This window comes from Nonomuraea phyllanthi (assembly GCF_006334985.2).
Lineage (GTDB): Bacteria > Actinomycetota > Actinomycetes > Streptosporangiales > Streptosporangiaceae > Nonomuraea > Nonomuraea phyllanthi.
Genome location: NZ_VDLX02000002.1, coordinates 562374 through 674388 on the forward strand (window position 1 = coordinate 562374; position 112015 = coordinate 674388).

The window sequence follows — 112015 nt, forward strand, 5'->3', positions numbered from 1 at the left end:
CCGTACCCCTCAGTTCTGCTTGAGGGGGCCTACCTTCAGTTCTGCTTGAGAGCGGCGTCGATGTCGTCCAGCCGGGCCTGCAGCTCGCTCAGGCAGGCGGGCGCGAGCCGGCCCTCGCCGAAGCGGTCGGAGAGCTTCCGGCGCACGCCGTCCGTCTGGGCCTCGGACGGCCCGTGCGGCGGCACCGCGGCGCGCAGCACCTGCTTGAGGTCCAGTACGACGTCGTCGTCGGTCGCGCCGCACGGCGTCCTGGCCTCCAGCGCGCTCTTGAAGCCGTCCAGGGCCTGCTCGACGCTGATCGCGCTGGCCGGCGTGCGTTCCACCAGCCGGGCGCTCGGCGGCGGCCCGACCGTGGAATCCGGCTGCCGGATCGCGGCCTGCTGGGGCCCCGCCTGCTGGAACCAGAGCAGCGCGGACAGCGCGATGGCCGCCGAGCCGGCGACCGTGAGGCCGCGCCGCACGTGCCGGCCCAGCGTCGCCGCGCCGATCGCGGAGTTGAGCGCCGAGACGATCTCGGCCGCGGTCGGCCGCTCGTCCGGAGCGTGCGCCAGGCACCGCTGGCAGAGCGAGGCCACGGCGTACGGCACGCCGGGGACGCGGGGCGGCGGCTCGGTCCTGCGGGCCGCCTCGATCTCCTCCCATGTCGTCTCCGGGTACGGCGTGCGCCCGGTGAGCATGGTGTGCAGCAGCACGCCCAAGGCGTACACGTCGACCGCGGGATGCGTCGGCGCGCCCAGCAGCCGTTCGGGGGCGACGTAGGGAGGCGTGCCCCGGTCGTCGTCGGGGTCGCCGGCCCAGGCCGCGATGCCGAAGTCGAGCAGCCGGGGGCCGTCGGAGGTGAGCAGCACGTTCTCGGCCGTCACGTCCCGGTGGACCAGGCCGCGCGCGTGGCCGGCCATCAGCACCCTGGCCAGCCGGAGCGCGATGGCCGCCGCCTCCGGCCAGGGCAGCGGTCCCTGCTCGATGCGCTCGGCCAGCGGCGTGCCGTCGAGCAGCGGCATCACCACGTAGGCCGCGACGCCGCCGTTGGTGGTGACGGTCTCGCCGTAGTCGTAGATCTCGATCGAGTCGGGGTGGATGAACCGGGCCGCGGCGCGGGCCTCGCTGCGCGCGCTGACGCGCTCGTCGTCGCCGGTGTGCAGCGAGGCGGTGAGCACCTTGACCGCGATCATCCGGTGCAGCGACTGGTCGAAGGCACGCCAGATGACCGACATCCCCCCGCGGGCCAGCGGATCCAGCAGCAGATACCGGCGGGCCAGCACGTCCCCCGGCTCAAGCCGACTCACGGATGACCAGTTCCGTGGGGAGGACGGGGTCGATCCCCGCGGCCCCCGTCAGGAGCAGCCGGGTGGCGACCGTGGCGAGCTCCTCGACGGGCTGGCGGACGGTGGTGAGGGCGGGGACGGTGTGCCGGGCGACCGGGGCGTCGTCGAACCCGATCACCGCGACGTCCGAGGGCACCTTGCGCCCGGCCCTGCGCAGTGCCTGGATCGCGCCCGCGGCCATCAGGTCGGAGGCGACGAAGACGGCGTCCAGCCCCGGCGCGTGGCGTAATAACCACTGCATGGCATGGGTGCCTGAGGCCGCGGTGAAGTCGCCGTACGCCACGGGCACGTCGGGCAGGCCGGCCGCCTGGAGCGTGCGCACCAGGCCCTCCAGCCGGTCGCGGGCGCCGGGCAGGGACGGCGGGCCCCCGATGGCGGCGACGTTGCGGCGGCCGGACAGCAGGAAGTGCTCGGCCGCCTGGCGGCCGCCGTCGGCGTTGTCCACGTCGGCGTACGGCAGCTTGAGGTCGTGAGGCGGGCGGCCGATGTTGCGCACGGGGACGCCCGAGGTGGACAACTTGATCGCCAGCGGGTGGCGTTCCCTGGCGCCGATGATGAGCACCGCGCCGGACAGCGCGGGGAGGGTGGAGGACGTCGGCGTCACGGTGGTCACCATCAGGTGGGTGCCGTGTTCGCTGATCACGGCACCCGCCGCGGACAGGAGCCGGGCATAGTACGGCTCTGAGAACAGGCGGGGGAGGTGATCGCAGATCACCGCCGTGACGCCGTCGGCCATGGTCTTGGCGGCCGTGCCCCGTGGTGCGCGTTGTCGGACATATCCCATACGGGAGACGGCGTCGTATACTTGCCGGCGGGTCGAGGTACTGACCCGCACCGAGCCCGTGAGGACCCGAGATGCGGTCGCGGGGGAAACCCCTGCAGCGGCCGCCACCTGTGCCAGTGTGGGCTGCTCGGTCATGGAGCACCTCGCGGAAAGTTCCTGGGAGCGCTCCCAACGGTACCAATGTTTCGGCGCTGTTAATAGGGCCTTTGCAAGGAGTGCGTCCTATTGTACGGACGCACTCAGAATTTCCCGAGCTAGTGGCGTTAAAGAGGGGTAAGTTCTTTTTTGTCCGTCTCTCGTGCGGTCGTCACTGGTCCTGGACGGTGCCCACGTTCGCCTCGTCCAGCTGCCCGTCCGGGTTCTCGTCGCCGAAGTCAGGGTCCACCTGCCGCCGCGGCTGGCAGCTCTGGCCACAGCCGCCGAAGCGCTCGCTGTTGATCGGCGTGAAGTCGGTCGGGGGCACGCCCTTCAGCGCGACCTTCATGGTGTCGTTGAAGATCGGGCCGGGGATCGAGGCGCCGAAGACCGAGCCGTAGTAGCGGCCGCCGATGGTGATGTTGTTCAGCTTGTGGGTGACCGCGCCGCGCGGGTCGCCGATGCTGACCGCGCCGGCCAGGTCGGGGGTGAACCCGGCGAACCAGGCGGTGGCCTGGTCATCGGTGGTGCCGGTCTTGCCGGCGACCGGGCGGCCGATGCCGCCGACTCCTGCCATGGTGCCCTTGGTGAACACGCCCTCCATGATGGACGCCGCCGCGTCCGTGACCTCGGGGTCGATCACCTGCTTGCACTTCGGCTTGTAGTCGGTGACCTTGCCGTTGCGGTCGGTGATCTTGGTGATGGCCATGGGCCGGCAGTACTTGCCGCGCGCCGCGATCCCGGCGTACGCGGTGGCCACCGTCACCGGGTCCATCTCGTTGATGCCGAGCGTGAAGGTCTCGTACTCCTGCAGCTTCTGGCCGTCGGAGCGCTTGATGCCGAGCGACTTGGCCGTCTCCACCGTCTCGCACAGGCCGACCTTCTGCTCCAGCGTCAGGAAGAAGGTGTTGACCGAGCCCCACGTGCCCGTGGACAGCGACTTGAAGCCGCCGCCGCCCTCGTCGTTGTGGACGGTGTGCGTCGGGTCGCCGACCCGCTCGCCCTTGCAGTTCTTGAACGAGGAGTAGTAGGGGGCGCGGAAGCCGCTGCCCACGGTGAAGCCCTCGTTGATCTTCATGCCCTGCTTGAGCGCCGTGAGCAGGGTGAACACCTTGAACGTCGAACCGGCCTGGAAGCCGATGCCGCCGCCGTGCACCGCGTCGGCGACCACGTTGTACGACATCTCGTTCTTGCGCCTGCTGTTGCCGTACTTGCGGCTGGCGGCCATGGCCTTGATCTCGCCCGTGCCCGGCTGCACCAGCGCCTCGGAGGCCACCGGGTCGTCGGAGGGGTAGACGTGCTTCTTGATCGCCTGCTCGGCGGCCTTCTGCATCTTCGGGTCGATCGTGGTCTGGATCGTCAGGCCGCCCCGGTTGAGGAACTGCGCCCGCGCCTTCTTCGTCTTGCCGAAGTCGGGGTTGCTGAGGATCTCGTTGCGCACGTACATGCAGAAGTACGGAACGTTGCTGGCCCCGCAGCCGCCCGGCAGCCCGGTGCCCTTGTAGCCGAGCTTCGTGGCCTTGGCCTCGGCGGCCTGCTCCGGCGTGATCTTCTTCAGCTCGGCCATCCGGTCGAGCACGACGTTGCGTCGCTCCAGCAGCCGGGCCTGGAACTTCTTGCCCCGGTTGGGGTCGGTCATGTTGGGGTCCTGCACCGCGCCGGCCAGGGTGGCGGCCTGGGGCAGGGACAGCTCGGCGGCCGTCACGCCGAAGAACCGCTTGGCGGCGGCCTCGACGCCGTAGGCGCTGGCGCCGAAGTACGCGATGTTCAGGTATTTCTCGAGGATCTGGTCCTTGGTGTACTTCTCCTCGATCGCCATCGCGTAGCGCAGCTCGTTCAGCTTGCGCGCGTAGCTCGCCTCAAGGGCGGCGTTCTTCTCCTCGGTGGTGGTCGCGGAGTTGAGCAGCACCTGCTTGACGTACTGCTGGGTGATGGAGGAGCCGCCCTGGGCGATGCCGCCCGAGCTGAGGTTCTTGGCCAGGGCGCGCACGGTGCCCTCGATGTCGATGGCCCCGTGCTCGTAGAACCGGTAGTCCTCGATCGAGATGATCGCCGTCTTCATGATGTCGGCGATCTCGTCGAGCGAGACGTTCTCGCGGTACTCCTCGTAGAACGTCGCGATCTCGTTGCCCTTGGCGTCGAGCACCGTGGTCTTCTCCGCGAGCGGGGGCTCCTTGAGCTGCTGCGGTTTGATGCCCAGGTCCTCGGATGCCGAGACGAACATCGCTCCGGTGCCCCCGACCGCGGGCAGCGCGATGGCCGCTGCCACCACGCCGGCGGCGACCGCGGCCCCGGTGAGGCGCGCGACACTCGACAAACGGGAACCCATGGTGGTGAATCCTCCCCCTCGTGGCAATAGGGTGCATCCTAAACCCCGGCATGACCTGCTCCATGTAAAAGCTTGGACCTCGTCCGAGGACGGATTGTTCGCGTCGGAAGCGAAGTTTTCTCTGATTCGGGGGCCGAACGGAACTTCGGGTCGCGTGTGGCCTGTGCGACAGCTGTGGCGATCTTCAGTTTTCGCCAAAGGAAGCGTGTTGACGTGCGGGCGGGAGCTCTTCGCTCTGGCAATGTCGATTTCCTACCAGTCGCGGTGGGGGGTCTTATGCGACGTGTCGGGGATGGCGAGCACTTTGATCGGTTGCTCGCCGCCGCCAGGACGTACTGGGGCGAGAGCCCCGGCGGCGAGAGCTGCGTCGTGGCGGAAGCGTTCGACCAGGACATCAGAGTCGTGGTGCGCACGCTCATGGTCGCGAAGGCAGTCGGCGAGCTGTTGTCGGCGCGGCTGTTCGCCCTGGTCGACCCGGAGTGGCGCAGGCTGGCCGAGGTGTTCGGGGCCGAGGCCGACGGCCGGCCGCGGGTGCCGCCGGCGGCGCTCGTCACCAGCCGGGCCGATGCCGACGTGCGCAGGGAGATCCCGGTCGTGCACGTGCACGGCACGGGCTCGCTGATGGCGTACGCGCTCTTCCCCGACCAGGGGCCCTGCTCGTTCCAGGAGGAGCTGCCCGCCCGGGTGGGCGCGTTCTTCGAACGGCACGTCTGGCCGCACAGGCACGCGATCGCGCCCGGCGCCGAGCGCACCGCCTGGCGGGCCAAGAGCGGCTACCAGGTCCGTACGGACACCGAGCGGCGCCAGCTGCGCCACTACGGCTGCGCCCGGCTGGGCCTCGACCCCGAGCGGCCGACCATCACCGTCTTCGGCCACACGCCCGTGCAGGACACGGAGCTGTTCCACGCGACGGTGGAGTACGCCGCGTCGGACGTGTCGGCGAACTGGCTGTTCCTCGACCCCGTCCCGAACGCCCACCCCCGCATCCGGTGCGTGACCGGCGACCTGTCCACCAACCTGCTGTGGAGCATGACCGACGCGGGCGTCACGTTCAGCGACAGCGACCTGCCGGCGTTCGGCATCCCCGTCGTGCAGGCGGGCTGGTCGGTGGGCGGCGCCTGCGGCGGCACGCACGTCGCCCGGCAGGCGTCGGACATCCGCCTGCTGCTCGACGAGGTCGTCGCCAAGCACGACAAGGGCGAGTCGATCCTGGAGCCGGAGCAGCGCGAGCGCGCCCGCCTGTGGCTCTGGCTGCGCCGCTGCGGCGCCGACGTGCCGACCCAGTTGCTGCCGCACTGGGAGCACGGCGTCGACTACGCGCGGGCGCTCGCCGTCAACCTGTGGCATGTGGAGCGCGACGGAGATCCCCTTTACAGCGCGATCGCGCGCATGTGGGAGCGGCGCGAGCCCATGCTCACCCGTTTCGACTTCCGCGACCCGGCCGGGCCGTACGTCCGCGGCCACGAGCCGTTCGCCCGCCCCGGCCAGGCCGGTCACCAGCCGTTCGCGCCGCCCGGACCGGCCGGACACGAGCCGTTCGCGCCGCCAGGTCACGAGCCTTTCGCGCCGCCCGTATCGGCCGGACACCACGAAGAGCACCCCATGAGCAGCTTCCACGACCCGGAAGGGTCGTTCGTCACGAGGAGCACCCCATGACCAGCCCAGGATCCGCCACCGAGCTCGACCAGCTGATTCTGCCCGCCATCCCGCCCGTCCACCTCAACAGCGGCCAGGTCGCCGCGCTGCAGGTGACCGACCGGCTGCATCGCGGCACGGAGATCGTGGGCCGGTTCGAGGCCTCGGGGCTGGCGGGGTTCAAGGTCTCCTCGCAGGGTCGCGCGCTGCGGGTGCTGCTGTCGCTGTCGCTGGACGACCGGTCCGTGCCCGGCTGGCAGTCCGGCAGGGCGGAGCCGGGAGCCGGGCTGCCCCGGCTGGTGCAGGTCCGCTCCCAGGGGCGGCTGCGCCAGTGCGTGCTGCTCAAGGGCAAGCGGGCGCACGCCAGGGTCGCCTTCGACCTGGCGCCCGAGGAGATCCCCGACGACGGGCTGGTCTGCGTCGAGCTGCTCGACATCGCCGAGGGCGACGGCGTCAGCGAGGAACTGCGCCAGGCCGTGTCGGGGCGCGTCATGCCCGAAGGGGTGGCCGGGATGCGGCTGAACAAGGTCGTGTTCGAGGAGCCTCCGGCGGTGGACTTCGACCCCGACACGCTCGACGGCGCCCGCTGCGAGCTGTCCACGCTGATCAGCGCGGGCGGCATGGCCAATCTCAACCGGCAGGGCGTGCGCGTGCTGCGGTCGGGCATGTTCGTGGTCAACCCGGTGCTGAAGGACACCTTCGGGTCGAGCGGCCGCGTCACGTTCAGGCTGGGGACCAAGGCGGAGCCCGCGAGCGTCATCCCCGCGACCTGGCGGCGGGTGAACAGCGAGCTGCGCTGGATGCGTCACGCCGCCAGGAAGGTGCTGGGCATGGCGGCGCCGCCCGTGGACCAGGTGTTCAGCCTCCGGGACGGGGACCTGGGCGTGCCGGAGCAGCGCACCGACGGCAACGTGACGGAGCTGCTGCTGCCGAGCGCCAAGACCTCGCCGTTCCTGGTCATCATGGGTCCGTGCCTGGGCGCCGTGCCCACGCTGGAGTCGGCCTCCTCGTACTAGGGGCCGGCGACTCCGGAGGCATGCGCGGCCCCATGCGGGTGGAAAAATAGCGGTAAGCCGTGATATCGGCGCACACGGGGCAGTTTTCTCTATGTGCGTAGTGGCTTGCGGATCGACACGATCCGGCACCTCCATTGCACGGTCTTGCGCGCCAGCGGCGATCTGGACCACGCGGGCCGGGAGCGGTTCAGCTCCTGCCTCAACGCCGTGTGGAACTGGTCGCAGGGGCCCGTCCTCGTGTTCGACCTGGGAGATCTCGACTTCTACGACTCCTCCGTCATCGGCGTGCTGGCGATGGCCATGCAGCGGATGGAGGACGAGGACGCCGACGGCCGGATCATCGTGGTGCGGCCCTCGCGCCACCTGCTGGAGGTGCTGCGGCTGACCGACCTGCTGTCGCGGGTGGAGCTGCGGGGCAGCGTCGAGGAGGCGGTGGCGGAGCTGACGCTGGAAGCGGAAGCTCCTGCCACCTGCTCGCGATCCTCCCGGAGGCGGTAGGGCTCAGAGGCCGTACGCCTCCAGGAGGCGCAGCCAGATCTCGCTCACCGTCGGGAAACAGGGCACCGCGTGCCAGAGGCGGTCGAGCGGCACCTCGCCCGTCACCGCGATCGTGGCGGAGTGCAGCAGGTCGGCCGCGCCCGGCGCCGCGAACGTGACGCCCAGCAGCACCTTCCTGTCCTCGTCCACCACGGCCCTCGCCTGGCCGCGGTAACCCTCGCCCATCAGGTAGCCGCCCGTGACCTCGCCCATGTCGTAGTCGACCACCCGCACCCGGAAGCCGTCGGCGCGGGCCATCGCCTCCGTCCTGCCGACCGCGCAGATCTGCGGATCGGTGAAGACGACCTGCGGCGCGCCGTAGCCGTCGGCCAGGTCCCGCATCTGGGACAGCTCGTCGCCACGGGCCCGCGCGGCGATCACGTCACCGCAGACGCGGGCCTGGTACTTGCCCATGTGGGTGAGCAGCGCCCGCCAGTTGACGTCGCCCACGGCGTACAGCCAGCCGTCGGAGATCGCGGTGGCCCGCAGGCTGTCGTCCACCTCGACGGGCTTGCCGTCGGGCAGGCCCACGGTGCTGAGCCCGAGGTCGCCGGTGGCGGGCAGGCGGCCGGTCGCCACCAGCACCTCGTCGGCCTCCAGCGGCGGCCCCTCGGGCAGGTGCACGGTCACCTTGCCGCCGCGCTCCGGGCGCTCGACCCTGGTGGCCTCGACGTGGTAGCGCACGTCGATGCCGGACTCGGCGAACGAGTCGGCCAGCAGCTCGCCCGCGAACGGCTCCATCCTGCCGAGGAGCTCGCCGCCGCGCACGAGCACGGTGGTCTGCCGCGCGCCCAGCCCGTGCATGGCCTGGGCCATCTCGCAGGCGACCACGCCACCGCCGATCACGACCAGCCGCTCGGGGACGGACTCGGTCGCGGTCACCTCGTGGCTGGTCCAGGGCTCGGCCTCGGCCAGCCCCGGGATGGCCGGGATGGCCGGGACGCTGCCGGTGGCCAGCACCACGGCGTGGCGGGCGGTCAGGAGGCGCTCGCCGCCGTCCTCCATGGCGACGCGCACGCGCTTGGGGCCGTCGAGCCGGCCGCGCCCGCGGAAGAACTCGGCCGGCACGCTCTCGATCCAGCGCACCTGGCCGGAGTCGTCGAAGTGGGAGACGGTCTCGTCGCGCCTGGCCAGCACCGCGGCCACGTCGACGGGGCCGAGCGAGAGCCCCGGGGAGCGCTTCACGTCGCCTATCAGGTCGACCGGACGCAGCAGCGCCTTGCTCGGCACGCACGCCCAGAAGGCGCACTCGCCGCCCGCCAGCCGCTCCTCGACGATGGCCGCCGTCAGCCCGCCGCGCACGGCGCGGTCCACGACGTTCTCGCCGGCCGGACCGGCGCCGATCACGATGACGTCGAACTCGTCAGCCACTCCGGCCTCCTGAAGCACTCGGATACGGGCCGCGCTCTTTCACGCGCGGTCCTGATCATCACGGTACGACGCCGCGCCGGACAGGCGGCCGTCGGCCCCTGTCGTTCTCGCGCTGCGTTCCCCCATGGTCCGTAGCGTGCCCCCAGGATCGATCGTTACCCGGACATTCGCTCAGGTCCCTGCCGTATCAGCCGGCGAGCGGGTTGGGCAGCCGGGTCCAGCTGTCGCCGGGCGGCGCGCCCTCCAGGCGGGCGAGCAGGTGCGCCTTGGCCGTGAGGTGCGGCCCGAACAGGGCCGCGCGGTCCTCCTTCGTGCCGGGCAGCTCGTCGAACGCGTCGCGTGCCGCGGCGGCCACGACGTCCCAGAGCCGCGACTCCGCGGCCCGGTCGCGCCGGCAGAACAGGGCGATCAGGCTGCCGAACGTGGTGCCGACGAGCCCGCCGTACAGCTTGGCGTGCAGGGTCCCGGGGTCGTCGGCGAGCAGCCTGGCGCTGACCGGCGGCGTCCCGACGCCGTGGCGGGCCAGCCGGGCCGGGCTGATCCGCACGTCGGCCAGGTCGCGGTAGACCAGCCGGGCCGGCAGGCCGTCCCGGCCCGGCTCGACGAGCAGGTTCTGGCCGTGCGCCTCGAGTGCCACGCCGAGGGCCAGCAGGCCCAGGGCGTCCCGGAGGGCCAGCCGGGCGAACGCGGCCAGCCAGGCGCGCGGGTCGCGCACCATCGCGCTGGTGACGGCGGCGACCGGGATCGCCGCGCCCGCCGGCTCGCGCCACATGGCCGCCAGGTCGGGACTGAACGCGCCGTTCACCCTGGCGGCGGCCCCGGCCAGGTAGCGGGCGACGCGCGGCCGCCCGCCCAGCCGGGCGGCCAGGGTGGTGAGCAGGTCCGACAGGTGCACGCAGTCGCGGACCGAGCCGGGGGAGAGATCGCGGACGGCGGAGGTCAGGCGGGTGCTGAGGGCCGTCTTCACGTGCGGGCCGCCGTCGACCGGGGCGAGCGTGCGGGCGGACATGAGCGGGCGGGCCGGTACGGCGCCCGTCACGTGCGGACGCAGGCCCAGCCCCGGCAGGACGTGGGCGCTCTGCCAGGGGTGCACGGGCAGCAGCAGCCGGTCCCCGTCCGTGAGGTGGGCCGGCCACGAACCCGACACCAGGCAGTCCGCGGCGGGCACGGCGAGCAGGTCGAGGCGGACGGTCGGGCGGTGTTCCGGCATGTACGCGAGCTGCTCCTCCACGGAGAGGCCCGGCCGGGTGCGGCAGCCCGGGTGGTAGGGGTGGCCGTCCACCACGCTCTGCTCGTGTTCCTCGGGAGTGGCGGGGGTGCGGGCGGGCTCCGCGCGGGACAGCGCCAGCGACGCCACGCCGTTGTCCAGGTCGCCGACCAGCCCTGCCGTGCCGGGCAGGGCGAGGGCGGCCAGCAGCTCGGCGGGATGCGTGTACGGGCGGCCGTCCAGCCAGAGCGCCGGCTCGCCGTCCAGGTCGTACGGCCCCCGCGCCCGCCCCGCGAGCCGGCGCCCGTCCGCCAGCGGAACCTCCACCAGCCCCGGCCCCGCGAGCCCGCGCCCGTCAGGCGGCGGAACCGCGACCGGGGCCGCGAGGTCGGGCCCGGTCCGCGGCGGGACGTCGGCCAGGCCCGGGAGCCCGCGCCAGTCCGGCCGCGGGACGTCGGCCAGGCCCGGGAGCGGTTCGTACAGGAGGCTGCGCCAGAGGCGGCCCAGGATGGCGGCGCGCGCGCCGGGCAGGGCCGCGACGTAGGCGGCGGACAGGTCGGGACGGGTGAGCGCCAGGTCGGCCGCGAACTCCGCCTCCATGCGCCTCATACCTAGCAGCATTTCCAGATTGTGGGCATCAATACGGACAAAGGGTAGGGATAGGGACGCCATGACAGTTATCGACGGCCCTGTCCCTCTTTCCGGGGAGGCGCGGGCGGAGGCCGCGGCCCTGGCGGTGACGGCCCTGCTCAACTGCCTGATCCGCGAGGTGGCCCGGCCCGCGGGGGACGGCGCCTACGTGCTGCCCGCCACCGGCCACGTCCTGCGCGCAGGGGGCGGGCGCTACCCCTCCTGCCCCGCGCTGCGCACGCCCGCCGGCTGGTGCCCGCTGGCGCTGGACGACCTGGTCGCGCTGGCGGCCGCCGAGCTGCGCGCGGGCACCGGGGTGGCCAACGACGCCCTGCCCGCGGAGATCGCGCACAGCCGGGACGTCACGGCCGCCCTGCTGGCCGCCAGGCGGGCAGCGACGCCGCCCGCGGACCCGTACCTGCGCTCCGAGCAGGCGCTCGTGGCGGGCCACCGCTACCATCCGGCGCCCAAGGCCCGGGGCGGTTCCGGGCCGTCGGCGTGGCTGCCGTACTCGCCGGAGGCGCACGCGAGCTTCGCGCTGCCGCTGCTCGGGGTGCCGGTCGAGGCGCTGGTGGACGAGGGCGACACGAGCGGGCTCGACCTGCTGGGCCCGCCGCCGGGCGACGGCCTGGCCCTGCTGCCCGCCCACCCCTGGCAGCTGGACCTGCTCGGCAGGCCGCTGCCCGCGCTGGGCGTCACGGAGGCCGTGGCGTGGCCGACCTCGTCGGTGCGCACGGTCTACCTGCCGGAGCCGGACCTGTTCTGCAAGTTCAGCCTGGACGTGCGGATCACGAACGACATCAGGCGGCTGTGGCTGCGCGACCTCGGGCGCCTGGCCGCGGTCGCCGACGTCGTGGGGCGGGCGTTCGACGACCTGCCCGCGCACGTGCCGCGCCCGGCCGTGCTGGGCGACCGCGGCTACCGCAGCGCCCGGCTGGGCGGAGACGGCGGCGAGGCGCTGGCGGTCATCGTCCGCGACGGGCTGCGCCGGCACCTGCGGCCGGGGCTGACAGCGCTGCTCGCGGCCGGGATCAGCGAAGGGTTCACCGGCAACCCGCTCGACGGGCTGGACGCGGGCCGGGCGCTCGCCTGGTGGGACCGCTACCTCGGCCACGTGGTGCCCCCGGTGCTGCACGCGTACTTCCGCCACGGGGTGGTGCTCGAATGCCACCTGCAGAACGTGCTGGTCGCCGTGGACGGCCGGGGCGAGCCCGCGCAGGCCCTCTTCCGCGACCACGAGGGCGTCAAGCTCCTCGCCGAGCCCGGGGTGGACGGCGCGTACGGGTGGGAGCGGCTGGTGTACTGCCTGGTGACCAACAACCTCAGCGAGATCGCCGGAGCGATCGCGGACCGGCACCCGGCGCTGCGGGGAGCGCTGTGGGCGCGGGCCAGGGAGGTGTTCGCCGCCTGCGGTGAGGACCACGGCGGCCCGGGGCAGCTGCGTGACCTGCTGGCCGCCGCGCACGTCCCCGCCAAGGCCAACCTGCTGCTGCGCTGGCTGGACGCGGACGGCGGCGCGATGCGGTGCGTGCCCGTGCCGAACCCGCTCAGGGAAGCAGGCGCATGCGGCCGATGATGGCCGTGGTCGAGCGGTCGGGCAGGTAGCCGAGCACCCGTACCTCGCCGCCGAGCGCGCGCACCAGCGGCGCCTCGGGCAGCATCTCCGGGGTGTAGTCGCCGCCCTTGACGTAGAGCTCGGGGCGGATCATCCGCAGCAGCCGCTCCGGCGTGTCCTCGTCGAACTCGGTCACGTAGTCGACGTCGTTCAGCGCCGCCAGCACGGACATGCGGTCCTCGCACGGGTTGAGCGGGCGGCCGGGGCCTTTGAGCCTGGCCACGCTGGCGTCGCTGTTGACCGCCACCACGAGCACGTCGCCGAGCCGGCCCGCCTGCTCCAGGTACGTCACGTGCCCCCGGTGCAGCACGTCGAAGCAGCCGTTGGTGAACACCACCCGCTCGCCCCTCCGCCGGTGCTCGTCCAGCAGCTGGGCCAGCCGCTCGGCCGTCTGCACGGTGCCGTCGTGGCGGCGCAGGGCGCGCTGCAGCTCGTACCTGGTGCACACGGCCGTCCCGGGGCGGCGTACGACGACGCCGGCCGCCGCCTGGCCCGCCTCCGCGGCCTCCTCCGGCGACGCGCCGCCCGCCAGCCAGAGCGCGAACGCCGCCGTGTAGGTGTCGCCCGCGCCCGTGGCCATGTGCTGGGGCGCGGGCCTGGCGTAGGTGCGGTACGGCGGGCGGCCGGCCCGGTGCAGCAGCGTGCCCTCGCCGTCCAGCGTGGTCACCACGATCCCGGCCCGGGTCAGCTCCATGAGCCGGTCGGAGCGGGCCGTCAGGTACGCCAGGCGGTCGGCCGGCTCGTCCGGGTCTCCCAGCAGGCGGACGACCTCGGCGTAGTTGGGCAGGACGGCGGCGGGGGCGCACTCGCCCCAAGGCGCAATCGCGTGCGCGTCCACCACCAGCAGCGGCAGCCCGGCCAGCGCTCGGCGCACGGCCGCGGTGAACACGCCGCCGCCGTAGTCGCAGGCCACCACCACGTCGGCACCGGGCACGGCCTCCCGCAGCCGGCCGAGCAGCTCCCGCTCGGCCCGCTCGGGGAGCACGTCGAGGTCCTCCTCGTCGTAGCGGGCGGTGAGCTGGCCGCCGCTGACCAGCCGCCGCTTGTGCGCCGTGCGCCGGCCGGGCACGGTCACCAGGCAGGTCTCGACGCCGAGCAGGCGCAGGGACTGGACGAGCTTGTCGCCGCACGCGTCGTCGCCGACCGCGCCGATCAGCCGTACGCGGGCGCCGAGCGCCACGAGGTTGGCGGCCGTGTTGGCGGCCCCGCCGGGCGCCTCGTCGGTGGCCTCCAGGCTCATCACGGGCACGGGCGCCTCCTGGGCCAGGCGCTTGGCCGAGCAGCGCAGCCAGGAGTCGAGCATGACGTCGCCGACGACCACGGCGCTGATGGTCCTGTCTGTGCCCATGAGGAGCGACTACCTGGGAAAGCGCTGCTCAAACCCGGGTCCCCGCCGCCGCCCCGAGTGCGGTGGGAGAACGTTAAACGTGCGGGGCCCCCGGGTAGCGCATCCGCCATGCGAGGCACGTCCGGGCTGGTGGAAGGGGTGGAGCGGATCGCCGTGCTGCGGGCGAACGCCCTCGGCGACTTCCTGCTCGCCCTCCCGGCCCTGGACGCGCTCCGCCGCGCCTACCCCGCCGCCCGCCTCACGCTGCTCGCCACCGCCTGGCACGCGGACTTCCTCCGGGGCCGCCCGGGGCCGGTGGACGACGTGGTGGTGCTGCCGCCGATCCCGGGGGTGTCGGCGGAGGAGGGCGGGCACCCGGCCCCGGAGGGGCTGTGCGAGGAGTTGCGGGCACGCAGGTTCGACCTGGCGGTGCAGATCCACGGCGGCGGCCGGCACTCCAACCCGTTCATCAGTGGCCTGGGCGCGCGGGTGACCGCCGGGATGCGCGCTCCCGGGGCGCGGCCCCTGGACCGCTGGGTGCCGTACACGGCCTATCACCACGAGACGCTGCGCTTCCTTCAGGTCGCCGCGCTGGTCGGCGCGCCCGGGGGCGACGGCCTGGAGCCGCGGGTGGCGGTGACGGCGGACGACCGGGCGGAGCTGGCGCGGGTGCTCGGCGAGCCGCCGCCGGGCCTCGTCGCCGTGCACCCCGGGGCCAGGGATCCCCGGCGGCGCTGGCCGGTGGAGCGGTTCGCGGAGGTGGCCGACCGGCTCGGCCGGCCCGTCGCCGTCACGGGCACCCCGAAGGAGGAGGGCCTGGTGGCGGGCGTGGTCGAGGCGATGCGCCGGCCCGCGATCCCCGTCGTCGGGACGCTCGGCATCGGCGGGCTGGCCGCGCTGTACGAGCGGTGCGACCTGGTGATCGCCAACGACACGGGCCCGCGCCACCTGGCCGCCGCGGTCGGCACGCCCACGGTCGCGGTCTACTGGTGCGGCAACCTGATCACGTACGGGCCGCTCACCAGAACCAGGCACCGGCCGGTCGTCTCGTGGACCACGGCGTGCCCCACCTGCGGCGCGGACGGCATGGACCCCGGGGCCGCGCGCTGCCCGCACGACCCGTCGTGGGTGCGCGACGTGCCGGTGGACGGGGTGATGGAGCAGGTTCACGACCTGCTGGACGCATAGCGGGCGGGGCCACGGGCGTCTGAGAGGGTGACATCAATCCCCCGGAGGTGGTCGTGGACGCCGTTGACGAGCAACGATTCCGCGAATTCGTCTCTGCCCGTTCCCCCGCCCTCATGCGGCTCGGCTTCCTGCTCACCGGCGGCGACCAGCACGCGGCCGAGGACCTGGTGCAGACCGCGCTGGCGAAACTGGCGACGAGGTGGCGGCGCGTGGAGGCGCCCGAGGCGTACGCCAGGCAGATCATGTACCGCCAGCAGGTCAGCTGGTGGCGGGCGAGCGTGCGGCGCGGCGAGGTGGTCCAAGCGGCGCCGCCCGATCGGGCGGGCCGCGACCCGCACCACCAGCGTGAGCTGCGCATGGTGCTGCGGACGGCGCTGGCCAGGCTCACCGCGCGGCAGCGCGCGGTGCTGGTGCTGAGGTATTTCGAGGACCTGCCCGAGCAGGAGGTCGCCCGGGTGATGGGCTGCTCCGTCGGCACGGTCAGGAGCACGGCGCACAGGTCGCTGGCGCGCCTGCGCGAGATCGCCCCCGAGTTGGCCCAGGAACTGGTGGAGGTGGCCAAATGACGCGACTGCTACGGGACAACCTGCGGGAATGGGCCGACGAGGTCAAGGTGCCGCACGACCTGGCCGACCGGGCGCTACGGAGGCGCGCCCGGAGGCCCGTGGGCATGGGAGCTCTGGCCACGGTGCTGGCCGTGGGCCTGGTGGCGGCGATCGCCGTGGCCGTGGCGGGGTTGCGGGGCACGCTGCCCGGGCCGGACTCCGCGCGCCCGGCGAGCGGCATCGCGCTGCCGGCCCGTCCCTCGCCCGCGCCGACCGACGTGCGGGCCGACACGGAGCACAGCCCGCCGGCCACGCTGGTCGCCGCCGGCCGCATGGCCATGTCCGCCTACTACACCATCAGCCGGGAGCAGCCCTCGGGCAACCTGCAGCCGTTCCGTCGCGTGTGGTCGCTGTACGACCCGCGTACCGGCGGCTACGAGCGGACCTCGTGGGGCTGGGTGGACGCGGCGCCGGGGCTGCAGGTCGCGGCGGTCCTCGACGGCGACCTGGTGAGCAGGCGGCTGGGAATCCTCGACATGAACAGCAGGCAGATCCTGAAGTGGTTCGACCTGGAGCACCCCGTGGGCTCGGTCACGTGGTCACCCGACGGCACGAGGGTCCTCGCCACGGCCTATTCCAGCAGTCCCGACGTGCTGGAGGGGAAGGGCGACCAGGCGAGCGTGATCAGGGACAGCCCGCGTACCGGCTACTACATCGTCGACGTCGAGGCGGGCACGACCGACTACCACGAGCTGCCGCCGATGGCCGACGGGATGGGCGACGAGAAGATCTTCAACATGAACGCCCGCCAGGACCTCGGCTGGAGCCTGGACGGCAGCCTGCTCTGGGCCCCCACCAGCACGATGCCGGACCGGGTCTTCTACACCCTCGACGGCGAGCCGGCGGAGTGGCCCGAGGGCGACCGGTACGTGGACTACACGGGCATCTCGGCGACCTCGCCGGACGGCCGCCTGGTGCTGGGCGACGACGGCCTCCCGACGCGGATCACCGATGCGGCGACGGGCGAGATCGCCGGGCGCCAGCGGGTGCTGCAGCTGCACGCCTGGGCGGACGACGACGACGTCATCGCGCTGGGCTGCGCCGGGACGTGCGAGAACGAGTTCAACAACGGCATGGTCCTGGTGAGCGTGGACGGCGAGCGGACGACCCAGCTCACCAGGAACCGCGACACCAACGCGGACGGCGCCTGGCGCTGGGTGCTGACTCCTCGGTAATTGGACCGATCGTTCTCGAATGTGCTAGCTTCCTGCCATGGCGAGGAGCAAGGAGTTCGACCCCGAGGTCGCGCTGCAGCGGGCCCTGGAGCTGTTCTGGGAGCGCGGCTACGAGGCCACGTCGATGGCGGACCTCGTGGAGCGGCTCGGGGTCGCGCGGGCGAGCCTCTACGCGACGTTCGGCGGCAAGCGGGAGCTCTACCTCGCCGCGCTGGAGCGCTACCTGGCGCAGCACGACGTGGTCGGGCCGCTGTCCCAGCCGGGGCCCGCGCTGCCCGCCGTCCGGGCGTTCCTCGACTCCTACGTCGCGGAGTGCCTGGCCGACGAGGCGCGGCGGGGCTGCATGGTGGTGAACACGGCGGTGGAGTTCGGCTCGCGCGACGCCGTCGTGTCGCGCAAGGTCGCGGCGAGCTGGGCCGAGCTGGAGACCGCGCTGGCCACCGCCCTCGTCAGGGCGCGCGCCCAGGGGGAGATCCCGGAGGGCAAGGACCCGCGCGCGCTGGCCGGGTTCCTGCTCGTGCTGATCCAGGGCGTCAGGGTGCTCGGCAGGGCCGACCCCGACCCGCGCCGGCTGCGTGCCGCGGTGGACCAGGCCATGGCCGCCGTACAAAATTGAGAACGATTGGTCTTGAATTATGAACCGTTTCGCAGGCAAGGTCGCCGTGGTCACCGGCGCGAGCGGGGTGCTGGGGCGGGCCGCCGCCCTGGCGTACGCGCGTGAGGGCGCGGCGGTGCTGGCCGCCGGGCGCGACGCCGCCAGGCTGGCCGGGGTCGTGAAGCTCATCGAGGAGGGCGGAGGGCGGGTGAGCGCCTTCGCCGTGGACGTCACCGACTCGGCCGAGGTGGCCGCCATGGTCGAGGCCGCCGTCTCCCGGTACGGCGGGCTGCACGTGGCGCTCAACGCGGCCGGCGTCTTCGGCGCGCTGGCGCCGCTGGCCGACTACGACGAGGACACCTGGGACCAGGTGCTGGCGGTCAACCTCACGGGCACGTTCCTGTCGATGAAGCACGAGATCGGGCACATGCGCGCGCACGGCGGCGGGGTGATCGTCAACGTGGCCTCCAACGTGGGCGCGCACTGGCGGCTGCCCGGCGCGGCCGCGTACGCCGCCTCGAAGGCCGCGGTGAGCTTCCTGACCCGCACCGCCGCCCGCGACCACATCGCCGACGGGGTGCGCGTCAACGCCGTCAGCCCGGGGCCGATCGACTCGCCCATGTCGATGCGGCCCGGCGAGACCAGGGAGGAGCGCGACGAGCGCATGAAGGGCGCGCTGCCGATCGGCCGGGTGGCCACGCCCGAGGAGGTGGCCGCCGCCGCGCTGTGGCTGTCGTCGGAGGAGTCCGCCTTCGTCGTGGGTCAGGACCACGTGGTCGACGGGGGAGCCACCGCCTGAGCAGGGAGACGTACGTCACAGTCGTCGAAAGCTGTCACGTCTCGCCGCTCCGCCGCGTCATTGCTGTGTAACCGCCAACACGGCAAGGGAGAAGATCATGGAAGCCCGTCTCAACGCGTTCGGCAACGCGCTCGTCGGCAAGTACCTGAAGCACATCAACTCGGCCGGCAAGGTCATCGCCGACTCGACGCTGCCGGCCGCCACGCAGGAACTCGTGAAGATCCGTGCCAGCCAGATCAACGGCTGCGGCTTCTGCCTCGACATGCACACCAAGGACGCCGCGGCGGCGGGGGAGACCCAGCAGCGTCTCAACCTCGTCGCGGCCTGGCGGGAGGCGAAGGTCTTCACCGAGGCCGAGCGGGCCGCCCTGGAGCTCGCCGAGCAGGGCACCCGTCTCGCCGACGGCGGCGGTGTCAGCGACGAGGCCTGGGCGAACGCCGCCAAGCACTACGACGAGGACCAGCTCGCCGCGCTGGTGGGGATCATCGCCGTCATCAACGCATACAACCGCCTGAACGTCATCACCCAGCAGCCCGCCGGCGACTACCAGCCCGGCATGTTCGGATGACGCTGCGGAACGAGGGAATGCCCGCGCCCCTTGGAGGATGGGGGCGCGGGCCGTACGGGGGACGCGTCAGAGCCGGCTGATGCGGATCGCGTCGGCGATCACATAGCCCGTCCCGGCGGTCCAGCGGCTCACGCCGACGGCGTCGTAGGTGCCGGCGTTGAGCGAGAAGGTGCCGATGCTGCGCCAGGCTCCTCCGCCCGAGCGCTGGTCGACGTAGACGGTCTTGTTGCCGCTCGACGTCGCCACGATGTAGGGCGCCGAGCTGTTGTAGCCGGGATCGTCCGGATACCAGACCTCGACGCGGTACGTGCCCGCGCTCGGAATGGAGGCCTGGTACCACGCCGGGTCGCTGGCCGAGACCGGGTCGGCGAAGCGGTAGTCGGCGCCGTAGCGCTGGCTGGAGTAGCTGGAGGTGCCCCAGTTCGCGCTGGCGGTGAACTGCCCGGACGTGCTGTTGTCGACGGTCGTGGACCACGACGGGGTGCCGCCACCGGTCACGTAGTTCATGTACGTGGTCCAGTTCCAGTACGAACCCGGGTCGGTGTGGTCGGCGCCGGGGACCTGGTTGTGCCCGATGATGTGGGTCCGGTCCTTCGGGATGCCGTACTTGTCGCAGATCGCCTTGGTCAGGGCCGCGGAGGCCCGGTACATCGCGTCGGTGAACCACGAGGCGTCGCTGACGTAGCCCTCGTGCTCGATCCCGATGGACCTGGTGTTGTAGGTCCAGTTGCCGGCGTGCCAGGCGATGTCCTTCTCCCGCACCATCTGGGTGATGGCGCCGTTGGAGGACTTGACCACGTAGTGGGCGGAGACCTGCGCGCTGGGGTTCTGGAACCACGAGATGGTGCCCGCGTACGAGCCCTGCGTGACGTGGATGACCACCCGGTCGATGGCGTAGCTCGACGGGCGGCTGGACGAGGTGTAGTTGCTGGAGCTGGCGGCCACCCAGGCCGCCGGCGGGTAGTCGGTGCTGGCGATCTCGGCCTGCCCGCTCAGGTCTCTGGCCTTGGCGTACGCGCCGCGGTCGGCGGTGACCTCCTGCGGCTTGACCTGCACGCCGCGGGTGTCGATGCCGAGGCCGAGCTGCTCGTACACGGCGTCGGCGTACAGGCGGGCGAGGTCGGCGGAGGCGGCGTTGCCGTACTTGGCCACGGCCTCGTACCAGCGGCCGAGGTCCTTCCTGGCGCTCTCGTCGAGGCCCAGCGCGTCGGCCTGCGCGCGCAGCACGGCCGCGCCGCCGAGGATGTTGGCCTCGTCGTCGGCCTTCAGCCGGTCGACCGGCAGCTTGGTGAGCTCGGCGGCCTTCTCGAGCGAGTGGTTGGTCGGGTTGCTGACCAGGTGCATGACGCCGTAGCCGCCGCTGGCGCTGGGCTCGCCCTTGTGGCCGTCGAGGTGGGTCTCGGCGTAGGCGAGCGCGACCAGCAGGTCGCGGGGGACTTCCTGCGCGGCCGCCGCCTTGGCGAACGCGTCTTCGAGCGGGTTCTCCTCGGCCGCCGCCATGGCCGGTTGGCCTGCGACGATGAGGAGGACGGCGAGGATCGAGGTGGCGAGGGCGGCTAATCGCGTGCGGGCGAGCGTCATGAGTGCTCCTCGATTCATAAGGGTGACGGCTGCACCGTAAGACATCTCCTGACTTATGTCGATAATTGACATTACTCACGTGTTAGGTGAAGATTTTCGCCCCCGCGTCACGCGCCTCTCCCGCCGTCCTGGGTCGCGTCCTTCTGGGGGAGGGGGCGCGGCGCGGGCCACCTGGGGCGCCGCGGATTTGGGCCCCGTGGAAGCCATGAAGACTATTGCGCTTTCACGTGATCCCGCTGAAACTTCCTTTCGTGACCGCGCTCCTGCGTACCGTCCTGGCGGCGCTCACCGCCGCACTCGTCACCGTCGTGGCCCCCACCTCCTCCCCGGCAGCCGCCGCCGCGGCCTGCTCGACCGACCTCGCCACCCCGAAGCGGCAGCTCAGGGCCATGTGGATCTCCTCCGTCGCCAACATCGACTGGCCCAGCCGCACCGGGCTGAGCGTGTCGGCGCAGCAGTCGGAGTTCCGGGCGTGGCTGGACCTGGCCGTGCGCAACCGCATGAACGCCGTGATGGTGCAGGTCAGGCCCACGGCCGACGCGTTCTGGCCCTCGCCGTACGAGCCGTGGTCGCAGTGGCTGACGGGCACGCAGGGCAGGAACCCCGGCTACGACCCGCTGGCCTTCATGGTCAGCGAGGCGCACGCCCGCAACCTGGAGCTCCACGCCTGGTTCAACCCGTACCGGATCGCCAACCACGACGACCCGAGCCGGCTGGTGTCCACGCATCCGGCGCGGCAGCACCCCGACTGGCGCTTCGCGTACGGCGGGAAGCTCTACTACAACCCCGGCATCCCGGAGGTGCGCGACTTCATCGAGGACGCGATCATGGACGCCGTCTCCCGGTACGACGTGGACGGCGTGCACCTCGACGACTACTTCTACCCCTATCCGGTCAGCGGCCAGAGCATCCCCGACGCCGACACGTACGACCGCTACGGCGGCTCGTTCGGCAACGTCGGCGACTGGCGGCGCGACAACGTCAACCTCCTCGTACGCGAGCTCGACCAGCGCATCCACGCGACCAAGCCGCACGTGGCGTTCGGGATCAGCCCGTTCGGGATCTGGCGCAACGCCGCGACGGACCCGCTCGGCTCGCGGACCTCGGGCCTGCAGTCGTACGACGCGATCTACGCCGACAGCCGGCAGTGGGTGAAGCAGGGTTGGGTCGACTACCTGGCGCCCCAGATCTACTGGCACATCGGCTTCTCCACGGCCGCGTACGAGGTGCTCACCGCCTGGTGGTCCGACGTGGTGCGGGGCACCGGCGTGCAACTCGTGGTCGGCCAGGCCGCCTACCGCGCGGGCGCATCCGGGCAGGACGCGGCCTGGCAGGACCCGGCGGAGCTGAGCGACCACCTGACCGACAACCGGAGCCATCCCGAGGTGGCCGGGGACGTGTTCTTCAGCGCGAAGGACGTCAGGGCGGACCGGATCGGCGCCATCACGCGGCTGGTGAACACCCACTACACCCGGCCCGCGCTGCTGCCGGCCCGGGGATCGTCGGCCGCGCCGTCCGCGCCCGCCATCACCTCGGCCGTCCCGGGCTCGAACGGCGTCCAGCTGGCCTGGACCGGCTCCGGCACGTCGTACGCGGTGTACCGGGTGGACGGCACGCCCTCCACAGCTGACCCGTGCTTCTTCGCCGACGCCGCGAACCTGGTCACGACCACGCGGCAGAAGTCCTTCACCGACACCGGCGCGCCCTCGGGCGCCTCCACCTACTACGTCACCGCCCTCAGCAGGACGCACCAGGAGAGCGCGCCGAGCGCCGGCAGGGCCGTGGGCACGCCGGGCGGCGGCGGGTTCAGCGTGGTGATCGACAACACCGACTCCGGCTTCACCGCCAGCACGAACTGGGGCACGTCCAGCTATTCCGGGCAGCGGTACGGCGCCGACTACCGCTTCGCGGACCCCGTGTCCGCGAGCGATCCCGCGTGGTACCGCGCGGCCATCCCCAGCGCGGGCAGCTACCGGGTGGAGGTGTGGTATCCGGCCAACGCGGGATACAACAGCGCGGCCCCGTACATCGTGGCGACCTCCGCCGGGAACCAGACGGTCAGCGTGGACCAGCGCACCGGGGGCGGGCAGTGGCGGGTGCTGGGGACGTACCAGCTGGCGGCGGGGACGTACAACGTGGTGGGGGTGAGCCGCTGGACGTCCACGACGGGCTACGTCATCGCCGACGCGGTCCGCATCACCCGGATCTGACAGCCTCTGTTGCGGCGGAGGCTGGGCAGGGCTGACACGTGATCGTACGATGAGGCGGTGGAGGGTGCCCGCCCGCGGCCGGTCGACGCGGTCGCGGTCCTGGTCGCGGCGGCCTTGACGACGGCGACCGGCTATCCGGCCCCGGTCCTCCTCGTGCTGGTGGCGGCGGCCGTGCCGCTTCTGTGGACGCGCGGCCATCCCCTCGCCGTGGCGTGGGTCAGCGCCGGCACGGCGATCGTGCTGCCCCTGTCGGCCGTGCTCTGGGCCGTCCCGCCGCCGGCGGCCGGGACGCCGATCTGGCCGCCCGCGTGCGTGTTCGCCGCCTACGGCGCGATGGCGTACGCGGCGGACCGCGGCGTGCGGCGCTGGCTGCCGGTGATCGTGCTCTCCCTCGCCGTCCTGGCGCTGCCCGGCCGGTCGGAGCTGGTCCTCCGCACCGAGGCGGCCATCGCCCTGGCCACCCTGTACGGCATGTACGTGGCTGTCAACGACCGCCTCCGCCGCGAGCTGGCCGAACGCGCCGAGCGGGTGGAGCGCGAGCGGCTGGCGGGCGAGATGCACGACGTCGTCACCCACCGGGTCAGCCGCATGGTGTTACGCGCCGGGTCGCTGGCCATGTCCGCGGGCGACGAGCGCGGCCGGGCGGTCGCGGAGGAGATCAGGGCGATCGGATGCGAGGCGCTGGACGAGCTGCGGCACATGGTCGCGCTGCTGCGGCGCGGCACCGGGGAGGGCTTCGACCTGGGGCTGCCGCTGCCCGACCTCCGGCCGCTCGTCACCGAGTCCGCCCGCGCCGGACAGTCCGTGGAGCTGGTGGTGGACGGGACGCCGGTGCCGGTCTCCGGCGTGGTGGGGCGCACGGCGTACGTGCTGGTCCAGGAGGCACTCGCCGACGTCGGCAAGTACGCGCCCGGGGCCGAGGTGCGGGTGCGGGTCGCCTACCTTCCCGGAGAGGTGCGGATCCACGTGCGCAACACCCCCGGCCGGCCGGACGCCTGGATCACGGCCGGCGACTGGGGGCTGGGGCTGGCGGACCTGCGCGAGCGGGTGAAGCTGGCGGGCGGCACGCTGGAGAGCGGCGGCGACGGCGCGGGCGGCTTCCGCATCGAGGCCACCTTCCCCACGTCCCCGCAGTGAGCGGAGCGCCGGTCACACCGCGACGGGCCCGCCTTCGCCCCAGCGGGTCAGCACCGTGCGGTGGCCGGTCTGGCGGCCGGTGCGCGGGTCGATCGCGAAGTCGCCGAACAGGGTGGAGGTCTCCAGCCCGGCCACGACAGCACGCAGCTCCGCCCGGGAGTGGCCGCCCGCCAGGTCCGCGCAGTGGGTCGCGAGGATCGCGGCGGCGACCGCCTGCACCGCCGGGTAGCTGGGCGGCTCGCCGGTCCTGTCCTGGTAGGCGGCCACGAACTCCCGCTCGGAGACCCCCAGGGCCGCATGGTGCCCGCCGCCGGGGAACCACTGCCCGACGCCGTAGATCCCGCGCGGATCGTCGACGGCCGACGCGAACTCCCGCACCCCCGCCGCTACGGCGCAGACGGCCGGGGAGTGGCGGGCGCGCTTGACCAGCTCGACGTCCTCCTCGAAGGATCCGGCGCAGAACAGGTTCCAGCCGTCCTCGACGGGGCCGCCGTGGACCACCGGGATGCCGTGCTCGTGGGCGGCCCGCGAGGCGCCCTCCGCCGCCTGCCGGGCGAAGCCGCCCTTGCCGTGCACGATCCGGAGCGTGCTGCGGTCGCCGGTCTCCGCGAGATGGCGGACGAACGGCTCGGCGTACCGGCTCGCCGGGGTCGGCACCGACACGACGTGCCGGGGATGCGCCGTCTGGACGTCGTCGCCCGCGCCGCCGTGGTTCCAGATCAGGCGGTCCAGCGCCGTCGCGATGTCACCTGCCCTGCGCATGAGCAGCGTCGAGTACGGCCCCAGCAGAAGGTCGCACCGCCCCGCGAGCCGGGGGAGCACCACGTCGAGGGAGCGCGGCTCGCCGTGGTCGTCCTCGATGAGCAGGTCCACGGACGGGCGCAGGCGCTGCCACACCTCAAGGCCGAGCCGGACCTGCGCGCCGAACATGGCAAGCCGGCCGGACAGCGATACGGGCGCTCCCACACAGACCATGCCCGTCCCGTTCCCACGCAGGTCAGGGCCATTCGCCGGGCGTCAGCCGTACAGGGTGGACAGGAACCGGACGAGCACCGCCTCCCTGGCGGCCGCGGGCAGCGCGTCCAGGATCGTGTTGACCACCGCCATCTCCGGCTGCCCCTTGCCCGGACGCAGGTCCACGCCGACCGACGCGGCCAGTTCGGCGAACGTCGCGTCGTCGAGCGCCGCCAGGTCCATGCCCGCCACCAGCTCCACCAGCCCGTCGGGCAGCACGACCGGGCCCCGCCGCCGGGCGGCGCCGGCCGACTCGGCGATCACCTTCAGCAGGGCCTCGACCCCGGCCAGCGTCACGCCGGTGACCGTGATGTGCAGGTTCGCCGGGATGCCGGCGTAGGAGAGCTGCGGCTGCAGGAACCAGCCCCGCGCCCGCGCCTCGTCCGCCAGCACGAACACGTCGATCCCGTCCCCGGCGAACGCCACCAGCGACGACTCCGGCTCTCCCAGCACCCGCAGCCCGGGGATCGCCGCGATCCCCTCGCGCAGCCGGAGCGTCGCCTCCAGCGCGTTGCGCCCCAGCTCCAGGTAGCCCTCGCGGCCCAGCGCCGCCAGGGTCGCCCAGGCGCCGCCGAGCGGCCCCGCCGACCTGGAGCTCTGCACGGTCGCGTTGATGATCGTGTAGCCGGGCCAGGCGGCCGAGGCGAAGTACGCCCTGCGGCGCATCGCGGGGTCGGCGAAGAGCACGACGGAGGCGCCCTTGGGGGCGTACCCGAACTTGTGCAGGTCGCAGGAGAGCGAGGTGACCCCCGGCACCGACAGGTCGAACGGCGGCACCGTGGCGCCCGCCTCGCGCAGCCACGGCAGCAGCCACCCGCCGACGCACGCGTCCACGTGGCACGGCACGCCCGCCGCCGCGGCCGCGGCCGCGACCTCCTCGATCGGGTCGATCACGCCCTGGGGATAGGACGGCGCGGAGGCGACGACCAGGATCGTGTCCTCGTCGATCGCCCGTGCCACGTCGGAGGCCCGCACCCGGTACGTCTCCAGGTCCACGGGCACGGCCACGACCTCGACGCCCAGGTAGTGCGCCGCCTTGTGGAAGGCGGGGTGGGCCGTCACGGGCAGCACCAGCTTCGGGGCGGCCTTCGCCGCGGCGTCGCGGGCGGCCTTGACCGCCAGCATGATCGACTCGGTGCCGCCGCTGGTGAAGATGCCGTGGCCGCCGCCGAGCAGGTCCGCGACCGCGCCGACGACCTGCCGCTCCATCTCGACCACGCTGGGGAACGCGGTCGGGTCGAGGCAGTTGACCTCCAGCATCTCGGCGTACGCCCGCGCCGCCGCCTCGTGCACCTCGGGCCGGCCGGTGTCGTAGACGTAGGCGGTCACCTGGCCGCCGCGCACCGGCAGGTCGTGCTCCTTGAGCCGGGTCACCTCCGCCAGCAGGTCCTCGACGGTCCGTCCTTCCAGGTTCACGCGGTCTCCTTCGCGAGTCGGCCGTACCAGGCCACGAACGGCAGGCTGATGAGCATGAGCAGGGCGGGCAGCGCGGTGAACCCGAGCAGCAGCCCGGTCAGCGCCTCCGGCGGCTGCGCGACGGGCGACTCGACCGGCGCGGAGGCGAACCCCGAGACGGCCAGCACCAGCGCGAACAGCCCGGGCCCGAGCGCCAGGCCGGCGGTCTCGCCCGCCGTCCACAGGCCGGTGAACGCGCCCGCCTGCGCGTGCCCCGTACGCGGGGCGTCGGCGTGCACCGTGTCGGGCAGCAGCGACAGCGGCAGCAGCTGCAGCGCGGCGTAGCAGACGCCGGCCAGCGCGGTCAGCGCCAGCGTGGCCACCAGGGCGCCGGCGGCGATCGCCGGGACCAGGGCGAGCGCGACCGCGCAGAAGCCGGCGGAGGCGGCCAGGTAGCAGCGCACCGGACCGTAATTCCTGGACAGCCGGGCCCAGCCGGGCACCGCGAGCATGCTGGGCCCGACCAGGCAGACGAACATCACCGACGTCAGGCCGTAGTCGCCCAGCCGGTACGACGCCACGTACGGGGCGCCCGCCAGCATCACGGCCACCGCCAGCGCCTGCGTCACGAACGCGGCGAGCAGCGCGAAGAACGGCACGTTGCCCCTGGCCAGGCGGAAGGCGGCCACGGGGCCGAGCTGCGCGGGGCCCGGCCTGGACGGCACCCAGCGCGTGGCGAGCACCGCCGCGACCAGTGCCGCCCCCATCACGACGCCGACGACGACGCCCATGACGGCGTATCCCTGCCTGCCGCCGCCCGCCAGGTCGACGATCGCGGGTGCGAGGCCGCCCGCGACCAGGATGCCGACGGTCAGGCACACCACCCGCCACGACATGATCTTCGTGCGCTCTTGCCGGCTCGGCGACATCTCGGTCGGCAGGGCCACGTACGGGACCTGGAAACAGGCGAACGCGCTGGCCGCCAGCAGGAACGCCACCCCCGACCAGGCCGCGCCGGGCAGGTCGCCGGGCACCGCGAACATCAGCGCGAACCCCACCGGCAGCGCCACCGCGCCGGCCGCGAGCAGGCGCGTCCTGCGGCCGGTGCGCACGGCCTCGCGGTCGCTCGCGGCGCCGACCAGCGGGTTCAGCAGCACGTCCCAGACCTTCGGCGCGACCAGCACGAAGCCGGCCAGCGCGGCGGGCACGCCCAGCGTGTCGGTCAGGTAGTAGAGCAGCAGCAGCCCCGGCACGGCGGAGAACACGCCGGTCCCGACGGACCCGATGCCGTACCCCAGTAATCTGCCCGGCCCGAGCGACCGCTCGGCGGCCCGGGTCACCGGGGGTCGCCGGGCAGGCCGAGCGCGCGGTGCGTGCTCAGGTGGAGGTGGGCGCGGAAGCGGCGCAGCGCGGCCCGGTCCCCGGCGGCCCTGCGCCGGCCCTCCGCGTCGAGCACGCCGCCCTTGGCGAACCCGTGCACCGACCAGATGACCGTCCACATGGCGTATTCGAGATCGACGTCGGGGCCGATCAGCCCGCTCTCGACGGCCGGCCGCACCGCGGCGGTCACCGAGGCGACCAGCGGGCGCACGTACTGGCGCTCCAGCTCCGTGATGTCGCTGGCGTCGGAGAGCCAGCGGTGCATCCACAGGGCCGGCACCTCGGGGTTGTCCACGCAGAAGTCGAGGTAGTCGTCCAGCAGCCGGTGGATGGCCGCGACCGGGTCGTCACCGGGCAGCCGGGCGAGCGCCAGGTCCAGGGCCGCCTTCTCGGCCCGGTGGGCGCGCTCCATGACGGCGAGATAGAGCTCCCGCTTGCCGCCCACGTGGTAGCTGACGGTGGCGATGTTCAGGCCGGCGGCCTCGGCGATCTGGCGGGTGGAGGTGCCGTCGTAGCCGAGCGCGGCGAACAGCTGCGTCGCGACCTTGAGGATCAGCCCGGCCTGTCCGCTCTCCGCAGGTGTCATGCGACCGACGGTAGCCGTACTCCCGATTCCCGGTCAATCGCTTGATGGAAGGCTTACCGGTACTTTTCCATGAGGCGGTCCAACTCCTCCACCACCGGCCGCCAGCTGGGCGGCAGCGAGTAGCGGGTGGCGCGGCGGCCGCCGTACGCCAGCGTGTACGCCAGGAAGTCGGCCCCCATCGGGCGCGGCTCGGACGGGCCGATCGTCACATCCTTGAGATACGCCAGGAGCCTGCGGCGCTCCTCGCCGGTCAGGCACCTGCGGACGGCCGGCTTCGCCCGGCGGCTCAGCCATGCGCAGCCGTCGCGGTGGACGGCCACGCGGTCGTCGAAACCCGCGAAACCGCCCTGCCTGCGGTAGTCGACGAGCACGTCGTCCTGGTCCTGCACGGCCGCCGCCGGCGGGGTCGCCGACGCGGTCAGCGCCGCCAGGAGCACCGGCAGGAGCACGATTCGCCAGATCCTCATGTCCGTATGACGTACCCCGGCCGTGAACGGCTCAAGAAAAGTGGCTGCGATCAGCCGTCGCGGCACAGCGGCTTGCCGCCCACCACGCACGCGATGTCGTCCAGCTGGCAGCTCAGCAAGGTGCCGTCCATGCCCAGCACGAGCACGAGGTCGCGCCTGGACGGATGAGCCAGCATGACCCTGCCGACCACCCCGTTGTCCAGGACCACGGTCGGACGGCCTGCCGCGTTGTCCATGCCCTCGTGACTCCTCTCAGCTTCCCGGAACGGAACCCGTTCACCACCAGGATGCACAGGTGCGCCCCAAGAGCGCATCGGCCATCCGGTCCTAATTCCGGTCCAGAGGTGAGAAAGACCATGCGAGACTGGCCTGAGCAGGGATTACGGAGGTGGTGATCTTGCACACGTGGCTCACTGAGCGGTTCGGCCTGCGGGTGCCCGTGGTGGGCGCGCCGATGGCCGGGGTGGGCGCGGGCCGGCTGGCCGCCGCCGTCTCCGAGGCGGGCGCGCTCGGCATGATCGGGGTCCCCGCCGCCGCCACGGGCGAGTGGATCGCCGGGGAGGCGGCCGTCGCGGGCGGCGGGCCGTACGGGATCGGGCTCATGGCCTGGGCGCTGCCCGGCAACCCGGCCCAGCTCGACGCCGTGCTGGCGGCCCGGCCGCCGCTGGTCTCGGTGAGCTTCGGGGCGTACGAGCCCTTCGTCGGCGAGCTGCGGCGGGCCGGCATCACGGTCGTCACGCAGGCCGGCACCACCGACGAGGCCCGCGCCGCCGAGCAGGCGGGCGTGGACGCGGTGGTGGCGCGCGGGGCCGAGGCCGGCGGTCACGGGCGCGACGAGGTGGCCACCCTGCCGCTGCTGCAGAGCGTGCTCGACGCCGTGCGCATCCCGGTGCTCGCGGCGGGTGGCATCGCGACCGCGCGCGGGCTCGCCGCCGTGCTGGCCGCCGGCGCCGAAGGGGCGTGGGTCGGCACGGCGTTCATGGGGTGTGTCGAGACCGCGCTCTCCGAGACGGCCGCCAGCCGGGTGCTGGCCGCCGAGGAGACGGGCACCGCGTACGGGCGGGTCTTCGACGTCGCCCAGCGGCTCGCGTGGCCGCCGGAGTTCGGCGGGCGGGCGCTGCGCAACGCGTTCTTCGACCGCTGGAAGGGGCGGGAGGACGAGCTGGCCGCCGACGACTCCGCCAGGGCCGAGCTGGACGCGGCCCGGCGCGCGGGCGACTTCGACACCGCCTACATCTACGCCGGCGAGGCCGTGGGGATGGTGCGCGAGCGGCGCACCGCGGCCGACGTGGTGGCCGGCTTCGCCGCCGCCGGGCGGCTCCTGTCCCGCTTCGCGGCCCCCGGCTCCTGACGGTCCGTGACAGAGACATCACGAACAGTGGCGTCCGCGAGAACGCGTTCTGTTTCGCCTGGCTGGTCATTCTGTTTCGCCCGGTTGATCTCGGCGGGCGCCGGTCTCCGGCCCCGCGCCGCCGAGTAGGATGACGTCCGAGTCGTACGTGTAGAAGGAGACGGCCCCACGTGACCGATCTAGAACGCGTTCCGCCCGGCGTCGACCCCACCGTGCCGAGTTCCGCCCGGGTCTACGACTATCTGCTCGGCGGCAAGGACCACGTCGCGGTCGACCGCGCGGTGGCCGAGAAGCTGCTCGCGGTGGCCCCCGAGACGCGCCAGGTGGCCAGGGCCAACCGCAGGTTCCAGGTCGAGGCCGTGCGCCATCTGGCCGAGCGGGGCGTGCGGCAGTTCATCGATCTCGGCACCGGCATCCCGACCTCGCCGAGCATCCACGAGACCGCCCGCGCGGTCAATCCGGCCTGCCGGGTGATCTACGTCGACTACGACCCGGTGGTGCGGCTGCACGCCCAGGTGCTGCTGGCCGACTCGCCCGGCGTCGCCGGCATCCAGGCCGACCTGCGCCGTCCCGACGACGTGCTGACCGACCCCAGCGTCACCGGCCTGATCGACTTCGAGCAGCCGCTGTGCGTGCTGATGGTCGGCGTGCTGCACTTCGTGATGGACGAGGAGGACCCCGCCGGGCTCGTGGCCGCGTTCAGGGACCGCATGGCGCCCGGCAGCTACCTGGTGGTCTCCCACTCGATGGCGGAGAGCTCGCCCGAGGCGATCGCGCAGCTCACGATGGCCACGGCCGGCACCCCCGCGCAGTCGACGTTCCGCACGCGGGAGCAGGTGCTGCGGCTCTTCGAGGGGTTCGAGCTGATCGGGCCGGGGCTGGTGCCGGTCCAGGACTGGCAGGTGGGCGACGAGGAGCAGCCCGTCCCCCTGCTCGACGACCCGCCGCGGCTGCGGGTGGACGGCGGTGTCGGGCGGCTCAGTAGTCCCTGAGCTGGATGCGGGTGGCGAACTTGTCGGTCATCTTCAGCATCAGGCCGAGCAGGAAGCTCGACTTGAACATCCAGTTCCGCATCCGGATCCCCCTCCGCGTGGCGGGCGCCAGGAAGGAGCCCGCGTTGTTGCCGCTCCTGGCCACCTTGGAGTAGGTGCGCATCAGCTCGTCGTAATGCGCGAACGCCACGCGGTGATCGCCGCCCGCCCGCTTCAGCTCGCCCGCCAGCACGTACGCGCCGACCACGGCCAGGCCGGAGCCGAAGCCGCCCAGGGTGTTGCCGTACGCGGCGTCGCCGAGCAGCACCACGCGGCCCTTGGAGTAGCGGTCCATCCTGACCATGCTGATCGAGTCGAGGTAGACGTCCGTGGAGCGGCGCACCGCCTCCATGAGCGCCGGGACCTGCCAGCCCATGCCGGCGTAGGCGCGGGTCAGGATGTCCTTGTGCCGGCTCTGGTCGTACCTGTCGTATTCGAGGGGCTCGGAGCCGAACACGAAGAACGCGGGCGCCTTCGGCCCGCCGACGGCGGCCATCCTCCCCGGCTCGTTGTACATCCTCGCGACCGGGCCGAAGTCGCCCTCGACGTCGACCAGGGCGTAGTAGTGGCCGAGGAACCTGACGTAGTCGGACTCCGGGCCGAAGGCCAGGCGGCGGACGTTGGAGTGGATGCCGTCCGCCCCCACCACCAGGTCGAACGTGCGGGGCGCCGAGCGCTCGAAGGTGACGTGCACGCCGCCCTCCGTCTCGGTCAGCGAGGTGATCGAGTCGCCGAAGACGTACTCGCAGGTCGCGGCGGTCTTCTCGTACAGGATCTTGGACATGTCGCCGCGGCGGATCTCGAGGTCGCCGCCGGTGAACTCGCCCGGCATCACCGCGAGCCTGCGGCCGTCCGCGTTGACGATCTCCTGGTCGGCGCCGCCGGTCTGGAGCGCCTCCACGTCCTTGAGCACGCCCATGCGGGTCAGGACGGTGCGCTGGGTCTCGCCCTTGAAGTCGACGGCCTGGCCGCCGAGGCGCAGCGACGGGGCCTTCTCGACGACGGTGACGTTGCAGCCGTAGCGGGCGAGCCAGAGGGCGAGGGCGGGGCCGCCGATGGAGGCGCCGGAGATGAGCACGTTGGTGTTCTGCATGTTCCGTAGCTTCGTGACCGGCGCTGACAACGGGGTGACGGCCGGCTGACAACCGCGCCCTGCCCTGTCAGCCGGGACCTGCTGGAGTAGGAGGATCGCCTACCGGTCGTCCTGGCTGAGCGCCGCGAGCGCGTCTTCCCTGCTCATCGCGGCGCCCTTGGCGTACGCCGCCGCGAAGCCCCCGGGGCCGAGGATCCGCGTGGCGCCGGCCGCGACCCTCGCGACGTCCCGGTCCCCGGCCACGGCCATGCCGCGCAGCGCGACACCGACCCCCAGCAGCAGCGCCGCCCGCTCCGCCATCTCGCCACCCGGCCCTTCGCCGTCCCGGGCGGCGGCGAGCAGGGCGTGGCCCGCCACGCCCTCGGCGGCGTCGGCGAGGTCGGTGGCGAGCGGCGACCTCAGCGCGATGGCCAGGGCCTCGGCGTGCCGGCGCCCCACCTCGGCGGCGTCGCCGGTCGCCTCGGCCAGGCGCCCGAGCGCCGTCAGCACGTGCGACCTGGTGCCGGACGCCGTGAACAGGCCCGTCTCGGAGGCGTCCAGCGCGGCCTCCAGGTGACGGGCCGCCTCCGCCCGGTCTCCCTCGGCGCGGGCGATCTCGCCGAGGCGCAGCCGTACCTCCGCCAGCAGTTCGGGCCGCCCGATCCGGCGCACCAGATCGCCCGCCCGCTCGCAGTCGGCGCGGGCGGCCCCGGAGTCTCCCGCCCGGTGGCGCGCGTCGCCGCGCCGGAGCAGCACGTCCACCAGCTCCTCCAGCGCGCCCAGCTCCTCCAGCAGGACGACGGCCTCGTCCCACAGCTTCATGGCCCGGCCCCACTCGCCGCGCCAGCTCGCGATCACGCCGAGCCAGTCGAGCGCCTGGGCCTTGCCCCACCGCTCGCCCACCGCGCCGAAGTCGGCGAGTACCGACTCCAGCTCCCGCTCGGCGCGCGCGACGTCGCCGCCCAGCACGGCCAGCAACGCGCGGCTGAGCCGTTCGAGCGCCCTGCTCCACGGATCGGCGCCCAGCACCCGCCGGCCCAGCCCGGGCGGCTGGGGCGGCCCCACGATCATGCCCCACAGGGCAGGCGCGAACCGGTGCCGGACGGGCCGGTCGAGCGACTCGACGATCGCCCGCGCCCGGCTCCAGTGGGGAGAGTCGGAGTCGGGTACGGCGTGCGCCACGGCGATCACGTACTCCTCGCCGTACTCGGGACCGATCACCTCAAGGAGGCGTGCGGCGTGCCGGGTCGCCTGGTCGCGCCGCCCGCTCAGCCACCAGTACATGGCCAGCGCCGCCATCAGCCGCGCCGCCGTCGGCCTGTCGTGCTCCACGCTCCAGCGCAGCGCCGCCTGCAGGTTCGCGTTGTCGGCGGAGAGCAGGGCCAGCCAGTGGAGCTGCTCGGCGCGGTAGAGGTGGTCGTCGGCGCGGTAGGCGAACTCCAGGAACCAGGAGGCGTGGGCCGAGCGCAGGCGCTCCTCCTCGCCCGCCTCCGCCAGCCGCTCGGCGCAGAACAGGCGGATGGTGTCGAGCATGTGGTAGCGCTCGCCGTCGGTATCGACGAGCGACTTGTCCACCAGGCCGGCCAGGGGGTCGGCGCTGTCGGCGCCGCAGACCCGTTCCACCGCCTCCAGGCTCGCACCCCCGGCGAACACCGAGAACCTCCTGGCCAGCACCTGCTCCTCGGCGTCGAGCAGGCTCCAGCTCCACTCCACGACGGCGTGCAGCGTCCGGTGCCGGGCGGGCGCCGTACGGTCGCCGCGCGACAGGAGCCTGAACCTGCCGTGCTCGGCCAGCCGGGTGGCGATCTCCTCCACCCCGAACGTGCGCATCCTGGCCGCGGCCAGCTCGATGGCCAGCGGCAGCCCGTCCAGGGCCGCGCAGATCCGCAGCACGGCGTCCAGGTTCGCGGGCCCCACCTCGAACCCCTGCCGCACGGCCGCCGCCCGCTCGGCGAACAGCCGCACGGCCGGGTCGGCGGGCAGGGGCGCCAACGGGACCAGGTGCTCGCCGGTGAGGCCCAGCGGCTCCCTGCTGGTGGCCAGGATCGTCAGGCCGGGGCAGTCGGCCAGGAGGCGGCGGCACAGGGCGGCGACCTCCTCGACGACGTGCTCGCAGTTGTCGAGGATGAGGAGGAGCCGCTGCTCGGCCAGCGCCGCGACCAGGCGCTCCACGGGGTCGGGCAGGCCGGCCGCGGGCGGGCGCAGCGCCGACTCCCGCAGGCCGAGCGCCGCCAGCACCGCCCCCGCCACCAGCCCTGCGCCGTCCACCGGCGTCAGGTCCACGAAGCACGCCTCCTGGCCGTCCTCGGCCGCGCCCCACCCGGCGAGCGAGGCACCGCCCACCCGCCCATCGGCATCGGCCGCCGGGCCGGAACGGGCAGGGACCGGGCGACGAACGGCTGGACCGGGACGGGCAGGGACCGGGGGGCCAATGGCTGGGCCGGGGCGGCTGGTGTCGGGAGGCGCCGTGGGGTCGCGGTGAGTGGCGACCGGGGGACGGGCCGCCGGACCGAGGCGGGCGGCGGCTTCGACGGCGAGGCGGGTCTTGCCGGTGCCGCCCGGGCCGACGATCGTGACGAGCCGGGCGTCGCGCAGGGCGGCCAGCCGCGCGAGCTCGTCCTCCCGCCCGACGAAACTCGTCAGCTGAGCCGGCGGGCCGGCCCGCCGGACCTGGTGGCGCTCGCCGCGCAGGATCGTCAGGTGCAGCGCCGAGAGTTCGGGCGAGGGGTCGGTGCCGAGCTCGTCAGCGAGCAGCCGGCGCGTCTCGTCGAAGACGGCGAGCGCCTCCGACGGCCGCCCCGCCGCCTCCAGCGCGCGCATCAGCAGCCCGCGCGGCCGCTCGCGCAGCGGGTGCGCGGCCACCAGGTCGCGCAGCGCCGCCACCGGGCTGCCCTCGGGCAGGCCCAGCTCGGCCTCCAGGAGGTCCTCCACGGCGGACAGCCGGAGCTCCTCCAGCCGCACCGCCTGCGGCCCCGCGAACGGCGCGTCGGCCACGTCCGCGAGCGCGGGCCCCCGCCACAGGTCGACGGCCTCCCTGAGCGCGGCGGCGGCCTCCGTGACGAGGCCGGCCGCCAGCAGCCGCCGCCCCTCGCGCGACAACCGCTCGAACCGGTGCGCGTCCACGTCGTCGGGCGAGACCGCCAGCCGGTATCCCGCGCCGTGGAACTCGATCAGCCCGGCGGGCAGGCTCCGCCTGAGCCGCGAGATCTGGGCCTGGATGGCGTTGGCGGCCTCGGCGGGCGGGCGGTCGCCGTACTGGCCGTCGACCAGCCGCTCGACACTCACCATCCGCCCCGCGTCGAGCAGCAGCAGCGCGAGCAGGGCACGCGGGCGCGGGCCCCCGATCGGCAGCGGGTCACCGCCGGGGGAGCGCACGAGGAGCGGGCCCAGGATGCCGAACTGCACGAAGCTCACGCCGTCGATTGTCGCTCAATTGACCAGCAAGAACGCAATTATCGGCATACATGCGGATGCCTCGGCGGATTTCCCGGCCGGGAGTGGCACCCCGCCGGACGGGCGCGCGGGCGGGCGACCCCGCCTTGCTCGCCGCCCTGACGAGCGTGGTCCTGCCGGTGCACGCCTCTCCTCGCACCTGGACGACGGCGGGTGGCCCGGCGAGCAGTCGCAGCTTGGCCGTCGCGGCCGACCAGGGCGGGCGAAGCCAGGCCTGTCATCAGGTGCTCCGTGGACCGACCCTCCGCGCGGAGACGCGAAGAGCGCCCGCCCCGCGGGTTGGGCAGGCGGGGCGGGCGCTCGTCCGGGGGCGCGGGCGGGAGCGCGTCCGCCCGCGGCCCCGGACGGGAGGGCCGGGGCCAGGGGCAGGTGGCCCCGGCACCCCCGTCAGGGGCCCGTCAGACTGTCGGGGCCCCGGTCAGGCTGCCCGGTCAGCTGCCGGTCAGGAGCAGGTGGCGTCCGAGGGCTGGCTGTTCGGGCCGTTGGCGGTGAAGCCGATCGCCACGGAGGCGCCCGGCGCCAGGTTGCGCGCGTAGTCCGGGCCCTTGGCGGTCCACGTGGTGCCCGACTGGGTCACGACCGCGTTCCAGGCGTTGTTCAGCGTGACGCCCGACGGGAACGTCCACGTGGCGCTCCAGCCGTTGATCGTGCTGCTGCCGGTGTTCTTCACCGTCACCTCGCCCTGGAAGCCGCCCTGCCAGGAGTTCACCTGCTTGTACGTCACGGTGCACTCCCCGGGAGGCTCGGCCGTGGGCGTCTCGTTCGGCTCCCCGCCGCCGCCGGTCGGCGGGATCAGGTACGGCTGCAGGATGGCCTGCTTGGCCTGGTTGACCGTGGTCCAGTCGTCGTTGAGGATGCCGCCGGTGTCGCCCGAGTTCGGGTTCCACGACCAGTACGTGAACGACATCCCGTTCACCCCGGTCCCGGTGTACTTGAGCAGCTCCTGCAGCCAGATCTTGTCCACGTTCGAGGCCAGGGTGGTGCCGAACTCGCCGATCATGATGGGCGCGATGTTCTGCTTGTACAGGTAGCCCCAATAGCGGTCCCAGATCGCCGGCAGGTTGGCCGGGTAGTCGGGGGCGTCGAACCAGCTCTGGTGGTAGACCGAGGTCGCGTAGTCGTGGGGCGAGTAGACCAGGCGGTCGGCCACGTCGAGCCGCACGGGATACTGCCCGGCCTTCGACAGGTTGCCGCCCCACCAGCCGCAGTCCTCGTCGTTGCTGGGGTCGCCGTCCCAGACGTTGGACTCGCCGCCGCTCGGGCAGCTCACGCCCTCCACGAAGATCAGCCAGTTGGGGTTGACCGACAGGACCGCGTTGCCGGCCCGCTCGGCGGCCAGGCGCCAGTCGCGCGCGGTGTCGCCGCAGCCCCAGCACGAGCCGGTCGCGTTGGGGTTGGTGCCCGAGGCGTGCGGCTCGTTGTGCAGGTCGGCGCCGATCACGGTGGGGTTGCCGGCGTAGTGCCGGGCCAGCGCCTTCCAGTCGTCGATCCAGGTGCTCTCGGGGGTGGCGGAGACGTACCAGAGGGCGGACTGGCCGGCGGCGGTGGGGCGGTGGCGGTCGAGGATGATCCGCATGCCCTTGCCGCCGGCGTACGCGATGATCTTGTCCAGGATCTGCAGCGGCGTCAGGCCGATGAGGTCGGGGTTGACGTAGTCGTTGATGCCGGTGGCCGTGGCGCCGGGCTTGAGGGCGTCGTTGGAGTACGGCACCCGGATCGTGTTGTAGCCCAGGGAGGCCATCTTGTCGATGTGGCCCTTCCAGGGGGTGCTGGACCACAGGCCGTGGAAGGTCCGGTTGTCGGTCTCCATGCCGAACCAGTTGATGCCGGTCAGCCGCACGGTCGCGCCCGTGCTGTCGACGATCTTGTTGCCGCTGGTGTGCAGGTAGCCGGTGCCCGTGCCGGCGGCCGCGCCCGCCGGGGCCCCGGCGGTCACCGCGACGGCGACCGCCGCGCCGGCCACCAGCGTGGCGAGGGCGGCCGTCAACGCCTTGGACAAGTGCATGGGGTGCCCTTTCGGAGTGGGGGAACGCGGCGTCATGCTGGGGTGCCGTCTTCCGGCGCGTCAACGTACGATCCCCACCTCGCCGCGATGACCTGCGGAAACGTCTGAAAGTTTCACGAGGAGCCGTCTCGACCGGCCTTTCCGGCGGGTGGGCTTGACAGCATTGACACATGATCGGCCCGTCCGTAGCGTGTCGTGGGAGCGCTCCCAAGAACCCCTGGGGGAGGAAAGATGGGTCTGCGATTCGGCATCCTCGGCCCGGTACGGCTGTGGCGCGACGGCGCCGCCGTGCCCCTGGGGACGACGAAACAGCGGCTCCTGCTCACCCGCCTCCTGCTGGAGCCGAACCGCGCGGTCTCCCACGACCGCCTGTTCAGCGCGTTATGGGAGGACGATCCGCCCAAGTCGGCGCTGGCCAACGTCCGCAGCTACGCCAACCTGCTGCGCAAGGACCTCGAAGGCCGCCTGGAAGCGCGCCCGCCCGGCTACCTCCTCACCGTCGAGCCCGTCGAACCCGGCGAGCCGGCCGAACTGGACGTCATGGAGTTCGACGAGCGGATGCGGCAGGGCCGCGGCGCGATGGCCGGCGACCGCTACGAGGAGGCGCTGGGCTACCTGACCGCCGCGCTCGCGCTGTGGCGGGGCGCCGCCGCCGAGGACCTGCCCAGGACCGTCGGGGTGGCGGCCCAGCTCGACGCGCTGGAGGAGCAGCGCTACCTCGCGGTCGAGGAGTGCGCGCGGGCCCGGCTGGCGCTCGGCAGGCACAGCGAGATCATCGGCGGGCTCCGGGAGACGCTGGCCCTGCGGCCGACGAGAGAGCGGCTGTGGGGGCATCTCATGGTGGCGCTGTATCGCACCGGGGACGTGGCGGGCGCGCTCCGCGTGTTCGCCGAGGCCAGGCAGGCGCTCGACCGCGAGCTCGGCATCGCGCCCGGCCCCGAGCTGGCCGAGCTGCACACCCTCATGCTGAACCGGGATCCGCGCCTGAGCGGGCCCGCGCTGGGCTGGCACCGCCGTCCGCGCTGTCACCGGCGGGCGAACCGTCTCCCGGGGACCAGGTGTCAGTGAGCTGGTAGCCCTGGGCCTGCAGGCCGAACAGCCGCCGGTAGAGGCCGCCGCCCGCGATCAGCTCCTCGTGCGTCCCCTGCTCGGCCACCCGCCCGCCGTCGAGCACGACCAGCGCGTCCGCCTCCCGCACGGCGCCGAGCCGGTGCGAGATCAGCAGGCTCGTCCGCCCCGCCCGGTGCTCGCGCAGCCGGTTGTGGATCTCCGCCTCCGCCTCGGCGTCCAGCCCGGAGCTGGGCTCGTCCAGGATCAGCAGGTCGCGCCCGTCGCCCAGCACCGCGCGGGCCAGCGCGAGGCGCTGCCACTGCCCGCCCGACAGCACCACCCCGGCCTCCGGGTCGGGCCCGAAGAACATCCGCGTCAGCAGCGTCCCGTAGCCGCGCGGCAGCGCGCTGACCGCGTCGTGCACGCCCGCCCTGCGCGCGGCGTCCTCGATCCTGGCGGGGGAGGCGGTCAGCCGGTCGCGGCCCGCCACGTCGCCGATCGCGATGTTCTCGGCGGCGGTCAGGTCGTACTCCATGTAGTCCTGGAACACCGCGCCGATGCGCCCGCGCAGCTCCGCCGGGTCGAGGTCGCGCAGGTCGACGCCGTCCCACAGGATCGTGCCCCGCTCGGGGTCGTAGAAGCGGCACAGCAGCTTGACGATCGTGCTCTTGCCGGCGCCGTTCTTCCCGACGAGCCCCACCGCGGAGCCGTACGGGATCGTGAAGCTGACGCCGCGCAGCGACCACGGATGCTCGGGGGAGTAGCGGAACCACACGTCACGGAACTCGATGCCGCGCCGCAGCGCGGGCGGGACCACCGGCCGCACCGGCAGCCGCAGGTCCGGCTCTGCGCCGGTCACCGCCAGGAAGTGGTCGAAGTTGAGCAGCTGCTGGTGCGCCATCGTGACCTCGTCGACCAGCGTCGCGAGCGCCGCCTGCACGCCCACGATCGAGCTCGCGAGCAGGGCGACGTCGCCCGCCGTGATCAGGCCGTCCCGGGCGGCCAGCAGCGCCCAGACCAGCCCGGCCCCGGCGATCACGCCGGACAGCAGGCCGAGCCCGCCCTCGACGCCCAGCTCGCGGCGGTCGAGGTGGAGCCGCTCCGCGTCGGCCGCCACCCGTTCGGCGTTCATCCTGGACCGGAAGTACCGGCCCGCCCCGAACAGGCGCAGCTCCTTCGCGGCGCGCACGCTGGTGAGGAGCTGCCGGTAGAACATCTCGCGCCGCTCCATCGGCCCGATCCGCCACATCATGGACGCCCGCTGGCGCGACAGCCGCAGCTCGGCGGCCAGCGCGGGCAGCGCCGCCACCATCACCGCGCCCGCCAGCAGCGGGCTCACCACCAGCAGCGCGCCGAGGAAGCCCAGCACCGTGACGAACCCCTGGCAGATGGCCAGCGTCCCCGCGACCACCGCGCTCGGCGTGGCGCCGCCGGAGCCGTGGGCCAGGCTCAGCCTGTCGAGGAACGCCGGGTCCTCGAACCTGGCCAGGCCGGTGCAGCGCTCGACGCCGGCGAAGAGCCGGTCCTGGGCCAGCCGGCCGGTACGGCGCTCCAGCTCCTGGCGGACGTACCGGGACACGTGCGGCAGCGCGATCGCCGCGACCCCGGCCGCCGCCAGCGCCGCACCCACGACGACCAGCGCGGTCGCGCCTTCCGTACGGTGGATGACCAGGTCGAGCGCCGACTTGGTCAGCCAGGCGGCGGCCACCGGCACGACCGCTTCGACCAGCGTCAGGGCCGCATACGCGACGACGTGCCGGCGGCCCGCCTGCCAGGCCAGGCCCAGCGCCCTCGCGAGAGCCGCGGGCCGGGCCTTCAGCGGCGCGTCCGCCCCCACCGTCGGGCCTGCCGCGTCCTGCTCCGGCGGCGCCCCTGGCGCGGCACCGGCCGATGTGGTGGGGCTCATTGACGTGCTCTCTCCGTTGATAGGTCGATCAGGTCAGGCTGTCGGGCCGAACAGGTCGATCAGGTCGTCGGCGAGCGCCACCCCGATCGCGGCCACCGCTCCGGCGGCGACGGCGGCCAGCGCGGCCCCGGCGTCACCGGTCACCGGCTCGTACGCGACCAACCCGAGGGCGGACCCGGCCATGAGGACGAGGTTGCGGGCCACGTGGCCGTACCCGAGCGGCCGGCGCGAGGCGCCGAAGCACGCGCACGGCGCCCGTACGGCCCGCCGCAGCGCGGCCAGGATCGCGGAGGTGAACGCCGCCAGCAGGCACACGGCCAGCGCGAACCCCGCCCGCACGGTCCCCGGAACCGCGACGAGCAGCACGATCGCGAGCTCGGCCGCCACGACGGCCGCGCCGGCCACCCGGACGGGGACCCACGGCGGCGCGAGCCGGCGGGTGGCGGCCAGGAAGTCGGCGTACGCGGACCCGCCGCGCACCTTGCTCACGGCCGACACGAGGAACACCAGGGCCACCAGGCTGCGGCAGCCCAGGGCGACGTAGTCCACGAAGCCCCCTCCTGTCGGGTCAGGACGGGCGGCGGACCATCAGGCCCGGTGGTTTCCCGTCGACGCCGACGTTAGGAAGGGTTCTGACAATTCACATACCAGGCAGGTATGTCATCCATACATTTCGGACTTCGACCAGAGGCGCCGCACGCCGGCGGCCACCCAGATCGTGCCCAGCCCGGCGTACACGGCGAGCAGCCCGACCGCGGGCCAGCCCATGATCGCGGACACGGCGGTCGCGACCCCCAGCAGGCCCGTCCAGCCGTACAGGACCCGGCGACCGCGGGCGGAGCCGGTGTGCGCGGCCTCCTGCACGGCGGTCACCAGCGCCATGACCGCCACCCCCGCCGTGCCGAGCGCCTCCTGGCCGAGCGCGATGCCCAGCGCGAGCACCACCACGCCGGCGACGAGCAGCGCGCAGCCCGCCATCGCCGCGCGGGCCTCGGCGCCCTCGAACAGCAGCCGGGTCGCCCTGGCGCGGGCCAGCCGCAGCACGGTCGCCGACTCGGCCACCCACGCCGCCCAGTGCACCACCGCGACCAGCACGAACACGATGATGAGCGGCGGGACGGCGGGCAGTAGGAACAGCGCCCGCCACCCCACCCGGAACCCGCGCAGCCTCGACAGGAACCGGTTGAGCGGGTTGCGCAGCTTGAGCGCCGTCACGAGCAGGTCCCTGGCCGGGTCGAAGCCGGGGTCGAGGCGGAGCACCTCGCGGAACGCCCCGGCCGCCGTCCTGGCGTCCCCGGCGGCCAGCGCCGCGTGCCCGTAGACCAGGTGCGCGGTGGAGCTCTCCGGGTCCAGCCGTACGGCCTGCTCGGCGGCGGCCCTGGCCGGCTGCGTCTCCCCCAGCTTGACGTGGGCCATCGCCAGCAGGCTCACGAGGTCGGACACCTGCGGGTCGATGGCCAGCCCGCGGCGCGCGGCCTCGGCCACCTGGCGGTACTCGCCCAGCCGCAGGTGCGCGCGGGCCAGCAGCTCCCACGCCGCCGCGTCCTCGGGATTGTGCGACAGCGACACGCGTACGGCCGCGACGGCCAGGTCGGGCCGGCCGGTGCGCAGGTGGACCTGCCCGGCGATGTAGTGCGGATATGACTGGTCGGGCGCCAGGCGCACCGCCTCCTGGGCGGCCGACACCGCCTCCGCGCTCCTGCCCTGGTGGACGAGGGCCAGCCCGAGCAGCGCGTGCGCGGTGAAGTGCTCCGGGCGTAAGGCCAGCACGCCGCGCAGCTCCCGCTCGGCGTCGGCGGGCCGGCGCATCTGGAGCAGCGTGCTCGCCCGCAGGATCGACTCGCGTGGGTTCACCACTTGCCTTTGATCCAGGGCATCAGCTCGTCCCAGGCGCCCGACTCGTTGGCGTGCAGCACGTAGTTGCGGGCGGTGCCGAGCCACTCGCGTACCGCCGTGGGCCTGGTGCCCTGGGCGGCGGCCAGCAGGTCGTTCGTGGTCATCGGGATGGGGTGCCCGGCACTGATCGACTGGTGGAGCTTGACCTCCACCGCCCGGTCCACCAGGCCCTTCAGGTCCGCGCCCACGAAGTGGTCGGTGACCCGTGCCACCGCGTCGTAGTCCATCTCGGCCAGCGGCTTGTCGCGGCAGAGGATGCGCAGGATGGCCGCCCGCGCCGCGGCGTCCGGCGGCGGCACGAACACGAGCTGGTCGAACCGGCCGGGGCGGCGGAACGCCACGTCGATGTACCAGGGGGCGTTGGTGGCCGCCAGCACCAGCACGCCCTCGTTGGCGCTCTGGTCCACGCCGTCGAGCTCGGCCAGGAACTGGTTGACCAGCTGCCGGGTGTGCGCCTGGCGCATGTCGGAGCGGCGCGCGGCGAGCGCGTCCACCTCGTCGAAGAACAGCACGCACGGGCGGTTGCGGCGGGCCAGGTCGAAGGTCGCGCGCAGGTTGCGCTCGCTCGACCCGACGTACATGTCGAGGATGTCGGAGAGCCCGACGTTGACGAACGCCGCGCCGAGCTCGCCGGCCGCCGCCCTGGCCAGGTGGGTCTTGCCCGCTCCCGGCGGGCCGTACAGCAGGACGCCGCCGCCGGCGCGCTTGCCGTACGCGGCGAACAGCTCGGGCTGCTGGACCGGCAGCAGCAGCTTCACCCGCAGCGACTCCTTGACCGCCTCCATCCCGGCCACGTCGGCGAAGCTCAGCTTCGACTTCTCCACCTCGGCGCCCGGAGGCGCGCCGGCCGGTGTCGCGTACGCGGCGGTCGGCGCCGCGTACGCGGGGGTCGGCGCCGCGTACGCGGGATGGGGCGGAGCCGTGGGGGCGGGCGCCTGGGGCGGGGGCGGGGGCATGAGGCGGGCGGCCAGCTCCGGGTCGGCCACCGACGGATCGCGGGAGACCGCCTCGTGGTAGCGGTGGGCCGCCCGGCCCGTCTCGCCCTCGCCGAGCAGCGCCCGCGCCGCGATCACGCCCATCCGGGGCGGGTAGCCGGGCGTGGCGAGGAACGGCTCCAGCGACGACAGCGCCGCGCCGTACGCGCTCTGCCGGACGAACGACTCCGCCAGCCCGGCCGTGATGTCCGGGTCCTTGGGCGCGAGGAGCAGCGCGGCGCGGAACTCGCCCTCGGCGTCGGCGAGGTAGCCCTTGGCCAGGAGCTGCTCGGCGAGATGCCGCCGGAGGGGCAGGTTGTCCGGGGACAGGCGGGCCGCCTCGCGGAGCGCCTGGAGTCCGGCATCGTCGAGCACGGGCCTGGTCCCTTCTTTCGCAGGATGAACGCCCATCAAACTACCGAATCCATCACACAACCCTCATGCGTACCGCCGGCTGGTAGTGCTGGGTCCACCTCGGGTTCTCGCCGTATCGCCCGTGTGCGCGCGGGCCGCCGGCGCTTGGATCGAAGGCATGACGAACAAGCAGACACTGCCCGGCCGCTGGGTCGAGGGCGCCGGGCTGGTGCTCGGGCCGGTCCTGCTCCTCGCCGGGGTGCTCGTCCGGGCGGGCGCGGGCGACTTCTTCCCCGACCAGCTCGCCGCCTACGCCGCCGCCCCCGGCCGGATGGTGCTGTCCTACAGCCTGTACGCCGCCGGCGCCGTGCTCCTGTGGCCCGCGGTGACCGCGCTGGCCCGGCGGATCGCCGTCGCGCACCCGGGATGGGCGCGGTGGGGCGTCACGCTGGTGGTGCTCGGCCTGTTCGGGCGGGTCTTCCACGCCGGGGTCAGCCACCTGGCCTTCCACCTGGTCGACGCGCTCGGCCTGGCGGCGGCGCAGCGGGCGGTCGAGGCGACCTACGGCGCGTTCCACGTGTTCAAGGCGGTCAACCTCTGCATCATGGGCGGCTGGATCGTGCTCGCCGCCGGCGCCTACCGCGCCAGGGCGCTGGGCGTGGTGAGGTGCGTCTGCCTGGCGCTGGCGGCCGGGCTGCCGCTGGGCGTGCTGAAGGGCAGCAGCGATCCGATCTCGCTGGCCGCCCTGCTGGGGCTGGCGATCGCGCTGGTGCCGCTGGGCGTGACCGTGCTGAAGGACGGGCCCGCTCCGCGCTGGTGGGCGGTCGCGCTCACCGTCGCCCTGGTCCCCGCCGCGTTCCTCTTCGGCCTGGCCGGCTGAGCCGCCCGCCGCTCGATTGAGCCGGTCAGCCCGCCAGGAGCTTGACGATGGCCACGACGCCGATGCAGACGATCACGACGCGCAGGATCGGGGCGGGCAGCCGGCGGCCCACGCGGGCCCCGAGGAAGCCGCCGATCATCGAGCCCAGCGCCACCAGCAGCACGGCGAGCCAGTCCACGTCGGCCACCAGCGTGTAGAGGACGGCGGCGGTGAAGTTCACCACCAGGGCCAGCACGTTCTTGACCGCGTTGATCCGCTGCAGCTCCTCGTCCAGCAGGATGCCCATCAGCCCGAGGAGCAGGATGCCCTGCCCCGCGCCGAAGTAGCCGCCGTACGCGCCGGCCGCCAGCGCGCCCAGCCACAGCCACGGCCCGCCGTTCGCGCGCCCCGGACGGGCGGACAGCAGGCGGCCGAGCCGGGGCTGGATCAGCACCAGCGCGCACGACAGCGCGATCAGCACGCTCACGATCAGGTTGAAGCTGCCCTCGGGCAGGTTGAGCAGCAGCACCCCGCCGGCCAGCGATCCGGCGACGGAGGCGGGGGCCAGCTTGAGCAGCCGGTCGCGCTGCCCCTTAAGCTCGGGACGGTAGCCCAGGGCACCGGTGACACCGCCGGGCACGAGGCCGATGTTGTTGGAGACGTTCGCCGTGATCGGCGGCAGGCCGACCGCCAGCAGCGTGGGAAACGTGATCAGCGACCCGGACCCGACGACCGTGTTGATGCCTCCGCCCACGACGCCGGCCGCGACGACCGCGACCATTTCCCAAGGTGTCATGCTGGGACTTTATGGCAGTCTTATTTTCTAAGATGAAACGTACCGATATATGAGACGAATGCCACACCCGGTCAGCGCGAGATGAGCGCCCGCTTGAGGATCTTGCCTGTCGGGCTCATGGGCAGCTCGTCCACGAAGGAGACGTGCCGGGGATACTTGTAGGCCGCCACCCGCTCCCGTACGAAGTCGCGCAGGTCCTCGCACCCCACCGGCTCGCGTACGGCGACCACCGCCTGGATCTCCTCGCCCAGCTCCGGGTGCGGCACGCCGAAGACGGCCGCCTGCCGCACCGCCGGGTGCTCGTACAGGACCTCCTCGACCTCGCGCGGATAGACCGTGTAGCCGCCGCGGATGATCACGTCGCGGCGGCGGTCCACCAGGTAGAAGTAGCCGTCCTCGTCCATCCGGCCGAGGTCGCCGGTGTGGAACCAGCCGTCGCGGACGGCCTCCGCCGTGGCGGCGGGGTCGTTCCAGTAGCCCTTCATCACGTTGGGGCCGCGCACGACGATCTCGCCGATCTCGCCGCGCGGCGTCTCGCGGCCCTCCTCGTCCACGATCCGCAGCTCGACGTCCCTGATCGGCCAGCCGATGGAGCCGGGCCTGCGGTGCCGGCCGCCGCGGTTGGTGGCGGTGACGGGGGAGGTCTCGCTGAGCCCGTACCCCTCGAGGATCTCGCAGCCGAACCGGGTCTCGTACGCGCGGAGCACGTCGAGCGGCATCGCAGCGCCGCCGGACGCGCAGACCCGCAGCATCGACAGGTCGGAGGCGCCCGGGTGGTCGAGCAGCGCGATGTACATGGTGGGCACGCCCTGGAAGACCGTCACCCCGTCGCGCCTGATCACCTCCAGCGCCCGCCCCGGGTCGAAGCGGCGCAGCAGCGTCAGCCGCGCGCCGGCGTGCACGGTGGCGTTGAGCGAGCAGGTCTGCCCGTACGTGTGGTAGAGCGGCAGCGCCCCCAGCACCACGTCGTCCACGCCGAGCGCGTGCATGCGGGCCACGGTGGCGGCGTTGCCGCCGAGGTTCGCGTGGGTCAGCTCGATGCCCTTCGGCCGCCCGGTGGTGCCGGACGTGTAGTGGATGACCGCCGTGTCGCCGCCCGCCATGGAGGCGATCTCGCGCTCGGCCGGCACGCCCCGCAGCAGCCTGCGGAACTCCTCCGGCACCACGAAGAAGCAGTCGGCCTTCGTGCCCGCGGACCCGGCCTCGGCGGTCTCCGCGAACGCGTGCCAGGCGATCAGCAGCCGGGCCCCGCAGTCGCCCAGGTAGGCGGCGATCTCGCGGCGCTTCAGCAGCGGGTCGAGCGGGACGACGATCGCCCCGACGCGCAGCACCCCGTAGTAGACGACGCCGAACTCCGGCACGTTCGGCAGCATGATCGCGACCCGGTCGCCGGCGCCGATGCCGCGGCAGCGCAGCAGCCCGGCGAGCCGGGCGCTCAGCTCGTCGAGCACGCCGTAGGTGAGCGCCGCCTCGTCCAGGGTGAGAACCGCTCTGCCGCCGAGCCGCACGGCGGCGGTGTGGAGCCGGTCAGCGAGGTTCATGCCACGACCGTACGTCCGATCTCCCACGCCCCTCATTGGTCGCGGCGCCCAGTCTTTCGCGCCCGGCATTGGTGGGGAGCGCGTCGTGGAGCGCGATCGCCACCAGCAGCTCGACGAGATCGTTGATCGAGCGCAGGCTGCGGCCGGTGCGCTCCTGGATCCTGCGCAGGCGGTACTGGGCGGTGTTGGGATGGATCTGCAGCCGCTCGGCCGCGGCCCGCAGGTTGAGGTCGGCCGCGGCGAACGCCCTGATCGTGGCCGTGAGCACGCCGCCGCGCGCCCGGTCCTCCGCCAGCAGCGACGTGATGCGCGGGTCCACCAGGTGGCGGGCGGTGTCGTCGGCCTTCAGCGCCAGATACTGGAACGGCGTGATGCGCGGCAGCGCCGCCACCCCGCCCTCCTCGGGCACGAAGTCCAGCACCGCCCTGGCCTCCTGGTACGCCTGCGGGATCTGCGCGGTCCCGCCCGACACCGTGCTGATGCCCATGGCCAGCCGGATCCCCTCGGCGGCCAGGGCCTCCCGCACGCCCTGGAGCCGGTCGCACAGCTCCTCCGGCCCCGTGCCGGGGCCGAGCACGGGGATCGCCACGATCTCTGACTGGCGCACGACCGACAGGACGCGGGCGCCGTTCCCGCCCGCTCTCGCGATGGCCGCGCAGGCCGCGTGGCGGGCGTCGGCGCCCTGGTCGAAGTCCGCGGGCGGGCCGGCGAGCACGGCGATCACCACGAGCAGCGGCGTGCGCGCGTCGGGGGCCAGGCCGTGGGCCTGCGCCGCGGCCAGCTCCCTGCCCCGCGTCGGCACGCTGCCCGCGAGCAGCGTCTCCAGCAGGTCGCGGCTCTCGCGCACCGCCTCGGCGGCGGCGTACTGCTGGAACTCCATGTATGCGTTCGCCGTGTGCGTGCTGGCGAAGTCGGAGTACCGCATCAGCGGCGCCACCAGCGACAGCGCCGCCTCGCGGCCGGCGTACCCGCGCCCGGCCCGCTCGACCACCGCCTCCCAGAAGACCCGCTGCCCGACCCTGAACGCGTTGATGTAGTCGGCCAGCGGCACCCCCGCCCTGGCCCGGCGCATGGCGGGCCGCCGGGTGAACGCGATGTCCTCGTGCGTGACCGTGCGCTCCTCGAGCAGCACGGCCAGCCTGGCGCGGTAGTGCCTGACCACGTGGTCGCGCACGTCGGCGTGGAAGTCGGGGCCCTGCTCCGCGTAGAACGGGATTTCCACGAGGATCGCGGCGACCGCGGCGTCGGCCAGGTCGTCGACGTCGTTCAGCAACTCGGAGATGATGCGCGCGCGCTGCGCCCGGACGGCTTCCACGGTGCTCGAACCAGTGGACATGCCCGGGATGATTCATGGCCGCCGCCGGGAGGTCAACGGGTTGTGACCGGTCCGAGACACACGCTGTGCTCAGCGGACAACTCGCCTGGAACATCTTGGGTCACCGTGCCCAATGCGGCCGTTGACGGGCCGCTCCTACGCTGAGCCCAACTTCAGAACATTGTTCTCCAGGAGGCCGGATGCTGGAGGTCAACGGTCTTACCGTCCGCTTCGGCGGCATCACGGCGCTGGACGGCGTGGGCTTCTCGGTGGCGCGCGGCGAGATGACGGGTCTCATCGGGCCGAACGGCGCCGGCAAGACCACCCTGTTCAACTGCCTCACCAGACGGTACGAGGCCGGCTCCGGCACGATCGTGTACGAGGGCAGGGACCTGACGGCCGTGGCGCCGTACGCGATCGCCGAGCTGGGCATCGCGCGGACGTTCCAGAACCTCGGACTGTTCACCCGGCTGTCGGTTCGCGACAACGTGCTGGTCGGCGCGCACCACAGGGGCCGCGCCGGTTTCCTCACGGCGGGCCTGCGGCTGCCCCGGGTGCGCCGCGAGGAGCGGGCCCTGCGGGCGGACGCCGACGCCGTGATCGAGCGGCTGGGCCTGACCGGCGTGGCCGGCCATCCGGCGTCCGGGCTGCCGTTCGGGACGCTCAAGCGGGTCGAGCTGGCCCGCGCGCTCGTCTCCCGGCCCCGGCTGCTGCTCCTCGACGAGCCGGTGAACGGGCTGAACGCGGCCGAGGTCGAGGAGTTCGCGGGCACGCTGGCCGCGATCAAGGACGAGTACGACCTGACCGTGATCGTGGTCGAGCACCACATGGGGTTCGTCATGGGGATCTGCGAGCGCATCGTGTGCCTGGACTTCGGCCGCAAGATCGCCGAAGGGCCGCCCGCCGAGGTGCAGCGCGACCCCGGCGTCATCGAGGCCTACCTGGGGACCGCCGTATGACTCTCATCGTCGAGGACCTGGTGGCCGGGTACGGCGACGCCCGCGTGCTGCACGGCGTGCGCCTGACCGTCGGCGACGGCGAGATCTGCGCGATCCTCGGGCCGAACGGCGCCGGCAAGACCACGCTGCTGCGCGCCCTGTCCGGCATGGTCAAGGTCCGCGGCCGGATCGCGCTCGACGGCGCGGAGCTGGCGGGCCGCCCGCCCGACGCGCTCGCCCGGCAGGGCGTGGCCCACGTGCCCGAGGGGCGCGGCACGTTCATGCCGCTGACCGTCGAGGAGAACCTGCGCCTCGGGGCCTACGTCCGGCGTGACCGCGCCTCCGTCGAGGAGGACCTCGAACGCGTCCACACGTACTTCCCGGTGCTGAGGACCCGGCTGAAACAGGCCGCCGGCAGCCTCAGCGGCGGCGAGCAGCAGATGCTCGCGATCGGCAGGGCGCTCATGCTGCGGCCCCGGCTGCTGCTGCTCGACGAGCCGTCGCTCGGCCTGGCCCCGCTGGTCACCCGGGAGCTGTTCCGCATCGTCCAGGCCGTCAACGCAGAGGAGCGGACCACCGTGGTCGTCGTCGAGCAGAACGCCCATCTCGCGCTCGGCATCGCCCAGCAGGCGCACGTGCTGGAGACCGGGCGGATCGTCCTGTCGGGCACGGCCGAGCGGATCAGGGCCGATGAACAGGTCGCGCAGTCCTACCTCGGATACCGGGTGTAGCGCGATGGCCGGATTCCTGCAGCAGGTCGTCGTGGGGCTCGGCGCGGGCGCGATCTACGCGAGCCTGGCGCTGGCCCTGGTGCTCATCTACCAGTTCACCGGGATCGTGAACTTCGCCCAAGGCGAGCTGGCCATGTTCTCCACCTACATCGCCTGGCAGTGCGTGGCGGCCGGGCTGCCGTTCTGGCTCGCGCTGGTGATCACGCTGGTGGTGTCGTTCGCCGGCGGGATGCTCATCGAACGGGTGATCATCCGGCCGGTCGAGGGCGCGCCCGAGCTGACGCTGGTCATCGTCACCGTGGGGCTGTTCGTCTTCGTCAACGCCGCCGCCGGCTGGATCTGGACCTTCCTGATCAAGGACTTCCCGAACCCGTTCCCCGACGGCGCGCTGTCGGCCGCCGGGGTCAGCGTGAGCTTCTCGACGCTCGGCGTGCTCGCCGTGGTGGCGCTGGTCATGGGCCTGCTGTACGTGCTCTTCCAGTACACCAGGATCGGGCTCGGCATGCGGGCGGTGGCGAGCAACCCCGAGTCGGCGCGGCTGGTCGGGATCCGGGTGGGCCGGACGCTCGCGCTCGGCTGGGGGCTCGCCGCCACGGTCGGCGCGGTGTCGGGGGTGCTGGTGGCGCCGCTGCTGTTCCTCGAACCCAACATGATGGGCGGCGTCCTCATCTACGCGTTCGCGGCGGCCACCCTCGGCGGGTTCGACAGCCCGCTCGGAGCGGTCGTGGGCGGGCTGATCGTCGGGGTGGCGGAGACGCTGGCCGGGGCCTACGTGGACGTCATCGGGTCCGACCTCAAGGTGGGAGTGCCATTGGCGATCATCCTGGGCGTGCTGCTGTTCCGGCCGCAGGGCCTCTTCGGGCGAGCGGTGGTGGAGCGGTCGTGAGCTCGGCGATCACCTCGGTGAAGACCTCCGTGAAGACGCTGGCCGCGACCGTGCCGGCGGCCCGGTGGCGGTGGCTGGCGGTGGCCGCGCTCCTGGCCGCCGCCTGCTACGCGCCCTTCCAGCTCGCCCCCTTCCACGTCTTCCAGCTCACGATGGTGCTGGTCTACGCGGTGGCGCTGCTCGGACTCGACCTCCTCGTCGGGCACGCCGGCCAGATCTCGCTCGGCCACGGCGCGTTCTTCGCCGTCGGCGCGTACGCGACCGCGATCATGCTCGACCGGCTGGCGCTGCCGTACCCGCTGACCCTGCCCCTCGCGGCGGGCACGGCGTTCGTGCTGGGCCTGGCGTTCGGCGTGCCCGCGGTACGGCTGCGCGGCCTCTACCTCGCGCTGGTCACGCTCGCCGTCGCCATCTTCCTCGGCCCGCTGCTCAAGCGGTTCGAGGCCGTGACCGGCGGGTCCATGGGGCTGACGCTGGCCAAGCCCCAGCCGCCCGCCTGGAGCGGCCTGGCAGAGGACCAGTGGCTGTACCTCCTCACGCTCGTCGTCGCCGTCGCCGCGTTCCTGGTGGCGGGCAGCCTGCTGCGGTCGCGGGCCGGCCGGGCGCTGCACGCCGTCAGGGACGACGAGGTGGCGGCCGAGGTCATGGGCGTGCGGCTGTCGTCGTACAAGACGCTGGCGTTCGCCTGGAGCGCCATGTTCGCCGGCGTGGCGGGCTGCCTCTACACGTGGGTGATCGGGTTCGTCTCCCCGGACTCGTTCACCGTCAACCTGTCGATCACTCTGCTCGCCGGACTGGTCGTCGGCGGGCTCGGCTCCATGTCCGGGCCCGTGCTGGGCGCGCTGTTCGTGATGTTCGTGCCCGGCATCGCACAGGACATCAACGACGCCGCTCCCGGCGTCATCTTCGGCCTGCTGATCATCGCGGTGATGTACGTGGCCCCGACGGGGCTCGCCGGGCTGGCCGGGCGCTTGGTCAAGAAGGTTCCCCGGAAGGAGTAAGAGCGATGCGTGTATCTGCGATCGGGGCTGCTGCGGTGCTTCTCCTGGTCGCCGCCTGCGGGGGGCGGGACGAGGGCGGCGGCGGCACGGGCACGGCGGCGTCGGGCGGCGCGTGCCAGGGACAGCAGACCACCGGTATCACCGACACGAGCATCAAACTGGGCGGGATCTACCCGCTGTCGGGGCCCGCCTCCGCCTACGGGGACATCCCCAAGGGCATCAAGGCGTACTTCGACTACGTCAACGCCGAGAAGGGCGGCATCGGCGGGCGCAAGGTCGAGTTCATCGTGCGCGACGACGGCTACCAGCCGCCCAAGGCCGTCGAGGAGGCGCGCAGGCTGGTCGAGCAGGAGCAGGTGTTCGCGCTGTTCCAGACGCTCGGCACCCCCTCGACCACGGCCACCTGGGACTACACGAACCAGCGCAAGGTCCCGCAGATCTTCGTCGCCACCGGCGCCTCCCAGTGGGGCACCGACACCGCCCACCCCTGGACGATCGGCTGGCAGCCCAACTACATCTCCGAGGCCCGCGTCTACGCCCAGTACCTCAAGCAGGACAAGCCCCAGGCCAAGGTCGCCGTCCTCTACCAGAACGACGACTTCGGCAAGGACCTGCTCGGCGGCTTCAAGCGGGCCATCGAGGGCACCGGCGTCAAGGTCGTGGCCGAGCAGAGCTACGAGGTGACCGACCCCAGCATCGACCCGCAGATGCGCAACCTCGCCGAGTCCAAGGCCGACGTGTTCCTCAACGTCACCACGCCCAAGTTCGGCTCCCAGGCGCTGGCCGCCGACGCCAAGAACACCTCCTGGAACCCGCTGCACATCGTCAACAACGTCGCCGCCTCGATCACCGTGCTCAAGCCCGTCGGCTTCGAGAACGTGCAGGGCGTCGTGTCGTCCACGTACTACAAGGACCCGAACGACCCGACGTGGCAGAACGACCCCGAGATGATGCTCTACAAGCAGAAGATGCAGCAGTACGCGCCCGACGCCGACCCGAACGTGCCCTACCACACCTTCGGCTGGGCCGTCGCGAGCAGCTTCCACAAGGCGATGGAGGCGGCCACGTGCCCGACCCGCGAGGGGCTGCGCGACGCCGTGCGCAACCTCAAGGGCGTCAAGGTCGACATGCTGCTGCCGGGCGTGACGCTGGAAACAGGTCCCGACGACGGCTTCCCGATCGAGTCGATGCAGCTCATGAAGTTCAAGGGCGAGCGGTGGGAGCTCTTCGGCGACGTCATCGACACGCGCAAGGAGTTCGGACCGCTCACCGGGTGACGGGCTTCACCGGGTGATCGTGCCTGCCCTGACCAGCCAGTCGACCGCCTCGGAGATGGCTTCGAGCGGCGTGTAACGGGGCCGGTGCCCCAGCAGCCGCTCGGCCTTCTCCATGCTGCAATGGGGGCTGTAGGAGATGTGGTCGAGCGTGACCCGCGCGTCCTCCTCCGACACCGTCTCCCGCCACCGCTCCCACGGCAGGTACGCCAGCCGCGCCTCCCGGCCGAACCAGCCCGCCACCGCCTCGGCGTAACCGCGCAGCGTCAGGGCGGTGGTGGCGACCGAGTGGAAGCTCTCGCCCACGGCGGCGGACCGGCCGTTCATGGCCTCCACGAACAGCCGCGCCACGTCGTCGGCGTGCACGTGCTGGACGGTCTCCATGCCGAAGTTGGGCAGCGCCACCTCGGCCCCGTCGGCCAGCGCCTGGAACACGGCCGGGTTGACGTTGCCCGCCGGGTTGACCGGCACCCAGCCGGGACCGGTGATGTGGCCCGGGTGGATGATCGTGGCGGGGAAGCCGTCGCGGTGGGCGCGGTCGAGCAGGTGGGCCTCGATGGCGGCCTTCTGCTTGCCGTACTCGCCGAGCGGCCGCTTCGGGGCGTCCTCGGTCGTCGGCACCCGGGAACTCGGGCCGTGCGTCCAGATCGTCCCGCAGTGCAGGAAGTGCCGGACCCGGCCGGTGAGCGCCGCCGCCAGGTCGCGGGCGCTGGCCTCGGTGAAGCAGATGAGGTCGATGACGACCTCGGCCTCCAGGTCCGCGATCCGCCGCCCGAACGTGCCGTCGGCTTCCTCCGCCTCGCGGTCGGCGCTGACCCGGGTGACACGCTCCCAGGCGCCGTGCGGGGTGTACGGGTCCCGCTTGCCCCGGCTCACGGCCACCACGTCGTGGCCGGCGTCGACCAGGCGGGGGATCAAATAGGTGCCGATATGGCCGCTCGCGCCAATCACCGCAACTCGCATGCGCCCAGCGTAAACCCGAGCCTTCGCTTCGAGGCGGACGGCCCGTTGCGGCGACCTCCGCCATGACGAGACCTCGTTCCCGGGTGCGACGGAGGTGCGTCGGTGGTGAGCCCGAGCAGCCCGATAGCCTGCTCAACGTCCCATTTCGGAGGTTGTGCGTGTCGGGGGTTGTCGCGGCGTTCGCCGCATTGGTGTCCGTTGCCGTGATCGGCTACCTGATCGGGACGGTCGGCCTGCTGCGGGCCAGCGACGAGCTCGTGCTGTCGAGGCTGGCGTTCTTCGTGGCCACCCCGGCCCTCATGTTCGTCACCGTGTCCAGAGCCGACCTGGCCACGATCTTCTCCCCGGTCCTGCTGACCCAGGTGGTGGCGGTGGCGTGCGCCCAGCTCGTCTTCGTCCTGGTGTCCCGCCTCGTGTGGCGGCGCGACCGCCGCGAGACCACGATCGGCGCCCTGGCCTCCTCGTACGTCAACGCCGGCAACCTCGGCGTGCCCATCTCGATCTACGTGCTCGGCGACGGCGCCCTGGTCGCCCCGATCCTGCTCTTCCAGCTGATCGTCCTGACCCCGGTCTCGTTCCTGATCCTCGACAAGGGCGGCCGTTCCAAGCGGGCCGCCCTGCTCCTCCCGCTCCGCAACCCCCTCACCGTCGCCTCCCTCCTCGGGCTCGCGCTGGCGGCCGGCGGGATCTCCCTGCCCGTTCCGGTCATGCGCCCGGTCGAGCTGCTCGGCGGCGCGGCCGTGCCCGTGGCGCTGCTGGCGTACGGGCTCAGCCTGTACGGCTCCCGCCGCGCTTCCACGGACCCCACGGACTCCACCACTCGCGACCCGAACGGCGCCGGCAGGGACGTCGCGCTCGCGGTCGCGCTGAAGGCCGTCGTCCAGCCGGCCGTGGCGTACCTGACCGCCCGGCTCGCGCTCGGCCTCGACGGCGGCGACCTGCTGGCCGCCACGCTCTTCGCCGCGCTGCCGACGGCCCAGAACATCTACGTGTACGCGGTGAACTACGACACCGGCCGCCGCCTGGCCCGCAGCACGATCCTTCTGACGACCGGCCTGTCGATCCCCATCATGACCACGATCGGCGCGGTCCTCGGCTGATTACGATGGAGGGGTGTTTCGCTCCGTGTGGAACGAGCCCCGTCCCCCCGACCCTCCCTTACGCGTGTGGCGCGACTGGGCACTCGTCGGGGTGCTGGCGCCGGTCGCGGTGCTCGAAGGGCTGCTGCGGCCGGACCTCCCGGCGCGGGCCGTCGCGCTGACGGTGACGCTCGTGCTGGTGCCCACCCTGCTCTGGCGGCGCACCATGCCGCTGGCGATGCTGGTGGCCTCGTTCGCCGTCACGAGCCTCGCGCCGCTGCTCACCGGCGGCGTGCGGCCGGAGACGTACACGTTGGTGTTCGTCGACATCCTGGTCTACGCGCTGTTCCGGTGGGGGTCGGGGCGCGAGGCGGTGTTCGGGCTGGCGGTCATGCTGGTCTCGGTCGGCGTCTCGGCGGCCTTCTACGGCCTGGTCCCGGCCGACACGGTGGCCGCGTTCGCGGTCATGTTCGCGGCCGTCGCGCTGGGGCTGGCGTTCCGCTATCGGGCGAGGGCGCGCCTGCGCGAGCTCGACCAGGCCAAGCTGCTCGAACGCGAGCAGCTGGCCCGCGACCTGCACGACACCGTGGCCCATCACGTCTCGGCCATGGCGATCCGGGCGCAGGCGGGCCTGGCGACGGCGGCCTCCCGGCCGGAGGCCGCGACCGAGGCGCTGCGCGTGATCGAGGCCGAGGCGTCGCGCACCCTCGCCGAGATGCGGGCCATGGTGCGCCTGCTCCGCCGTGACGAGCCGGCGGAGCTGTCACCGGGACGCCGGATCGCCGACCTGCGGCAGCTCGCCGGACAGGGCCGCGTCGGCCCGGCGGTCGAGGTGGAGATCTCCGGCGACCTCGACGGGCTGCCCCCGTCGGTCGGGGCCGCGATCTACCGCATCGCGCAGGAGTCGGTCACCAACGCCCGGCGGCACGCGCGCCACGCCACCCGCATCGCGATCCGGGTCGCCGTCGACGACACGTCGGTCCGCCTGAGCGTGAGCGACGACGGCGAGAGCGCCCCCGTACGCTCGATCTCCTCGCCCGGTTACGGCCTGATCGGCATGATCGAGCGTGCCGGCCTGCTCGGCGGCACCTGCGAGGCGGGCCCCAACCCCGGACGCGGCTGGACCGTCACCGCCGTGCTCCCCCGCACCGGAGCGGCGACATGACAGGTGAGAACGGCGCCATCCGGGTGATCGTCGCCGACGACCAGGAGATCACCCGTACCGGCCTCAAAATGATCCTCGACGCGCAGCCCGGCATCGAGGTCGTCGGCGAGGCCGGGGACGGGCACCGCGCTGTCGAGCTGGCCCGCCGCCTGCGCCCGGACGTGTGCCTCTTCGACATCCGCATGCCCGGCCTGGACGGCATCGAGGCCACCCGCCGCCTGGCCGGGCGCGGCGTCGCCGACCCGCTCGCCGTCGTCGTCATCACCACCTTCGACCTCGACGAGTACGTCTACGCCGCGCTCCGGGCGGGCGCCCGGGGCTTCCTGCTCAAGGACGCCGGCCCCGACCTGCTCTCCCAGGCCGTGCGCGCCGCCGCCAACGGCGACGCCCTCATCGCGCCGAGCGTCACCGCCCGCCTGCTGGAGACGTTCGCCTTCACGGGGCGCGCCACCCCGGTCGAGCAGCCCGTCGAGGCGCTCACCGTCAGGGAGGAGGAGATCCTGATCGCCGTGGCACGCGGGTGGACCAACAGCGAGATAGCCGACGAGCTGAACATCTCGCTCAGCACGGTCAAGAGCCACATCGCCCGCCTCATGACCAAGCTGGGGGTGCGCAACCGGGTCGAGATCGCCATATGGGCGTACGAGACCAACCGGGTGCGCGACTGATCCGGCCGATCGGCGGGACGGAGTCGTACTTTCGGCCGTGAAATCGCGGTGCTTTAGGCCGTAGAGCTGCGGTGGGGTCGCTGGCGACACTGGTCGCGAGTCCCCCCGCATGAGGAGAAATGCGATGAAGGCGTTCGTCCTACGCTCGTACGGCTCACCCCTCCGGCTCACGGAGATCGACCGGCCCGCCCCCGGCCCCGGCGAGGTGCTGGTCCGGGTGCGCGCCACCTCCGTCCAGCCCTACGACTGGCACTTCCTGCACGGCGTGCCGTACGTCGCGCGCGTCATGGGCAACGGCGGCCCCGGCCTGCGCCGGCCCCGGTTCGCCGTCCTCGGCGCCGACGTGGCCGGGCAGGTCGAGGCGGTCGGCGAGGGCGTCACGGAGTTCGGCCCCGGCGACGAGGTGTACGGGATGCCCAAGCAGGGCGGTTTCGCCGAGTACGTGTGCGTGCCGGAGGGCGACCTCGCGCCCAAACCGAAGAACCTGTCGTTCGAGGGAGCGGCGGCGGTGCCCATGGCGGCGAACACCGCCCTGCTCGCCCTGCGCGACGACGGCCGCGTCCAGCCCGGGCAGGAGGTCCTGGTGAACGGGGCCTCCGGCGGGGTGGGCACGTTCGCCGTGCAGCTGGCCAAGGCGTTCGGCGCGCGGGTCACCGGCGTCTGCGGGCCCCGCAACGTGGACATGGTCCGGTCGATCGGCGCGGACGAGGTCGTCGACTACACCAAGGAGAACTTCACCCGCGCCGGGCGGCGCTACGACCTGCTCGTGGACATCGCGGGCGGCCACTCCGGCGCGGCCTGCCGGCGGGTGCTGGCCCGCGAGGGCGCGCACGTCATCGTCGGCGGGCCGTCGGGGAAGTGGGTGCGCCCTGTGGGCCACATGTTCGCGGCGCTCGCGATGGCGCCGCTCGTGTCGCAGCGTGTGGTGCTGGCCGACGTGGTCGCCTGCACGGACAACCGGCGGAACCTGATGGCGCTGACCGAGCTGATCGAGAGCGGCAGGGTCCATCCGGTGATCGACAGGACGTACCCGTTCGAGGAGATCCCGGCGGCCCTCGCGTACCAGGAACAGGGCCACGCCGCCGGAAAGGTCGTCGTCGCGTTCTAGAGTGGCCCGGATGGACCCCTCGCGCACCTCGGCCCACGACGCCGTCGCCACGTCCCTGTCCCTGCTGAGCGACCACGCCCTCGGCGAGCTGGTGGAGCGGGCCACGCCGCTCGGGGCGGGCGTCGGCGGGCAGACCATGCTGCTGGAGGTGGCGGGGAGACCGGTGTTCGTCAAGCGGCTGCCGCTCACCGACCGCGAGTGCCTGCCCGAGCACGTCCGATCCACCGCCGACCTCTACGGGCTCCCGTCCTTCTGCCACATCGGCATGGGCGCCATGGGCGGCCCCGGCTTCGGGGCGTGGCGGGAGCTGGCCGCCCACGTCATGACCACCGAATGGGTGCTGGCCGGGCAGTTCGCCGGATTCCCGCTGATGTACCACTGGCGGGTGCTGCCCGGCGACCCGGCGCCCCTGCCGGACGACCTCGCCGACGTCGACCGCGTCGTCGCCTACTGGGGCGGTGGCCAGGAGATCCGCGACCGCGTCGAGGGCCTGCGGGCCTCCTCGGCGAGCCTCGTGCTGTTTCTGGAGCACTTCCCGTACAACCTGCACGAATGGCTCGAAAAGCAGATGCGGGCCGGCGACGGGTCCGCCAACGCGGCGTGCGAGCTGGTGGAGCGGGAGCTGGAGTCGGGGGCCGCCTTCATGAGCTCCCAGGGGCTGGTGCACTTCGACGCCCACTTCAAGAACATCCTGACCGACGGGCACCGCCTCTACTTCTCCGACTTCGGGCTCTCCCTCTCCTCGCGCTTCGACCTGACGCCGGAGGAGGTCGCGTTCCTTCGCGGGCACCGCACGTACGACCTCGCGTACACGCGCGCGTACCTCGTGCTCTGGCTGGTGGCCGAGCTCTACGGGCACGGGCGGGACCGGCGCGACGAGCTCATGCCCAGGTGGGCCGCGGGGGAGAAGCCCGCAGGGGTGCCCGAGGGGGCCGCCACCGTCCTCGCCCGGCACAGCCCGGGGGCCGTGGTCATGGACGCCTTCTTCCGGAAGTTCTGCGACGACGACAGGCGCACCCCGTACCCGGAGGAGGAGATCGCCCGGCTGCGGAGCTGAGATCTGCGGGCGGTGGGGACCCTGTGCGATCATGCTCTCCGTTGTTACGGTTGACCCGGCTACGACGATCATCAAGGGGTACGCATGACCGAGACCTCGGCGATGCCGCCGCACATGCGGCGGATGGGGTTCGACCCGGCTCCCGAGCTGGCGGCGATCCGTGACGGGGGCGGCGTCGAGCGGGTCACGACCGCGTTCGGGATGGAGGCGTGGCTCGTCACCCGGTACGCGGACGTACGCGAGGTCCTGGGCGACGCCGAGCGGTTCAGGATCGCCCGGCAGACGGTCGCGCGGCTGCCCGGAGCGCCCGAGATGACCCCGGAGCAGCTGGCCAAGGCGCAGGCGGGCAACCTGCTCGGCGTCGACCCGCCCGAGCACACGCGGCTGCGCAGGATGCTGACCCCCGAGTTCACCATCCGCCGCATCCAGCGGCTGGAGCCGCGGATCAGGCGCATCGTGGACGACCACCTCGACGCCATGGAGGCCGCGGGCGCGCCCGCCGACCTGGTGCGCTCGTTCGCGCTGCCGATCCCGTCGCTGGTCATCTGCGAGCTGCTCGGCGTCCCGTACGAGGACCGCGACGGCTTCCAGCACCGCACCAGCCGCATGCTCGACATGTCGGCGCCCGGCGAGGAGCGGCTGGCGCTGCAGTTCGAGTCGCGCGCCTACATGGAGCAGCTGGTCCGCCGCATCCAGCGCGACCCCGGCGACGAGCTGCTCGGCATGCTGGTGCGCGAGCACGGCGACGACCTCTCCACGGACGAGCTCGTCGGGATAGGCGCCCTGCTGCTGTTCGCCGGCCACGAGACCACCTCCAACATGCTCTCCCTCGGCACGCTGGCCCTGCTGCGCCACCCCGACCAGCTGGAGCTCCTGCGGAAGGAGCCCGAGCGCATCGACGCCACGGTGGAGGAGCTGCTGCGCTGGCTGAGCATCGTCAACTCCGGCACCACCAAGGTCACGACGACGGAGGTCGAGCTGGGCGGCCGTACCATCGGGGCCGGCGAGCTGGTCATCGTCGCCCTGCCCGCCGCCAACCGCGACCCGGAGCTGCTGCCCGACGCCGACACGTTCGACCTGTCGCGCGGGGCCCCCGGCCACGTCGCGTTCGGGCACGGCGTGCACCACTGCCTGGGCGCCCCGCTGGCCCGCATGGAGCTGCGCATCGCCCTTCCCGCGCTGCTCCAGCGGTTCCCGGGGCTGCGCGAGGCGGGCGCCGCCGGCTTCCGCGCCTCCCACATCGTGTACGGCCTGAGCGCCCTGGACGTCGCCTGGTAGTGGCGGGTACCGGCGCGTCCGGCATCCCGGGGGCCCGCGTGTCCGGCATCCCGGGGGCCCGCGTGTCCGGCGTCCCGGGGGCCCGCGTGTCCGGCGTCCGGGATCATTGCGGCGATAAGCCCCGGATCAGCGCGATGGCAAATTGTCGGCACCGGCGGATAGCGTGCAAGCGTCATGGCTATCGACGTCGGCGCACACGAGCTGATCGGCAGGGAGCACCCCGCCGCGCTGATGCGTGCCGAGATCGCCCGGGTGGTCGGCAGCCACGGCGGCCTGGTCCTGGTCACCGGCGAGGCCGGCATCGGCAAGACCACGCTGGTCACGAGCGCGGCGGGTGAGGCCAGGCGGCAGGGCGCGCTGGTGGTCGGCGGCGCGTGCTGGGATTCCGGCAGCGCCCCGGGCTACTGGCCGTGGGTCCAGGTCATCCGGGCCCTCCGGCGCGTCGCGGAGCCCGGCGAGTGGGCCGCCGCGGAGGAGGCGGCGGGCGGCAGCCTGGCCGCCCTGCTCGGCGAGGGCGCCGGCCGCGAGGGGGCCATCGACGACTTCCGGCTCTACGACGCGGTCACCTCCGCCCTCGTCTCGCTGTCCCAGCGGCGCCCGGTCGTGGTCGTCATCGACGACCTCCACGTGGCCGACCCCGCCTCGCTGCGGCTGCTGGAGTTCGCCGCCCAGCAGACCTGGTTCGAGCGGCTGCTGCTGATCGGCACCTACCGCGACGCCGAGGTCGAGCCGGTCGACCATCCGCTGCGCGACCTGCTGTCGCCGCTCGTCGCGCGGGCCACCACCATCACGCTCACCGGGCTCGACCAGGCGGGCGTCGGCGCGCTCATGACCCGCACGGCCGGCCACGACCCGCCCGCCGAGCTGGTCGCGGAGGTCCACCTGCGCACGGGCGGAAACCCGTTCTTCGTCGAGCAGACCGCCCGGCTGTGGCGCAGCGGCGGCTCGGCCGGGGCCATCGCCCCCGGCGTGCGCGACGCGCTGCTGCGCCGCCTGTCGCTGCTGCCGCGCCAGGTGTCCGAGCTGCTGCCCGCGGCGGCGGTGCTCGGGCGCCAGTTCCACCGGCAGGTGCTCGCCGCGGCCGTCGCGGCGCCCGTCGCGCACGTCGACCGGCTGCTGGAGCTCGCCGTGGTGGCCAAGCTCGTGGTGGCCAAGGGCGGCGGCGTGTTCGCGTTCGTCCACGATCTCGTACGCGAGACCCTCTACGACTCGCTCGACGACCCGGCCGAGCTGCACGGCGCCATCGTCCGCGCCCTCGACCGCGCGCCCGGCACGGCGGGCAGGATGCTGCCGGGCGAGCTGGCCAGGCACGCCTACCTCGCCCGCGACCGCCTCGACGGAGGGCGGGTCGTCGACCTGCTGCTCGACGCCGCCAACGACGCCAAGAGCCGGCTGGCGGCCGAGGAGCAGCTCGGCCACCAGCGCCGGGCCTATGAGCTCTGCGCCGATCTCGACCGGCGCAGGCGGGCCATCGTCGGGCTCGACCTGAGCCGCGACCTGCTCCATCTCGGCGAGCGCGACCAGGCCCGCGAGGTGCTCGACGAGGCCGTCCGCATCGCCCGCGAGCTCGACGACCCCGAGCTGCCGGCCCGCGTCGCGCTGACGTTCCACTCCTTCTACGGCCACGACCAGGCCCTTGACCTGCTGCGGGAGGCGCACGCCCGGCTGGTCGGCGGCTCGGTGCCCGACGAGCGGCTGGCGCTCGACCTCGTCCTCCACCTCGTCAGCCTGGCCAGGCAGGGCGGCGACGACGCCGCACTGGTGTTCAGCCTGTGGGCGCACCACGACATCATCTGGGGCCCCGACACGGCGGCGGAGCGGATGGCGCTGACCGGCGAGCTGATCGAGGTGGCCAGGCGCACCGCCGACGCCGAGCTGGCGCACTTCGCCGCCGCGCTGCGCTGGGTCGCCATGATCGAGCAGGGCGATCCCCGCTACCTCGACGCCTTTCACGACTACGCCGCCGGCGGCCGGCGCAGCGGCCGGGCCCACCTCAACCTGACCACCTCCGTCGACCTGAGCATCGTCTCCGCCCTCACCGGCCGCTTCGCCGAGGCCGAGTCGGCGCTGTCCGACCTCACGATCGACCCGCTGCACGACCACTTCTCGTTCATGGTCATCCACCACCGGTGGGCGATGGCGTCCCTGCAGGGGGCCGTCGAGGCCGCGCAGGAGCTGCTGCACTCGCTCAGAGGCACCGAGCACCCGTGCCGGTGGGTGCTGGAGGCGCTCACGGCCCTGCAGCTCGGCGACGTGCACACCGCGCTGCGCCACTTCGCCGAGGGCGAGCCGCGCGACCGCATGGCCCGTCCGCTGTGGCTGCGCCTCCAGGCCGAGGTGGCGGCGGCCACCCGCGACCCGCGCCTGTGCGCCCAGGCCAGGGCCGCGCTGGAGCCGCACCGGGGGCGGTGGGTGGTGTCGATGTTCGGCTGGGACGTCAGCGGGCCCTACGACCTGTGGCTGGCCATGGTCGACGCCGCCGAGGAGCGCTGGCCGCAGGCCGTCGAGGGCTTCACGGCGGCCTGGCGCTCGGCCGACGGGATGCGGGCCCGCCCGTGGTCGCTCCTCGCCCGCGCGCACCTGGCCTCGACGCTGCTCGCCCGCGGCGCGCCCGGCGACGCGGAGACGGCGGAGCGGCTGCTCGCGGAGGTGCGCGGGGAGGCGGGCGAGCTGGGCATGCGCCACGTCGCCGAGGCCGGTGAGCTGGGCATGGGCCATGTCGCCGAGGCCACCCGCCCGGCGCCCCTCACGTCAGACATCGATACGCCCACCCCAGACCCGCACGCGCCCACCCCAGACCCGAACGCGACCGCCCCACAGCGCGACCCGGCCGTCCTACGGCGAGACTTGCCCGCCCCACGACACGACCCTCCCTCACCGCAGCCCCAGCTCCAGCCGCGGGATGAGGGCAAGGGCGCCTCGGACATCGGTTCCACTGGCACTGACGCTGTGGACAGCGGCGTCACGGATGGCGGGGCAGGTCGGCTCGGCAGGGAGTTCAGGAGGGAAGGCGAGGTCTGGTCACTGACGTTCGCCGGCCGGACCGCCCACATGCCCGACGCCAAGGGCCTGCGCGACCTGCACAGGCTGCTGGGCCGCCCCGGCGACGACGTGCCCGCCGTACGCCTGCTCGACCCGGAGGGCGGCGAGCTCGTGGTGGCGGCCCGCCGGATGGGAGGCGACGCCGTGCTCGACGAGGAGGCCAAGACCCGCTACCACCGCCGCCTGGCCCAGCTCGACGAGGAGATCGACCGGGCCGTGGAGCTGGGCGACGACCGGCGCGCGGCCGAGTTCGACAGGGAGCGGGCCGCGTTGCTGGAGGAACTGCGGACCGCGGCCGGCCTCGGCGGGCGCACGCGACGGCTGGGCGACGAGGCGGAACGGGCCCGCAAGACCGTCACCGCCCGCATTCGCGACACGCTGCGCAAGCTCGACCACGCCCACCCCGAGCTGGCCGCCCACCTCCGCGCCACGGTCTCCACCGGCTCCACCTGCCGCTACCAGCCTGCCGACGCCATCACCTGGCGCCTCTGACAGCCGGCCGGCCTCTCGGACCTGGGATTCGGATTCAGCGCCATGCGCCGTCCGCGATATTCGTGTCCTGGAAACCGCCCTGGGTGACGCGACGGGGCACCTCTTGCCATTCGCGAATGACCCGGCGCCTGCCATCGGGAATGACCGGCCAGCTTTCGCGCGTAACGGGTTGCCCAGCATAGACCGGATCCCACGTGATGGCGTAGAAGCCGCCGATGTCAGGCGTGAGAGTCTTCAACGCGTGGACCGCACGGCGGTGATACCACTTGCAGACCGCCGTGACCGCGAGTCCTTTCTCCAACGCCTCATGCAGGAATGGCAGCGCGAACTCGACGTTCTGCCACGTGTTGGCCGATCGATCCTCGTAACGAATCACGTCATCGGGCACCCCTCGGTCAAGGAGCAGGCGGCGGAACATGCGCCCTTCGACGATGCCGTTGTGGCGGTTGACGCCGCCCGTGCAGATGATGAGGGGCACGAGCCCTTGGTGGTATCGCTCGGCCGCGATCTCGGCAGGCCGAGCCTGGTTGGTGCCGAAGAGAATATGCGCCGTAGGCCGCCGCTCTGGAGGAAGGGCCTCGGTGTCGACGTACGCGGTGATGGCGGCGATCTGTTCAGAACCGATGTCGTCAATCATGTGTGACTCCCTTCAGGGCCAGGAGTCTGCGATCGGCGTTCTGCCGGAACGCCGGCCACCTCCAGGTAGCGGGCATGGTAGTCCGCAGTCTCGCGGGCATCGGGGAAGTCTCGTGTCAGGACCCTGTCGAGTTGGCCGGCGAGCACCATGGTCGGCCATGCCGGACGGCTGCCCGTCAGCGCGGCGTGACCAGCCGTCAGGGACTCGTCCAGGCGGCCGGGGCCGGCCTCGGCGAGCGCCAGGATGAGCAGGGCACGAGCGTAGCCGGACGGGTGCTCGCCGCGTTGACGCGCCTCGGGTTGATACACGGTCTGGATCACGCGGTTGGTCGCGGCTACAGCCTCTTGACAACGACCCAAGAACACCAGCGACGTCGCGGTGTACGGCGGGTCCTCGGCCAGAGCGATGGAGAAGGCACCCGTAATCGGAGTATCGGAGGGAAGCGCCGCGATTGCCCTTCCCGCGCGATGCCTGGCGCGTGTCATGCGGTCGACGTCACCGGCCATCGCCGCCGCACGCATCTCCTGAGACGCGAGTTTGGCGTAGACGACCGTTCCCTCCGGAGCGCTGTGTCGGCCTTTGGCGGAAAGCGTCGCCGACTGGCGCGGCTGGCCCTGATACCACGCGATCATCGCTCCTGTCAGAGCGGACCATGCCGCCAGTTCGGGATGGTTGACGTCTCGACTGCGACGCTCGGCGTCGGAACACCACACCCGAGCCGTCGCATGCTCACCCATGTCGCATGCGGCTACCGCGAGCAGGTGGGATAGTCGGCCAGTTGCGAGTGTCAGGTCCGTACGCGACGACATGGAACCGGCGCGGTCGAGAATCGAGTTCGCATACGACCTGACGGCGAGGAGTTCGTCGTATACATCCGCCGGAGGCAGAGCGCAGATCGTCAGCGCGTAGTGGTCGATGAGTTCGCCGATGCTGTCCATGACTCCACCGACATGATCGTCGGCTATCGCGTCGAGGGCCTGGATGACGCGGTGATCCCGGTGCAGGCCTATGACGGGAATGCTGACGGCCGCGATTCCCTTTCTCAGCAACGTCCGCCGTAGCACCTCGCTCACCTGCTCCACATCGTTACACGGATCAGCGTCAGGAGCGCCTGATGGTCTTCTACCCGGCGCTCGCCGCAGGGTTTCCAGATCGACATCCAGGAGGCTCGCCAGGGCGGGGAGCCACGCGCGCGGTCTGACTCGGCCTTGCTCCCACCGGCCGACCTCATGGCGAGTGAGGGTGAACGTACCGGTGAGGGCGCACAGTTCGTCCGCCAACTGCTGCTGAGTCATCCCTGCCGCGTCGCGCAGGTATTTCAAGAGGTCGGGAAGCGGGAGCTCTGGTGCTTCCACCTGGAGATCCTTTTCGGTTGGCGCGTGGACAGGGTGTGGGCACGGGTGTGGGCACGCAGGGTGTGCCCCTCCATCGTGCTTGCAATCGGCGCATGCTGCACAGGTATCGCCCAGTTACAAGTGGCGCAGACGATCATGATCAGTGAGAGCGACGGTACCGCCGATCGTACGGGCTGTGGTTCCAGACGGCGGGCGTTTTTGACGTCGGCCAAGAGGTTTCCGGGCTGGGAGATCATGGCTGGTGCCGGAGGGGGCTACATCGCGTTCCGAACCGTTCTGGTGCCTGCTCACAGTGCGCTCTCCAACGTACGGTGCGGTGCGACCGTGTCCGAGCTGTACAAGCATCTGGAGCAGGAGCTCCGATGTCAGGAACGACTGTCTGGCACGAGGAGATTGCCGGGTGCGGCATGACGGAACCTTGCCGGCTCGGCCGCAGGACCGGGTGAGCTGATTATGCCTTGTCCCGATTCAAAGTGTAGTCCTACGATCACGGTGAGAGACAGAGAGGATTCCGGCATGGGCAGGCATGAGGACCCTCAGAGCCCAAAGAGCCAACCGTTCAAGCCAGACCCCAGCAAGGTCACGCCCGACAGCCACAGGGAGTCGGGCGGCAAGCATGGGGATGGCAAGGACAAGGGCGGCAAGAAGTAGTGGATGAGGCTGTCGCCCGGCGCATCGAGCGTTTGGTCGAGTACATCGACAGCGTCGAAGACATTCCGCATTTCGTGAGGGAGGCCGTTCGTGCGGTGCCTCGCCATCGGTTCGTCCCCGATGTGGCGCTGGCCGCCCCCGGCGGTTCCGAGGAGGCGTTCGTCATCGATCGGATCGCCGATCCCGGCACCTGGTGGGACACGGTCTACTCCCCGGCCCCCATCGTGACCCAGCTCGACGACGGCGGCACTGACATCAGGGCCGGAGCGGGCGCGTACACCTCGTCCTCGTCCGCGCCCAGTACGGTCGCGCACTTCCTGCAGCTGCTCGACCCCGAGCCAGACGATCAGGTGCTGGAGGTAGGCGCCGGGACGGGGTGGACGGCCGCGTTGCTCGCGCATCTGGTCGGCTCTCACGGCGGTGTGACGTCGGTTGAGATAGACGGGAATGTCGCGGAGCAGGCGGCCAAGAATCTCGCTGATTTCGAGGCCGAGGCCGAGGCCGAGGCCGAGGCCGGAGCCGGGGTGCGGGTGGTGGTGGGTGACGGTGCGGAGGGCTGGTCTGAGCGGGCGCCGTACGACCGGGTCCACGTCACCTGCGGTATCCGCACCGTTCCCTACGCGTGGGTCGAGCAGTGCCGGCCGGGCGGCGTGATCGTGGCCCCGTACTGCCCCGGTTTCGGCGACGATCACGCGCTGCGACTGGTGGCGTTGCCGGACGGCACCGCGGTCGGCCGCTTCCCCGGGTACGCCTCCTACATGATGATGCGCTCCCAGCGGCCCATACCGTACGTCGGCGATGACGGCGGCGGGCGGCGGCTCGCCACCCGGGTGCATCCGCGCACCATCGGGCTCGCGCCGCCCGGCGCCGACCTGGCGATGGCGGCCATGACCGGCCTGTACGCGCACACGAGCCGCCAGTACTCCAGGTTTCTGGTGTACGTGCTGGATCCCGGCGATCCCGGTCAGTGGGCGGTGGGTGTGCACGAACGTGGCGAGTCCGAGCACACCGTCTACCAGATGGGCGAGCGGCCTCTCTGGGAGGAGGTCACCGACGCCTATTTCCGGTGGGTCGGGTGGGGTGAGCCGGGGCGTGACCGGTTCGGGATGACGGTGACGCCGGAGGGGCAGCGGGTGTGGTTGGACAGTTCCGACCGGGTGATCGCTACTTCCGGTTGTACAGCCGCATCGTGAGGGTGCCGAACACGGCGATCATCAGCACCGACGCCACCAGCACCCACATGAGCTCCCCGGCGTCCGGTGTGCCCGCCATCAGCGACCGTACGGACGCCACCAGGTGGGTGATCGGGTTCACGTTCACGAACACCTGCAGCCACCCGGGCATGGTCGAGGGCTCCACGTAGACGTTGCTCAGGAAGGTCAGCGGGAACAGCACCAGCATGCTGACCCCCATCACCGACTTCTCGCTGCGCAGCAGCAGCCCGAACATCGTCCAGATCCACGAGAAGGCGAACGAGAACCCCAGCAGCACCAGGATCCCGATCACCACGCCGACGACGCCGCCCTGCGGGCGGAAGCCCAGGACCAGGCCGACCAGCAGGATGACCGTCGAGGCCATCGTGTAGCGCAGGATGTCGCCGAGCAGGTAGCCGACCATGGTGGAGGGGCGCCAGATGGGCAGAGTGCGGAAGCGGTCGAAGACGCCCTTCTCGATGTCCTTGTTGACCTCCACACCGGTGTACATAGTGATCATGACGACGCTCGTCACCATGATGCCCGGCAGCAGGAACTGCAGGTACTCGGTGGGCGAGCCGGCCAGCGCGCCGCCGAACAGGTAGGTGAACATCAGCGTCATCATCAGCGGGAACGCCGTCACGTCGAACAGCTGCTCCGGCACGTGCTTGATCTTCAGGACGGCTCGCCAGCCGAACGTGAGGGACGCCGACCAGGCGCTGGGCCGCGGCGGCTTGACCCCGGGGGCGAGGACCGTGCCGAGCATCTCGGCCGCGGGCGCGTACGTCGTCTCGGTGGTGGTGCTCATCGAATCTCCTTAAGCGTGAAGAAGCTGGGGTTCAGCCCTGGGGGAAACGCGGCACAGCGCCGCAAATCGACCGGGATGTGAACGCGGCCAGGAATGTGCTCGCCGCCGGGCTGGCGGAGAGCTGAAACGCCTGTGGAGCCGGTGTAAGACCTCAAGGGCGCAAGCTCGGCGGGCGACTGGCGGTGAAGCAGGAAACCCAACCCGCGGGGGTCGGAATCCCCGGGCTCCAGCTGTGGGGAGGAAGTCAAGCTGCCTGCTCCTCGGTGGCGGGGTGGTCGGTCAGGGCCAGGAAGACCTCGTCCAGGCTGGGCTGGCCGAGCGAGAAGTCGTCGACGACGATGCCCGCCTCGGCCAGCCGTCCGAGGGCGCGGGCGGCCTGCGCCGCCTCCGCGCCGTCGCCGGTGATGCGGGCCGTCAGCGCCACGGGGTCCGCCTCCAGGTAGACGGGCGCGTCCAGCGTCTCGGCGAGCAGGCGCTCGGCCTCGCCGCGGGTGGCCGGGTCGCGCAGCCGTACGTGTACGGAGCCGGAGCCGACGGACGACTTCAGCTCGCCCGGGGTGCCCTCGGCGATGACCTTGCCGTGGTCGATGACCGCGATGCGGCTGGCGAGCCGGTCGGCCTCCTCGAGGTACTGGGTGGTCAGCAGCACGGTCGTGCCGTGGGCGACGACGACGCGCACGATGTCCCAGACCTGGTTGCGGCTGCGCGGGTCGAGGCCGGTCGTCGGCTCGTCGAGGAAGAGCAGGTCGGGCGTGTTGAGGATGCTGGCCGCGATGTCGATGCGCCGCCGCATGCCTCCTGAGTACGTCTTGACCTGCCGCCCCGCGGCCTCCGTCAGGCCGAACGCCTCCAGCAGTTCCGCCGCCCGCTCCTTGGCGGCCGGCTTGCGGTGGCCGAGGAGGCGGCCGAGCAGGATGAGGTTCTCGGCGCCGGTCATCTCCTCGTCGACGGAGGCGTACTGGCCGGTCAGGCTGACCCGGCTGCGTACGGCGTCGGCCTCACGCACCACGTCGTGCCCGAACACGGTGGCCTCGCCGCCGTCGGGTCTCAGCAGGGTGGCCAGCATGCGTACGGCGGTCGTCTTGCCCGCGCCGTTGGGGCCGAGCACGCCGTACACGCTGCCGGAGGGGACGGACAGGTCGAGGCCGTCCACGGCGCGCGTGTCGCCGAAGACCTTGACCAGGCCGGAGGTCTGTATCGCTGGATCTGGCATTTAAGTCCTTTCAGGGACGAATCAGGACAAATCAGGATGGATCATGGGACGGATCAGGAGACGTACGGCTGCGCGTGCCGGCCCGCCCGCAGCGCGCGGCCCCACCAGGCGAGCTGGTCGAGCATGGCGGCGACGGCGCGCAGGCGGTCGTCGGTGTCGCGGGGCCGCCCGTGGTCGTCGACGTCGTCGCCGAGCAGGTCGAGCCCCACCCAGTCGCGCATGGTCACGGAGTGCAGGGCGCAGAAGACGGTACGGAGCTGCTCGACCGCGTACAGGCCGGCGGACCCCGACCCGTACGCCACGAACCCCGTGGGCTTGGCCTGCCACTCGTCGTAGGCGAAGTCGATCGCCTGCTTGAGCGAGGCGGGGAAGCTGCGGTTGTACTCGGGGGTGACCACGACGAACGCCTCCGCCTCCCCGACGGATCCGGCGAAGCTGCACATGTCGGGCGTGGCCTCCTCCGGGTAGCAGCGGGGGAAGGCGTAGCCGGCCAGGTCGAGCACCTCGACCGCGAGGTCGGGGCGGCGGCGGGCCCGCTCGGCGAACCACGCGCCGACCGCGTCGCCGGCGCGGCCCACCCGGGTGCTGCCGATGATCACCGCGACTCGCAACGGATCCATGCCGTGCCCTCCCTTCCGCGCACCGTCACTCAGGAGGCGCTAGAAGGCCCGCTAGATCAGATCTAGCGGCGCGCGGGCGGATCCCGCCCTCCAGGGCCAAGGGTAATCAGATGGCTACATATGGTTACCATGGGTGAGGTTCGTGCACGTACGCATCGCATGGTGCGGATCACTCCAGGGGGGCTGGACATGACTGATGACACCCGGGCCGACAGGGCGGAGCTCGACGCCGAGGTGGTGGGGGAGGAAGTCGCGCTGCTGCACAGCGCGGACGACCCGGTCGCCGCCGCCGCGGTGGACGCGGCCGTCAAGAGCGAGCTGCTGGACGACGCCCCGGTGCGCGACGACGCCCCGGCGAGGGATGCGTCCGACAGCGAGTGGTCCGCGGCCAGGCGGGAGAGCGAGCGCCAGATCGCCGGGCTGCCCGCCAAGGACCGGGCGCGCCTGCGCGAGCTGCAGGGCGAGCTGCGCACCATGGGCGCGGAGGTCTGGCCGGTGCGCAGGTGGTGGGGGTTCGAGGTCCACCTCAACGAGAGCGCCGCGCTGCTGGCCGCCGAGATCCCGCAGCTCATCGGGGAGAGCGCGGCCATCGTGCTCGGCTCCTCGCTGGCCCCGGCCGTGGAGCGGCAGGTGCGGGCCAGGGCCGACTGGATCACCGCGGTCGCCCGCCCGTACGGCGTGAAGCTGGCCTCGCCCTGGGTGGCGCCCGCCATGCTGGTGCCGGCGCGCGAGGACCGCGGCGCCGTCGCGCCGCTGCACTGGGCGGTGCACGAGCCCGACGAGGGGTGGAGCCCGGAGCAGCGGTTCGTCGAGCACTTCGAGGTGTCGGAGCCGGCGCTGGCCGAGTTCCAGAACCGGCTGTTCATCGTGCACCGGGGCAAGGAGGGCGACCCGGCCCTGTGGTGGGCGATGTACGACCCGCAGGAGGGCTGGAGCGCCGACCAGCAGCTGCCCGAGCACGTCAGCGACTCGGCCCCGGCGCTGACGGCGTACGACGGGGAGCTCTGCTGCGTGCACCGCGGCGACGGCGACGACATGCTGTGGTGGACGCGGTGGGACGGCACCTCCTGGAGCCCCGACACCAGGCTGTCCGACCACCCGGCCGCAGGGAGCCCGGCCCTGGCCGCCTACGACGGGCGGCTCTACTGCGTGCACGCCGGTACGGACGCCGCCCTGTGGTGGAGCCGCTGGGACGGCTCCGGCTGGAGCGTCTGCCGGCAGCTGCCCGACCACGCCTGCCGGTCGAACCCGGCGCTGGCCGTCTACCGGGGTCACCTCTACTGCGTCTACACCGGCGACGACGCCGCCCTGTGGTGGACGCGCTGGGACGGCTCGGACTGGACGCCGGGCCAGCGGGTGGCCAGGCAGCCGGCCGCCGAGGGGACGGCCGGGCAGTCCGCCGCCGAGGGCCCGGCGCTGACGGTCTACAAGGACCGCATCTACTGCCTCTACCGCGACGGCTCCGACAATAGCCTGTGGTGGACGCTCTTCGACGGCTCCGGCTGGAGCGCGGCCGAGCGGCTGCCCGGCCATCGCGCCGCCGAGGCACCCGCCGTCATCGCCTACCGCGACAGGAACGCCACCCGCGACCAGCTCCTGTGCGTGCACCGCGCCATGCGGTAACACGCCAGGGGGCCGGCCGGCCCCCAGAGCACAGGGTGCCGGCTCGCCGGAGAGCGAGCCGAGAGCGAGCCAGGAGCGAGCCGGCACCGGTGCTCACCAGCCGGCGAGCTGCTCCAGGAACCAGTCGACCAGCACCTCCGACATGGAGCCGTGCGCCGAGTTGGCCGGGTCGCAGTGGAACGCGTCGAGGAACGTCTCGTCCTTCGGCAGGTCGGCGAGGTCCCTGTGGAGGTCGGCCGGCCACTGGAGCGGGTCCTGCGCCAGCGCGATCGCGCTGACCGTCGGCACGAAGCAGCCGGCGCGCAGCCGCTCCTCGATCGGCAGCCCGATGGCGTCGGCCACCCGGCCCCACGAGTCGAGCGTGCCGCCCGGCGCCCCGTCGAACGCCGGCACCCGCGAGGTCACGCTCACCCACAGGGGAGCCCCGAACTTGATCGTCCCGACGTTCTGCAGCTCGCCCATGTCGGGCTGGACCCTGGCGGTGAGCTGCAGCGGGTCGTGGTGCAGGTCGAACACCGGCGTGCCCGGCTCCAGGCCGGTCGCCGCGCCGTCGCCGGCCCCGTTGGCCAGCCCCAGCTTGTACGGCCGCATCGGGAACGAGCCGACCCCGCGCAGGTCGTCGAGGAACTCCGCGCGCAGCGGGCTGGCGGAGGTCACCGGCCCCGAGTAGTCCTCGCTCTCCACCCAGCCCCACAGGAGCTGCTGCGCGGCCGGGCTGCGGATCAGCCCGGCGTGCCCAGGGCCGTCGGAGCGGGGTTGCACCGACTCGTGGAGGTAGGCGAGTTGCTGGAGCACCAGCGGGATCCAGGCGCCGAGGTGGGGCGTGTCGTAGGAGAAGTACTTGTCGGTCTGGTGGTCGACGCCCTCGCTCTCCAGGCGCGCGAGCGCGTACCTGGTGATCAGACCGCCCAGGCTGACGCCGCCGACGACCAGCGGGAGGTCGCCCTGCCGCTCCTGGATGGCGCGCCGCACGCAGGAGGCCGCCACGGCCGCGTTGGCCTGGATGTACGTCTGCCGCTGGTCGAACCCGAGCAGGATGACGTCGATGCCCATCCCGCGGAGCCGGTCGAGGAAGGCGGGGGCGCCGGCGTTGAAGTGGCTCCACAGCGCGTCGAGGTCGCTGGGCCCGTAGTTGAAGCCGTCGGCGAGGATCAGCGGCCGGGTCAGGGCGGCGTGCCCCTCCGCCAGGTACACGGTGGCCCGGCCGGTGGCCGTGCGCCCCTGGTGCGGCTGGTCGCCCACCAGGTCCCAGACGTGGTCGGGCCGGGGCGCGTCGATCGTGCGGGGCCGCGGGGTGGCGAACCAGACGCCCTGATCGCCGAGCGCGTCCGCGATGTGCTCGGCCTGCTCCTCGGTCAGGCTGCTCCTGAGCGACGTGGCCCGGGTCTCGACGTCGACTCTCGGTTCCTGCGCCATGCTCGGCTCCTCTCAGTGGGCTACTGACCTCACCTTACGGTGGGTGATCAGTCGGATACTGGAGGTGAGTGGCGCGTCCTCCCGAAATGCTCGGATCACTCCGCGGATGGCCGGAGATCGACGGTGAGAGTGCCCGCCTCGCTCCTGACCTCGGTGCCGAGCTCGGCGCAGGCGGCGGCGAAGCGGTGCCTGATCCAGCCGGCCTCGGCCGGGTCGGCGATCCTCGTACGGCAGTGGTCGAGCGCGATGGGCACGGCGGCCAGGCGTTGGGGGCCGTGCTCGTCCAGGGTGACCAGAAAGATCAACCCTAGGTCGTTGCGCAGGTCCGGGTCCACGATGTAGTCGTCGATGAAGTCGCCCAGGTCGTACAGGACCGGCCCGGCCACCCCGTGGAAGACGTGCGCCGAGTGCCCGGCCACCAGCGTCGCGCCCGCGCCCACCAGCGCCCTGGCCGAGCGGCGGACGTGGGTGACGGGCGCGGCGGTCATGTTCGGACCCCAGTGGACGCAGACGAGGACGGCGTCGCCGCCCAGGCCGGCGACGGTGCTGGTCAGCCGGTCCGGGACGCCGGTGCAGAGATCGGCGTACGCGACGCCCGGCCTGCGCTCGGTGGCCGCGAAATCGGGGGGATGGTCGGTGACGCCCAGCACCGACAGGCTCAGCCCTCCGGCCTCCAGCACGGCCGGCTCCCAGGCCCGCGCCAGGTCGGCGCCGGCGCCGACGGTGCGGATCCCGGCCGCCGACAGGTGGTCGAGGGTGTCGAGCAGGGCGTCCTCGCCGTAGTCGAGCGCGTGGTTGTTGGCCAGCGTGACCGCGTGCACGCCCAGCTCCGCCAGCATCGTCGCCGCCTGGGGCGGGGCGCGGAAGTGGAACGGCTTGTGCAGCGGGTCCCACTGCCGGCCGCGGTCGGAGACGCAGCATTCGAGGTTGAGCAGCACCAGGTCGGCGCGGGCGAACAGGTCGCGTACCCCCGCGTCGAAGAAGTCGGCCGGGTCGGCGGTGAGCTCCAGCCGCTCGGCGACGCCGCGCCCCAGCATCGTGTCACCGGCCAGCGCCAGCGTGACCGCCGCCGCGGGCGCCGTTCCCTCGGTCATGCCGCTCAGCTGCCCTGACCTGCGGTTTCGACACTCCGATCAGCCTCGCCGCGAACAGTTCACGAAACCCGATTGCGGGTAGTGACGGGATGAATCTGGAGGAGGGGGGACGATGGCGTCCCTCCGTCACGGAGGTGAGAAAGCAGTGGCTTTGCCGATAAGGCGTAATCGCGGGGCGGTGCAGGCGAACGTGCCCTGGCAGAGACGGGCGTGGGATCCGGTCACGGAGTTCCAGGAACTGTGGGATCAGATGGGGCGGCTGTTCGAGCAGGGCACCGAGACCGACGTGACCGCCTGGCGCCCGATGGCGGAGACGGAGGAGACGCCCGACGCCTACGTCGTGCGCGCCGAGCTTCCCGGTCTCAAGCGGGAGGACATCAACGTCGAGGTCAACGACAGCGAGCTGTGCGTGTCCGGGGAGATCAACGAGGAGGAGACGGGCAAGGTGCTCCGGCGGCGCACCGGGCGGTTCGTCTACCGCACGATCCTGCCGGCCGACGCCGACACCGAGCACATCGGTGGCGAGCTGGCGGACGGCATCCTGACCCTGCGCGTGCCCAAGACCGAGAAGGGCCGCGCCCGCCGCATCGAGATCAAGGGCTGACCCGGGGGAGGCGCATGACCGGGCACGCGGGCGTTCTGGATCGTGCCACATCCGGGGGACGTCGTGGCCGGGCGCGTGGGGGGTGGCCACACGCCCGGCGGCGGCACGTCCGCGCACACCACCGTCCGGGGAGCCGAGCTGGCGAGGTGAGTGCTGGGTGAAGAGGCGAGACGACGATCCCGGGGACGAGTTCTACGCTCCGGTGCTGCGCGAGCCGCCGCCGCCCGAGGAGGTCAGCCGGTCGGGCGTGGTGAGCGACACCGGCGTGCCGGACGTGCCGGGCGGAGGGCACGGCCGGTGGCCGAAGCCGGCGCCGTCGAGCGGGCTCGGCGTGCGGCTGCTGGGCGTCGCGCTCGCGCTGCTCGCCGGGATCCTGCTGGCCGTGCTGGCGATCTTCGCGGGCCGGCCGCTGCTGGCGATCCCGCCGGCCGCGGTGGCGCTGGCGGCGGGCGCCTACCTGGTGGTGTTCGGCGTGCGTCGCTCGCGGTCGGACGGGGGCCCGCCGACGTTCGGGTGAGTGCCGCCGCCTGCTGGGTAAGCGCCTGCTGTGGTGCTGTACGTCGCAGAGGAGCAGATATGTCTCTCATCGATCGTGATTGCGTCCGGGAGCTGCTGACGTCGCGGCATTCCGATGCCACGCTGGTGTACGTCCGGGGCGAGTGCGTGGTCCTGCCCGCCGACGAGGTGGACGACGCGCACAAGGGGCTGGTCGTGGCGAGCCGCGACGACATCGCGGCCCGGCTGCCGGAGGGCGAGCCGTCCGAGCAGCAACTCGAGGATCTGGCGATCCGGCTGGACAACGTCGCCCGCGACCTCGGGGCCTAGTCACCTGCCGTTCTCCAGGTAGTGCAGGACGGCCGCCACCCGCCGGTCGGTGCCGTCGGTGGGGGCGAGGTCGAGCTTGGCGAAGATGCTGCGGATGTGCTTGTGCACGGCGCCGTCGGTGACGAAGAGCCGCTCGGCGATGGCGGCGTTGCCGAGGCCCTCGGCCATCAGGGCCAGCACGTCGCGCTCGCGCGGGCTGAGCCGTTCGAGCCGGCTGTCGGGCCTGCTGCGGGCGAGCAGCTGCGCCACGACCTCGGGGTCGACGGCGGTGCCGCCGCCGGCCACGCGGCGCAGCGCGCCCATGAACTCCTCGACCCGGCCGACCCGCTCCTTGAGCAGGTAGCCGAGGCGGGCGCTGCCGTGGGCGAGCAGGTCGGTGGCGAACGCTTGCTCCACGTACGCCGACAGCACGAGCACGGCCAGCCCCGGTTGGCGCCGCCTGGCCTCGACCGCCGCGACGATGCCCTCGTCGGTGTGGGTGGGCGGCATGCGGACGTCCACGATGGCGACGTCCGGTTCGTGCGCGTCGATCGCGTCGAGGAAGCCGTCCGGGTCGGCCGCGGTGGCGACGACGTCCAGCGACTCGGCGCGCAGCAGCAGCGCGAGCCCTTCACGCAGCAGCAGGTCGTCCTCGGCGATCACAATCCGCATGGCAGGCTCACATCCAGTGTGGTCGGACCCCCTTCGGGGCTGGTCAGCCTCGTCGTCGATGACGCAGGTTATCGGACAGCTCGCGGCCGGCCCGGTCAGGGCGTCGGCGTTGGCGTCGTCGGCGGCGGCGAGCGCGTCCGCGCGGGTGGCGGTGAGCTGGGAGATCCGCGGCGACAGGTCGGTGCCGGCGACGTGCCATGAGCGCGCCGGTGCCGGGCCCTGCGTCGACATGGACCCGACCATAGCCCTCCCGTCACCCAGCGAAGTGCGACAAAGCCGTTATCCGGCAGTGGAACGCGGCTGTCAGATCGTGCGTTGGATCCATCGTGGGGAAGGGATGGTTCGGGGCGGGGGCGGTCCTGGCGGGGGTGATCGCGACAGGGTGGGGATACCTGCTGCGGCGCCCCTTACCCGTCGGCCTGCCGATCCTGGTCAGTCTGGGGCTCCTCCTGGCGCTGGGGCTGGTGGCGTGGCTGGCGTTCGACGTCTTCAGGCTGGCCCGCGCCCACGGGGGTGACGCGGGGGAGGACGAGGCGCAGGTCACCGTGCGGGTGCGGGCCATCGGGGTGGCGGTGCTCGCCGTGCCGCTCGCCCTGTACGGGGTGGGGCGGCTGCGCCGGACGTTCGCCGGAGGGCTGCCCGAACAGGGTGAGATCGTCTTCGGCGCGGGCCTGGTGACCGTCGCGGCCGGGATCGTCCTCGTGGCGGTGGTCGCTCCCGACTTCACGGCGAAACCGTTCGCGGGGATGGGCGCGGGGGCGGCCGCCACGGCCGCCGCGCTGGCCGCGACCTCGCTCGCCGGCGCCACGCTGCCGGTCGAGGCCGTCACGGCGGCGGCGAGCGGCCCAGCGGCGGAAACCGTGGCCGAGTCGGTGAGCAGGCTCTCCTGGCGCTGGCAGGTGCCCGACGGCACGCCCGCCGGGCAGGTGGCGGTCGCGGCCGGCGAGACCCTGGTCCGCCTCGGCGACGGCGTGGTGGCGCTCGACACCCGTACGGGCCGCGAGCGGTGGCACTACCGCAGGCCCGCCGCGGCGGCCACCGGCTTCGAGGTGGCTCCCGACGGCAGCACCATGGTCCTCACCTTCGGCCGGGCGGCGGGGGCGGAGGTGACCAGGGGGCGCACGGTCGTGCTGGACGCCCGTACCGGCGAGGTCCGGGCCGAGCATGCCGGGCGGCCGTTCGCCGACACCGACCCGACCCCGGACGGCCTCGTCGGCATCGCCCGCGACGGCACGATGATCGGGCGGGATCCGGACGACCCCGGCAGGCGCGTCTGGAAGCGTCCCGTGCGCAAGGGCTGCCACGTCGACGGGCGGGTGGCCAAGCCGTACGCGGTGCTGCGCGACGTCGTCGCCGTGGTGTCCGACTGCGGCGAGGAGACCGTCGTGACGGGCCTCGATCCGGCCGACGGCACCGAGGTGTGGCGGCGCGAGACCGAGCGGTCGGGCAGGGTCGAGCTGCTGCCCGCCCCCGACCTCGGCGCTCTGCGGCTGCGGGTCGGCGCGCGGGAGCTGCTGCTGGACCAGGCGACCGGCAGGGCGGTCGAGGACGCGGCGCGGGGCGGGAGCACGCCGGGCGGCCTGGCCGCCGACACCCTGGCGGCCGACCGCCCGCTCGCCGGCGGGCTCGCCGCCTCCGGCCGCGTGCTCCGGCTGAAGGAGGGCACGCTCGTGGCCGAGGTGACGGCGAGCGGGCCCGGCTCGATGACCGTCACGGCCCGCTGCAACGGCACGGACATCCCGTTCGACATGGCCGTGGACGGCGGGCCGGGCGGGCGCTTCACGCTGCTGCCCGCCGCCGGGGGCGTCGTGGTCGCCTTCAGCCGCAGCGCCACGATCGTCGGCCTGGCCTGACCGGCGACGGCACGGGTACAGGGGAAGGCGCGTGAGGCGTCGGCGACCGCAAGATCCCGCGAATCACCGCTAAACGCCCCCGATTAGGGCATGCTATGCATCTACCGACAGTAGCCGCATCACCACGAAAGCGGATGCGGGTGAACGTCTGACGGAGGTTTCCCCATGCCGTACCTGACCCAGCTCGCCGACGTCGCCCGGCGCGTGGGCGTCCCGGTGACCGAGGTGGCCGGGTGGAAGACGCGCGGCCACGGGCCGCAGCCCGAGGTGCAGGGCGTCGTGTGCCACCACACCGCCGGCCCGGCAGGCGGCGGCGACTACCCGTCGCTCGCGGTGGTCCGTGACGGCCGCCCCGGTCTCGACGGGCCGCTGTCGCACTTCGGGCTCGGCAGGTCCGGTCACATCTACGTCATCGCCGCGGGACGCTGCTGGCACAACGCCCCGAGCACGTCGCCGCGGCACGACAACTCCAGCTCGATCGGCATCGAGGCCGAGAACGACGGCCGCCAGCCCTGGCCCGAGGCCCAGAAGGCCGCCTACATCCGGCTGTGCGCGGAGCTGTGCCGCGAGTTCGCCCTGCCGGCCTCGCGGGTAAAGGCGCACCGCGAGGTCAACACGTCCAAGCCGGACCCCCACTCGATCGACATGAACGCCTTCCGGAGGGCCGTCGCCGCCCTCCTCGACGGAGGGACGTCACCATCCTGGACGGAGGAGATCATGAAGCAGTTGCCGATGGTCAGGCTCGGCGACGACAACTACGACGTCAAGACGGTCAGGGGGTGCCTGTTCGCCCGGGGGCGGGTGCCCGTGTCCGCGTACGAGCAGGTCGGGCTGGAGGACTGGCTCAAGTCCACCCGCTACGACTCCGGCCTGGTCGAGCTGGTACGCGGGTTCCAGCAGGCGGAGGGCATCGAGGAGGACGGGTTCGTCGGCCCGGGCACCTGGCCCTCGCTCCTGCGGGTCTGACCTCGGGCCTCGGGAGCGGCGCGCGGGCCGGCGTGGCGTCGGCTCCGCCCCCGGCGACAGGTTTTTCACGCCGTCCACGAACCCGCTGCCTGCGGCGATAAGGACGGGGTCAGAGGGCGCCGGGAGCCTGGATCTTCGACTTAACCAGGTCTTACCCGCCGTTCGCCATTCTTGTGTCATCGGGACTCTAGGAGATGACATGGACGCGAACTCCCCTCGCGAGGACAACGCAGGCGGCTGGAGCCAGTTCGGGAACACGCCGCCCACCGCCGGGGGGTTCACCCGGCCGGGTCCGGTGCTGCCGCCGCCCCCTCCGCCACGGCGGCAGGGGTTCATGCTCTCGCGCAAGGCGATCGCCGGGCTCGCGGTGGCGGCCATGGCCGCGCTGACCGTGGCGGCGCTCGGGGGCGGCGCGGTGGGCGCTTACGTCGCGAGCGGCTCGCAGCCCGTGCCGACCGTGACCGCCACCGTCGCGAGCCCCGTCTTCCGCACGGCCTCGGGCCAGCTCACGGTGGCGGAGGTGGCCGAGAAGGTCCAGCCGTCGGTGGTGATGATCCAGGGGCAGACCGCCGAGGGGTCCGGCGTGGTGCTGTCGGACGACGGGCAGATCCTGACCAACAACCACGTGGTGGCCGGGCAGACCGGTGCGCTGACGGTGAAGTTCAGCGACGGCAAGACGGCCAAGGCCAGCGTGGTGGGCACCGACCCGGCCACCGACCTCGCGGTGATCAAGGCCGACGGGATGTCGGGGCTGGCCAAGGCGACGCTGGGCGACAGTGACCAGCTCAAGGTGGGCGACGACGTGCTGGCCATCGGCAGCCCGCTCGGCCTGGACGGCACGGTGACGGCCGGCATCGTCAGCGCGCTCGACCGTACGGTGACCTCCGGCGACAGCGGCGGCCAGGACCAGCAGCTGCCGCCGGGCTGGGGCGGCCAGCGGCAGCCGAGCGAGACCACCACGCTGGGCGGCATGATCCAGACCGACGCGGCCATCAACTTCGGCAACTCGGGCGGCGCCCTGGTCAACGCCGCCGGCGAGCTGGTCGGCATCAACAGCGCGATCGCCGCCGACGGGGTGAACCTCGGGTTCGCGATCCCGGTGAACACCGCCAAGCAGGTGTCCGATCAGCTGATCAGCAAGGGCAAGGTGAGCCACGTCTTCCTTGGCGTGAGCGTCACCGACGCCACCGGGGACGTGCCCGGGGCGTTGATCCGGCAGGTCGTGGCGGGCAGCCCGGCGGAGAAGGCGGGGCTGAAGCAGGGCGACCTGATCACCAAGATCGGTGACACGCCGGTCCAGGGCGGCGACACCGTGGTGGGGCAGGTCCGCGGCTTCAAGGTGGGGCAGCAGGTGCAGGTCACCTACCAGCGCAACGGCAAGTCCAGCACGGTGACCGTGACCATGGAGGAGAAGAAGTAAGGGGACGCGCCCGGCTCAGGGGAGGGACACGTGGAGTGCCTCCCCTGCCCGGTGGTAGCCGACGCGGGCGTAGACGCGGGCCGCGCCGTCGTCGGCGGGCGTGAGGAACGCGGTCGCGATGCCAGCCGAGGCCCCCGAGCGGGTCAGCAGCGCCGTGACCGCGCCGGCGATGCCGCGCCGCCGGTGCGAGGCCCGTACCGCGATGCCCGCGACCTCGGCCACCCCCTGGTGCGGGCGGCCGAGCTGCCCGCCGCCGACCACCTCCCCGGCGTCCGTGGTGGCGGCGGCGACCAGGCCGCCGCCGTCCAGGACGCGCCGGAGCCGGGCGACGTCGTGCGCGGTGGCCTCCGGCGCCTCGAACGCCTCGTTCATCACCCGCGCGACCTTCAGGAGCGCGTCATCGTCGGTCACCAGCCCGACCCGTACGTCCAGCCGTACGTCCATGGGCGCGTCAACCGCCTCGTCCGGTGAGCACACCAGCAGCGGGTAGCGGCCCTCCACGGTGAAACCGGCGGCGAGCAGCGCGTCCTCGACCTCGGGCGCCGCCTGCGGCACGTACTCCAGCCGCGGCGTCCTGGCCCGCCCCCGGAACGCCGCGATCAGCGCGGCGACCTCGCCGGAGGTCGGCGCGGCGTGGTCGTCGGGGATGGCGTAGTTGAACGGGAGCGCGTCGTCGTGCTCGTCGAACCGGACCACGAACGGCCCCGACCGGACGGCCCGGTCCCCCGCCGCCGACCTGAGGTAGGCATGCACATCGGCGCCCAGCAAGCGCGCTCCTCTCCGAAGAATTCCCAGTCCCATGCCGGGCGGGCCGAGCGGGAGCTCGGGACAGATCGCCGGGCCATGGCCGGTCAATAGTAGAGAATCCGTCTGGCCTAGCCTGTCCGGAGGGGGCGGTTCGCGAGCCCGCCCGCACGCTCGACTGGCCGAACGGCGTCGTCAACATCGTCGACGACGAGCCCGCCCCCGGCCGGGAGTGGGTGCCCGCGCTGGCCGCCGCCGTGGGCGCGCCCGCCCCTGCCCCCGCCGGCGGCCGAACCGGGTGGCAGCGCGGCGCGGACAACGCTCTCGCCCGCTCGCTCGGCTGGACCCCGGAGCACTCCAGCTGGCGCACCGGCTTCGCCACCGCCTAGATCCCGCCCGCCGTACGGTCCCGCGCCGGCCGGGGCGCGCCAGGCGGGACGCCCGTCAGGGCTCCGGGTCCCACCAGCCGCGCCGTGCGGCCAGGAGGCCGGCCTGGAAGCGGGTGCGGGCGCCGAGCCGGTCCATCAGCTCGCTGACCCGCCGGTGCACCGTACGCAGGCTCACCCCGAGCTGGCGCGCCACGGCCTCGTCCTTGAGCCCGGCCGCGAGCAGCGCGAACAGCTCGGGGTCCGGCATGTCCGCCGGCCGGGTGGGCGAGCCGAGGGCCGGCAGCGGCAGCGCCGACCGCCACAGGATCTCGAACAGGGTGACCAGCGCGTCCAGCAGCGACGAGGAGTGCACGATGACCGCGCTGTCGGCGGACGCGGACGCGTCGGTGCTCAGGGGCAGGATCGCGGTCTCGCGGTCGACGATGGCCAGCTTCATCGGCACCTCGGGGCTGACCCTGGCCTGCTCCCCGGCCGCCGCCGACTCCTGGGCGAGGCGGAGCTTGCCGGGGATCTCCAGGGCCGAGGCGTCGTAGATGCCGCGCACCAGCAGGCCGTGCGAGAGCCGCTCCATCTCGGCGGCGTTCTGCTCCGTCGGGTCCTGCGCGTACGGTGGCCGGTCCAGCACCAGCAGCTCCCGCGTCGCGGTCTGCTGCAACTGGGTGAACCGCTGCACCACGGCCGCCTGCCCCTGCACGACCTCGACCAGCTCCTCGGGGGCGTGGTTCTCCACGCGGGGCGTCTCGGCGAGCAGCTCGCGCGCCGCGAGCCTGGCCTGGGCCAGCCCCTCCTCGCGGCGCGAGATGAGGGCGTCGACCGCCACGTCGGGCCTGGTGGGGACGTACCGGACGGGGCGGCCCGCCATGCGGGTGGCCAGCCCGAGCGATTCGAGCCTGCACAGGACGTGGCGCAGGGTCGCCATGGTGTGGCCGGTTCGCGCGGCGAGCTCGGGCAGCGTGGCGCGCGGCCGGCGCAGCAGGTTGCGGTAGATCCGCTCGTCCTCTGCCTCGACCCCGACGGCCGCAAGCGGGTTATCGTCGTCTTTCATGATCGACCAGTGTGTCAGATACCTGTAATGTCACAAACCTGCCGCCTTTTGGCCTGGCCCGCGCCGCCTGCCGCCCGATAGGACGTACTAGGAAAAATTGGGCTGTCGGGGAGGCAGTGTTGAAAAAAACTTTTACCATCGGACTCGCGACCGCACTGACAACGCTTTCGGTCGCCCTGCCAGCCGCCGCGGAGGACGATCCCGTCGCCGAGAGCCTCGGCGGGTGGCGGGCGCCGGTCTGCCAGACGGTCACCGGCGACGGGTCGGTGACGTACACGAGGAACGACGGCCGGACGATCGCGCCCACCAGCGAGGCGCTGCAGCCGGTCGTCTACACCACCGGGCTCGTCGCCCTTGACCAGGCGAACGAAATGCTCGCCATGTCCAACAACCGGCTGCTCAGCTCGACGGACTCCGGCTGCACATGGACCCTGGTGGGCAAGGTGAGCGGCTGGTACATCGAACTGGCCGCGGCCGGGGGCGACCGGGCCTACGCCTGGGACCGCGACGGCAACCTCTCCCTGGTAACGCCTCGCGAGATCACCCCGCTGACTTCACCGTCGAACGAGGTGCGGGGGATCGGCGTGGACCGCGGCCAGGGTGGCCATCTGCGGGTGGCGGGCGACGGCGGTCAGCTGTACGACTCGGGCGACGGCGGTCGTACGTGGCAGCCCGTCGGGACGCCGGCCTTCCCGCCGAGCGAGACGCTCACCATCTACACCGCGGTGTTCGACCCGCACGACCTTGACCACGTGGTGATGGGCGCCTCCGACACCGGCGTCCGCGTCACCTTCGACGGCGGCCGGACCTGGACCACGGCCGGCGGGCTCAGCAAGACCGGCGACAAGGTCAACGTGTTCAGCGCCGCGATCTCGCCGTCCGCCCCGAACGTCGTCTGGGCGATGGGGCTCGACCTGTCGGAGTCGGGGTCGGGCGTGCCGTCCGACGGCCGGCACATCTACCGCTCGGGCGACGGCGGCCGGACCTTCACCCCCGTCGTGGACCAGGGCAACGGGGTCACGCTGCAGAACGGCCCGCTGCTCGCCCCGCACCCGACGGACCCCGGCGTGCTCTACTTCGACTTCGGCACCGGCTGGTCGTCGCTCGGCACCGACATCTACCGGTACGACTCGCGCCGCGACCGGGTCACCATCAACCACAACTCCTACGACCGGGTCACCTCCATCAGCTTCAACCCGGCGAACCCGAGGGTGATGTACCTGGGGGTGGCCGAAGAGGTCTAGCACACGGTCGCGAGCGGGGGCCGCGTTGAGCGGCACGGCACGCGGGCCCCGCCGCGAAATATCCGATCTGCCCCAGGTGACGTGGCAAGATGGACGCGGGCCGGACTGAGGCACGTTGCCGACCGAGGAGCAGACATGTCGACCGCTCACGACAGAGGCGACCTGGCCGAGACACCCGCGACCGAGGCCGGGCACTCCGGGCCGACCGCGCTGCGCATCCTGGTGGGCGCGCAGCTGCGTCGGCTGCGGGAGGCCCGCGGGATCTCCCGCGAGGACGCCGGGTACGCCATCCGCGGCTCCCACTCCAAGATCAGCCGCTTGGAGGGCGGGCGCACCAGCTTCAAGCTGCGCGACGTCGCCGACCTGCTCACCCTGTACGGCGTGGCGGGCGACGCGGAGCGGGAGGCCGTGCTGGCCCTGGCCAAGCAGGCGAACGAGCCGTCCTGGTGGCACGACTACCGCGACGTGGTGCCCGACTGGTTCGAGGACTACCTGGGGCTGGAGCAGGACGCCGCGCTGATCCGCGCGTACGAGGTGCAGTTCGTGCCCGGCCTGCTGCAGACCGAGGACTACGCCCGCGCGGTCTTCACCGTGGGCCACAAGGGCGACCCGGCCGAGCGCATCGAGCGCCGCGTCGAGGTGCGGATGCGCCGGCAGCGCATCCTCGCCCCGCCCATGTCGGGCAGGCTCTGGGCGGTGCTGGACGAGGCCGCGCTGCACCACCGCGTGGGCAGCCGCGAGGTCATGCGGGCGCAGCTGGAGCACCTCGACCGGATGGCCGCGCAGCCCCACGTCACCGTGCAGGTGGTGCCGTTCGACTCCGGCTGGACGTCCGGCGGCGTCGGCCCCGTCACCATCCTGCGCTTCGCCCAGGCGGGGCTGCACGACGTGGTCTACCTGGAGCAGCTGGCCGGGGCCCACTACCTCGCCAAGGAGGGCGACGTGCTGCCGTACCAGCAGCTGATGGACGAGCTCGGGGTGTACGCCGCGCCCGCGACCGACACCCCGGCCATCCTGCGCAAGGCCATCGACGCGCTCTGAGCGCGGCACCTCGCCGTGTGGGGCACGGCAGGCCGCGCGCGGTCAGGGCTTGCGTGCCACGCCGCAGAACGCGTCCACCTCCGGCGGCAGCCCGAACACGTCCGACTCCAGCCGCCAGCGGGAGACCGACACGATGCCCGGCTCCACGAGCTCCAGCCCGTCGAAGAAGCGGGCGATCTCCTCGGGGGTGCGCAGCCGGTACTCGTACACCTCGCCCTTGTCGCGCAGCCGTTCGGCCTCGGCCGCCGCGTCGGGCTTGACGGTGTTCGTACCGTCCTCGAAGACCAGGTAGCTGCCCGGCGCCAGCGCGCCCATCAGGCGCCGCACCAGCGCGTACGCCTCGTCGTCGTCGAAGACGGTGCCCATCACGCCCAGCAGCATGAGCGCGACCGGCCGGTCGAAGTCGAGGGTCCCGGCGGCGAACTCCAGGATCGAGCCCGGCTCGCGCACGTCGGCCTCGATGTAGTCGCAGGCCCCGCGGGGGTCGCTGGACAGCAGGGCCCGCGCGTGCACCAGCACCAGGGGGTCGTTGTCGACGTAGACCACGCGGCTGGCCGGGTCCACCCGCTGGGCCACCTCGTGGGTGTGGTCGACGGTCGGCAGGCCCGTGCCGATGTCGAGGAACTGCCGGACGCCGTGCTTTCCGGCGACATACCGTACGGCCCGCCCCAGGAAGACGCGCGAATGGCGGGCGATGTCCTCCATGCCCGGGTAGATGTCCCGCAGCTTCCTGGCGAGCTCCCGGTCGGCGGGGTAGTTGTCCTTGCCGCCCAGCCAGTAGTTCCAGACCCGGGCCTGATGGGGCTTGCTGGTGTCGATCCTGGAGAGGAGCGCGGGGTCCAGGGGTGAGTCATCGGTCACGACAAGCTTCACCTCTTAAGCTGATATGTCGCCTTCTGCAGGCTTTTGCCCTTTCTACCAGGCGGGCCCGGCGGTGTCATTCGCGCCGGCCGGCCGGCCGGACGCCTACGCGTTCTCCAGGAGGGCGGTGCTGAGCCCGCAGATCGCCGTGATCAGGTGCGCGCCCAGCCGCCGCCACGACTGCTCGGCCCCGGCCGGGTCGGCCCGCCCCTCGGCCAGGTCGCCTTCGAGCTCGGCGCACATGTGCACGACGAGCAGGCGGATCATGGCGGCGGAGCGGGCGCCCACCTCGGGGTCGCGCTCGTGCCTGCGCGAGGGGCGGAGCTTCTCCAGGCGGCGGAACGACGGCGTCCGCAGGTGCGCCTGCACGGAGTATTCGCGCAGGGAGGGCTCGACGACGGTCTGGGCGAGGAAGCGCCCGTACCAGGAGGGCGTGCCCAGCTCGATGTGGTGCTCGATGGTCGGCTCGATGACGCAGGTGATCCACTCCTGCAGCGACACCTCGCCCGCCGCCTCCAGCGCGGCCACCATCGGGATCCGGTGCGTGTCCATGGCGGCGGCGTGGCGGGCGAGGATCGCCTGGATCAGCTCGTCACGGGTGCTGAAGTGGTACTGGACGGCCGACTTGTTGCGCTGGCCCGCCGCCTCGCCCACCATCCTGATCGACACGTTCGCGAACCCGTGCTCGGCGTAGAGCCGTTCGGCGGCGTGCATCAGCTTGTCCCTGGCGCGCGTCGAACGGGGGGACGGCGAGGCGACCGCCGCGCTGACTTTCATGTGACCGATCCTTCTGTCCGCACCGTCCCCCGAGGATCACCAGGTCACCACGTGACCCACACGTCCTGCAACCCCCCTGACATCCCTCCGGTGCGCAGGCGCAGGCTGTCGGCGGAGTCGCGCAGCCGCAGCTGCGGCAGCCTCCTGGCCAGCGTGCCCAGCACGACCTGCAGTTCGAGCCTGGCCAGCGGCTGCCCGAGGCAGTAGTGGCGGCCCGCGCCGAAGGTGAGGTGCTGGCTGCCGTTGGGCCGCCGCGGGTCGAACAGGTCGGGGTCGTCGAACTTGTCCGGGTCGCGGTTGGCGGAGGGCACGTTCGGGATGAGCGTGGTGCCCGCGGGCACCGTGACCTCGCCCAGGGCGACGTCCTCGGTGATGAACCTGGGCACCCCGCCGATGGCCGACAGCGTGCTGTCCATGCGCAGGACCTCCTCCACCGTGCCCGGGATCAGGTCCGGGTCGTCGATCACGGCCTCGAAGCGGCGCCGGTCGGAGAGCAGCATCGCCGCCATGATCGCGATCATGTTGGAGGTCGTCTCGTGCCCGGCCAGCAGCAGCCCGCGCACGGTGGCGATCAGCTCGGCCTGGCTGAGCCGGCCGTCCTCGGCGTCGGAGATCTGGGTCAGCTCGCTGAGCAGGTCGTCGCCGGGGTCGGCCCGGTTGCGGTCGACCAGGTCCGACACGTACGCGGTGAACTCCCGGTGGGCCCGGTCGACCTCCTCCTGCGTGTAGCGCGTGAGCGTGAGCATGGTGCGCGACCAGTGCGCGAACTTGTCCTGGTCCTCGCTCGGCGCGCCGACCAGCGCGCAGATGACGCGCACGGGCAGCGGCAGGCCCAGCCCGGCCGACAGGTTGCCCGGCGAGCCCTTGGCCAGCATGGCGTCCAGCAGGTCGTCGGCCATCGCTTGGACCCTCGGCCGCCACACCTCCATCTTGCGCGCGGTGAACCAGCGGCTGAGCAGCCGCCGCCACCGCATGTGGCCGGCGCCCTCGTTGATGTCGGTGGTGCCCTCCCTGCGGCGGCTGAACAGGCCGCCGTCCTCGGTGGTGGACAGCCGGGCGGCGCCCTCCCTGGCGAGGTTGCGGCTGAAGCGCGGGTCCGCCATCACCGTGCGGGCATCCTCATATCGGGTGACCAGCGTGGCGACGTCGCCGCTCGGCAGCCGTACGTGCGCCACGGGGCATTTGTCCCGCAGCTCCGCCAGCTGCGGCGGCGGCTCCAGGGCGGTGGGACGGTCGAAGGGGAACTCCGGGATCGCGTCAGCAGTCATCCTGTCCTCCAGCTGGCGGGCGTGACCACTCGAATATAAGGCGACTGCCTTATTAGTGGCAATCGCCTTGTAAATGCCCTTTACCAGATTTTTCGGTAATGGTCAGTCGCCGGACAGGTGATCGGACGTCAGAGGGTGTCGGAGCTCTGGGCCGCCCGGTAGACGGCCATCGCCTCGTCGCCGAAGAACGGGCCGAACATGAAGTTCTGGGCGAAGTCGTACTTGAAGCTGTTGACGGAGTTCAGATAGCCCAGGCCGGTCGACTCGTCGAAGCCCTGGAACCAGGGGCCGCCGCTCGACCCGCCGGTCATGTCGCAGCGCAGCCCCTGGTCCTGCGTCATGACGGTGTCGTTGAACGTGCGCCCGCTGCAGTAGATCAACCGGGAGCCGTCGAACGGCCGCGCCGCCGGATAGCCGAAGGAGAACATCTGCCGTCCCCTCGCCTGGTTGAACGCCACGCCCTGCCCGCCCACGACGTCGGTCAGCGTCCGCCCCTGCAGCGGCGCGACGACGGCGGCGGCGACGTCGAAGTTGATGTCCTCGCGGGCGTTCCACTGCTGCGTCGTCAGCAGCCTGGTGGCGACCCACATGCCGAACGGGCTCCGGCCCCGGTCGAAGCCCGGCACGAACACCCAGTTGCGGTGCGAGGCGCCGTTCAGCTTCACGCAGTGCCCCGCGGTCATCACGACGCTCTCGTTCGCGCTGGTCACGGCCGTACCCGAGCAGGAGGCGTTGCCGCCCTCCGCGGTGGTGAAGAAGACCCGCCCGGTGGTGCGCACGACGGCGCCGCCGTCCGTCCAGCGCAGCCCCGGGCTGTTGGGCACGGCGGCCACCTGCTGGGCGTTGACCGTCCGGGTGGCGGGGACCGACCAGGCGGCGCCATGCGTCGTGATGCCCCGGGTGCTGTGCAGGGGCCGGGCGGCGCCGCGCGTGGCCCACGGGCTGCCCTCGGACGGCGTGCCCGAGCGGCTGCCGCGGCGCGGCGCGGGCGTGTCGAGCGGCTGCGCCGCCAGCATGCGCCGCGACGTCCAATAGCGCTGGACGGTGGTGGCCTCCGACCAGGAGTCCGCCGCCGACCACCCGACCGGCCTGCGGTCGAAACCGTTCGAGGCGCCGGCCTGGGCCGAGCCCGCCGGCACTAGGGCGCCGGCCACGGCGATCGCGGCGGTGGAGAGCAGGACGACTCTACGGTGCATGACGTACCTCCCGAAACCGGAATCCTGGCGTTTGGAGGTACGTACGGGGATCTCCATATGTCTCAACGGACGGACATACGGATACGGCATCAATGCCGCGCCGCGCCCCTGGCCTCGGTGTTCTGGCATACTTTGCGGGCTCGTACGTAAATATTCGAGATCTGCCCGAAAGTTTCGGGCGGCATGGAGAGCGAGGTCGAGGTGCCGGACGAGGCCGGGCACTGGATCGCCACCTGGACGGCGATGCCGCAGCTCACCGAGCCTGACAACCTCCCGCCCGCGCCGTACGCGGGGGAGGGCCCGGTCCTGGCCGACAGCACGGTGCGGCAGACCGTACGGGTGACGGCGGGCGGGTCGCGGCTGCGGCTGCGCCTCTCCAACGCGTTCGGCCGCACGCCGCTGCCCATCACCCGCGTGACCGTGGCGCTGCCGGACGGCGGCCTGGCCGGGGTGAGCGCGATCCAGCCGGGGAGCCTCCGGCCGGTGACGTTCCACGGGAGGCCGTCGGCAGTCGTGCCCGCCGGCGCGCAGTTCGTGTCCGACCCGCTCGACCTCGCGCTGCCGCCGGGCACCGTGCTCAGCGTGACCCTCCACCTCGCCGACGGGCAGGCGGGCACGGACATCACCTCGCACCCCGGCTCGCGTACGACCTCCTACCTCGCCCCCGGCAACCAGGCCGAGGCCGCCGTGCTGACGGGCGCCACCCCCGTCGAGCACTGGTACTTCCTCAGCGGCGTCGAGGTCTGGGCCGCTCCGGGCGCCGCGACGCTCGCCCTGATCGGCGACTCGCTGACCGACGGGCGCGGCTCCACCACCAACGGCAACGACCGCTGGCCCGACCAGCTCTTCGACCGGCTCCGGGCCGACCCCCGCACCGCCGGCGTGGCGATCGCCAACCAGGGCGCGGGCGGCAACCGCGTGCTGAACGACGGTCTCGGCCCTGCCGCGCTGGCCCGGCTCGACCGCGACGTGCTGGCGCAGAGCGGCGTCGCGTGGCTGGGCGTCTTCGAGGGCGTCAACGACCTCGGCACGGCGGAGGCCACCGAGGACGCCCAGAAGAAGGTCGCCGACGACCTGATCGCGGCGTACGACCAGATCATCACGCGGGCGCACGCCCAGCACATCCAGGTGTACGGCGCCACGCTCACGCCGTTCGCCGGCAGCTTCTACGACGACGACCAGGGACACCGCGAGGCCGCCCGCCAGGCGGTCAACGAGTGGATCCGCGACGGGGGCGGGTTCGACGCGGTCATCGACTTCGACCGGGCCGCCCGCGACCCCGGCGACCCGCGCCGCCTGGTCGCGGCCTACGACGTGGGCGACCACCTGCACCTGAGCCCCGCCGGCTACCGGGCGCTGGCCGATGCCTTCCCGGCCCGGCTGCTGATCCGGCAGCGGGATTAATTCGGTTGCGCCAGGCCGGGGCACACCCGTACGTTGTGTGACATGCGCCTTTACCTGTAATTCGCACTCAGCAGCGAAACCGCCTCAGTCCATCCAGACGCGGCAGCTGTGCGTGTCGAGCGGCCTTCCACGAGCCGCGTCGCGAGTTACGTAGAGGAGCCTCCTTATGCGAGTTCGTTCAGCCCACGGTTCAGCCAAGAAGATTCGGCCCGGGATGCCCGTGCCGCGGCAACTGCCCAAGATGCCGCAGCGCCCGATCGCGCCGCCCAGGCGCATCCCCTCCAGGGGCCGCTAGGACAACTGCCCATGGATGGTAGTTGGTGAGCGCCGCCTCCACCGTTACGCCAGGAGGCGGCGCTCACGCCTTTTCCGGATGCTCGGCGCTCAGGCCGGTCTCCGGGCGGTTCGCCGGGAGGCGGCGCTCACGCCTGTCCCGGGCGCTCCGGTGGCCAGGTGGTGAGCTTGGCGGGGTTGCGCATCGCCCAGACCCGCCTGACCAGGCCGCGCGCCACGTCGACCGAGACCACGGCGAGGGTGCGCCCCGCCGCGTCGCGGGCCACGAGCCCGGCCTGCCCGTTCACGACGGCCGTCCGTACGGCGAGGTCGGGCTGCCGCCGCCGCACCCCGAGCAGGAACTGGGCGATCCGCTCGGCTCCCTCGATGGGGTTGACGGCCGCGCTGACGGCGCCGCCGCCGTCGGTGACGCCGGTCGCGTCGGGATCGAGCAGCTCGACCAGGGCTGTCAGGTCGCCGCTCTCCCACGCCGACCTGAACGCGGCGACGATGTGGGCGTGCTCCTCCGGAGGCACCCGGTCGTGGCCGCGCTCGCGGACGCGGCGGCGGGCGGATGAGGCGAGCTGGCGGCAGGCCTGCGGCGAGCGGCCCACGATCTCCCCGATCTCGGGGAACGTGTACGCGAACACGTCGTGCAGGATGAACGCGACCCGCTCGGCCGGGGTCATCGATTCGAGCACCACGAGCAGCGCCATGCTGATCGACTCGTCCAGTGAGACCCGTTCGGCCGGGTCGGCCGCGCTGTCGTGGACGGTCTGGCTCGTCCACCGCGCCGAGTCGGGCACCGGTTCGGGCAGCCACTGGCCCACGTACCGCTCGCGCCTGGCCCGCGCGGAGCCGAGCACGTCGAGGCAGATCCGGCTCACCACCGTGACGAACCACCCGGTGGGGGAGCCGATCTCGGCCCTGCGCCGATCAGGCAGCGCGTACCACCGCGTGTAGGCCTCCTGGACGGCGTCCTCCGCCTCCTGCACCGAGCCCAGCAGGCGGTAGGCCAGGCCCATGAGCAGCCCTCGATCCGCCGTCGCCACTGTCATGCTCGTATCTTCCGCCTGTGCACTCCTCACGCGGTAATGACGAAACGCCGTCCCGAGGTGTGAGGACCTGACACTTCGGGCCGCCACGTCGTCATGCTCCGGAACGGTTCTCCGACGACTGGGGAGTGTGGACGACCATGACCGAGATGACCGTCACGATGGCCGTCATCGCCATCGTCACCATTGCCGCCAACGCGGGCGTCGCCGCCGCCGACTTCGCCCGTGCCAAGTTCGTGCTGGCCAACGTCGCCGACGTCGGCGTGCCCCTGTCGTGGCTGCCCGCGCTGGCCCTGCTCAAGGCCGCGGGTGCGGCCGGTCTGCTGCTCGGGCTGCTGGGCGTGCCCGTGATCGGGCTCATGGCGGCCTGCGGGCTGGTGCTGTTCTTCGTCGGCGCGATCGTCGCACATGTACGGGCGCGGGCCTACGCCAAGATCGCCTTTCCGATCGCCTTTCTCGCGCTCGCCGTAGCCTCGGTTTTCTCTTTTCTTTGATTCGCCATCGCGTCGGGGTGAACGCATTCACCGGCCGCGTTGCTATCGTCGGGCGGAGATCGGATCATGAGGGGGACGGGTTGCGGGCACTCGTACGGATCGCCGTGGTGACGTTGGTCGGATGCGGCGCGCTGCTGACTGCGACCGTCGCGCCGGCCGCCGCCGCGCCACGGGACGATTCCCTGCTCACCAGGCTGGTCGGCGCGGACCTCGGCACGGTGATCAAGGCGCTCCCCGGCGTGCTCTGCGGAAATCGCCTGATCAGTTACAACTCGCCGTCGCCGAATTCCCCGACGACGTGCATCAATGGCCCGGAGAACTCCGGGAACTCCACGAACAGCGGAAATTACCGGAGCGAGGGGAATCCGATCAACAGCGGCAATTTCTCCAACGCCAACGGTTCCAACGACAGCAACAACGTCGGGAGCGGTGCCAACATCGCCAACGGATCCCAGTCGGGCTCGGCGGTCGGCGGGTGACGAGCATGCGGGCCTGGCTGCGGAGGAGCGGAGCGGTCGTGGTGACGGTGGCGGCCCTCGCCGTGGCGCCGTCCCCGCCCGCGACGGCTGACGGAGCCCCGAAGAACAGCGGAAACACCTGGAACAGCGGCAACTACCGGGCCAAGGGCCGCAACCTGAACAGCGGCAACTTCTCCAACGCCAACGGCTCGGTCAAGAGCAACAACGTCAACAGCGGCGCGAACTACGCGAATGGCAGGCAGTGCGTCAACGAGCGCAGGAGTGTCGTCAAGCACGCGTGCTGACACCTCCTGCGGGGTTTGCGCAGGTAGGGCGGGCTCTCTATCAATAACTCGTTAGCAGAGGTAATATTCTGCACATGAGCCCACCGGACCTTCCAGAGTCCCTGATCTCCGTCATGTCGGGCATCCAGCGACTTGTCCGGCGCAGGCTGCGTCCCGGCGTGACGGGCCCGCGCCTGCGAGGTGCCCAGGTTGAGCTGCTGCGCCTGGTCGGCGCCACTCCCGGCATCGGGGTGTCGGCCGCCGCCAAGGAGCTGTACCTGGCCGGGAACTCCGTCTCCACGATGGTCAACCAGCTGACGGCCGACGGGCTGCTGCACCGTGAGCCCGGCCACGACGACCGGCGCTCGGCGCGGCTGCTGCTCACCGCGCAGGGGGAGGCCCGGCTGCGCGACTGGCGCGAGCGCCGCGCCGCGCTCGTACGGGCACACGTGGAGCGGCTCGACGAGGACGACAGGCAGGCGCTCGCCGCCGCCGTGCCGGCCCTGCGCAAACTCGCCGACAGCCTGCTGGAGGAGGTGGCTCACCCATGACCCACGCCCTCACCCGTACCCTTACCCGCGACGGTCTGCCGGAGGAGGTCGGCCGGCCATGACCGACGAATCCTTCACCTCTGCCCTGACCTGCGAGGGCCTGCGCTATTCGTTCGGCCAGACCAGAGCGGTGGACGATCTCGACCTCTCGGTCGCGTCCGGCGAGATCTTCGGCCTGCTCGGCCCCAACGGCGCCGGCAAGACCACCGCCATCCGCTGCGTCACCACGCTCCTGCCGGTACGGTCCGGCATGGTCCGCGTCTTCGGCCGCGACGCCGCCACCGAGCCGATGGCCGTGCGCCGCCTGCTCGGGTACGTGCCCCAGCAACTGTCGGCCGACAGCCGTCTCACCGGCCGCGAGAACGTCTCGCTGTTCGCCCGGGTCTTCGACATCCCCCGCCGCGAGCGCGCCGCCCGCGTCACGCAGGCGCTGGAGGCGGTCGGGCTCGCCGACGTCGCCGACCGGCTGGCGGAGACGTACTCCGGCGGCATGGTGCGCCGGCTGGAGCTGGCCCAGGCGCTGGTCAGCGCACCCCGGCTGCTCATCCTCGACGAGCCGACCATCGGGCTCGACCCCATCGCCCGCGCCGGCGTGTGGGAGCACATCCAGGCGGTACGCGCGGCGACCGGGATGACGGTCCTGGTCACCACCCACTACATGGACGAGGCCGACCAGTACTGCGACCGGGTGGCGCTGATGCACCAGGGACGCGTCCGCGCGATCGGCACCCCGGGACAGCTCACCGAGGAGCTGCGCGCCCGCCGCGGCGACGAGTCCGCGCCCACGCTGGAGGACGTCTTCAGGGACGTCGCCGGCAGCGACCTGAACGAGGAAGGAGGCGCGTTCCGCGATGTCCGGCGAGCCCGCAACACCGCCTCCCGCGTCGGCTGACCGCCCGCGCGGCACCGGCCTGGACCTGCTCACCACCCCGCCGCCCGAGCGGGCGCGATGGCGCGTGCTGCCCGCCAGGGTGATCGCGATGTGCGTGGTGGAGCTGCAGAAGCTCCGGCACGACCGCACCGAGCTGTACACCCGCGCGATCCAGCCGGCCCTGTGGCTGCTGGTCTTCGGCGAGACCTTCACCCGCATCCAGGCGATCCCGACGAACGGCGTGCCGTACCTCGACTACCTGGCCCCCGGGATCATCGCCCAGTCCACGATGTTCATCGCCATCTTCTACGGCATCCAGATCATCTGGGAACGCGACTCCGGCGTCCTGACGAAGCTGATGGTCACGCCGACCCCGCGCCCCGCGCTGGTCACCGGCAAGGCGTTCGCGGCCGGGGTGAAGGCGGTGATCCAGGCGGTCGTGGTGGTGGTCATCGCCGCGCTGCTGGGCGTGGCCATGACGTGGAACCCGCTGCGGCTGGCCGGGGTGATCGTGGTCGTGGTGCTCGGCTCGGCGTTCTTCTCCTGCCTGTCGATGTCGATCGCCGGGATCGTCCTGACGCGCGACCGGCTGATGGGCATCGGCCAGGCCATCACCATGCCGCTCTTCTTCGCCTCCAACGCGCTCTATCCCACCACCGCCATGCCCGCCTGGCTGCAGGCCATCAGCACGGTGAACCCGCTCAGCTACCAGGTGGACGCGCTGCGCGGCCTGCTGCTCGGCACCCCCGCGCACCTGCCGCTGGACGTCGGCGTCCTCCTCGCCGCCGCGGTCGCCGGCATCACGGCCGCCTCCGCCCTCCTCCGCCGCCTGGCCCGCTGACCTCTCGCCGTGCAATCGATCGGTTTCGTGCGGCCGGGTCAGGTTCGGGCACCATGGTGGCCGTGATGGAGGGACTGGCCGAGCTGCTCGCGGCGCGCGGTGTCACCCGGCTCGAACCGCTCGGGAGCGGACTCGAGTTCTCCGTGTTCCGCGGCCGCATGGGCGGCGCCGAGGTCGCCGTCCGGGTGGCGGGACGGCGCTGCGACTCGAACGCGAACGATCCCCTCGTCGACACCAGGGCGCTTCTGGTGCAGGAACGGCGGCTTGCCCGGTTCGTCCTGGCGCGGGGGCTGCCCGCCGCCGCGCCGCTCGACCTGATCCTGTCCTCGTCCCCCGACGTGCCGGACATCCTGGTCAGCGCGTACGTGCCCGACGACGGATCGCCGCTCGACCCGTACCGGCTGGGCGGGGTACTGGCCCGGCTGCACGCGCTCGCGCCGCCCGGTCCGCCGCTGGTCGCGGCGGAGGGCATGCCGGCCGCCCGCCTCCTCGTGCGGAGGGTGCTGCGGCGCTGGGCCGAAGTCGGGCGGCTCCGCCAGGACTGGCCGGCGGCGCCGCCGGGGAGCGTCCTGGCCGCGGCCGCCGCCGCGCTGGGCGAGGGCAGCCTGCTGCACCTGGACGTACGGCGGCCCAACGTACGGTGCCGGGCCGGCGAGGTGTCCGCCCTGCTCGACTGGTCGAACGCGCTGCGCGGCGACCCCGTGCTGGAGTTCGGGCGGCTCGGCGAGTACGCCCGGCTGCCGGACAACGGCCTGGACCTGGACGCCCTGCGCGCCGGTTACGGGGAGCCACCGCCGGACGGCGACGCACCGGCGCTGCTCTGCCGGCTCGACGCGGCCCTGATGCTCGCCCTGGTCTTCCTGTCAGAGGCGCCGGACGCGGCCCGCGGCGACGCCGCCGCCGATCGCGTCCTGGAGCTGTACGAACGGCTCCGGCCGCGGGCCCTCGGGTGACTACTGGGCCAGGGCCACGGAGCCCTGGTGCGTCGAGAGGAACTGCTCCACGGCCAGCAGGTGGACCCCCATCCGGAGGCGCGCCGCGTCGGGATCGCGCTTCCTGAGCGCATCCAGGATGGCCCGGTGCTCCTGGTGCGTGGCGAGCTCGGCGCCCTCCGCGTTGATGGCGCGCCACAGGCGGCCCCGCACGGTTCGGCTGGCCAGCGCCTCGATCAGCGCTTCCAGGGTCGTGTTGCGTGACGCCGCGGCGATGACGCGGTGGAAGGTGATGTCGGCGTCCATCACGGCCTCGTGGTCGATCGGCTCGGCCCGCAGCAGCAGCTCCATGGATGCGAGGATCTGCTCGGCCCGGTCGAGCTCCTCCTCGGTGACGCGCATCGCGGCGCGCCCCACGGCCTCCGTCTCCAGCACCCGGCGTACGGCCTGCAGGTCGGCGACGGTCTCCGGCCGGTGGAGGTCGACCAGGAACCCGATGGGGCTCAGCAGGATGCCCGGGTCGAGCGCGGTCACGTAGGTGCCGTCGCCCTGCCGGGTCTCCAGCACGCCGGTGATGACCAGGGCCCGCACCCCTTCGCGGAGCGAGCCGCGCGACACGCCGAGCTGGGCGGCCAGGTCCTTCTCCACGGGAAGGCGGGAACCCGCCGCCAGCACACCCTCGATGATCATGCGCTTGATGCCCTCGACCACGAGGTCGGACTGCGATGCGCGCGGCTCGCGGGTAGTCATCCGGCCAGTCTAAAACCCGATCAGCGGCGTGGACCCGGTGCCTGGTGCGGGCTCAGGAGGTGGGCCGCGGCCCCGGCCGACGTGGGGGCCGGTTCGCCGTGAGGAAGCGCCATGTCGCCTTGGCCATGGCGAGGAGGACGAGCAGCCAGACGGCGGTGGCGACCCAGACCTCGCCGCCGCCCAGCGCGGTCATCCATCCGGTTCCCGTCGAGTGCCCGAGCTCCCGGGTCGCGACGCCGTACATGCCGATGGGGAAGACCATGCTCCACAGGCCCGACTCGAAGCTCAGCGGCACGCGGTGGCGCAGGTGGCGCCACACGCCCAGCGCGACCAGCAGCGGGATGAGCCAGCTGCAGAACGCCCACAGCACGAACGACAGCCCGGCGACGACCTCGCGCGGCACCAGCCCGCCGCTCTCCGGGAGGTGCAGCAGTTCCGCCCCGGCCAGCACGCTGATCGCGGCGGCGCCCATGAAGATCCAGTAGTGCGGCGTGAGGTCCTCGGGCGCGACCGGCCGGGCCAGCAGCCGGCCCAGGACGATCGCGGCGATCAGGACGTACTGCACGAGACCGATCGCCCAGCACACCGACGCCGCCACGATCAGACCTGGGCCGGGGACGAGCTGGGCGAGCACCGACGTGGCGACCGCGACGGACTGGGTGCCGACCACCCACATGAACCACGTCCCGTTGGGCTGGTGCCGCTCCCCGCCGGTGGCGAGCCGGAACGGTACGGCGTAGCTCAGCACCAGCCACACGGCCGCGCCGAACGCCAGCAGCACCACGGCGAGCGGCACGTGGTGGGCGGCCAGGATCCGGCCGGCCAGCACGTTGGAGGCCGCCGCGACGGCCAGCGAGGGAAAGCCGTCCACGAACTCGCCGGCCCGCCAGGTGCGCCGCCACACGTACGCGAGCAGCAACGCCACGAACCCGGCACCCGCCACCGCCAGCAGCGTCGCGGAGGCCACCCGCGCGCCCGCCAGGTCCAGCGCTTCCGACACGATGCCGGTGGCCATGACGAACGCGAACGCGCCCGGATGGAGATGCCGCTTCGCCGCCGAGCTCAGGACCGCCCATCGCCCGGCCGCCTCGGCGACCGGGTCGCGCCCGGGGCTCAGGAGCCGCCGCCGGCCAGCCACTCCGCGAGGACGGCGGCCTGGCTCTGGTCCACGTCGCGAGTGGCGGTCAGGAGCGTGACGTCGTCGTGCCCGGCCAGCTCGCGCAGATGGCCCGCCGCCTCGCGGTGGCCGGGGTCGCGCAGCTCCGCGAGATAGCGGCGGCGGAACTCGGCGAAGCGGCTGGGCTCGTGGGCGTACCAGCGGCGCAGCTCGGTCGAGGGCGCGACGTCACGCAGCCACTCGTCGAGATGGGCGGCCTCCTTGCTCAGGCCGCGCGGCCAGACGCGGTCGACGAGCACCCGCTTGCCGTCGTCAGGGGAGGTCTCCTCGTAAACCCTGCGACAGGTGATCTGGCCGGCCATGACCTCACCCCCGAAACGACGAGTCCCAACCGACTCCTGCGAAGGATGCTTCCGGGTCCCCATTCTAGCGACGGCTGATCACGCCGTCCCTGGCGGGCGGGCCGGGCACCAAGCGCCATGCAAGCGATTTGGCCAAACGTTGAACCCGGCGGACGTGTTGGCGTGACGGCGTGGGCAGAGGTTTTGCATCAAACCCTCCACACGAGACGAAAGGTGAGGTGTGGGGAATGGCTGAACGTCCAACCCGGCCGACCCATCCGACCTACGACATGGGCCAGCACCCCGACATAGCCGAGATGCGCTCGCGCTTCGACCAGGCGGCGCAGAGCCCGGCGGGGCAGTCCGTGAGCGGTCTGGCTCTCCTCAGTGGTCTGTATCTCGCGATCTCACCATGGGTGGTCGGCTTCTTTCCGCGTACGACCCTGACCATCAACAACCTGATCACGGGCGTCGCCCTGGCGATCCTGGCGGGCGGCATCGCCTCGGCCTACGGTCGCATGCACGGGCTCGCCTGGGTCATCCCGATCATCGGCATCTGGACGATCATCGCCCCTTGGGTCCTGCCTCCGCATGGAGGCGGCGTCGGCGCGATCGCCAACAACGTCGCCACGGGGTTCGTGATCCTCTGCGTCGGCCTGGCGGCGACGGCGCTGGGCGCGATGTCGAAGCGGCAGCGCCGGTGATGGCGGGCCTGTCACAAGAAGCCGACTGTGCCCCTTCCCGAAGGATCGAGAAGGGGCACAGCCCTGTCCAGAGGCAGGAGCCGGCGTCCGGGGCCGCCGGGGCGGCGGATGTTTCGCCCGCTGTCCTCGGGCACGAGGCATGGAGCGGAATATCCGACCCCCGAGGGAGGCCGTCATGGACACCCAGCAGGACGTGATCGCGGTGCTCGTCACCGACCACCGCGAGGTCGAGCAGATGTTCTCCGAGCTGGAGCACATGAAGGGCGGCATCAGCGACCAGGCCAAGACGCTGGCCGAGAAAGTGGTGATCGAGCTCGTACGGCACTCGATAGCCGAGGAGGAGCACCTTTATCCGGCCGTACGCCAGCACGTCCCGGGTGGTGGCAAGCTCGCCGACCAGGAGATCGCCGAGCACGCCGACGCCGAGGAGACCATGAAGCGGCTGGAGGGGCTGGAACCGGGCGACAACGACTTCTGGCCGACCATGGGGCTCCTCATGAGCCAGATCCGCGACCACATCAGGGAAGAGGAGAACGACCTGTTCCCCCGGCTGCGCGAGTCCTGCCCGCCCGAGCAGCTGGTCGACCTGGGCGGCAAGGTGGAGCGGGCCAAGAAGACGGCCCCCACCCGTCCGCACCCGTCCGCGCCCGACACCCCGCCCGGCAACAAGCTGCTGGCGCCCGGTGCCGGGCTGGTGGACCGCATCCGCGACGCGATCACCGGCCGGGGACGCTGACCCCCTCGCCGAACGGCGCCTCGCCACCCGGCGGGGCGCCGTTCGTGCGAGGAGGAGCCCGAGCGGGCCGGCAGGAGTCTGGTCACGACCGACCACGACGTGATCCGGCAGTGGGCCGGCGAACGGGACGCGTCCCCGGCGACGGTCGAGGGCACCGAGCACGGCGACCACCTGGGTGTGCTGCGGCTCGACTTCCCCGGCTACGGCCGCGGCGAATCGTCCGGAGCGGGCTGACCGCTCCGGTCGGCCCCGCGGCGGCGCGCGCGGTGGCTGGTGTCGCAGAACGGATGGCGTTTGCTCCTGCGGCAGGCGCACAGGGCGACCACGAACCGATCGGACCGGGCGGTCGTCCCGTCCTCCAAGGTGATCTCCACCGGGCCCTCGACGAGGATGGGGCCGTCTTTGACGTACGTGACGCGCGTCGTCTGACGCGGCGCCGACCTCGGCGTCGGCGTCTCGCTAGGGGAGCCCTCAGCGGGCGTCGGCACGGCGGGTGTCGGTTCGGTCGGCACGGATGACCACCAGTTCCTCGTGTCGTTGCCCCGGCAGGGTCAGTCCCAGGGATTGCAGGCGAGCGATCCGTGCCCGCATGACCGGGCCGAACGGCTCCAGGCGGTGGGCCACGACGTGGGCGTCGAGCCCGGCGGCGCGCAGCCGGCGCAGCGATTCCCGCACGTCGCTGAGCGCCGACTGGACCAGCAGCAGGGTTCCGCCGCTCGACAGGTGGGCGGGCGCGGCGGAGCAGATCCGGTCGAGCAGCCGCCGACCGTCGAGTCCGGCGTCCCAGGCGAGGGCGCGGCTGTGGCGGGCCGGTGGCCGGGCGTGGCCGGGTACGTACGGCGGGTTGGCGAGGATGACGTCGAAGCGCTCGCCCTCGACGGGGGCGAACAGGTCGCCGCGGATCACCCGTACGCGCAGCCCGCGGACGAGGGTGTTGAACCAGGCGGCCAGGACGGCACGGACGGACAGGTCGATGGCGGTGACACGCGCCGCCCCGCGCCGGGCGGCGTCGATCGCGATGGCGCCGGTGCCGGTGCCGATGTCGAGGATTTTCGCTCCCCGTGGCAGGTCCAGCAGGCCGAGGGCCGCCGACAGCATCGTCGTGTCGCTCTGGGGCCGGTACACGCCGGGGGGTCTCAGCAGCAACATACTGGCGAACTACCTCAAAACGGACACACAAAACGGGCTTCGACGGCGCGCCGTACGGGTCCCGGTGCGAACGCATGATCGGTGGGGCGGGGGTAGGAGGAACGGGCATGCGCGGGGGAGGTGCGGTGGCGACATTGGGAGTGGAGGAGGAGTTCCTCCTGGTGGACGCGGTCTCGGGGCGGACCGCCGCCAAGGCGGGCGAGGTGCTGGCCCGCGTGGGCGCGTACCCGTACGAGGGCGGCGCCTACCAGCCGGAGCTGTCTCGGACCCAGGTCGAGGCCGCGACCGGCGTCTGCCGCACGCTCGGCGAGCTGCGCGAGCAGCTGAGCCGGGCACGTGCCGCGCTGGCCCGCGCGTGCGCGGCCGAGGGGCTGTCGCTGGTGGCGTCGGGGACGCCGGGACCTGCCGGGGGCGAGGCGGTCATCAGCCGGGGGGAGCGGTTCGAGCGCATCGCGCGGATGTACGGGGACGTGGTGGGCGACTACCAGGCGTGCGCGTGCCAGGTGCACGTGGGCGTGGCCGACCGGGATACGGCCGTCGCGGTGCTCAACCACCTGCGGCCCTGGCTGGCGACCCTGCTGGCGCTCTCGGCCAACTCGCCGTTCGACGGCGGGCGCGACACCGGGTACGCGAGCTGGCGCATGGTCCAGCAGTTCCGCTTCCCCGGCTCCGGCGTCCCGCCGTGGTTCGCCTCGGCGGCCGCCCACGACCGCGAGGTGGACCGGCTGGTGGAGTGCGGGGTGCTGGTGGACGAGGCGATGACGTTCTGGCTGGCCCGCCCGTCGGCGCTCTATCCGACGGTCGAGGTACGCGCCGCGGACGCGGTCACCACCGTCGACGAGGCGGTCCTGCAGGCGGCGCTGTCCCGAGGGCTGGTACGGACGGCGCTGAACGAGCTGGCCGCCGGCCGGGAGGGCCCCAGAGCGGGGGCGCAGGTGTGCGCGGCCGCCGTGTGGAGCGCCGCCCGCCATGGGCTGCACGGCAGCGGCGTGGACGTGGTCGCGGAACGCCGGGTGCCCGCCACGCGGCTGCTCGACGACCTCGTGGGCTGGGTCACGCCGGCGCTTGAGGAGTCGGGGGACCTGGTGGAGGTGAAAGGACTGCTGGCGCGGGCCGGCTCGGGCGCCGCCAGGCAGCGCCAGGCGGCGAGCCACGGGCCGCGTGCCCTGCTGGACCTGCTGTCGGTATCGCAGGAGGAAACATGAGCAGCACACTGCCGACCCCGCGCGGGCCGCTGTCGGAGACCGTGATCGAGACGCTGGCACGCAGCCCCGGCACGGTCGGGCGGCTACCGCGGGCCGAGCGCGATCCGTACGGCGAGGACCTGCAACTGGCCCTGTACGTCTGCTACGAGCTGCACTATCGCGGGTTCGACGGGGTCGCGGCCGAATGGGAGTGGGAGCCGGGGCTGCTCGCGGCCCGCGCCGAGCTGGAAAGGGCGTTCCTGGTGCGGCTGCGGTCGGACACCCGGGGCGGCGACGACGTTTCCGCGGCGACCGAGAAGCTGCTGGTCGAGCCGGTGGACGGCGAAGGGGTGTCGCACTATCTGCGCGACCAGGGCGAGCTGTGGCAGGTGCGCGAGTTCGTCATCCATCGGTCGATTTATCACCTTAAAGAGGCAGATCCGCATGCGTTCGTGATCCCCCGGTTGCAGGGGCGGGCCAAGACGGCGCTGGTCGCGGTGGAGTACGACGAGTTCGGCGGCGGGCGCGCCGAACGCATGCACTCCCGGCTGTTCGCCGACCTGATGGACGCGCTCGGCCTGGACTCCACATACGGGGCCTACCTGGACGTGGTGCCCGCCCGGATGCTCGCCACCGTGAACCTGATGTCGATGTTCGGCCTGCACCGGGCGCTGCGCGCCGCGATGGTCGGCCACTTCGCCGCGGCGGAGATCACCACCGCTCCCAGCGCCCGCAGGATGGACCAGGCGCTGCGGCGGCTGGGCGTCGAGGCGGTCTTCTACAGCGAGCACATCGAGGCCGACGCCGTGCACGAGCAGGTGCTCCGGCGCGACGTCATCGGCGACCTGCTGCATCGCGAGCCGCACCTTGCCAGGGACGTCGTCTTCGGCGTCCAGGCGACCGAGCTGCTGGAGGAGCGGCTCGGCGAGCACCTGCTGGCGAGCTGGCGCGCGGGGCACGGCTCCCTGCTGGCGGGCGACGCGGGCTCGCCTCTCGCCACACCCGCCCGCGGCTGACCGGCCCTCGTCGCCCGTCGCCCGTCGCCCGGCTCCCGGCTGAGCGGCCCCGTCACCCCGGCCCCGTCACCCCGGCCTCCATGTCAACCGCAGGGCCCAGATGCCCCTAGCGGCGGGTGACCAGGATGCCGTCGTCGTCGCTGAACAGCTCGGCACCCGGCCGGAAGACGACCCCGCCGAAGGTGACGGGGACGTCCCGCTCGCCGGTGCCCTGCTTGGCACTCTTGCGGGGGTTGGATCCCAGGGCCTTGACGCCGAGGTCCAGCTCGCGCAGCGCGGCGACGTCGCGTACGGCGCCGTTGATCACCACGCCCGCCCAGCCGTTGCCCACCGCCAGGCCCGCGATGACGTCGCCCATCAGGGCGGCGTGGAGGGAGCCGCCCCCGTCCACCACCAGCACGCGGCCCCGGCCGGGCTCCTCCAGCACGGACCTCAGCAGGACGTTGTCCTCGTGGCAGCGCACGGTCGCGATCGTCCCGGCGAAGGCGCGGCGGCCGCCGTACTGGCGTAGCTGCAGGTCGCACGAGTCGAGCTGGTCGCCGCGCTCGTCGTACAGGTCCGCGGTGACGACGGTCATGGTGAAACCCTTCCTACCGGCCGTTCCTCCCGGGGGAGGGCGCGGACGGGCTCGGAGTGACGGGCCGCGAGCAACGTATGTGCTGCGCGGCCCTGCTCACCTCCTGAAACGTGTCAGTGGCTCTTCCCCGTGGCCTGGCGGATGACGTCGCGGACCCGGTCCATCATCGCGATCGGCGTGCCGACCAGGAGGTTCTTGGTGGCGGACTCGGTGCCGGCGTGCGGGTGGGTGGGCGCCATGGCCTCGGCGGCCTTGACCCCGGCGGCCATGGCGCGGCGCTCGGCCTCGCTCGTGTGGGCGCGTAGCTGGATGAACTCGTACCGTTCCTCGCTGCGGGCGTGCTCCTCCACGTCGGTGCGGAGCTTCCGCAGGTTGGCCATGAAGTCCTGTGCTTCGGGGCCGGCCGAGTCCATCCGGGTGAGCAGCTGCTTGGCCTGGTTCTCCTCGGCCAGCCGGTCGTCCACCACGGCGTCGCCGCCGTCGATCTTGCGGCGGGCGAAGGGGTGGACGATCTCCTCCTCGGCGGTCTCGTGCACGGCCAGCAGCCGCACCAGCCGGGTGAACGCCTCACCCCGCCGGTCCGCGGGGGCCTCCTCCACCTCGTCGAAGAGGTCCCGGATCATCGCGTGCTGGGCCAGCAGCAGGTCGATGACGTCCGTTTCCTCCATGGTCTCGGGCGCGGTCTTGTGGCTGGTCATACGCGGCTCCTTTCGGGTACGGGGCGTGGGCTACCCAGCGGCGGAGTGAACACGCCCGTACCCGATCGGGCGCGGACAGGTCTTACCAAAGCCATGGATTTCCACGGGAGCACGCTGGGGCTGCCCCGGGAAGCCTCGGGTAGGGACAGCGCGCCCGGCCGACCACCACGAGGGAGTACACGCACATGACTTTCAACCCACTGCGCGAGCGGGGTATCCCGCTGGACGATCAGCTGCGTAACTGGCGGGAGCTGAACGTCATGCCGATCGATCCCGACCATGCCGACCCGTACACGCGCTGCCGGATCATCACGATGAACGGGATCGAGACGGAGGCGGTCTTCTTCAGCCACCACATGTCGCGGCACTGCCCGGACATCGAGCTCAAGCAGCAGCTGGCGCGGGTGCGGTACATCGAGGCGCAGCAGCAGAAGGCGGTCAACTGGCTGCTGCCGGGCGTGTCGTCGGTGCTGGAGACCACGCTCGCCTACGAGCAGGTGGCGGTGGACCTGACGGCGTGGGTGGCGCGGATGGAGCCGGACGCCTACCTCAAGCAGGCCTACCAGTTCGGCGTGCTGGAGGACTTCGACCACCTGTACCGGTACGCGAACCTGTACGAGATGATCGAGCACCGCAAGGCGGAGAAGATCGTGGACCAGCTCACCGAGGTGATGCCGGGCCGGCCCACGTATCTGCATCACCGGGACCCGATGGACAACGTGCGCGAACCGTACGACCGCAACTCCGCGGCGCCGATCTCCAAGCTGCACGCGCTGACGATCATGTCGGCCGAGCAGCAGACGATGAACTTCTACATGAACGTCGGCCCGATGTACATGGAGCCGATCGCCCGCCAGCTCTACCAGGAGATCGGGCTGATCGAGGAGGAGCACGTCACCCACTACGAGTCCCTGGTGGATCCGGGGGAGAGCTGGTGGGAGATGCTGCTCAACCACGAGTACAACGAGTGCTACCTGTACCACTCGTTCATGGAGACCGAGTCCGACCCGAAGGTGAAGAACATCTGGGAGCTGCACCTCAACATGGAGCTGGAGCACCTGCGGCTGGCCGCGGAGCTGTTCAAGCGGCACGACGGGCGCGACCCCGAGCAGGTGTGCGCGCCCGAACTGCCCGCGCCGGTGACGTTCGAGCCGAACAAGGGCTACATCCGGGAGCTGATCGCCACCCAGATCGACTACACGACCCTGGGCACCGGATACGTGCAGGAGGCCCACGAGCGCTTCGAGAAGATGCAGAACGCGATCATGGGTGGCGAGAAGGCGCCCTCGGAGCGGGTCATCGAGGAGAACCGGGCCAAGTCGGGCCGCGAGTACCGCCTGCAGACCGAGGGCGAGCACCCCGTCGGCAGCCTCGCCGAACACCGCTGACGGGGCGCGCGGCCCCCGTCAGGCGCTCGGATCGTCCCCGATGACGGGGGCGGTGTGGGTGTCCACGTCCACGGCCGAGCGGGCGACGACGGTGCCGCCGGGGCCGCCGCTCACCAGGGCGATGTGCAGGCGCCCGCTCGTCCACCCGTCCGGCAGCGCGGCGCGCACGCCGGCCGGGCCGCTGAGCTCGAACGGCTTGGCCTCGATCCACGGTCCCCGCGGGCCGGGGTCGGCGGGAGCGGGGCCGAAGACCGGGGTCCAGGCGGTGTGCAGGTGGCCGTTGACCGGCTCGGCGCCGTGGTGCGAGACGCGGACGGGCACGGTCACCTCGCGCGCCTCGCTCAGCAGGTCACGGCCGGGCGCGACGGGGACGACGTCCAGCACCAGCGTGGTGGCGGCGTTCACGTCGGCCGGGTCGACGCCGGCCAGGTCCTTGGCCCGGCGCTCGAAGTCCAGCAGGCCCGCCGACTCGTGCTCGATGTCGTACAGCTCGGTGTAGACATAGCCGGCCAGGCGGTCGTGGCGGCGCAGCTCCTGGGTCTGCCAGCGCAGGTGCCAGGCGCGCTGGACGCAGGTGAAGCCGCCGCCGTACTCGCTGTTGAGGTTGGGCAGCCCGCGCAGCGGCTGCGACGGCGCTCCCGCCAGCTTCTTGCGCACCACGTAGTCGGGCCCGAGGCGGACCGGGAAGTCGTCCTGCTCGCCGTCCATCAGCGCGGCCACCGTCCTGCCCCAGGAGGCGGCGGACTCGTCGTAGTAGTGCCAGTCGAGCAGGTCCGTCCTGACGTGGGTCCAGCCGGAGTTGTCAACGGCCGGCCTGGTGGGGTCGAGGGCCTTGAGCAGCTCGTACGCGTGCGCCGCCGCCCGCTGCTTGGCCGGGTCGCCCGGGATGTCCCAGTCCAGGCCCCATTCCTCGTTGTACAGGCCCCAGATGACGATCGCGGGGGAGTTGCCGTCGCGCTCCACCATGGGCGCGATCTGCTCCTCGAACGCCGCCACCGACTCGTCCAAGAAGCGGCCGGTCGCGGCCGGCTCGGCCCAGACGAGCATGCCGAGCACGTCGGCGTGGTGCACGAAGCGGGGGTCCTCCAGCTTGAGGTGCTTGCGCACCAGGTTGTAGCCCGCCCGCGCGGCCAGTTCGAGGTCGTGGCGGAGCGCGGCGTCGTCGGGGGCGGTGATGCCCGTACGCGGCCAGTAGCCCTGGTCGAGCACGCCGCGCACGAACAGGCGGCGGCCGTTGAGATACAGGTCCTCGCCGATCGCCTCGATGCGGCGCAGACCGGTGTACGCGGCCACCTCGTCGGTGCCGTCGGCCGAGGTCAGGCGGGCGTCCACGTGGTAGAGGTGCGGGTCGTCGGGGGACCAGAGCCGCGGATCGGCGACGGGGAGCACCGCCCGCGCGACGCCCTCCGTAACGGGGATCTCGACGGTCGTGTCCGTGCCGCGCAGGGTCAGACGGAGGGCGGACGCCGACGGCCCCGCGATCCGGGCCTCCACCTCGATGGCGTCCAGTCCTTCCGCGGGGCGCAGCTTCAGCGCGGCCACGTACGTGGCGGGCCTGGCCTCCAGCCAGACGCTCTGCCAGATCCCCGACGACGGGGTGAAGCAGACGCCGTCGAAGTCGTCGCGCGGGATGCTGCGCTGCTTGCCGTGCGCGATCTCCCGCTTGTCCGGCGGCGCGGAGACCCGCACCACGACCTCCCCGGAGCCGTCGCCGCGCAGGGCGTCGGTGATGTCGGCCTCGAACGGCGTGTAGCCGCCCCGGTGGCTGACCACCTCGACGTCGTTGAGCCAGACCGTGGCCTCGTGGTGCACGGCCCCGAAGTGCAGCACGACCCGCCGGCCCGCCCAGGCGGAGGGGACGGTGATCCGGCGGCGGTACCAGGCCACGGGCAGCCAGTGGGCCTCGATGCCCGACGCGGGGGTCTCCCAGGCGAAGGGCACGGTGATGGTCCTGGTCCAGCCGGGATCGGTGTCGGCCCGGAAGTCCCATTCGCCGTTCAGGCTCGACCAGGAGTGCGACCGGTCGAAGTGGGGCCGGGGATATTCCGCACGCGGCGTCATTGCGCTCTCTTTCATGACGGGGGTCAGCCTTTGACGCTGCCCGCGAGGATGCCGTTGATGAAGTGGCGTTGCAGCAGGACGAAGATCACCAGCAGCGGCAGCATGGCGATGCTGCCGGCGGCGAGCAGCTCGCCCCACACGGTGGCGAAGTCGGCGCCGATCCGGTTGCCGGTGACGTTCTGGGCGAGGGTGGACAGGACCACCTGGAGGGTCTGGTGCGCGGTGTCGTTGACGGCGACGACCGGCCAGACGAAGTCGTTGTAGACGTTCATGGTGGTCAGGACGGCCAGCGCGGCCAGCCCCGGACGGATCACGGGCAGCACGACCCTGGCGAAGATGCCGAACTCGCCCGCGCCGTCCACCCGGCCCGCGTCGATGAGCTCGTCGGGGATGGCGGCGATGGTCTGCCGCATCCAGAAGATGCTGAACGCGTCGATGCTGCCCGGCAGGATGAGCGCCTGGTACGTGTTGACCCAGCCCAGCGCGCTCATCTCCAGCAGCAGCGGGATGATCAGCACCAGCGTCGGCAGCATCAGCGTCAGCAGCACCACGCCGAAGAGCAGGTTCTTGCCGGGGAAGTCGTACTTGGCGAACGCGTAACCGGCCAGCGGGCAGAAGAACATCGTCATCGCGCCCCTGACCACCAGCACCAGCGCCGTGTTCGCGAACCCGGTGCCGATCGGCACGTCGGCGAACATGGCCCGGTAGTTGTCCAGCGTCAGCGCGCCGATCGACAGCGGGTCGGCGATGATGTCGGCGGCCGGCTTGAGCGAGGAGCTGACCGCCCACCAGATCGGGTAGAGGAACACGATCGCGAGCAGCGCCAGCACCACGTACTGCAGCGGGCCGGGGCGGGTCTGGTTCATGACACCTCGTCCTTCGGGCGTAGCAGCCTGACCGACACCAGCGACAGGCCGAAGACCAGCAGGACCAGCAGGAACGAGTTGGCGGCGCCGGTGCCCAGGTCGGAGGCGGTGATGTGCTCGTACAGGTAGAGGCCGGCGGTGGTGGTGGAGCCGTACGGGCCGCCCTCGGTGACCACGAACGGCTCGGCGAACATCTGGAAGACGGCCAGCGTCTGCACGACCACGAGGAACGCCATGCTCCGCCGCACCAGGGGCACGGTGATCGACCAGAACTGGCGCCACCGGGACGCGCCGTCGAGCGCGGCGGCCTCGTACACGCCGCCGGGGACGGCCTGGAGACCGGCGAGCAGGATGATGATCGCGAACCCAGTGGTCTTCCACAGGAACAGCAGCGCCAGCGTCGGCTTGGACCACGCGGTGGACGTCAGCCAGCCCACGTCGGGCAGGCCGACCAGGTTGAGCAGGTAGTTGACCAGGCCGTAGTCCTGGTCGAACACCACGATCCAGACCTGCGCCATGGCGACCAGCGGCGTCACGAACGGCGCGATGAACGCCACCCGGAACAGCCCGCGCAGCCGCAGCTTGGCGTTGGCCAGCAGCACCGCGCCGCCCAGCCCGGCCATGACCTGGATCGGCACGATCAGCAGCCACATGACGGCGCTGTTGCCGAGCGAGGCCCAGAACTCCGGGCTGGTCAGCAGGTAGAGGTAGTTGCCCGCGCCCACCCAGTGCGCCTCGCCCGCGCCCCGCCAGCGCATGAAGCTGAGCTGGAGCGCGTAGATCAGCGGGTAGATCCCGAACGCGCCGAAGACCACGAAGAACGGCGCGATGAACAGGTACGGCGACAGCCGCGTGGACCTCAGGAACGTCCGATCGAGTCGGGCGAGGCTCATGAGCGGTCGATCAGGTTGCGCTGGATCTTCTCGGCCGACTCCGAGATCACCTGGTCGGGGGTCATCTTGCCCTCGATCAGGCGCTGGACGTTGTTGCCGAGGTAGTCCACCGACTGGGCCCACCACCAGGGGATCGGCGCGGCGGCCGGGATGGTGCCCGCCGCCTCGACCGCCACCTTCCACAGGTCCTGGCCGCCGAGCGCCTCGATCGGCTGGAAGAGCGGCTTGGCCGGGTCGAGCGCGGGGGAGAAGCTGGGCACCGAGGTGGACAGGCCGCCGGGGTAGACGTCGTTGGGGCCGTACACGGCGGTGTAGCCGGGCTCCTTGAAGCACAGGAACTCGTACAGCAGCCAGGCCAGCTCGGGGTTCTTGGCCTTGGCGGGGATGACGAAGCTGCTGCCGCCCATGGCGCCGCTGCGCGCGCCGCCCGGCGTCCAGGCCGGCAGCGGCGCGGCCCGCCACTTGCCCTTGGTGGCCTTGAGCAGCTGCTGCGGCGCGAACGACCACCAGATCGCCCACGGCACGAACACCTGCTGGCCGCTGTCCAGCGTCTTGACGTCGGCGGCCTCCAGGTAGGGGGCGTGGGTGACGAGGTCGTCCTTGACCGCGTTCTGGATCCAGCCGAAGATCCGGCGGTACTCCTCGGAGTCCAGCCGCAGCTTGCCCTGCGCGTCGGTGAGGCTGGTGCCCTGCTGGTTGGCCAGCATCTCCAGCCAGAGCTGGCTGAGGAACGGCGTCTTCTCCATGTGGATCGGCCTGGTCGTCGGATCCTTCTCCTTGACCGTCCTGGCGGCGGCCAGCAGGTCGTCGTACGTGGCCAGGCCCGCCGGGTCCACGCCGGCGCTCTCCAGGATGTCCTCTCGGTACCAGAGCAGGCCGGGGTCCAGGTCCCACGGGACGCCGTAGATCTTGCCGTCCACGGTGTTCACGGACAGCTTGTACGGCGCTGTCTGCTCGCGGTACGGCGCGATGAGGTCGGTCAGGTCGTACAGGTGCTCGGCCTGGCCGCCGATCTTGGCGTCGTCCCAGAAGCTGCCGTCGGGCACGTCGGTGCCGCTGATCAGCGTGTTGGCCAGCTTCGCGTCGATGTCCACGGCCTGGTGGTTCACCGTGACGTTCGGGTACGCCTCGCGGAACTTGGCGATGGCCGCGTCGAACACCTTGAACAGGTCGCCCGACCGGTTCCAGATGGTGATCTCGCCCTTGACCGACGACGCCGACGCGGTGGGCGCGGCCAGCTTGCTGGGCTGCGTGCTCGGGCCGCCCGGCGCGCACGCCGCCAGCGAACCGGCCGCGGCGACGCCCAGGGCTCCTTTGAGGAAACCGCGCCGGTTCATGAGGGGTGTGGACATCTCTGACTCCTCGGCCTGGGACCACGTTCGGGGCTCAATGGGGGTTCTGCAACGATGCAGACATCATGCATAATCGTCTGCAACGATGCAAGGGCGAGTTTAGGATCTTCCCAGGCGCAGCCCTTCGGAGGTATAGGAGACGCATGGCCGGTCCAACCCTGCGCGACGTCGCCAAACGGGCGAACGTCTCGATCCGCACCGTTTCCAACGTCGTCAACGGTTACGCGCCGGTGTCGGACGAGCTGCGGACGAGGGTGCAGGCCGCGCTGGACGAGCTCGACTACCGACCGAACCTCATCGCCCGCAACCTCAAACAGGGGCGCACCGGGATGATCGCCCTGGTGGTGCCCGAGCTCGACGTGCCGTACTTCGCCGAGCTGGCCCGCGAGGTGATCAAGGCGGCCCGTTCGCACGGCTACGTGGTGATGGTCGACCAGACCGACGGCGACGGCGACCGGGAGCGCGAGCTGCTCGGCCGGGAGTCGCGGGCCACGATGTTCGACGGGCTGCTGCTCAGCCCGCTGGCCATCTCCGCCGAGGAGCTGCGCTCGCGCGCCAACCGCATCCCGGTCGTGCTGCTCGGCGAGCACATCTTCAACGGCAGCTTCCACCACGTGGCCATGGACAACG

The 112015-nt window shown here is 72.4% G+C and carries 104 protein-coding genes (1 of these 104 running past the window's edge); 54 read left to right on the forward strand and 50 right to left on the reverse strand.

The window, feature by feature from the left end:
- Nucleotides 1–35: 35 nt before the first annotated feature.
- The 3 genes from FH608_RS08125 to FH608_RS08135 all read right to left on the reverse strand — a co-directional run bounded on the left by FH608_RS08125 (nucleotide 36) and on the right by FH608_RS08135 (nucleotide 4573).
- Nucleotides 36–1286, reverse strand: coding sequence for a serine/threonine-protein kinase (locus tag FH608_RS08125; protein ID WP_139629727.1), 1251 nt, complete (start codon nucleotides 1284–1286; stop codon nucleotides 36–38).
- Nucleotides 1273–2244, reverse strand: a complete 972-nt coding sequence (locus FH608_RS08130; protein WP_139629728.1) for a LacI family DNA-binding transcriptional regulator — start codon at nucleotides 2242–2244, stop codon at nucleotides 1273–1275. The genes FH608_RS08125 and FH608_RS08130 overlap by 14 nt, the downstream gene beginning before the upstream one ends.
- A gap of 172 nt (nucleotides 2245–2416) precedes the next feature.
- Complete coding sequence (locus tag FH608_RS08135; protein ID WP_139629729.1) at nucleotides 2417–4573, reverse strand: transglycosylase domain-containing protein; 2157 nt, start codon at nucleotides 4571–4573, stop codon at nucleotides 2417–2419.
- Nucleotides 4574–4849: 276 nt separating this feature from the next.
- Between FH608_RS08135 and FH608_RS08140 the strand changes: the two genes are divergently transcribed.
- The 3 genes from FH608_RS08140 to FH608_RS08150 all read left to right on the forward strand — a co-directional run bounded on the left by FH608_RS08140 (nucleotide 4850) and on the right by FH608_RS08150 (nucleotide 7722).
- Nucleotides 4850–6229 (forward strand): hypothetical protein, encoded by a 1380-nt coding sequence (locus FH608_RS08140; RefSeq protein ID WP_139629730.1) that lies wholly within the window; start codon nucleotides 4850–4852, stop codon nucleotides 6227–6229.
- Nucleotides 6226–7224 carry a hypothetical protein gene (locus tag FH608_RS08145; protein ID WP_139629731.1) on the forward strand — a complete coding sequence of 333 codons (999 nt, stop codon included), beginning with the start codon at nucleotides 6226–6228 and terminating at the stop codon, nucleotides 7222–7224. The genes FH608_RS08140 and FH608_RS08145 overlap by 4 nt, the downstream gene beginning before the upstream one ends.
- 93 nt (nucleotides 7225–7317) lie before the next feature.
- A complete protein-coding gene (locus FH608_RS08150) occupies nucleotides 7318–7722 on the forward strand; it encodes an STAS domain-containing protein (RefSeq protein WP_139629732.1) in 405 nt (134 codons plus the stop codon).
- Nucleotides 7723–7725: 3 nt separating this feature from the next.
- Here FH608_RS08150 and FH608_RS08155 read toward each other — a convergent pair whose 3' ends face one another.
- Both FH608_RS08155 and FH608_RS08160 read right to left on the reverse strand, forming a co-directional pair.
- Nucleotides 7726–9132 (reverse strand): dihydrolipoyl dehydrogenase family protein, encoded by a 1407-nt coding sequence (locus tag FH608_RS08155; RefSeq protein ID WP_139629733.1) that lies wholly within the window; start codon nucleotides 9130–9132, stop codon nucleotides 7726–7728.
- Nucleotides 9133–9319: 187 nt separating this feature from the next.
- A complete protein-coding gene (locus FH608_RS08160; RefSeq protein WP_226899135.1) occupies nucleotides 9320–10960 on the reverse strand; it encodes an IucA/IucC family siderophore biosynthesis protein in 1641 nt (546 codons plus the stop codon).
- 49 nt (nucleotides 10961–11009) lie between these two features.
- Between FH608_RS08160 and FH608_RS08165 the strand changes: the two genes are divergently transcribed.
- Entirely contained in the window at nucleotides 11010–12545 is a 1536-nt protein-coding gene (locus tag FH608_RS08165; RefSeq protein ID WP_193318296.1) for an IucA/IucC family C-terminal-domain containing protein, read from the forward strand.
- On the opposite strand, the gene rfaE2 is transcribed toward FH608_RS08165, so the two are convergent.
- Nucleotides 12517–13932, reverse strand: coding sequence for a D-glycero-beta-D-manno-heptose 1-phosphate adenylyltransferase (rfaE2, locus tag FH608_RS08170; RefSeq protein WP_139629734.1), 1416 nt, complete (start codon nucleotides 13930–13932; stop codon nucleotides 12517–12519). The two genes, FH608_RS08165 and rfaE2, sit on opposite strands and share 29 nt — an antisense overlap.
- A 108-nt stretch (nucleotides 13933–14040) precedes the next feature.
- On the opposite strand from rfaE2, the gene FH608_RS08175 reads away from it, so the two are divergent.
- The 6 genes from FH608_RS08175 to FH608_RS08200 all read left to right on the forward strand — a co-directional run bounded on the left by FH608_RS08175 (nucleotide 14041) and on the right by FH608_RS08200 (nucleotide 18841).
- A complete protein-coding gene (locus FH608_RS08175) occupies nucleotides 14041–15099 on the forward strand; it encodes a glycosyltransferase family 9 protein (protein ID WP_139629735.1) in 1059 nt (352 codons plus the stop codon).
- A gap of 53 nt (nucleotides 15100–15152) precedes the next feature.
- Nucleotides 15153–15665: a SigE family RNA polymerase sigma factor gene (locus FH608_RS08180; RefSeq protein ID WP_139629736.1), complete on the forward strand. Its 513-nt coding sequence runs from the start codon at nucleotides 15153–15155 to the stop codon at nucleotides 15663–15665.
- Nucleotides 15662–16879 carry a hypothetical protein gene (locus FH608_RS08185; protein WP_139629737.1) on the forward strand — a complete coding sequence of 406 codons (1218 nt, stop codon included), beginning with the start codon at nucleotides 15662–15664 and terminating at the stop codon, nucleotides 16877–16879. The genes FH608_RS08180 and FH608_RS08185 overlap by 4 nt, the downstream gene beginning before the upstream one ends.
- Nucleotides 16880–16916: 37 nt before the next feature.
- A complete protein-coding gene (locus FH608_RS08190) occupies nucleotides 16917–17495 on the forward strand; it encodes a TetR/AcrR family transcriptional regulator (RefSeq protein ID WP_139629738.1) in 579 nt (192 codons plus the stop codon).
- A gap of 19 nt (nucleotides 17496–17514) precedes the next feature.
- Nucleotides 17515–18273 (forward strand): SDR family NAD(P)-dependent oxidoreductase, encoded by a 759-nt coding sequence (locus FH608_RS08195; RefSeq protein ID WP_226899137.1) that lies wholly within the window; start codon nucleotides 17515–17517, stop codon nucleotides 18271–18273.
- Between the two features lie 97 nt (nucleotides 18274–18370).
- The gene (locus FH608_RS08200) at nucleotides 18371–18841 is read left to right on the forward strand and encodes a carboxymuconolactone decarboxylase family protein (protein ID WP_139629740.1); all 471 of its coding nucleotides are present in this window, start codon (nucleotides 18371–18373) and stop codon (nucleotides 18839–18841) included.
- Between the two features lie 66 nt (nucleotides 18842–18907).
- On the opposite strand, the gene FH608_RS08205 is transcribed toward FH608_RS08200, so the two are convergent.
- Entirely contained in the window at nucleotides 18908–20422 is a 1515-nt protein-coding gene (locus tag FH608_RS08205) for a golvesin C-terminal-like domain-containing protein (RefSeq protein ID WP_139629741.1), read from the reverse strand.
- 251 nt (nucleotides 20423–20673) lie between these two features.
- Here FH608_RS08205 and FH608_RS08210 point away from each other — a divergent pair, with 251 nt between their 5' ends.
- Together FH608_RS08210 and FH608_RS08215 are read left to right on the forward strand one after the other, a co-directional pair.
- On the forward strand, nucleotides 20674–22632 hold the full coding sequence (locus tag FH608_RS08210; protein WP_139629742.1) for a family 10 glycosylhydrolase: 1959 nt from the start codon (nucleotides 20674–20676) through the stop codon (nucleotides 22630–22632).
- Between the two features lie 57 nt (nucleotides 22633–22689).
- A complete protein-coding gene (locus tag FH608_RS08215) occupies nucleotides 22690–23769 on the forward strand; it encodes a sensor histidine kinase (RefSeq protein ID WP_139629743.1) in 1080 nt (359 codons plus the stop codon).
- Between the two features lie 12 nt (nucleotides 23770–23781).
- On the opposite strand, the gene FH608_RS08220 is transcribed toward FH608_RS08215, so the two are convergent.
- From FH608_RS08220 to FH608_RS08245, 6 genes are read right to left on the reverse strand one after another with little or no spacing between them, the layout of a single operon-like run.
- Complete coding sequence (locus tag FH608_RS08220) at nucleotides 23782–24735, reverse strand: ABC transporter substrate-binding protein (RefSeq protein ID WP_193318297.1); 954 nt, start codon at nucleotides 24733–24735, stop codon at nucleotides 23782–23784.
- 51 nt (nucleotides 24736–24786) lie between these two features.
- On the reverse strand, nucleotides 24787–26199 hold the full coding sequence (locus FH608_RS08225; RefSeq protein ID WP_139629745.1) for a pyridoxal phosphate-dependent decarboxylase family protein: 1413 nt from the start codon (nucleotides 26197–26199) through the stop codon (nucleotides 24787–24789).
- Nucleotides 26196–27518, reverse strand: a complete 1323-nt coding sequence (locus FH608_RS08230) for an MFS transporter (RefSeq protein WP_139629746.1) — start codon at nucleotides 27516–27518, stop codon at nucleotides 26196–26198. The genes FH608_RS08225 and FH608_RS08230 overlap by 4 nt, the downstream gene beginning before the upstream one ends.
- Nucleotides 27515–28144, reverse strand: a complete 630-nt coding sequence (locus tag FH608_RS08235) for a TetR/AcrR family transcriptional regulator (RefSeq protein ID WP_139629747.1) — start codon at nucleotides 28142–28144, stop codon at nucleotides 27515–27517. The genes FH608_RS08230 and FH608_RS08235 overlap by 4 nt, the downstream gene beginning before the upstream one ends.
- 53 nt (nucleotides 28145–28197) lie before the next feature.
- On the reverse strand, nucleotides 28198–28611 hold the full coding sequence (locus tag FH608_RS08240; protein ID WP_139629748.1) for a hypothetical protein: 414 nt from the start codon (nucleotides 28609–28611) through the stop codon (nucleotides 28198–28200).
- A gap of 50 nt (nucleotides 28612–28661) precedes the next feature.
- Nucleotides 28662–28847, reverse strand: a complete 186-nt coding sequence (locus FH608_RS08245; RefSeq protein ID WP_139629749.1) for a hypothetical protein — start codon at nucleotides 28845–28847, stop codon at nucleotides 28662–28664.
- 152 nt (nucleotides 28848–28999) lie between these two features.
- On the opposite strand from FH608_RS08245, the gene FH608_RS08250 reads away from it, so the two are divergent.
- Nucleotides 29000–29962: an NAD(P)H-dependent flavin oxidoreductase gene (locus tag FH608_RS08250; protein ID WP_226899139.1), complete on the forward strand. Its 963-nt coding sequence runs from the start codon at nucleotides 29000–29002 to the stop codon at nucleotides 29960–29962.
- A 170-nt stretch (nucleotides 29963–30132) separates the two neighbouring features.
- Nucleotides 30133–30954, forward strand: coding sequence for an SAM-dependent methyltransferase (locus FH608_RS08255; protein WP_139629750.1), 822 nt, complete (start codon nucleotides 30133–30135; stop codon nucleotides 30952–30954).
- Here the strand turns inward: FH608_RS08255 and FH608_RS08260 are convergent.
- From FH608_RS08260 to FH608_RS08275, 3 genes are all read right to left on the reverse strand, one after another.
- Entirely contained in the window at nucleotides 30941–32086 is a 1146-nt protein-coding gene (locus FH608_RS08260) for an FAD-dependent monooxygenase (protein WP_139629751.1), read from the reverse strand. The genes FH608_RS08255 and FH608_RS08260 overlap by 14 nt on opposite strands.
- 99 nt (nucleotides 32087–32185) lie before the next feature.
- Entirely contained in the window at nucleotides 32186–35470 is a 3285-nt protein-coding gene (locus FH608_RS08265) for a BTAD domain-containing putative transcriptional regulator (protein WP_394367664.1), read from the reverse strand.
- A gap of 490 nt (nucleotides 35471–35960) precedes the next feature.
- Complete coding sequence (locus FH608_RS08275) at nucleotides 35961–37523, reverse strand: cellulase family glycosylhydrolase (protein WP_139629752.1); 1563 nt, start codon at nucleotides 37521–37523, stop codon at nucleotides 35961–35963.
- A gap of 231 nt (nucleotides 37524–37754) precedes the next feature.
- Between FH608_RS08275 and FH608_RS08280 the strand changes: the two genes are divergently transcribed.
- Nucleotides 37755–38591: an AfsR/SARP family transcriptional regulator gene (locus tag FH608_RS08280; protein ID WP_139629753.1), complete on the forward strand. Its 837-nt coding sequence runs from the start codon at nucleotides 37755–37757 to the stop codon at nucleotides 38589–38591.
- On the opposite strand, the gene FH608_RS08285 is transcribed toward FH608_RS08280, so the two are convergent.
- The 4 genes from FH608_RS08285 to FH608_RS08300 all read right to left on the reverse strand — a co-directional run bounded on the left by FH608_RS08285 (nucleotide 38485) and on the right by FH608_RS08300 (nucleotide 43724).
- Entirely contained in the window at nucleotides 38485–40479 is a 1995-nt protein-coding gene (locus tag FH608_RS08285) for an ABC transporter ATP-binding protein (RefSeq protein WP_139629754.1), read from the reverse strand. The two genes, FH608_RS08280 and FH608_RS08285, sit on opposite strands and share 107 nt — an antisense overlap.
- Nucleotides 40480–40512: 33 nt before the next feature.
- Nucleotides 40513–41028: a MauE/DoxX family redox-associated membrane protein gene (locus FH608_RS08290; RefSeq protein ID WP_139629755.1), complete on the reverse strand. Its 516-nt coding sequence runs from the start codon at nucleotides 41026–41028 to the stop codon at nucleotides 40513–40515.
- Between the two features lie 111 nt (nucleotides 41029–41139).
- The gene (locus FH608_RS08295) at nucleotides 41140–42336 is read right to left on the reverse strand and encodes a tetratricopeptide repeat protein (protein ID WP_139629756.1); all 1197 of its coding nucleotides are present in this window, start codon (nucleotides 42334–42336) and stop codon (nucleotides 41140–41142) included.
- Nucleotides 42330–43724 (reverse strand): AAA family ATPase, encoded by a 1395-nt coding sequence (locus FH608_RS08300; RefSeq protein WP_193318298.1) that lies wholly within the window; start codon nucleotides 43722–43724, stop codon nucleotides 42330–42332. The genes FH608_RS08295 and FH608_RS08300 overlap by 7 nt, the downstream gene beginning before the upstream one ends.
- Before the next feature lie 157 nt (nucleotides 43725–43881).
- Between FH608_RS08300 and FH608_RS08305 the strand changes: the two genes are divergently transcribed.
- Complete coding sequence (locus FH608_RS08305) at nucleotides 43882–44583, forward strand: hypothetical protein (RefSeq protein WP_139629758.1); 702 nt, start codon at nucleotides 43882–43884, stop codon at nucleotides 44581–44583.
- A 25-nt stretch (nucleotides 44584–44608) separates the two neighbouring features.
- On the opposite strand, the gene FH608_RS08310 is transcribed toward FH608_RS08305, so the two are convergent.
- The 3 genes from FH608_RS08310 to FH608_RS08320 form a co-directional block, all read right to left on the reverse strand.
- On the reverse strand, nucleotides 44609–45358 hold the full coding sequence (locus tag FH608_RS08310; protein ID WP_139629759.1) for a sulfite exporter TauE/SafE family protein: 750 nt from the start codon (nucleotides 45356–45358) through the stop codon (nucleotides 44609–44611).
- Nucleotides 45359–45429: 71 nt separating this feature from the next.
- Nucleotides 45430–46899, reverse strand: coding sequence for a long-chain-fatty-acid--CoA ligase (locus tag FH608_RS08315; protein WP_139629760.1), 1470 nt, complete (start codon nucleotides 46897–46899; stop codon nucleotides 45430–45432).
- Nucleotides 46886–48235 (reverse strand): PucR family transcriptional regulator, encoded by a 1350-nt coding sequence (locus FH608_RS08320; RefSeq protein ID WP_139629761.1) that lies wholly within the window; start codon nucleotides 48233–48235, stop codon nucleotides 46886–46888. The genes FH608_RS08315 and FH608_RS08320 overlap by 14 nt, the downstream gene beginning before the upstream one ends.
- 179 nt (nucleotides 48236–48414) lie before the next feature.
- Between FH608_RS08320 and FH608_RS08325 the strand changes: the two genes are divergently transcribed.
- From FH608_RS08325 to FH608_RS08345, 5 genes are read left to right on the forward strand one after another with little or no spacing between them, the layout of a single operon-like run.
- Complete coding sequence (locus FH608_RS08325; RefSeq protein ID WP_139629762.1) at nucleotides 48415–49173, forward strand: ABC transporter ATP-binding protein; 759 nt, start codon at nucleotides 48415–48417, stop codon at nucleotides 49171–49173.
- Nucleotides 49170–49883 (forward strand): ABC transporter ATP-binding protein, encoded by a 714-nt coding sequence (locus FH608_RS08330; RefSeq protein WP_139629763.1) that lies wholly within the window; start codon nucleotides 49170–49172, stop codon nucleotides 49881–49883. Before FH608_RS08325 ends, FH608_RS08330 begins: the two co-directional genes overlap by 4 nt.
- A gap of 4 nt (nucleotides 49884–49887) precedes the next feature.
- A complete protein-coding gene (locus FH608_RS08335) occupies nucleotides 49888–50769 on the forward strand; it encodes a branched-chain amino acid ABC transporter permease (protein WP_139629764.1) in 882 nt (293 codons plus the stop codon).
- On the forward strand, nucleotides 50766–51770 hold the full coding sequence (locus FH608_RS08340; protein ID WP_226899144.1) for a branched-chain amino acid ABC transporter permease: 1005 nt from the start codon (nucleotides 50766–50768) through the stop codon (nucleotides 51768–51770). The genes FH608_RS08335 and FH608_RS08340 overlap by 4 nt, the downstream gene beginning before the upstream one ends.
- Before the next feature lie 5 nt (nucleotides 51771–51775).
- Nucleotides 51776–53047: an ABC transporter substrate-binding protein gene (locus FH608_RS08345; RefSeq protein WP_139629765.1), complete on the forward strand. Its 1272-nt coding sequence runs from the start codon at nucleotides 51776–51778 to the stop codon at nucleotides 53045–53047.
- 6 nt (nucleotides 53048–53053) lie between these two features.
- On the opposite strand, the gene FH608_RS08350 is transcribed toward FH608_RS08345, so the two are convergent.
- Nucleotides 53054–54007 carry an NAD-dependent epimerase/dehydratase family protein gene (locus FH608_RS08350; RefSeq protein ID WP_139629766.1) on the reverse strand — a complete coding sequence of 318 codons (954 nt, stop codon included), beginning with the start codon at nucleotides 54005–54007 and terminating at the stop codon, nucleotides 53054–53056.
- Between the two features lie 158 nt (nucleotides 54008–54165).
- On the opposite strand from FH608_RS08350, the gene FH608_RS08355 reads away from it, so the two are divergent.
- The 7 genes from FH608_RS08355 (at nucleotide 54166) to FH608_RS08385 (ending at nucleotide 63896) form a co-directional block, all read left to right on the forward strand.
- Nucleotides 54166–55107: an AEC family transporter gene (locus FH608_RS08355; protein WP_139629767.1), complete on the forward strand. Its 942-nt coding sequence runs from the start codon at nucleotides 54166–54168 to the stop codon at nucleotides 55105–55107.
- Nucleotides 55108–55120: 13 nt separating this feature from the next.
- Nucleotides 55121–56251, forward strand: a complete 1131-nt coding sequence (locus tag FH608_RS08360; RefSeq protein WP_226899146.1) for a sensor histidine kinase — start codon at nucleotides 55121–55123, stop codon at nucleotides 56249–56251.
- Complete coding sequence (locus FH608_RS08365; RefSeq protein ID WP_139629768.1) at nucleotides 56248–56919, forward strand: response regulator; 672 nt, start codon at nucleotides 56248–56250, stop codon at nucleotides 56917–56919. The genes FH608_RS08360 and FH608_RS08365 overlap by 4 nt, the downstream gene beginning before the upstream one ends.
- Before the next feature lie 124 nt (nucleotides 56920–57043).
- Nucleotides 57044–58027 carry an NAD(P)-dependent alcohol dehydrogenase gene (locus FH608_RS08370; protein ID WP_139629769.1) on the forward strand — a complete coding sequence of 328 codons (984 nt, stop codon included), beginning with the start codon at nucleotides 57044–57046 and terminating at the stop codon, nucleotides 58025–58027.
- A gap of 10 nt (nucleotides 58028–58037) precedes the next feature.
- The gene (locus FH608_RS08375) at nucleotides 58038–59084 is read left to right on the forward strand and encodes a serine/threonine-protein kinase (protein ID WP_139629770.1); all 1047 of its coding nucleotides are present in this window, start codon (nucleotides 58038–58040) and stop codon (nucleotides 59082–59084) included.
- Between the two features lie 84 nt (nucleotides 59085–59168).
- Nucleotides 59169–60362, forward strand: coding sequence for a cytochrome P450 (locus FH608_RS08380; RefSeq protein WP_139629771.1), 1194 nt, complete (start codon nucleotides 59169–59171; stop codon nucleotides 60360–60362).
- 174 nt (nucleotides 60363–60536) lie between these two features.
- A complete protein-coding gene (locus tag FH608_RS08385; RefSeq protein WP_139629772.1) occupies nucleotides 60537–63896 on the forward strand; it encodes an ATP-binding protein in 3360 nt (1119 codons plus the stop codon).
- A gap of 34 nt (nucleotides 63897–63930) precedes the next feature.
- Here the strand turns inward: FH608_RS08385 and FH608_RS08390 are convergent, their stop codons facing one another.
- Both FH608_RS08390 and FH608_RS08395 read right to left on the reverse strand, forming a co-directional pair.
- Complete coding sequence (locus FH608_RS08390; RefSeq protein ID WP_139629773.1) at nucleotides 63931–64533, reverse strand: YdcF family protein; 603 nt, start codon at nucleotides 64531–64533, stop codon at nucleotides 63931–63933.
- A complete protein-coding gene (locus FH608_RS08395) occupies nucleotides 64530–65888 on the reverse strand; it encodes a helix-turn-helix transcriptional regulator (RefSeq protein WP_139629774.1) in 1359 nt (452 codons plus the stop codon). Before FH608_RS08395 ends, FH608_RS08390 begins: the two co-directional genes overlap by 4 nt.
- A 746-nt stretch (nucleotides 65889–66634) precedes the next feature.
- On the opposite strand from FH608_RS08395, the gene FH608_RS08400 reads away from it, so the two are divergent.
- A complete protein-coding gene (locus tag FH608_RS08400) occupies nucleotides 66635–67732 on the forward strand; it encodes a methyltransferase domain-containing protein (protein WP_226899148.1) in 1098 nt (365 codons plus the stop codon).
- Here the strand turns inward: FH608_RS08400 and FH608_RS08405 are convergent.
- The 3 genes from FH608_RS08405 to FH608_RS08415 all read right to left on the reverse strand — a co-directional run bounded on the left by FH608_RS08405 (nucleotide 67704) and on the right by FH608_RS08415 (nucleotide 70373).
- Nucleotides 67704–68540 (reverse strand): ABC transporter permease, encoded by an 837-nt coding sequence (locus FH608_RS08405; RefSeq protein ID WP_139629775.1) that lies wholly within the window; start codon nucleotides 68538–68540, stop codon nucleotides 67704–67706. The two genes, FH608_RS08400 and FH608_RS08405, sit on opposite strands and share 29 nt — an antisense overlap.
- A 244-nt stretch (nucleotides 68541–68784) precedes the next feature.
- Nucleotides 68785–69753: an ATP-binding cassette domain-containing protein gene (locus FH608_RS08410; RefSeq protein ID WP_139629776.1), complete on the reverse strand. Its 969-nt coding sequence runs from the start codon at nucleotides 69751–69753 to the stop codon at nucleotides 68785–68787.
- A 53-nt stretch (nucleotides 69754–69806) separates the two neighbouring features.
- The gene (locus FH608_RS08415) at nucleotides 69807–70373 is read right to left on the reverse strand and encodes an NADPH-dependent FMN reductase (RefSeq protein ID WP_139629777.1); all 567 of its coding nucleotides are present in this window, start codon (nucleotides 70371–70373) and stop codon (nucleotides 69807–69809) included.
- Between the two features lie 189 nt (nucleotides 70374–70562).
- Here FH608_RS08415 and FH608_RS08420 point away from each other — a divergent pair, with 189 nt between their 5' ends.
- Nucleotides 70563–71996: a hypothetical protein gene (locus FH608_RS08420; RefSeq protein WP_139629778.1), complete on the forward strand. Its 1434-nt coding sequence runs from the start codon at nucleotides 70563–70565 to the stop codon at nucleotides 71994–71996.
- Nucleotides 71997–72089: 93 nt separating this feature from the next.
- On the opposite strand, the gene FH608_RS08425 is transcribed toward FH608_RS08420, so the two are convergent.
- Together FH608_RS08425 and FH608_RS08430 are read right to left on the reverse strand one after the other, a co-directional pair.
- Nucleotides 72090–73412 carry a lipase family protein gene (locus FH608_RS08425; protein ID WP_139629779.1) on the reverse strand — a complete coding sequence of 441 codons (1323 nt, stop codon included), beginning with the start codon at nucleotides 73410–73412 and terminating at the stop codon, nucleotides 72090–72092.
- Nucleotides 73413–73507: 95 nt separating this feature from the next.
- Nucleotides 73508–74506 carry a CapA family protein gene (locus FH608_RS08430; protein ID WP_139629780.1) on the reverse strand — a complete coding sequence of 333 codons (999 nt, stop codon included), beginning with the start codon at nucleotides 74504–74506 and terminating at the stop codon, nucleotides 73508–73510.
- A gap of 190 nt (nucleotides 74507–74696) precedes the next feature.
- Between FH608_RS08430 and FH608_RS08435 the strand changes: the two genes are divergently transcribed.
- From FH608_RS08435 to FH608_RS08445, 3 genes are all read left to right on the forward strand, one after another.
- Entirely contained in the window at nucleotides 74697–75110 is a 414-nt protein-coding gene (locus FH608_RS08435; protein ID WP_226899150.1) for an Hsp20/alpha crystallin family protein, read from the forward strand.
- A gap of 157 nt (nucleotides 75111–75267) precedes the next feature.
- Complete coding sequence (locus tag FH608_RS08440; protein ID WP_139629782.1) at nucleotides 75268–75627, forward strand: hypothetical protein; 360 nt, start codon at nucleotides 75268–75270, stop codon at nucleotides 75625–75627.
- A 59-nt stretch (nucleotides 75628–75686) separates the two neighbouring features.
- Nucleotides 75687–75935 carry a hypothetical protein gene (locus tag FH608_RS08445; protein WP_139629783.1) on the forward strand — a complete coding sequence of 83 codons (249 nt, stop codon included), beginning with the start codon at nucleotides 75687–75689 and terminating at the stop codon, nucleotides 75933–75935.
- On the opposite strand, the gene FH608_RS08450 is transcribed toward FH608_RS08445, so the two are convergent.
- Nucleotides 75936–76586 (reverse strand): response regulator, encoded by a 651-nt coding sequence (locus tag FH608_RS08450; protein WP_139629950.1) that lies wholly within the window; start codon nucleotides 76584–76586, stop codon nucleotides 75936–75938.
- A 326-nt stretch (nucleotides 76587–76912) separates the two neighbouring features.
- On the opposite strand from FH608_RS08450, the gene FH608_RS08455 reads away from it, so the two are divergent.
- The 3 genes from FH608_RS08455 (at nucleotide 76913) to FH608_RS08465 (ending at nucleotide 80825) form a co-directional block, all read left to right on the forward strand.
- Entirely contained in the window at nucleotides 76913–78439 is a 1527-nt protein-coding gene (locus tag FH608_RS08455) for an outer membrane protein assembly factor BamB family protein (RefSeq protein ID WP_139629784.1), read from the forward strand.
- 165 nt (nucleotides 78440–78604) lie between these two features.
- Complete coding sequence (locus FH608_RS08460; protein WP_139629785.1) at nucleotides 78605–79405, forward strand: peptidoglycan recognition protein family protein; 801 nt, start codon at nucleotides 78605–78607, stop codon at nucleotides 79403–79405.
- Nucleotides 79406–79604: 199 nt separating this feature from the next.
- Nucleotides 79605–80825 (forward strand): S1C family serine protease, encoded by a 1221-nt coding sequence (locus FH608_RS08465; RefSeq protein ID WP_139629786.1) that lies wholly within the window; start codon nucleotides 79605–79607, stop codon nucleotides 80823–80825.
- A gap of 15 nt (nucleotides 80826–80840) precedes the next feature.
- Here the strand turns inward: FH608_RS08465 and FH608_RS08470 are convergent, their stop codons facing one another.
- A complete protein-coding gene (locus FH608_RS08470; protein WP_193318299.1) occupies nucleotides 80841–81593 on the reverse strand; it encodes a GNAT family N-acetyltransferase in 753 nt (250 codons plus the stop codon).
- Between the two features lie 212 nt (nucleotides 81594–81805).
- Between FH608_RS08470 and FH608_RS08475 the strand changes: the two genes are divergently transcribed.
- Entirely contained in the window at nucleotides 81806–81958 is a 153-nt protein-coding gene (locus FH608_RS08475) for a hypothetical protein (protein ID WP_226899152.1), read from the forward strand.
- Nucleotides 81959–82013: 55 nt separating this feature from the next.
- Here FH608_RS08475 and FH608_RS08480 read toward each other — a convergent pair whose 3' ends face one another.
- Nucleotides 82014–83003 carry a helix-turn-helix transcriptional regulator gene (locus FH608_RS08480; protein ID WP_139629789.1) on the reverse strand — a complete coding sequence of 330 codons (990 nt, stop codon included), beginning with the start codon at nucleotides 83001–83003 and terminating at the stop codon, nucleotides 82014–82016.
- A gap of 119 nt (nucleotides 83004–83122) precedes the next feature.
- Between FH608_RS08480 and FH608_RS08485 the strand changes: the two genes are divergently transcribed.
- Both FH608_RS08485 and FH608_RS08490 read left to right on the forward strand, forming a co-directional pair.
- Nucleotides 83123–84247, forward strand: coding sequence for a sialidase family protein (locus tag FH608_RS08485; protein WP_139629790.1), 1125 nt, complete (start codon nucleotides 83123–83125; stop codon nucleotides 84245–84247).
- 135 nt (nucleotides 84248–84382) lie between these two features.
- On the forward strand, nucleotides 84383–85288 hold the full coding sequence (locus FH608_RS08490; RefSeq protein ID WP_139629791.1) for a helix-turn-helix domain-containing protein: 906 nt from the start codon (nucleotides 84383–84385) through the stop codon (nucleotides 85286–85288).
- A gap of 42 nt (nucleotides 85289–85330) precedes the next feature.
- On the opposite strand, the gene FH608_RS08495 is transcribed toward FH608_RS08490, so the two are convergent.
- From FH608_RS08495 to FH608_RS08510, 4 genes are all read right to left on the reverse strand, one after another.
- Nucleotides 85331–86149, reverse strand: coding sequence for an SAM-dependent methyltransferase (locus tag FH608_RS08495; RefSeq protein WP_139629792.1), 819 nt, complete (start codon nucleotides 86147–86149; stop codon nucleotides 85331–85333).
- A gap of 105 nt (nucleotides 86150–86254) precedes the next feature.
- On the reverse strand, nucleotides 86255–86926 hold the full coding sequence (locus tag FH608_RS08500) for a TetR/AcrR family transcriptional regulator (protein ID WP_139629793.1): 672 nt from the start codon (nucleotides 86924–86926) through the stop codon (nucleotides 86255–86257).
- A gap of 44 nt (nucleotides 86927–86970) precedes the next feature.
- Nucleotides 86971–88194 (reverse strand): cytochrome P450, encoded by a 1224-nt coding sequence (locus FH608_RS08505; RefSeq protein WP_139629794.1) that lies wholly within the window; start codon nucleotides 88192–88194, stop codon nucleotides 86971–86973.
- Between the two features lie 128 nt (nucleotides 88195–88322).
- The gene (locus FH608_RS08510; RefSeq protein WP_139629795.1) at nucleotides 88323–89390 is read right to left on the reverse strand and encodes a trypsin-like serine peptidase; all 1068 of its coding nucleotides are present in this window, start codon (nucleotides 89388–89390) and stop codon (nucleotides 88323–88325) included.
- 183 nt (nucleotides 89391–89573) lie between these two features.
- On the opposite strand from FH608_RS08510, the gene FH608_RS08515 reads away from it, so the two are divergent.
- Complete coding sequence (locus FH608_RS08515; protein WP_139629796.1) at nucleotides 89574–90794, forward strand: SGNH/GDSL hydrolase family protein; 1221 nt, start codon at nucleotides 89574–89576, stop codon at nucleotides 90792–90794.
- A 422-nt stretch (nucleotides 90795–91216) separates the two neighbouring features.
- On the opposite strand, the gene sigJ is transcribed toward FH608_RS08515, so the two are convergent.
- Entirely contained in the window at nucleotides 91217–92125 is a 909-nt protein-coding gene (gene sigJ, locus FH608_RS08520; protein WP_139629797.1) for an RNA polymerase sigma factor SigJ, read from the reverse strand.
- Nucleotides 92126–92271: 146 nt separating this feature from the next.
- Between sigJ and FH608_RS08525 the strand changes: the two genes are divergently transcribed.
- The 7 genes from FH608_RS08525 (at nucleotide 92272) to FH608_RS08555 (ending at nucleotide 96574) form a co-directional block, all read left to right on the forward strand.
- Nucleotides 92272–92616 carry a DoxX family protein gene (locus FH608_RS08525; protein WP_139629798.1) on the forward strand — a complete coding sequence of 115 codons (345 nt, stop codon included), beginning with the start codon at nucleotides 92272–92274 and terminating at the stop codon, nucleotides 92614–92616.
- 17 nt (nucleotides 92617–92633) lie between these two features.
- A complete protein-coding gene (locus FH608_RS08530) occupies nucleotides 92634–93095 on the forward strand; it encodes a hypothetical protein (protein WP_226899153.1) in 462 nt (153 codons plus the stop codon).
- Between the two features lie 5 nt (nucleotides 93096–93100).
- Complete coding sequence (locus tag FH608_RS08535; RefSeq protein ID WP_139629799.1) at nucleotides 93101–93379, forward strand: hypothetical protein; 279 nt, start codon at nucleotides 93101–93103, stop codon at nucleotides 93377–93379.
- Nucleotides 93380–93453: 74 nt separating this feature from the next.
- Nucleotides 93454–93909: a MarR family winged helix-turn-helix transcriptional regulator gene (locus tag FH608_RS08540; RefSeq protein ID WP_139629800.1), complete on the forward strand. Its 456-nt coding sequence runs from the start codon at nucleotides 93454–93456 to the stop codon at nucleotides 93907–93909.
- A gap of 58 nt (nucleotides 93910–93967) precedes the next feature.
- Nucleotides 93968–94801, forward strand: a complete 834-nt coding sequence (locus FH608_RS08545) for an ABC transporter ATP-binding protein (RefSeq protein WP_139629801.1) — start codon at nucleotides 93968–93970, stop codon at nucleotides 94799–94801.
- Nucleotides 94761–95621, forward strand: a complete 861-nt coding sequence (locus tag FH608_RS08550) for an ABC transporter permease (RefSeq protein WP_139629802.1) — start codon at nucleotides 94761–94763, stop codon at nucleotides 95619–95621. The genes FH608_RS08545 and FH608_RS08550 overlap by 41 nt, the downstream gene beginning before the upstream one ends.
- A 62-nt stretch (nucleotides 95622–95683) precedes the next feature.
- Complete coding sequence (locus FH608_RS08555) at nucleotides 95684–96574, forward strand: phosphotransferase family protein (protein WP_139629803.1); 891 nt, start codon at nucleotides 95684–95686, stop codon at nucleotides 96572–96574.
- Here the strand turns inward: FH608_RS08555 and FH608_RS08560 are convergent, their stop codons facing one another.
- The 3 genes from FH608_RS08560 to FH608_RS08570 are packed head-to-tail and all read right to left on the reverse strand — an operon-like array spanning nucleotide 96575 to nucleotide 98782.
- Entirely contained in the window at nucleotides 96575–97303 is a 729-nt protein-coding gene (locus FH608_RS08560) for a FadR/GntR family transcriptional regulator (protein WP_139629804.1), read from the reverse strand. It lies immediately after the preceding gene.
- 52 nt (nucleotides 97304–97355) lie between these two features.
- On the reverse strand, nucleotides 97356–98441 hold the full coding sequence (locus FH608_RS08565) for a tellurite resistance/C4-dicarboxylate transporter family protein (protein WP_139629805.1): 1086 nt from the start codon (nucleotides 98439–98441) through the stop codon (nucleotides 97356–97358).
- The gene (locus FH608_RS08570) at nucleotides 98417–98782 is read right to left on the reverse strand and encodes a DUF488 domain-containing protein (protein ID WP_139629806.1); all 366 of its coding nucleotides are present in this window, start codon (nucleotides 98780–98782) and stop codon (nucleotides 98417–98419) included. Before FH608_RS08570 ends, FH608_RS08565 begins: the two co-directional genes overlap by 25 nt.
- A gap of 227 nt (nucleotides 98783–99009) precedes the next feature.
- On the opposite strand from FH608_RS08570, the gene FH608_RS08575 reads away from it, so the two are divergent.
- From FH608_RS08575 to FH608_RS53765, 3 genes are all read left to right on the forward strand, one after another.
- Nucleotides 99010–99465 carry an SPW repeat protein gene (locus FH608_RS08575; RefSeq protein WP_139629807.1) on the forward strand — a complete coding sequence of 152 codons (456 nt, stop codon included), beginning with the start codon at nucleotides 99010–99012 and terminating at the stop codon, nucleotides 99463–99465.
- Nucleotides 99466–99640: 175 nt separating this feature from the next.
- Nucleotides 99641–100201 carry a hemerythrin domain-containing protein gene (locus FH608_RS08580; RefSeq protein WP_139629808.1) on the forward strand — a complete coding sequence of 187 codons (561 nt, stop codon included), beginning with the start codon at nucleotides 99641–99643 and terminating at the stop codon, nucleotides 100199–100201.
- Nucleotides 100202–100300: 99 nt separating this feature from the next.
- Nucleotides 100301–100435 carry a hypothetical protein gene (locus FH608_RS53765; RefSeq protein ID WP_263008713.1) on the forward strand — a complete coding sequence of 45 codons (135 nt, stop codon included), beginning with the start codon at nucleotides 100301–100303 and terminating at the stop codon, nucleotides 100433–100435.
- On the opposite strand, the gene FH608_RS54310 is transcribed toward FH608_RS53765, so the two are convergent.
- Together FH608_RS54310 and FH608_RS08590 are read right to left on the reverse strand one after the other, a co-directional pair.
- On the reverse strand, nucleotides 100402–100713 hold the full coding sequence (locus tag FH608_RS54310; protein WP_394367657.1) for a CDGSH iron-sulfur domain-containing protein: 312 nt from the start codon (nucleotides 100711–100713) through the stop codon (nucleotides 100402–100404). The genes FH608_RS53765 and FH608_RS54310 overlap by 34 nt on opposite strands.
- Nucleotides 100673–101350 carry a HemK2/MTQ2 family protein methyltransferase gene (locus FH608_RS08590; protein ID WP_193318300.1) on the reverse strand — a complete coding sequence of 226 codons (678 nt, stop codon included), beginning with the start codon at nucleotides 101348–101350 and terminating at the stop codon, nucleotides 100673–100675. Before FH608_RS08590 ends, FH608_RS54310 begins: the two co-directional genes overlap by 41 nt.
- Nucleotides 101351–101475: 125 nt before the next feature.
- Between FH608_RS08590 and FH608_RS08595 the strand changes: the two genes are divergently transcribed.
- The gene (locus FH608_RS08595; RefSeq protein ID WP_226899156.1) at nucleotides 101476–102555 is read left to right on the forward strand and encodes a carboxylate-amine ligase; all 1080 of its coding nucleotides are present in this window, start codon (nucleotides 101476–101478) and stop codon (nucleotides 102553–102555) included.
- Nucleotides 102552–103550, forward strand: a complete 999-nt coding sequence (locus FH608_RS08600) for an iron-containing redox enzyme family protein (RefSeq protein ID WP_139629810.1) — start codon at nucleotides 102552–102554, stop codon at nucleotides 103548–103550. Before FH608_RS08595 ends, FH608_RS08600 begins: the two co-directional genes overlap by 4 nt.
- 106 nt (nucleotides 103551–103656) lie before the next feature.
- On the opposite strand, the gene rraA is transcribed toward FH608_RS08600, so the two are convergent.
- Together rraA and FH608_RS08610 are read right to left on the reverse strand one after the other, a co-directional pair.
- On the reverse strand, nucleotides 103657–104127 hold the full coding sequence (rraA, locus tag FH608_RS08605) for a ribonuclease E activity regulator RraA (RefSeq protein ID WP_139629811.1): 471 nt from the start codon (nucleotides 104125–104127) through the stop codon (nucleotides 103657–103659).
- 113 nt (nucleotides 104128–104240) lie between these two features.
- Nucleotides 104241–104825, reverse strand: coding sequence for a hemerythrin domain-containing protein (locus tag FH608_RS08610; RefSeq protein ID WP_226899157.1), 585 nt, complete (start codon nucleotides 104823–104825; stop codon nucleotides 104241–104243).
- A gap of 185 nt (nucleotides 104826–105010) precedes the next feature.
- Between FH608_RS08610 and FH608_RS08615 the strand changes: the two genes are divergently transcribed.
- The gene (locus tag FH608_RS08615; protein ID WP_139629812.1) at nucleotides 105011–106213 is read left to right on the forward strand and encodes a hypothetical protein; all 1203 of its coding nucleotides are present in this window, start codon (nucleotides 105011–105013) and stop codon (nucleotides 106211–106213) included.
- Between the two features lie 18 nt (nucleotides 106214–106231).
- Here the strand turns inward: FH608_RS08615 and FH608_RS08620 are convergent, their stop codons facing one another.
- Genes FH608_RS08620 through FH608_RS08635 form a run of 4 tightly spaced genes read right to left on the reverse strand, consistent with a single transcriptional unit; the run spans nucleotide 106232 to nucleotide 111385 of the window.
- Nucleotides 106232–108274: a glycoside hydrolase family 2 protein gene (locus FH608_RS08620; RefSeq protein ID WP_139629813.1), complete on the reverse strand. Its 2043-nt coding sequence runs from the start codon at nucleotides 108272–108274 to the stop codon at nucleotides 106232–106234.
- A gap of 23 nt (nucleotides 108275–108297) precedes the next feature.
- On the reverse strand, nucleotides 108298–109140 hold the full coding sequence (locus tag FH608_RS08625; RefSeq protein ID WP_139629814.1) for a carbohydrate ABC transporter permease: 843 nt from the start codon (nucleotides 109138–109140) through the stop codon (nucleotides 108298–108300).
- A complete protein-coding gene (locus FH608_RS08630; protein WP_139629815.1) occupies nucleotides 109137–110033 on the reverse strand; it encodes a carbohydrate ABC transporter permease in 897 nt (298 codons plus the stop codon). Before FH608_RS08630 ends, FH608_RS08625 begins: the two co-directional genes overlap by 4 nt.
- A complete protein-coding gene (locus FH608_RS08635; protein ID WP_139629816.1) occupies nucleotides 110030–111385 on the reverse strand; it encodes an ABC transporter substrate-binding protein in 1356 nt (451 codons plus the stop codon). Before FH608_RS08635 ends, FH608_RS08630 begins: the two co-directional genes overlap by 4 nt.
- Before the next feature lie 143 nt (nucleotides 111386–111528).
- Here FH608_RS08635 and FH608_RS08640 point away from each other — a divergent pair, with 143 nt between their 5' ends.
- Nucleotides 111529–112015: the beginning of a LacI family DNA-binding transcriptional regulator gene (locus tag FH608_RS08640; RefSeq protein ID WP_139629817.1), read on the forward strand. The gene runs 524 nt beyond the window's last position; only the first 487 of its 1011 coding nucleotides appear in the window; it begins with the start codon at nucleotides 111529–111531; its stop codon lies off the right edge, out of view.

Bases quoted from the DNA above. Each gene is read 5' to 3' on its own strand.
- FH608_RS08130 (WP_139629728.1), bottom strand. From the start codon at position 2,244: ATGACCGAGCAGCCCACACTGGCACAGGTGGCGGCCGCTGCAGGGGTT.
- FH608_RS08135 (WP_139629729.1), bottom strand. From the start codon at position 4,573: ATGGGTTCCCGTTTGTCGAGTGTCGCGCGCCTCACCGGGGCCGCGGTC.
- FH608_RS08140 (WP_139629730.1), top strand. From the start codon at position 4,850: ATGCGACGTGTCGGGGATGGCGAGCACTTTGATCGGTTGCTCGCCGCC.
- FH608_RS08145 (WP_139629731.1), top strand. From the start codon at position 6,226: ATGACCAGCCCAGGATCCGCCACCGAGCTCGACCAGCTGATTCTGCCC.
- FH608_RS08160 (WP_226899135.1), bottom strand. From the start codon at position 10,960: ATGCTGCTAGGTATGAGGCGCATGGAGGCGGAGTTCGCGGCCGACCTG.
- FH608_RS08165 (WP_193318296.1), top strand. From the start codon at position 11,010: ATGACAGTTATCGACGGCCCTGTCCCTCTTTCCGGGGAGGCGCGGGCG.
- rfaE2 (WP_139629734.1), bottom strand. From the start codon at position 13,932: ATGGGCACAGACAGGACCATCAGCGCCGTGGTCGTCGGCGACGTCATG.
- FH608_RS08175 (WP_139629735.1), top strand. From the start codon at position 14,041: ATGCGAGGCACGTCCGGGCTGGTGGAAGGGGTGGAGCGGATCGCCGTG.
- FH608_RS08185 (WP_139629737.1), top strand. From the start codon at position 15,662: ATGACGCGACTGCTACGGGACAACCTGCGGGAATGGGCCGACGAGGTC.
- FH608_RS08190 (WP_139629738.1), top strand. From the start codon at position 16,917: ATGGCGAGGAGCAAGGAGTTCGACCCCGAGGTCGCGCTGCAGCGGGCC.
- FH608_RS08195 (WP_226899137.1), top strand. From the start codon at position 17,515: ATGAACCGTTTCGCAGGCAAGGTCGCCGTGGTCACCGGCGCGAGCGGG.
- FH608_RS08200 (WP_139629740.1), top strand. From the start codon at position 18,371: ATGGAAGCCCGTCTCAACGCGTTCGGCAACGCGCTCGTCGGCAAGTAC.
- FH608_RS08205 (WP_139629741.1), bottom strand. From the start codon at position 20,422: ATGACGCTCGCCCGCACGCGATTAGCCGCCCTCGCCACCTCGATCCTC.
- FH608_RS08235 (WP_139629747.1), bottom strand. From the start codon at position 28,144: ATGACACCTGCGGAGAGCGGACAGGCCGGGCTGATCCTCAAGGTCGCG.
- FH608_RS08240 (WP_139629748.1), bottom strand. From the start codon at position 28,611: ATGAGGATCTGGCGAATCGTGCTCCTGCCGGTGCTCCTGGCGGCGCTG.
- FH608_RS08245 (WP_139629749.1), bottom strand. From the start codon at position 28,847: ATGGACAACGCGGCAGGCCGTCCGACCGTGGTCCTGGACAACGGGGTG.
- FH608_RS08260 (WP_139629751.1), bottom strand. From the start codon at position 32,086: ATGCAGAACACCAACGTGCTCATCTCCGGCGCCTCCATCGGCGGCCCC.
- FH608_RS08275 (WP_139629752.1), bottom strand. From the start codon at position 37,523: ATGCACTTGTCCAAGGCGTTGACGGCCGCCCTCGCCACGCTGGTGGCC.
- FH608_RS08280 (WP_139629753.1), top strand. From the start codon at position 37,755: ATGGGTCTGCGATTCGGCATCCTCGGCCCGGTACGGCTGTGGCGCGAC.
- FH608_RS08285 (WP_139629754.1), bottom strand. From the start codon at position 40,479: ATGAGCCCCACCACATCGGCCGGTGCCGCGCCAGGGGCGCCGCCGGAG.
- FH608_RS08305 (WP_139629758.1), top strand. From the start codon at position 43,882: ATGACGAACAAGCAGACACTGCCCGGCCGCTGGGTCGAGGGCGCCGGG.
- FH608_RS08310 (WP_139629759.1), bottom strand. From the start codon at position 45,358: ATGACACCTTGGGAAATGGTCGCGGTCGTCGCGGCCGGCGTCGTGGGC.
- FH608_RS08315 (WP_139629760.1), bottom strand. From the start codon at position 46,899: ATGAACCTCGCTGACCGGCTCCACACCGCCGCCGTGCGGCTCGGCGGC.
- FH608_RS08320 (WP_139629761.1), bottom strand. From the start codon at position 48,235: ATGTCCACTGGTTCGAGCACCGTGGAAGCCGTCCGGGCGCAGCGCGCG.
- FH608_RS08325 (WP_139629762.1), top strand. From the start codon at position 48,415: ATGCTGGAGGTCAACGGTCTTACCGTCCGCTTCGGCGGCATCACGGCG.
- FH608_RS08330 (WP_139629763.1), top strand. From the start codon at position 49,170: ATGACTCTCATCGTCGAGGACCTGGTGGCCGGGTACGGCGACGCCCGC.
- FH608_RS08335 (WP_139629764.1), top strand. From the start codon at position 49,888: ATGGCCGGATTCCTGCAGCAGGTCGTCGTGGGGCTCGGCGCGGGCGCG.
- FH608_RS08345 (WP_139629765.1), top strand. From the start codon at position 51,776: ATGCGTGTATCTGCGATCGGGGCTGCTGCGGTGCTTCTCCTGGTCGCC.
- FH608_RS08350 (WP_139629766.1), bottom strand. From the start codon at position 54,007: ATGCGAGTTGCGGTGATTGGCGCGAGCGGCCATATCGGCACCTATTTG.
- FH608_RS08365 (WP_139629768.1), top strand. From the start codon at position 56,248: ATGACAGGTGAGAACGGCGCCATCCGGGTGATCGTCGCCGACGACCAG.
- FH608_RS08370 (WP_139629769.1), top strand. From the start codon at position 57,044: ATGAAGGCGTTCGTCCTACGCTCGTACGGCTCACCCCTCCGGCTCACG.
- FH608_RS08375 (WP_139629770.1), top strand. From the start codon at position 58,038: ATGGACCCCTCGCGCACCTCGGCCCACGACGCCGTCGCCACGTCCCTG.
- FH608_RS08380 (WP_139629771.1), top strand. From the start codon at position 59,169: ATGACCGAGACCTCGGCGATGCCGCCGCACATGCGGCGGATGGGGTTC.
- FH608_RS08385 (WP_139629772.1), top strand. From the start codon at position 60,537: ATGGCTATCGACGTCGGCGCACACGAGCTGATCGGCAGGGAGCACCCC.
- FH608_RS08390 (WP_139629773.1), bottom strand. From the start codon at position 64,533: ATGATTGACGACATCGGTTCTGAACAGATCGCCGCCATCACCGCGTAC.
- FH608_RS08405 (WP_139629775.1), bottom strand. From the start codon at position 68,540: ATGAGCACCACCACCGAGACGACGTACGCGCCCGCGGCCGAGATGCTC.
- FH608_RS08410 (WP_139629776.1), bottom strand. From the start codon at position 69,753: ATGCCAGATCCAGCGATACAGACCTCCGGCCTGGTCAAGGTCTTCGGC.
- FH608_RS08415 (WP_139629777.1), bottom strand. From the start codon at position 70,373: ATGGATCCGTTGCGAGTCGCGGTGATCATCGGCAGCACCCGGGTGGGC.
- FH608_RS08420 (WP_139629778.1), top strand. From the start codon at position 70,563: ATGACTGATGACACCCGGGCCGACAGGGCGGAGCTCGACGCCGAGGTG.
- FH608_RS08425 (WP_139629779.1), bottom strand. From the start codon at position 73,412: ATGGCGCAGGAACCGAGAGTCGACGTCGAGACCCGGGCCACGTCGCTC.
- FH608_RS08430 (WP_139629780.1), bottom strand. From the start codon at position 74,506: ATGACCGAGGGAACGGCGCCCGCGGCGGCGGTCACGCTGGCGCTGGCC.
- FH608_RS08445 (WP_139629783.1), top strand. From the start codon at position 75,687: ATGTCTCTCATCGATCGTGATTGCGTCCGGGAGCTGCTGACGTCGCGG.
- FH608_RS08450 (WP_139629950.1), bottom strand. From the start codon at position 76,586: ATGCGGATTGTGATCGCCGAGGACGACCTGCTGCTGCGTGAAGGGCTC.
- FH608_RS08460 (WP_139629785.1), top strand. From the start codon at position 78,605: ATGCCGTACCTGACCCAGCTCGCCGACGTCGCCCGGCGCGTGGGCGTC.
- FH608_RS08465 (WP_139629786.1), top strand. From the start codon at position 79,605: ATGGACGCGAACTCCCCTCGCGAGGACAACGCAGGCGGCTGGAGCCAG.
- FH608_RS08480 (WP_139629789.1), bottom strand. From the start codon at position 83,003: ATGAAAGACGACGATAACCCGCTTGCGGCCGTCGGGGTCGAGGCAGAG.
- FH608_RS08490 (WP_139629791.1), top strand. From the start codon at position 84,383: ATGTCGACCGCTCACGACAGAGGCGACCTGGCCGAGACACCCGCGACC.
- FH608_RS08500 (WP_139629793.1), bottom strand. From the start codon at position 86,926: ATGAAAGTCAGCGCGGCGGTCGCCTCGCCGTCCCCCCGTTCGACGCGC.
- FH608_RS08505 (WP_139629794.1), bottom strand. From the start codon at position 88,194: ATGACTGCTGACGCGATCCCGGAGTTCCCCTTCGACCGTCCCACCGCC.
- FH608_RS08510 (WP_139629795.1), bottom strand. From the start codon at position 89,390: ATGCACCGTAGAGTCGTCCTGCTCTCCACCGCCGCGATCGCCGTGGCC.
- FH608_RS08515 (WP_139629796.1), top strand. From the start codon at position 89,574: ATGGAGAGCGAGGTCGAGGTGCCGGACGAGGCCGGGCACTGGATCGCC.
- sigJ (WP_139629797.1), bottom strand. From the start codon at position 92,125: ATGACAGTGGCGACGGCGGATCGAGGGCTGCTCATGGGCCTGGCCTAC.
- FH608_RS08525 (WP_139629798.1), top strand. From the start codon at position 92,272: ATGACCGTCACGATGGCCGTCATCGCCATCGTCACCATTGCCGCCAAC.
- FH608_RS08535 (WP_139629799.1), top strand. From the start codon at position 93,101: ATGCGGGCCTGGCTGCGGAGGAGCGGAGCGGTCGTGGTGACGGTGGCG.
- FH608_RS08540 (WP_139629800.1), top strand. From the start codon at position 93,454: ATGAGCCCACCGGACCTTCCAGAGTCCCTGATCTCCGTCATGTCGGGC.
- FH608_RS08545 (WP_139629801.1), top strand. From the start codon at position 93,968: ATGACCGACGAATCCTTCACCTCTGCCCTGACCTGCGAGGGCCTGCGC.
- FH608_RS08550 (WP_139629802.1), top strand. From the start codon at position 94,761: ATGTCCGGCGAGCCCGCAACACCGCCTCCCGCGTCGGCTGACCGCCCG.
- FH608_RS08560 (WP_139629804.1), bottom strand. From the start codon at position 97,303: ATGACTACCCGCGAGCCGCGCGCATCGCAGTCCGACCTCGTGGTCGAG.
- FH608_RS08570 (WP_139629806.1), bottom strand. From the start codon at position 98,782: ATGGCCGGCCAGATCACCTGTCGCAGGGTTTACGAGGAGACCTCCCCT.
- FH608_RS08575 (WP_139629807.1), top strand. From the start codon at position 99,010: ATGGCTGAACGTCCAACCCGGCCGACCCATCCGACCTACGACATGGGC.
- FH608_RS08580 (WP_139629808.1), top strand. From the start codon at position 99,641: ATGGACACCCAGCAGGACGTGATCGCGGTGCTCGTCACCGACCACCGC.
- FH608_RS08590 (WP_193318300.1), bottom strand. From the start codon at position 101,350: ATGTTGCTGCTGAGACCCCCCGGCGTGTACCGGCCCCAGAGCGACACG.
- FH608_RS08600 (WP_139629810.1), top strand. From the start codon at position 102,552: ATGAGCAGCACACTGCCGACCCCGCGCGGGCCGCTGTCGGAGACCGTG.
- rraA (WP_139629811.1), bottom strand. From the start codon at position 104,127: ATGACCGTCGTCACCGCGGACCTGTACGACGAGCGCGGCGACCAGCTC.
- FH608_RS08610 (WP_226899157.1), bottom strand. From the start codon at position 104,825: ATGACCAGCCACAAGACCGCGCCCGAGACCATGGAGGAAACGGACGTC.
- FH608_RS08615 (WP_139629812.1), top strand. From the start codon at position 105,011: ATGACTTTCAACCCACTGCGCGAGCGGGGTATCCCGCTGGACGATCAG.
- FH608_RS08620 (WP_139629813.1), bottom strand. From the start codon at position 108,274: ATGACGCCGCGTGCGGAATATCCCCGGCCCCACTTCGACCGGTCGCAC.
- FH608_RS08625 (WP_139629814.1), bottom strand. From the start codon at position 109,140: ATGAACCAGACCCGCCCCGGCCCGCTGCAGTACGTGGTGCTGGCGCTG.
- FH608_RS08630 (WP_139629815.1), bottom strand. From the start codon at position 110,033: ATGAGCCTCGCCCGACTCGATCGGACGTTCCTGAGGTCCACGCGGCTG.
- FH608_RS08635 (WP_139629816.1), bottom strand. From the start codon at position 111,385: ATGTCCACACCCCTCATGAACCGGCGCGGTTTCCTCAAAGGAGCCCTG.